General features: G+C 71.4%; 99 protein-coding genes (1 of these 99 cut by a window edge). 50 read left to right on the top strand and 49 right to left on the bottom strand.

Annotation, left to right across the window (positions count from 1 at the left end):
• A protein-coding gene (locus tag ACZ64A_RS23625; RefSeq protein WP_469812835.1) for a polysaccharide deacetylase family protein crosses the window boundary here: on the top strand, positions 1–595 show its 3' portion. 179 nt of this gene lie to the left of the window's left edge; 595 of the gene's 774 nt are visible here — the last part of the coding sequence; its start codon lies off the left edge, out of view; it ends in the stop codon at positions 593–595.
• Positions 596–677: 82 nt separating this feature from the next.
• On the opposite strand, the gene ACZ64A_RS23620 is transcribed toward ACZ64A_RS23625, so the two are convergent.
• From ACZ64A_RS23620 to ACZ64A_RS23605, 4 genes are all read right to left on the bottom strand, one after another.
• Positions 678–926: a hypothetical protein gene (locus ACZ64A_RS23620; protein WP_469812834.1), complete on the bottom strand. Its 249-nt coding sequence runs from the start codon at positions 924–926 to the stop codon at positions 678–680.
• Between the two features lie 251 nt (positions 927–1,177).
• A complete protein-coding gene (locus ACZ64A_RS23615; RefSeq protein WP_469812833.1) occupies positions 1,178–1,651 on the bottom strand; it encodes a flavodoxin family protein in 474 nt (157 codons plus the stop codon).
• The gene (locus ACZ64A_RS23610; RefSeq protein ID WP_469813218.1) at positions 1,648–2,838 is read right to left on the bottom strand and encodes an MFS transporter; all 1,191 of its coding nucleotides are present in this window, start codon (positions 2,836–2,838) and stop codon (positions 1,648–1,650) included. The genes ACZ64A_RS23615 and ACZ64A_RS23610 overlap by 4 nt, the downstream gene beginning before the upstream one ends.
• A 433-nt stretch (positions 2,839–3,271) precedes the next feature.
• Positions 3,272–3,895 carry a TetR/AcrR family transcriptional regulator gene (locus ACZ64A_RS23605; protein ID WP_469812832.1) on the bottom strand — a complete coding sequence of 208 codons (624 nt, stop codon included), beginning with the start codon at positions 3,893–3,895 and terminating at the stop codon, positions 3,272–3,274.
• 116 nt (positions 3,896–4,011) lie between these two features.
• Between ACZ64A_RS23605 and ACZ64A_RS23600 the strand changes: the two genes are divergently transcribed.
• A complete protein-coding gene (locus tag ACZ64A_RS23600; protein WP_469812830.1) occupies positions 4,012–5,583 on the top strand; it encodes an FAD-binding oxidoreductase in 1,572 nt (523 codons plus the stop codon).
• A gap of 93 nt (positions 5,584–5,676) precedes the next feature.
• Here the strand turns inward: ACZ64A_RS23600 and ACZ64A_RS23595 are convergent, their stop codons facing one another.
• Entirely contained in the window at positions 5,677–6,573 is an 897-nt protein-coding gene (locus ACZ64A_RS23595; protein WP_469812828.1) for an NAD(P)H-binding protein, read from the bottom strand.
• Between the two features lie 68 nt (positions 6,574–6,641).
• Here ACZ64A_RS23595 and ACZ64A_RS23590 point away from each other — a divergent pair, with 68 nt between their 5' ends.
• Together ACZ64A_RS23590 and ACZ64A_RS23585 are read left to right on the top strand one after the other, a co-directional pair.
• Positions 6,642–7,481, top strand: a complete 840-nt coding sequence (locus ACZ64A_RS23590; RefSeq protein WP_469812827.1) for a LysR family transcriptional regulator — start codon at positions 6,642–6,644, stop codon at positions 7,479–7,481.
• 269 nt (positions 7,482–7,750) lie between these two features.
• Positions 7,751–8,740, top strand: a complete 990-nt coding sequence (locus ACZ64A_RS23585) for an aldo/keto reductase (protein WP_469812826.1) — start codon at positions 7,751–7,753, stop codon at positions 8,738–8,740.
• 199 nt (positions 8,741–8,939) lie between these two features.
• Here the strand turns inward: ACZ64A_RS23585 and ACZ64A_RS23580 are convergent, their stop codons facing one another.
• The gene (locus tag ACZ64A_RS23580; protein ID WP_469812824.1) at positions 8,940–10,040 is read right to left on the bottom strand and encodes an ABC transporter substrate-binding protein; all 1,101 of its coding nucleotides are present in this window, start codon (positions 10,038–10,040) and stop codon (positions 8,940–8,942) included.
• A gap of 189 nt (positions 10,041–10,229) precedes the next feature.
• On the opposite strand from ACZ64A_RS23580, the gene ACZ64A_RS23575 reads away from it, so the two are divergent.
• Both ACZ64A_RS23575 and arr read left to right on the top strand, forming a co-directional pair.
• Positions 10,230–11,513 (top strand): ATP-binding protein, encoded by a 1,284-nt coding sequence (locus tag ACZ64A_RS23575; protein WP_469812823.1) that lies wholly within the window; start codon positions 10,230–10,232, stop codon positions 11,511–11,513.
• A 159-nt stretch (positions 11,514–11,672) separates the two neighbouring features.
• Complete coding sequence (gene arr, locus ACZ64A_RS23570; protein ID WP_469812821.1) at positions 11,673–12,101, top strand: NAD(+)--rifampin ADP-ribosyltransferase; 429 nt, start codon at positions 11,673–11,675, stop codon at positions 12,099–12,101.
• Between the two features lie 59 nt (positions 12,102–12,160).
• Here arr and ACZ64A_RS23565 read toward each other — a convergent pair whose 3' ends face one another.
• On the bottom strand, positions 12,161–13,204 hold the full coding sequence (locus ACZ64A_RS23565; protein WP_469812819.1) for a hypothetical protein: 1,044 nt from the start codon (positions 13,202–13,204) through the stop codon (positions 12,161–12,163).
• A 367-nt stretch (positions 13,205–13,571) separates the two neighbouring features.
• Between ACZ64A_RS23565 and ACZ64A_RS23560 the strand changes: the two genes are divergently transcribed.
• Entirely contained in the window at positions 13,572–14,108 is a 537-nt protein-coding gene (locus ACZ64A_RS23560) for a cysteine hydrolase family protein (protein WP_469812817.1), read from the top strand.
• A 90-nt stretch (positions 14,109–14,198) separates the two neighbouring features.
• On the opposite strand, the gene ACZ64A_RS23555 is transcribed toward ACZ64A_RS23560, so the two are convergent.
• Together ACZ64A_RS23555 and ACZ64A_RS23550 are read right to left on the bottom strand one after the other, a co-directional pair.
• Positions 14,199–14,681, bottom strand: a complete 483-nt coding sequence (locus ACZ64A_RS23555; RefSeq protein WP_469812816.1) for a hypothetical protein — start codon at positions 14,679–14,681, stop codon at positions 14,199–14,201.
• Positions 14,682–14,777: 96 nt separating this feature from the next.
• Positions 14,778–15,770, bottom strand: a complete 993-nt coding sequence (locus ACZ64A_RS23550; RefSeq protein WP_469812814.1) for an ArsR/SmtB family transcription factor — start codon at positions 15,768–15,770, stop codon at positions 14,778–14,780.
• 146 nt (positions 15,771–15,916) lie between these two features.
• Here ACZ64A_RS23550 and ACZ64A_RS23545 point away from each other — a divergent pair, with 146 nt between their 5' ends.
• The 3 genes from ACZ64A_RS23545 (at position 15,917) to ACZ64A_RS23535 (ending at position 18,192) form a co-directional block, all read left to right on the top strand.
• Entirely contained in the window at positions 15,917–16,879 is a 963-nt protein-coding gene (locus tag ACZ64A_RS23545; protein ID WP_469812813.1) for a sigma-70 family RNA polymerase sigma factor, read from the top strand.
• A 57-nt stretch (positions 16,880–16,936) separates the two neighbouring features.
• On the top strand, positions 16,937–17,503 hold the full coding sequence (locus ACZ64A_RS23540) for a dihydrofolate reductase family protein (protein ID WP_469812812.1): 567 nt from the start codon (positions 16,937–16,939) through the stop codon (positions 17,501–17,503).
• 242 nt (positions 17,504–17,745) lie between these two features.
• Entirely contained in the window at positions 17,746–18,192 is a 447-nt protein-coding gene (locus ACZ64A_RS23535; RefSeq protein WP_469812810.1) for an ATP-binding protein, read from the top strand.
• Between the two features lie 61 nt (positions 18,193–18,253).
• On the opposite strand, the gene ACZ64A_RS23530 is transcribed toward ACZ64A_RS23535, so the two are convergent.
• On the bottom strand, positions 18,254–18,625 hold the full coding sequence (locus ACZ64A_RS23530; protein ID WP_469812808.1) for an STAS domain-containing protein: 372 nt from the start codon (positions 18,623–18,625) through the stop codon (positions 18,254–18,256).
• A gap of 142 nt (positions 18,626–18,767) precedes the next feature.
• Between ACZ64A_RS23530 and ACZ64A_RS23525 the strand changes: the two genes are divergently transcribed.
• Positions 18,768–19,109, top strand: coding sequence for a helix-turn-helix transcriptional regulator (locus tag ACZ64A_RS23525; RefSeq protein ID WP_469812806.1), 342 nt, complete (start codon positions 18,768–18,770; stop codon positions 19,107–19,109).
• A gap of 106 nt (positions 19,110–19,215) precedes the next feature.
• Here ACZ64A_RS23525 and ACZ64A_RS23520 read toward each other — a convergent pair whose 3' ends face one another.
• Positions 19,216–19,422 carry a hypothetical protein gene (locus tag ACZ64A_RS23520; protein ID WP_361632943.1) on the bottom strand — a complete coding sequence of 69 codons (207 nt, stop codon included), beginning with the start codon at positions 19,420–19,422 and terminating at the stop codon, positions 19,216–19,218.
• Positions 19,423–19,577: 155 nt separating this feature from the next.
• Positions 19,578–20,069, bottom strand: a complete 492-nt coding sequence (locus ACZ64A_RS23515) for a hemerythrin domain-containing protein (RefSeq protein ID WP_469812805.1) — start codon at positions 20,067–20,069, stop codon at positions 19,578–19,580.
• A gap of 253 nt (positions 20,070–20,322) precedes the next feature.
• On the opposite strand from ACZ64A_RS23515, the gene ACZ64A_RS23510 reads away from it, so the two are divergent.
• Positions 20,323–21,363, top strand: a complete 1,041-nt coding sequence (locus tag ACZ64A_RS23510) for a cytochrome c oxidase assembly protein (RefSeq protein WP_469812804.1) — start codon at positions 20,323–20,325, stop codon at positions 21,361–21,363.
• A gap of 171 nt (positions 21,364–21,534) precedes the next feature.
• A complete protein-coding gene (locus ACZ64A_RS23505) occupies positions 21,535–21,963 on the top strand; it encodes a hypothetical protein (RefSeq protein WP_469812803.1) in 429 nt (142 codons plus the stop codon).
• 256 nt (positions 21,964–22,219) lie between these two features.
• Here ACZ64A_RS23505 and ACZ64A_RS23500 read toward each other — a convergent pair whose 3' ends face one another.
• Positions 22,220–22,855: a TetR/AcrR family transcriptional regulator C-terminal domain-containing protein gene (locus ACZ64A_RS23500; protein ID WP_469812802.1), complete on the bottom strand. Its 636-nt coding sequence runs from the start codon at positions 22,853–22,855 to the stop codon at positions 22,220–22,222.
• Positions 22,856–22,990: 135 nt separating this feature from the next.
• Here ACZ64A_RS23500 and ACZ64A_RS23495 point away from each other — a divergent pair, with 135 nt between their 5' ends.
• The 5 genes from ACZ64A_RS23495 (at position 22,991) to ACZ64A_RS23475 (ending at position 29,999) form a co-directional block, all read left to right on the top strand.
• Positions 22,991–24,532 carry an APC family permease gene (locus ACZ64A_RS23495; RefSeq protein ID WP_469812801.1) on the top strand — a complete coding sequence of 514 codons (1,542 nt, stop codon included), beginning with the start codon at positions 22,991–22,993 and terminating at the stop codon, positions 24,530–24,532.
• Positions 24,533–24,598: 66 nt separating this feature from the next.
• The gene (locus tag ACZ64A_RS23490; protein ID WP_469812800.1) at positions 24,599–25,729 is read left to right on the top strand and encodes an agmatine deiminase family protein; all 1,131 of its coding nucleotides are present in this window, start codon (positions 24,599–24,601) and stop codon (positions 25,727–25,729) included.
• A 402-nt stretch (positions 25,730–26,131) separates the two neighbouring features.
• On the top strand, positions 26,132–27,547 hold the full coding sequence (locus ACZ64A_RS23485) for a family 2B encapsulin nanocompartment shell protein (protein ID WP_469812799.1): 1,416 nt from the start codon (positions 26,132–26,134) through the stop codon (positions 27,545–27,547).
• Between the two features lie 81 nt (positions 27,548–27,628).
• A complete protein-coding gene (locus tag ACZ64A_RS23480; RefSeq protein WP_469812798.1) occupies positions 27,629–29,107 on the top strand; it encodes a family 2 encapsulin nanocompartment cargo protein terpene cyclase in 1,479 nt (492 codons plus the stop codon).
• A 16-nt stretch (positions 29,108–29,123) separates the two neighbouring features.
• Entirely contained in the window at positions 29,124–29,999 is an 876-nt protein-coding gene (locus ACZ64A_RS23475; RefSeq protein WP_469812796.1) for a geranyl diphosphate 2-C-methyltransferase, read from the top strand.
• 96 nt (positions 30,000–30,095) lie between these two features.
• On the opposite strand, the gene ACZ64A_RS23470 is transcribed toward ACZ64A_RS23475, so the two are convergent.
• From ACZ64A_RS23470 to ACZ64A_RS23455, 4 genes are all read right to left on the bottom strand, one after another.
• Positions 30,096–31,097, bottom strand: coding sequence for a GNAT family N-acetyltransferase (locus ACZ64A_RS23470; protein WP_469812794.1), 1,002 nt, complete (start codon positions 31,095–31,097; stop codon positions 30,096–30,098).
• Complete coding sequence (locus tag ACZ64A_RS23465) at positions 31,094–32,320, bottom strand: MFS transporter (protein WP_469812792.1); 1,227 nt, start codon at positions 32,318–32,320, stop codon at positions 31,094–31,096. The genes ACZ64A_RS23470 and ACZ64A_RS23465 overlap by 4 nt, the downstream gene beginning before the upstream one ends.
• Before the next feature lie 119 nt (positions 32,321–32,439).
• Positions 32,440–33,693 (bottom strand): ATP-grasp domain-containing protein, encoded by a 1,254-nt coding sequence (locus ACZ64A_RS23460; protein ID WP_469812791.1) that lies wholly within the window; start codon positions 33,691–33,693, stop codon positions 32,440–32,442.
• 1 nt (position 33,694) lies between these two features.
• On the bottom strand, positions 33,695–34,927 hold the full coding sequence (locus ACZ64A_RS23455; protein WP_469812790.1) for an ATP-grasp domain-containing protein: 1,233 nt from the start codon (positions 34,925–34,927) through the stop codon (positions 33,695–33,697).
• A 296-nt stretch (positions 34,928–35,223) separates the two neighbouring features.
• Between ACZ64A_RS23455 and ACZ64A_RS23450 the strand changes: the two genes are divergently transcribed.
• Positions 35,224–36,657, top strand: coding sequence for a coproporphyrinogen-III oxidase family protein (locus ACZ64A_RS23450; protein ID WP_469812789.1), 1,434 nt, complete (start codon positions 35,224–35,226; stop codon positions 36,655–36,657).
• Positions 36,654–37,748, top strand: coding sequence for a DUF1152 domain-containing protein (locus tag ACZ64A_RS23445; RefSeq protein WP_469812787.1), 1,095 nt, complete (start codon positions 36,654–36,656; stop codon positions 37,746–37,748). Before ACZ64A_RS23450 ends, ACZ64A_RS23445 begins: the two co-directional genes overlap by 4 nt.
• Before the next feature lie 88 nt (positions 37,749–37,836).
• Here ACZ64A_RS23445 and ACZ64A_RS23440 read toward each other — a convergent pair whose 3' ends face one another.
• Both ACZ64A_RS23440 and ACZ64A_RS23435 read right to left on the bottom strand, forming a co-directional pair.
• Entirely contained in the window at positions 37,837–38,439 is a 603-nt protein-coding gene (locus tag ACZ64A_RS23440; RefSeq protein ID WP_469812786.1) for a dihydrofolate reductase family protein, read from the bottom strand.
• 156 nt (positions 38,440–38,595) lie between these two features.
• Positions 38,596–38,832 (bottom strand): chaplin family protein, encoded by a 237-nt coding sequence (locus ACZ64A_RS23435; protein WP_469812785.1) that lies wholly within the window; start codon positions 38,830–38,832, stop codon positions 38,596–38,598.
• A gap of 328 nt (positions 38,833–39,160) precedes the next feature.
• Between ACZ64A_RS23435 and ACZ64A_RS23430 the strand changes: the two genes are divergently transcribed.
• Both ACZ64A_RS23430 and ACZ64A_RS23425 read left to right on the top strand, forming a co-directional pair.
• Entirely contained in the window at positions 39,161–40,402 is a 1,242-nt protein-coding gene (locus tag ACZ64A_RS23430) for a L,D-transpeptidase (protein WP_469812784.1), read from the top strand.
• Between the two features lie 70 nt (positions 40,403–40,472).
• Positions 40,473–41,000, top strand: coding sequence for a DUF6584 family protein (locus ACZ64A_RS23425; RefSeq protein WP_469812782.1), 528 nt, complete (start codon positions 40,473–40,475; stop codon positions 40,998–41,000).
• Between the two features lie 39 nt (positions 41,001–41,039).
• Here ACZ64A_RS23425 and ACZ64A_RS23420 read toward each other — a convergent pair whose 3' ends face one another.
• Complete coding sequence (locus ACZ64A_RS23420; protein WP_469812781.1) at positions 41,040–41,726, bottom strand: TetR/AcrR family transcriptional regulator; 687 nt, start codon at positions 41,724–41,726, stop codon at positions 41,040–41,042.
• 72 nt (positions 41,727–41,798) lie between these two features.
• Between ACZ64A_RS23420 and ACZ64A_RS23415 the strand changes: the two genes are divergently transcribed.
• Positions 41,799–42,917, top strand: a complete 1,119-nt coding sequence (locus tag ACZ64A_RS23415) for an FAD-dependent oxidoreductase (RefSeq protein ID WP_469812779.1) — start codon at positions 41,799–41,801, stop codon at positions 42,915–42,917.
• 58 nt (positions 42,918–42,975) lie between these two features.
• Here ACZ64A_RS23415 and ACZ64A_RS23410 read toward each other — a convergent pair whose 3' ends face one another.
• The 5 genes from ACZ64A_RS23410 to ACZ64A_RS23390 form a co-directional block, all read right to left on the bottom strand.
• On the bottom strand, positions 42,976–43,677 hold the full coding sequence (locus tag ACZ64A_RS23410; RefSeq protein ID WP_469812777.1) for a hypothetical protein: 702 nt from the start codon (positions 43,675–43,677) through the stop codon (positions 42,976–42,978).
• A 101-nt stretch (positions 43,678–43,778) separates the two neighbouring features.
• Complete coding sequence (locus ACZ64A_RS23405; RefSeq protein ID WP_469812776.1) at positions 43,779–48,236, bottom strand: RICIN domain-containing protein; 4,458 nt, start codon at positions 48,234–48,236, stop codon at positions 43,779–43,781.
• A gap of 198 nt (positions 48,237–48,434) precedes the next feature.
• On the bottom strand, positions 48,435–50,075 hold the full coding sequence (locus ACZ64A_RS23400) for a serine hydrolase domain-containing protein (RefSeq protein WP_469812775.1): 1,641 nt from the start codon (positions 50,073–50,075) through the stop codon (positions 48,435–48,437).
• Positions 50,068–51,933 (bottom strand): alpha/beta fold hydrolase, encoded by a 1,866-nt coding sequence (locus ACZ64A_RS23395; protein WP_469812774.1) that lies wholly within the window; start codon positions 51,931–51,933, stop codon positions 50,068–50,070. The genes ACZ64A_RS23400 and ACZ64A_RS23395 overlap by 8 nt, the downstream gene beginning before the upstream one ends.
• 238 nt (positions 51,934–52,171) lie before the next feature.
• Positions 52,172–52,594: a MerR family transcriptional regulator gene (locus tag ACZ64A_RS23390; protein WP_469812772.1), complete on the bottom strand. Its 423-nt coding sequence runs from the start codon at positions 52,592–52,594 to the stop codon at positions 52,172–52,174.
• Between the two features lie 57 nt (positions 52,595–52,651).
• Between ACZ64A_RS23390 and ACZ64A_RS23385 the strand changes: the two genes are divergently transcribed.
• A complete protein-coding gene (locus ACZ64A_RS23385) occupies positions 52,652–53,623 on the top strand; it encodes an SDR family NAD(P)-dependent oxidoreductase (protein ID WP_469812770.1) in 972 nt (323 codons plus the stop codon).
• Positions 53,624–53,842: 219 nt separating this feature from the next.
• Here the strand turns inward: ACZ64A_RS23385 and ACZ64A_RS23380 are convergent, their stop codons facing one another.
• The 4 genes from ACZ64A_RS23380 to ACZ64A_RS23365 form a co-directional block, all read right to left on the bottom strand.
• The gene (locus tag ACZ64A_RS23380) at positions 53,843–54,508 is read right to left on the bottom strand and encodes a pyridoxamine 5'-phosphate oxidase family protein (protein ID WP_469812769.1); all 666 of its coding nucleotides are present in this window, start codon (positions 54,506–54,508) and stop codon (positions 53,843–53,845) included.
• A 168-nt stretch (positions 54,509–54,676) separates the two neighbouring features.
• Complete coding sequence (locus ACZ64A_RS23375; RefSeq protein ID WP_469812768.1) at positions 54,677–54,994, bottom strand: hypothetical protein; 318 nt, start codon at positions 54,992–54,994, stop codon at positions 54,677–54,679.
• A gap of 39 nt (positions 54,995–55,033) precedes the next feature.
• Complete coding sequence (locus tag ACZ64A_RS23370) at positions 55,034–55,234, bottom strand: hypothetical protein (RefSeq protein ID WP_469812766.1); 201 nt, start codon at positions 55,232–55,234, stop codon at positions 55,034–55,036.
• A gap of 123 nt (positions 55,235–55,357) precedes the next feature.
• Positions 55,358–56,125 carry a glucose 1-dehydrogenase gene (locus ACZ64A_RS23365; RefSeq protein ID WP_469812764.1) on the bottom strand — a complete coding sequence of 256 codons (768 nt, stop codon included), beginning with the start codon at positions 56,123–56,125 and terminating at the stop codon, positions 55,358–55,360.
• Between the two features lie 335 nt (positions 56,126–56,460).
• Between ACZ64A_RS23365 and ACZ64A_RS23360 the strand changes: the two genes are divergently transcribed.
• Positions 56,461–57,243, top strand: a complete 783-nt coding sequence (locus ACZ64A_RS23360; RefSeq protein WP_469812762.1) for an MEDS domain-containing protein — start codon at positions 56,461–56,463, stop codon at positions 57,241–57,243.
• A complete protein-coding gene (locus tag ACZ64A_RS23355; RefSeq protein ID WP_469812760.1) occupies positions 57,240–58,199 on the top strand; it encodes an anti-sigma factor RsbA family regulatory protein in 960 nt (319 codons plus the stop codon). The genes ACZ64A_RS23360 and ACZ64A_RS23355 overlap by 4 nt, the downstream gene beginning before the upstream one ends.
• Before the next feature lie 147 nt (positions 58,200–58,346).
• Here the strand turns inward: ACZ64A_RS23355 and ACZ64A_RS23350 are convergent, their stop codons facing one another.
• Complete coding sequence (locus tag ACZ64A_RS23350) at positions 58,347–59,363, bottom strand: LacI family DNA-binding transcriptional regulator (protein WP_469812758.1); 1,017 nt, start codon at positions 59,361–59,363, stop codon at positions 58,347–58,349.
• A 614-nt stretch (positions 59,364–59,977) separates the two neighbouring features.
• Between ACZ64A_RS23350 and ACZ64A_RS23345 the strand changes: the two genes are divergently transcribed.
• From ACZ64A_RS23345 to ACZ64A_RS23320, 6 genes are all read left to right on the top strand, one after another.
• Positions 59,978–60,904 (top strand): carbohydrate ABC transporter permease, encoded by a 927-nt coding sequence (locus tag ACZ64A_RS23345; protein WP_469812757.1) that lies wholly within the window; start codon positions 59,978–59,980, stop codon positions 60,902–60,904.
• A 7-nt stretch (positions 60,905–60,911) separates the two neighbouring features.
• Positions 60,912–61,862, top strand: a complete 951-nt coding sequence (locus ACZ64A_RS23340) for a carbohydrate ABC transporter permease (protein WP_469812756.1) — start codon at positions 60,912–60,914, stop codon at positions 61,860–61,862.
• An 89-nt stretch (positions 61,863–61,951) separates the two neighbouring features.
• The gene (locus ACZ64A_RS23335) at positions 61,952–63,298 is read left to right on the top strand and encodes an ABC transporter substrate-binding protein (RefSeq protein ID WP_469812754.1); all 1,347 of its coding nucleotides are present in this window, start codon (positions 61,952–61,954) and stop codon (positions 63,296–63,298) included.
• A gap of 96 nt (positions 63,299–63,394) precedes the next feature.
• On the top strand, positions 63,395–65,437 hold the full coding sequence (locus ACZ64A_RS23330) for a beta-galactosidase (RefSeq protein WP_469812753.1): 2,043 nt from the start codon (positions 63,395–63,397) through the stop codon (positions 65,435–65,437).
• A gap of 125 nt (positions 65,438–65,562) precedes the next feature.
• Positions 65,563–67,599, top strand: a complete 2,037-nt coding sequence (locus tag ACZ64A_RS23325) for a glycoside hydrolase (protein WP_469812752.1) — start codon at positions 65,563–65,565, stop codon at positions 67,597–67,599.
• Positions 67,600–67,748: 149 nt separating this feature from the next.
• Positions 67,749–68,804, top strand: a complete 1,056-nt coding sequence (locus ACZ64A_RS23320) for a cellulase family glycosylhydrolase (protein WP_469812750.1) — start codon at positions 67,749–67,751, stop codon at positions 68,802–68,804.
• 129 nt (positions 68,805–68,933) lie between these two features.
• On the opposite strand, the gene ACZ64A_RS23315 is transcribed toward ACZ64A_RS23320, so the two are convergent.
• Both ACZ64A_RS23315 and ACZ64A_RS23310 read right to left on the bottom strand, forming a co-directional pair.
• Positions 68,934–69,779, bottom strand: coding sequence for a lysozyme (locus tag ACZ64A_RS23315; RefSeq protein WP_469812748.1), 846 nt, complete (start codon positions 69,777–69,779; stop codon positions 68,934–68,936).
• A gap of 145 nt (positions 69,780–69,924) precedes the next feature.
• A complete protein-coding gene (locus tag ACZ64A_RS23310) occupies positions 69,925–71,793 on the bottom strand; it encodes a M1 family metallopeptidase (protein WP_469812746.1) in 1,869 nt (622 codons plus the stop codon).
• 503 nt (positions 71,794–72,296) lie between these two features.
• Here ACZ64A_RS23310 and ACZ64A_RS23305 point away from each other — a divergent pair.
• The 12 genes from ACZ64A_RS23305 (at position 72,297) to ACZ64A_RS23250 (ending at position 85,997) form a co-directional block, all read left to right on the top strand.
• Positions 72,297–72,554 carry a hypothetical protein gene (locus ACZ64A_RS23305; protein ID WP_469812745.1) on the top strand — a complete coding sequence of 86 codons (258 nt, stop codon included), beginning with the start codon at positions 72,297–72,299 and terminating at the stop codon, positions 72,552–72,554.
• Positions 72,554–74,833: a heavy metal translocating P-type ATPase gene (locus ACZ64A_RS23300; protein WP_469812744.1), complete on the top strand. Its 2,280-nt coding sequence runs from the start codon at positions 72,554–72,556 to the stop codon at positions 74,831–74,833. Before ACZ64A_RS23305 ends, ACZ64A_RS23300 begins: the two co-directional genes overlap by 1 nt.
• Complete coding sequence (locus ACZ64A_RS23295; protein ID WP_469812742.1) at positions 74,830–75,351, top strand: copper chaperone PCu(A)C; 522 nt, start codon at positions 74,830–74,832, stop codon at positions 75,349–75,351. The genes ACZ64A_RS23300 and ACZ64A_RS23295 overlap by 4 nt, the downstream gene beginning before the upstream one ends.
• 170 nt (positions 75,352–75,521) lie before the next feature.
• On the top strand, positions 75,522–76,274 hold the full coding sequence (locus ACZ64A_RS23290; protein ID WP_469812741.1) for a hypothetical protein: 753 nt from the start codon (positions 75,522–75,524) through the stop codon (positions 76,272–76,274).
• Positions 76,275–76,449: 175 nt separating this feature from the next.
• Positions 76,450–77,088 carry a sigma-70 family RNA polymerase sigma factor gene (locus ACZ64A_RS23285; RefSeq protein WP_469812740.1) on the top strand — a complete coding sequence of 213 codons (639 nt, stop codon included), beginning with the start codon at positions 76,450–76,452 and terminating at the stop codon, positions 77,086–77,088.
• Between the two features lie 285 nt (positions 77,089–77,373).
• Positions 77,374–78,450: an ABC transporter substrate-binding protein gene (locus ACZ64A_RS23280; RefSeq protein ID WP_469812739.1), complete on the top strand. Its 1,077-nt coding sequence runs from the start codon at positions 77,374–77,376 to the stop codon at positions 78,448–78,450.
• A 2-nt stretch (positions 78,451–78,452) separates the two neighbouring features.
• Positions 78,453–79,523: a FecCD family ABC transporter permease gene (locus ACZ64A_RS23275; protein WP_469812738.1), complete on the top strand. Its 1,071-nt coding sequence runs from the start codon at positions 78,453–78,455 to the stop codon at positions 79,521–79,523.
• Positions 79,520–80,338, top strand: a complete 819-nt coding sequence (locus ACZ64A_RS23270) for an ABC transporter ATP-binding protein (RefSeq protein WP_469812736.1) — start codon at positions 79,520–79,522, stop codon at positions 80,336–80,338. The genes ACZ64A_RS23275 and ACZ64A_RS23270 overlap by 4 nt, the downstream gene beginning before the upstream one ends.
• 62 nt (positions 80,339–80,400) lie before the next feature.
• The gene (locus ACZ64A_RS23265) at positions 80,401–81,807 is read left to right on the top strand and encodes an MFS transporter (protein ID WP_469812734.1); all 1,407 of its coding nucleotides are present in this window, start codon (positions 80,401–80,403) and stop codon (positions 81,805–81,807) included.
• A gap of 15 nt (positions 81,808–81,822) precedes the next feature.
• A complete protein-coding gene (gene asnB / locus ACZ64A_RS23260; protein WP_469812732.1) occupies positions 81,823–83,649 on the top strand; it encodes an asparagine synthase (glutamine-hydrolyzing) in 1,827 nt (608 codons plus the stop codon).
• Between the two features lie 9 nt (positions 83,650–83,658).
• A complete protein-coding gene (locus ACZ64A_RS23255) occupies positions 83,659–84,921 on the top strand; it encodes a cytochrome P450 family protein (protein WP_469812730.1) in 1,263 nt (420 codons plus the stop codon).
• Between the two features lie 137 nt (positions 84,922–85,058).
• Positions 85,059–85,997 carry an L-tyrosine/L-tryptophan isonitrile synthase family protein gene (locus ACZ64A_RS23250; protein WP_469812728.1) on the top strand — a complete coding sequence of 313 codons (939 nt, stop codon included), beginning with the start codon at positions 85,059–85,061 and terminating at the stop codon, positions 85,995–85,997.
• Between the two features lie 177 nt (positions 85,998–86,174).
• Here ACZ64A_RS23250 and ACZ64A_RS23245 read toward each other — a convergent pair whose 3' ends face one another.
• Positions 86,175–86,627 (bottom strand): hypothetical protein, encoded by a 453-nt coding sequence (locus tag ACZ64A_RS23245; protein ID WP_469812726.1) that lies wholly within the window; start codon positions 86,625–86,627, stop codon positions 86,175–86,177.
• Between the two features lie 50 nt (positions 86,628–86,677).
• On the opposite strand from ACZ64A_RS23245, the gene ACZ64A_RS23240 reads away from it, so the two are divergent.
• Entirely contained in the window at positions 86,678–87,514 is an 837-nt protein-coding gene (locus tag ACZ64A_RS23240) for a DUF2182 domain-containing protein (RefSeq protein WP_469812724.1), read from the top strand.
• A 110-nt stretch (positions 87,515–87,624) separates the two neighbouring features.
• Here the strand turns inward: ACZ64A_RS23240 and ACZ64A_RS23235 are convergent, their stop codons facing one another.
• The 5 genes from ACZ64A_RS23235 to ACZ64A_RS23215 form a co-directional block, all read right to left on the bottom strand.
• The gene (locus tag ACZ64A_RS23235; RefSeq protein ID WP_469812723.1) at positions 87,625–88,281 is read right to left on the bottom strand and encodes a DUF1326 domain-containing protein; all 657 of its coding nucleotides are present in this window, start codon (positions 88,279–88,281) and stop codon (positions 87,625–87,627) included.
• A 486-nt stretch (positions 88,282–88,767) separates the two neighbouring features.
• Positions 88,768–89,574, bottom strand: a complete 807-nt coding sequence (locus tag ACZ64A_RS23230) for an FGGY-family carbohydrate kinase (RefSeq protein WP_469812721.1) — start codon at positions 89,572–89,574, stop codon at positions 88,768–88,770.
• Positions 89,575–89,595: 21 nt separating this feature from the next.
• The gene (locus ACZ64A_RS23225; protein ID WP_469812719.1) at positions 89,596–90,459 is read right to left on the bottom strand and encodes a SigB/SigF/SigG family RNA polymerase sigma factor; all 864 of its coding nucleotides are present in this window, start codon (positions 90,457–90,459) and stop codon (positions 89,596–89,598) included.
• A gap of 340 nt (positions 90,460–90,799) precedes the next feature.
• A complete protein-coding gene (locus ACZ64A_RS23220) occupies positions 90,800–92,668 on the bottom strand; it encodes a PP2C family protein-serine/threonine phosphatase (RefSeq protein WP_469812717.1) in 1,869 nt (622 codons plus the stop codon).
• 151 nt (positions 92,669–92,819) lie between these two features.
• Positions 92,820–94,025: a phospholipase D-like domain-containing protein gene (locus tag ACZ64A_RS23215; RefSeq protein WP_469812715.1), complete on the bottom strand. Its 1,206-nt coding sequence runs from the start codon at positions 94,023–94,025 to the stop codon at positions 92,820–92,822.
• Positions 94,026–94,346: 321 nt separating this feature from the next.
• On the opposite strand from ACZ64A_RS23215, the gene ACZ64A_RS23210 reads away from it, so the two are divergent.
• Positions 94,347–94,724, top strand: coding sequence for a hypothetical protein (locus ACZ64A_RS23210; RefSeq protein WP_469812714.1), 378 nt, complete (start codon positions 94,347–94,349; stop codon positions 94,722–94,724).
• Positions 94,725–94,856: 132 nt separating this feature from the next.
• Here the strand turns inward: ACZ64A_RS23210 and ACZ64A_RS23205 are convergent, their stop codons facing one another.
• The 4 genes from ACZ64A_RS23205 to ACZ64A_RS23190 form a co-directional block, all read right to left on the bottom strand.
• Positions 94,857–96,269 carry an FAD-binding oxidoreductase gene (locus ACZ64A_RS23205; RefSeq protein WP_469812712.1) on the bottom strand — a complete coding sequence of 471 codons (1,413 nt, stop codon included), beginning with the start codon at positions 96,267–96,269 and terminating at the stop codon, positions 94,857–94,859.
• A 63-nt stretch (positions 96,270–96,332) separates the two neighbouring features.
• Complete coding sequence (locus tag ACZ64A_RS23200) at positions 96,333–99,728, bottom strand: BTAD domain-containing putative transcriptional regulator (RefSeq protein WP_469812710.1); 3,396 nt, start codon at positions 99,726–99,728, stop codon at positions 96,333–96,335.
• A 236-nt stretch (positions 99,729–99,964) separates the two neighbouring features.
• Positions 99,965–102,034: an esterase/lipase family protein gene (locus tag ACZ64A_RS23195; protein ID WP_469812709.1), complete on the bottom strand. Its 2,070-nt coding sequence runs from the start codon at positions 102,032–102,034 to the stop codon at positions 99,965–99,967.
• Positions 102,031–102,501, bottom strand: coding sequence for a hypothetical protein (locus tag ACZ64A_RS23190; protein WP_469812707.1), 471 nt, complete (start codon positions 102,499–102,501; stop codon positions 102,031–102,033). Before ACZ64A_RS23190 ends, ACZ64A_RS23195 begins: the two co-directional genes overlap by 4 nt.
• 207 nt (positions 102,502–102,708) lie before the next feature.
• Here ACZ64A_RS23190 and ACZ64A_RS23185 point away from each other — a divergent pair, with 207 nt between their 5' ends.
• Positions 102,709–103,887 (top strand): serine hydrolase domain-containing protein, encoded by a 1,179-nt coding sequence (locus ACZ64A_RS23185; RefSeq protein WP_469812705.1) that lies wholly within the window; start codon positions 102,709–102,711, stop codon positions 103,885–103,887.
• A gap of 116 nt (positions 103,888–104,003) precedes the next feature.
• Here ACZ64A_RS23185 and ACZ64A_RS23180 read toward each other — a convergent pair whose 3' ends face one another.
• Positions 104,004–104,384 (bottom strand): MerR family transcriptional regulator, encoded by a 381-nt coding sequence (locus ACZ64A_RS23180; RefSeq protein WP_469812704.1) that lies wholly within the window; start codon positions 104,382–104,384, stop codon positions 104,004–104,006.
• A gap of 95 nt (positions 104,385–104,479) precedes the next feature.
• Between ACZ64A_RS23180 and ACZ64A_RS23175 the strand changes: the two genes are divergently transcribed.
• Positions 104,480–104,938 carry a hypothetical protein gene (locus ACZ64A_RS23175; RefSeq protein ID WP_469812702.1) on the top strand — a complete coding sequence of 153 codons (459 nt, stop codon included), beginning with the start codon at positions 104,480–104,482 and terminating at the stop codon, positions 104,936–104,938.
• Between the two features lie 42 nt (positions 104,939–104,980).
• Here the strand turns inward: ACZ64A_RS23175 and ACZ64A_RS23170 are convergent, their stop codons facing one another.
• The 6 genes from ACZ64A_RS23170 to ACZ64A_RS23145 form a co-directional block, all read right to left on the bottom strand.
• Positions 104,981–105,997, bottom strand: coding sequence for an XRE family transcriptional regulator (locus tag ACZ64A_RS23170; RefSeq protein ID WP_469812700.1), 1,017 nt, complete (start codon positions 105,995–105,997; stop codon positions 104,981–104,983).
• A 168-nt stretch (positions 105,998–106,165) separates the two neighbouring features.
• Entirely contained in the window at positions 106,166–107,377 is a 1,212-nt protein-coding gene (locus ACZ64A_RS23165; RefSeq protein ID WP_469812699.1) for a S1 family peptidase, read from the bottom strand.
• A gap of 232 nt (positions 107,378–107,609) precedes the next feature.
• Positions 107,610–108,755, bottom strand: coding sequence for a homoserine O-acetyltransferase MetX (gene metX / locus ACZ64A_RS23160; protein ID WP_469812698.1), 1,146 nt, complete (start codon positions 108,753–108,755; stop codon positions 107,610–107,612).
• Complete coding sequence (locus tag ACZ64A_RS23155; RefSeq protein WP_469812696.1) at positions 108,756–110,117, bottom strand: bifunctional o-acetylhomoserine/o-acetylserine sulfhydrylase; 1,362 nt, start codon at positions 110,115–110,117, stop codon at positions 108,756–108,758.
• A gap of 206 nt (positions 110,118–110,323) precedes the next feature.
• On the bottom strand, positions 110,324–111,010 hold the full coding sequence (locus tag ACZ64A_RS23150; protein ID WP_469812694.1) for an HAD family hydrolase: 687 nt from the start codon (positions 111,008–111,010) through the stop codon (positions 110,324–110,326).
• 7 nt (positions 111,011–111,017) lie between these two features.
• The gene (locus ACZ64A_RS23145) at positions 111,018–112,166 is read right to left on the bottom strand and encodes a hypothetical protein (protein ID WP_469812692.1); all 1,149 of its coding nucleotides are present in this window, start codon (positions 112,164–112,166) and stop codon (positions 111,018–111,020) included.
• A gap of 240 nt (positions 112,167–112,406) precedes the next feature.
• On the opposite strand from ACZ64A_RS23145, the gene ACZ64A_RS23140 reads away from it, so the two are divergent.
• Positions 112,407–112,841 carry a VOC family protein gene (locus ACZ64A_RS23140; RefSeq protein ID WP_469812691.1) on the top strand — a complete coding sequence of 145 codons (435 nt, stop codon included), beginning with the start codon at positions 112,407–112,409 and terminating at the stop codon, positions 112,839–112,841.
• An 858-nt stretch (positions 112,842–113,699) separates the two neighbouring features.
• The coding region (locus ACZ64A_RS23135) for a G1 family glutamic endopeptidase (RefSeq protein ID WP_469812690.1) at positions 113,700–114,989 on the top strand (1,290 nt) is incomplete at its 3' end.

The following is a 114,989-nucleotide window of genomic DNA, read 5'->3' as shown; positions in this document are numbered from 1 at the left end:
CACCATCGCGCACTCCTCCGACAAGGGTCCCCGTGGCGTGAACATCACCATCGACGACGGCCCCGACCCCGTGTGGACCCCCCAGGTGCTCGACGTGCTCGAGACGTACGGGGTGAAGGCCACGTTCTGCATGGTGGGGACGCAGGCGCAGGCCCACCCGGATCTCGTCAAGAAGGTCGTCGCGGCCGGCCACCGGCTGTGCGACCACTCGGTGTCGCACGACACCGCCATGGACAAGAAGTCCCAGGCCTACCAGTCGCAGGAGATCCTCGACGCCGAACGCATGATCACCGAGGCTTCCGGGGGCGTGAAGCCGATGTACTACCGGGCGCCCGGCGGCGCGTTCACCCCGTACAGCCGCACGCTCGCCGCCTCCCGGGGGATGCGCCCGCTGGGCTGGAACGTGGACTCCAAGGACTTCGAACGGCCCGGCGCGAACGCGATCGTCGCGACCGTCGAGCGGGAGGTGCCCAACGGGCCGACGATCCTCTTCCACGACGCGGGCGGCGACCGCTCCCAGACCGTCGAAGCCCTGCGCCGGATCCTGCCCTGGCTCAAGGGGCAGGGCTACTCCTTCGGCTTCCCCGTGCGCTGATCGCCCGTCCCCAGAAGGTGGCGCCGCGCGAGGAGCGGGCCGCGGCGCCCCACTTGGCCGAAGGCACCGTCACGGCCGGGCATCACGCCGTGAACGCCAGCAGTTCGGACACCACCGACAGCATCGGAACGTACAGTCGCTCGCCCGCGCCGATCGAGCTGTCGAACGCTGCCGGCAACCGCCAGACACTGGACGGCAGCACGACGAGGGGAACGGCGTACGCGAGCCGGCGCGTCCGTGCGGAAACCCCGGGCACCGGCTCGTGCGCGGCCTTCCACGAGGTTCGGATGCGCCCGGCACCCACCTGCGGGCCACGGGCACTACGGGACACGTCTCCTCCTCGGTCCGGCGGGCCCGGCGGCCCGCCCGGTATCGAAGATCGCAGCTCGGGACCGCGGGCGGATCGCCCGGCGGGCGCAATTCCCCTCCGCCGCACGGGGGAGCGCACGGCCCCCTCCACGGATGACGACGGGCGAGGCCGGACGCTTCCCCGGGGCGGGGCCGGGTGGGGCCGGGCGGGGCGGGGCGTCGGCTCGGACGCGAGCAGCCGGCGGGCCGGTACGACCTGGCCTGCCGATCCGGTTACGAGACCGGCCGGCGCCCTTCCCTCAGTCCCTCGGCGAACGCTCGGGCAGCGGCCAGATCCCCGGCGTTCGGCCGCTGCCTGTGGATGCCGCCGACGACTTTGAACGGCGCCCAGGTGTCGAGGGCCCGGCACGCGAACGTCCCCTCCACGGTGAACCCTTTGCGCTCGAGGAGCCGGCTCAACGGGCGCGTGTACGGTGCGATCGGGATCTCGGGAAAGCCGCTGGTGGCGAAGACGAACGCCCGGCCTCCTCGCCGTACCGGGAGCGCTTCGGCGAAGTGGGTGAGGCGGGGGTGGAGCCTGCCGTGGAAGACGCCCGAGCCGAACCCTACGAGCCCGGCGTCAGCCAGCCGCGCGGGCTCGGCCTCCTCGGGCGAGACGACTTCCGCGCCCAGTACCTCGGCCATGACTTCGGCGACACGACGCGTATTGCCGTGCGACACGGAGGCGCACACGATGACGGCGTTCATCCTGACGATCCCTTCCCTGGCTTCTGAAGCGAGGACCGCGCAGGGGGCGCCGGATGTGACAGCCCGCCACGGCGACGGCGGCCGCATCCGCAGAGTCGCCCGGCGAGCAGCACGGCGCAGCCGCCGGCGGTCGTCAGCCCGCCGGCGAGGAACGTGCCGCGTACATCGGCGAGCGGGAGGACCACTCCGCCCAGGGCGGCGCCCGCCGCGATTCCGGCGTTGTAGCAACCGGAGTTCGCCGCGAGTGCCACGTCCGTGCGGCCCGGTGCACAGTGCAGCATCTCGTTCTGCGTGGTCATGAAGACCGGTCCGAGCGCACCGCCCATCAGCACCAGGAACACCACCGCTGCTTCCGGATGGGTTCCGGCTCCGTACAGTCCGAGCATGCCCACCGCCTGCGTGGCCACGGCAGTGGCCGACGCGCCGCGCGGAAAGCGGTCCACGAGCGCCCCGGTGACGCTCACGCCGGTCAGACACGCGAGGCCGAAAGCCACGAGCAGCACCTCGACCGCATCCGAGGAGAAGCCGCTCACATCGCCGAGGAACCTGACGATGTACGTGTAGCCCGCGAAAGCCCCCGTGGCGGACAGGGTCCCGGCCACCAGCACCGTACGGAACCGGTGGGCGTCCGGACTGATCCCGTGAGCGGCTGGGTCTTCCTCCGGCCGTGAGGTCGGCAGCAACACGGCGATCGTCACGAGGGAGAGGAGCGCCGGAGCCGCCAGAAGGGCGACGGGGAGCCGCCAGCCGCTGTGGTTGCCCAGCCACGTCCCGGCGGGGACACCGAGAACGAGGGCGAGGGAACCGGCCACGGACAGCGCCCCGACGACGCGGCCGCGCACCTCGGGCCGGAACAGGCCCACCGCGACCGGCCCCATCACGGCCCAGAACAGCGCCTGAGCGAGCGCGGTCAGCAGCCGTGCCACGAGGAGCAGTCTGTAGGAGGGGGCCGACGCCGCGGCCGGACTGGACACGACGAGGGCGGCCAGTACGGCTGTCAGCACATGACGCCGGGGCACAGCCCGAAGCATGTGGGCGAGCGGCACGGACGCCACGGCCACCGTCACGCCGTAACCGGTGACCAGCAGGCCGACCGCCGACAAGGACACCCGAAGACTCGCGGAGAGGAGCTCCAGCAGACCGACGGGCAGGTTTTCCGCGGTGTTGAAGGTCAACGCGGCCAGCATCAAGGCCGCGAGCAGCGCCGGCCCGTGCCACGGCGCCGGCTGCCCCACGGTCGTTCGGCCAGGTGCGGTCCTCGCGGCCCGCACCTGACTAGCGGCCTCGTCCATGGATTCACTCCACCGGGCTCACCGCCCCGGACGCAACCGAAAATACGGCTGCCCGGGCCTTGCGACTCCGGAGTCGTCTCCCTTCGCCACCGGGGGACGCGGTAGGCCGCGCTTTCCGGGGTGGGTTGCCGGACGCCCGTTCCTCGAGTGGCGGAACGAAGCGACCGCGTCCGCGTCGATAGGCGTGCAAGCTGGGCGACTTGGGGTAGACGGCCTTCTTGCTGCGGCCCGCGACTCGCTGCTCGACGGCGACTTCCCCGGCAGAGAGTTCATGGCGGGCATCGCCGAGCACAACCTGCAGAACGCCCTGGAACTCGTCCGCTCGGCGTCACCGGGTCCGGGGATCCAGCGCCGCCAGGATCCGCTGGAATCGTGCGGTCATGTCGTCCGCGCTCTGCTCGGGGTGGTGCCGCCACCAGGCGACCGCGGCGCTCACGGTTCCGTACCACAGATGCGTGGCGAGGTCGGCGTCGAGCGGTTCGTCGGCCTGGGACGAGCGCAGGAACGCGGCCACACCGACCGCGCCCATCCGGTTCAGCCTCCGCCGGTACCCCGCAGCCGCGGACTGGAGGGCGCCGTCCGGCGGCAGAGTCGGGTCGTGGACGAGCTGCCAGTCGTGCATGCGGGACTCGAGCACCCGGAAAATGGCCCGCAGCGTTCGCACCGCCCGCGTGAGGTCCGCCGGCCCCTCCTGGGCGGATTCGACGGCCGCGACGAGGCGGGCTCCGGCGGCGTCGAGGCAGGCCAGGTACAGACCGTCCTTGGAGCCGAAGTACTCGTAGATCATCGGCTTGGTGATGCCCGCACGGGCGGCCACCACGGCCGTCGAGCCGCGCGCGTATCCCCGGCCGCCGAACTCCTCGGCCGCCGCGTCCAGGATCAGCCGTTCCCGCTCCTTGCGTGGCATCCCCTTGGTGCCCACCGTGCGTGAGGCGTTCTGCTGCTTGCTCATGCTGCCATCCCATGCAAATGTGACTGCAAGGTAACTTACCCTGTGTTCAGATAGGCGGTGTGCCGGTGCACAGCAAGACGCGCTCATGGTGGGGTTGGGGAAACGTCGAGGACGCCGTGACGGCCGCTGAGCGCGCGGAGCTCACCCGGCGTACCGCGGAACTGCTGCCCGGCGCGGACCTCGCCGTGCACGAGGCCCCTCCGGTCGAGTCCTTCGGTGTGGGCGCGAGCAGGGTCCGGGCGCCGCGGACGCTCGCTTCGATCGTCTCGCAGGACGTCCGTGACCGGCTCGCGCACAGCCACGGTCAGGCATTCCGCGATGTCGTGCGGGCACTGCTGGGCAGGCTGCCCCACATACCCGACCTCGTCGTGCGCCCGGCATCGGAAGAGCAGGTCGTCGACGTACTCGACTGGTGCAACGACGCCGGCATCGCCGTCATCCCCTTCGGCGGCGGATCCTCCGTGGTCGGAGGCGTCGAACCACGCGTGGGTGACGAGTACGCCGGCGTGATCAGCATGGACCTCACCTCGATGGACCGGGTCCTCGAAGTGGACACCACCAGCCGGGCCGCGCTCGTCCAGGCCGGGGTCTTCGGCCCGCATCTGGAGGAGCAGTTGAGGCCCACGGGACACACCCTGCGCTTCTTCCCGCAGTCCTTCGAGTTCTCCACGCTCGGCGGCTGGCTGGCCACCCGTGCGGGCGGCCACTTCGCCACGCACCTCACCCACATCGACGACCTGACCGAATGCCTGCGGATCGTCACCCCGTCCGGCGTCGTCGCCACCCGCCGGCTCCCGGGCTCGGGCGCCGGGCCCTCCCCCGACCGGATGTTCCTCGGCTCCGAGGGATCGCTCGGGGTGATCACCGAGGCCTGGGTCCGCCTCCAGGCGCGGCCGCGGTGGAGGGCCGGCGCCTCGGTGGGCTTCGCGGACCACGACGCGGGCGTACGGGCCGTGCGCGCCCTGTCCCAGTCCGGACTGAACCCGGCGAACTGCCGCCTGCTGGACCCGATGGAGGCGCTCATCAACGCGGGCTCGTCGACCGGTGTCCTGGTGCTCGGCTTCGAATCGGCGGACCACCCCGTCCACGCATGGATGGAACGCGCGCTGGAACTGTGCCGGGACCACGGCGGCACCCTGACCGAGCCGCCGCGCCACACCGACACCGCCGACCGGGCCGCGCGCACCGCGGCCGCCGACGCCTGGCGCTCCTCCTTCATGCGCATGCCCTATCACCGCGACGCGCTCGCCGCCCAGGGCATGATCGTGGAGACGTTCGAGACGGCCTGCACCTGGGACCGTTTCGACGCGCTGCGCGCCACCGTCGACGAGGCGGCGCAGGACGCCATGCGTCAGGTCGGTGCCGTGGGGGTGGTGACCTGCCGGTTCACCCACGTCTATCCCGACGGCCCGGCACCGTACTTCGGCATCTACGCGGCCGGAGAATGGGGCAAGACCGTGGAGCAGTGGGACGAGATCAAGCAGGCGGTGTCCGAAGCGCTGATCTCCAGCGGTGCCACCATCACCCACCATCACGCGGTGGGCCGCGACCACCGGCCGTGGTACGACCGGCAGCGCCCCGACCTCTTCGGCTCCGCACTCCAAGCCGCCAAGACGGTGCTCGATCCGGCGGGGATCCTGAACCCCGGGGTGGTGATCGACCCCCTGAACCCCCTGCGCGACCGCTGACCCGGTTGCTGCCGCGCGGCAGCAAGATCCCGGCGTGGCGCCGCCGCCGGGAGCTCGACCGCGACCACTACGGGCAGACGGCGGTGGCTGCGCTCACCCTTCGACCGCCGGCCGGAGCACCTCCTCGCACCATTGCCGGAACGTCGTGCGCCCCGCGTTCGCCGGGGTGCGTCGCACGCCGTCGTCCAGACCCTCACCCTTGGCGCGCACCATGTCGGCGAACGCCTCCGCGAGCTCGGGGGCCGCCCCGCGCGCGGTCAGGCCGACGCGTACGTCCTCGAGCGACTGCCGTTCGTAGCGGACCGGACGGCCGAGCACCTCGGACAGGACACGCGCCATGTCGTCGGCCGACAGGTCCTCCGGGCCGAGCACGGGAACCTCGCCCGTGCCGGTCCACGAGCGGTCGAGGAGAAGGCCGGCGGCGGCCTCGGCGATGTCCCGGGTGGCGGCGAGGGGTGCCTTGCGGTCGGCGGCGAGGGGGCCGGTGAACACGCCGGCGTCGCGGATCGACGCCGCCTGCCACAGCAGGTTGTCCATGAAGGTGGGGTTGGCCAGCGCACGGTAGGCCACACCCGAACCCGCGATGAGGTCGTCCATGGCGAGCGAGGCCGTCACCTGTCCGGCACGGTCGGCGACCGGGGTGCCGCGACCGAGCGCCGAGACGCCGACGACGTGGCCGACCCCGTGGGCCGCGAACGCCTTCGCGGCGGGCCGGGTGAAATCGACGTACACCTCGTCAAGGCTCGAAGCCCGCAGGTTCGGCGGGGCGAGCCAGAAGACGGCGTGCGCGCCGGTGAAGGCCCGGTCGACGACGTCCGCGTCGCCGTGCGAGCCGGTGACGACGTCCACGCGAGACCTGACGTGGTCCGGGAGCCGTGCGGGATCGCGCACGACGACGCGCAGTTCTTCCCCGCGAGCGGGGGCCCGGTCGAGCAGGATGTCCAGGAGCCGGGCGCCGATCTGCCCGGTGGGAGCGGTGATGACGATCATGCGTCGAGTCTCCGCGCGGAGCCCCGTGGCGGTCCAATACCTTCCCCGCCGATTGATACCGTCAAGGTATGGATCTGGATCTGCGCAAGCTCCGCTACTTCGCCGCGGTGGCCGAGCACCGGCACTTCGGCCGGGCGGCGGAACAGCTGTACATCGCCCAGCCGGTGCTCAGCCGGCAGATCAAGGCGTTCGAACAGGAGCTGGGGTGCGCGCTGCTGGTGCGGACCACCCGCAGCGTGGAGCTGACCGCGGCCGGGCAGCAGCTCCACGAGGAGGCGCAAGCGATCCTCGGGGCGGTCACCGCGGCAGTGCGGCGCGTGCACGACGCGGACCGGGGTGTGCAACGGCTGGTGATCGCCTTCTCTCCGGGGCTGCACGTCTCGGACGCGATCCGGGCGTTCGGCGCCCGCCACCCCGAGGTGGAGACCGACGTCGTACCGGTGCGCTGGTGGGAGCAGGACGCGCCGCTGCGCGACGGCCGGGCCCAGGTGGGGTACCTGCGGCGGCCGTTCGACGACACCGGGCTGCGTACGATCCCCGTCGGCTGCGAGCCGAGAGTCGCCTGCGTTCCGGCGGCGCACCCGCTCGCATCCCGCTCGGAGGTCACGCTCGGCGATCTCGACGGCGAGCGGGTGCTGGACGCGCCGACGCTGCGGACGTCGTCGCTGGAGGAGAAGTTCGAGCTCATCGCCCTGGGGCGGGGCATCGCGCTCGTCCCGCTCAGCGTCGCGCGGTCCTACTCCCGTGAGGGCCTCGTCCATCTCCCGGTCACGGACGCCCCGGGCATGCAGACGTGCCTGGTCGTCTGCGCGGACCGCCGGGAGGAGCTGCTGCGTGACTTCCTGGACATCGCCACCGCGACCCTGCGCCGCGATGCGGACGGCGGACGTCCGAGCGGGCCGCACTAGCTTTGAGCCCCGGCAGACCGGCACACGCACATGCCCGCCTGCATGGCAGCGGCCCGCCACGCGGGCGGCCGACTTGCGCTGGAGTGTGCTCCAAGTCGTAGCGTCGCGGGCACCGGGGCGCGAGGCCCGTGCCGCCCGGTGTCCCTCCTGGGATGCCGGGCCACGGAATCTGTTGCTGGATGGATGAAGGCTTCATCCGTTGCTGGATGGACGAAGGCTTCGCGTCGTCCGAACGACGAACGAGTGTGCAGGAAAGGCTGGGACACGGCATGCAAAAGCGCAGTCTGCGGGAGCTTCAGGTATCGGCCATCGGCCTGGGGTGTATGGGCATGTCCGCCTTCTACGGATCGACCGACCAGGAGGAGGGGATCGCGACCATCCGGCGCGCCCTCGACCTCGGGGTGAACTTTCTCGACACCGCACAGATGTACGGACCGCTCACCAACGAATCGCTCGTCGGCGAGGCGATCAAGGGGCGCCGTGATCAGTACGTGATCGCGACGAAGTTCAACTACCGGATGGACGACGCCGTACCTGGCGACATCAGCACGGTCGGCCCGCAGGACGGTTCGGCCGAGCACGTCCGCAGCTCGGTCCACGGCTCGCTGCAGCGCCTGGGAACCGATCACATCGACCTGTACTACCAGCACCGGGTCGACCCGAACGTGCCCATCGAGGAGACCGTCGGCGCGCTCGGGGAACTGGTCGCCGAGGGCAAGGTGCGCTATATCGGGCTGAGCGAGGCGAGCGCGCAGACCATCCGGCGCGCCCACGCCGTGCACCCGGTGACCGCGGTGCAGAGCGAGTACTCGCTGTGGTCACGGGATGTGGAGGCCGAGGTACTGCCCACCTGCCGTGAGCTGGGGATCGGCTTCGTGCCGTACTCGCCGCTCGGCCGTGGTTTCCTCGCCGGGCGGTTCACCTCGCCGGACGATCTGGACGTGAACGACTGGCGCCGCCAGAACCCGCGCTTCCAGGACGACAACCTGGAGGCGAACCTTCGGCTCGCGGCCAAGGTGAAGGAGATCGCGGCGGAGAAGGACGTGACTCCGGCCCAGCTGGCCATCGCCTGGGTGCTGGCCCGGGGCGAGGACCTGGTCCCGATCCCGGGCACCAAGCGCCGCACCTACCTGGAGCAGAACGCCGCCGCGGTCGACATCGTGCTCACCGACGACGACCTGGCCCGCATCGACGCCGAGCTGCCCGAGGCGGCGGGGGAGCGGTACGACGAGGCGGGGATGCGATCCGTGAATCGCTAGGCGATGGGCGATGGGCGATGGGCGATGGGCGCGGGGCGCGGGGCGCGTCGCCGGGCAGCGGCGTATCGGGCACCGTCCGCCGTGTCGTCGGGGGCCGGCCGCCCATGCCGGCCGGCTCGCCCGGGGCAGCCTCGGACGGCATCGTGAACGTGGTTGCCGCCCGAGGCGCTGTGCCGGGAGCCGGACGGCCGGGGTGCACTCAGCCGGTGTGCAGGACCCGGAAGCGGTCGGGGTTCGCGGGGTCCCGGTCGACGACCTGGACGGGTGGCCACGCCCATTGCCACACGCCGATGCCCGGCGTGCGGGAGAACGTGATCCGCCCGCGGGTGCCGTCGACGGCGACGTGCGGCCACGCTTCGGCGAGGCGGGCCCGGTCCGTGCCGTGGGCGCGCAGGACGGCGGCGAGGACGGCGATCGTGTCGTAGCCCTCGAAGGCGACGAACGAGGGTGCCTGCCCGAGCCGTTCGCGCAGCATCTTCGCGGCGCGTGCGCCGAGCGGGGTGAGGTGTTCGGGCAGGTAGCGCAGGAACGGGATCGCGGTGCCGTCGTCGCCGAGCAGTGCCGCCCATTCGGCGAACTCCGGCTGCCCGGCCGGTGCACCGATCATGATCTCGGCGAGCCGCTGGTCACGGCGGACGGACGCGACGATCGGCACGGCCGGTTCGGGGTGGCCGACCAGAAGGAGGAGGGCCGTCGCGTGGTGCGCGGCCAGTCGGTCGCAGACCGCTGAGCGGGACGGCTCGCTCATGTCGAGTTCGGTGACGGTACCGCCGTGCGGGGCGAGGTACTCCCGCAGCAAGCGGGTGCCGGTCGCCCAGTAGACACTGGGCTGAGTGACCACGGCGATGTGCCGGTGGCCCGCGCCGAGGAGGAAGTCCGCGTAGATCCGCCAGCCGTGCGACTGCGCCGGGCACAGGCGGGCCACCCGGTCCGTCGGCTCCTCGGTCAGCGCGTCGAGAACGGCGGACGAGCACAGGTACGGCACGCCGAGGGCGTCGGCCGTGGTGGCCGCGGCGCGCGCCACCACGCTGTGATACTCCCCGGCCAGCGCGGCCACGCCCAGCCGGGCCAACTCCTCCACGGCCGCCGCGGCCCGCTGCGGATCGGCCGCCGTGTCCCGTACCACCAGTTCCAGCGGCCTGCCGCCGACACCCCCTGCGTCATTGACGTCGCGCGCCGCCGACTCCATTCCGGCGAGCAGGTGCCGGCCTGCCTCGGCCCAGCCGGGCCGGCTCAACGGCGCGAGCGCGCCGATCCGGACCGGTGAGCCGCCCGTACGCGTTTCTGCCGCTGTGATCATGAGGGGGCAGCGTAGTCACGCCACTTGGAGAATCCAAGCGGGTCTGCCGTCACCCTCGAGTCGGGGTAAGCAGTCAAGGACTTCTTGGTCGGTTCACCGGCCTCGTCTTGTCCAGGATGGAGCAAGCTCGTGCTGTCGCACGCTCCCTAGTGTCGGTGCTTCACGGCCAACGGCGAAGGGCGGCACCCCATGGACTGGCTTGTCCGCGACTACCGCGAGGACGACCTGGCGGCGGTTGTGCACTTGATCGACACCACAGCTGAACTCGGCCAGGAGTCCGTCTTCTCCTTCGCCGAGTGCATCGCCGCGTTGACCGCCAGAGAGCCGGCCGTCGTCGCCGTCCACGGCGGCGCGGTGGTCGGTTCGGCGCTCGCCTGTCTGGCGGGGGAGCGTGCCTGGGTGATGCGGATCGCGATCGAACCCGTCTGGCGTGGACGGGGGCTGGCCAGCGCGTTGCTGAGAGAACTGGAACGGCGTCTGGTGGCGGCCCGGGTGCAGCGCATCGCCTACGTCCTGCCCACGGAGGAACTGCTGGGCGAGGGACTGGCCAACGCGGGCTACACCAGAAGGCCCGCCGTCGCCTACTACGAGCGCGTCGAGCCGCCGACCGGCCCGATGGCCCACTCCCTGGAAGAGCTCGGTGGCCAGTGGCTGCCCGGCCACCTCTGGGGCGGGGTGGCCGGGATGAAGACGGAGAAGGAGCTGATCGAACGCCGCGTGGTGATGCCGCTCGCGCAGCCGGAGCGCGCCGCCCGGCACGGGGTGCGGCCGCCACGGGCGATCACCCTCTTCGGGCCGCCGGGCACGGGCAAGACCACCTTCGCCCGGGCCGTGGCCTCGCGCCTGGGCTGGCCGTTCGTCGAGCTGCTCCCCTCCCGCCTGGCGGACGGTGGCAACCTCGCCGCCGCGCTGCGTGCCGCCTTCACCCGGATCGCGCAACTGGAGCGGGTGCTCGTCTTCATCGACGAAGTGGAGGAGATAGCCCCGGTGCGCGGCGGGGGGACACCCGCGGGCATGCACGCGGTCACCAACGAACTGCTCAAGCTCATCCCCGGTTTCCGGGAGCGCGACGAGCGGCTGCTGGTCTGCGCCACCAACTCCGTCCGCTCGCTCGACCCGGCCTTCCTGCGCCCGGGCCGCTTCGACTACGTGATCCCGATCGGCACCCCGGACCCGGAGGCCCGCCGAGCGATCTGGTCCCGCTACACCGAGGACCGCACCGACGTCGACCTCGACACGTTGGTGAAGGCGAGTGATCTGTTCACCCCGGCGGACATCGAGCAGGCGGCACGGGCCGCGGCCCAGGCCGCGTTCGAACGGGACCTGTCCGCGGGCGGCACGGCGACCGCCGACGACCGGGCCGGAGCGACCACGGCGGACTATCTGACGGCCATCGACCAGTGCCGCCCCACGGTCACCCGCAGCATGATCGAGGAGTTCACCGCCGACATCACCGCACACGCCCGGCTCTGACGGACCAGGGACGTGTCACCAGGGCGTGTCGGCGGGCGTATGACATCGCGTCATGTACGGCCGTGTCTGCGACCGTTGCGGGATCCGCCGGGCGTCCGTGAGCGGCTGTGTGGTTCCCTGGTGACCGAGCCCAGTGCCCAGGCGCCGAAGGAGCAGCCCATGACCAGCGCCCCTGTCCCTTTCCAGGTGTACGAGGCGGGAACCTACCTGCACGGTACGAAGGCGCATCTCGTTCCGGGGGATCTGCTGGTCCCCGGTTACGCCTCCAACTACGAGGAAGGGCGCACGTCCCGCCACGTCTATGTCTCCGAGACCCTGGACGCCGCCGCCTGGGGTGCCGAGCTGGCAACCGGCGACGGCCCGGGGCGCATCTACGTGGTGGAGCCGACCGGCGCCCTGGAGGACGATCCCAACGTCACCGACAAGAAGTTCCCGGGCAACCCCACCCGCTCCTACCGCACGAGTGAGCCGGTCCGCGTCGTGTCGGAGCTCAAGGACTGGGTCGGGCATTCCCCCGAACAGATCAAGGCCATGGTGGAGGGGCTGGCCGACCTCCGCCGCCGCGGTATCGCCGAGATCCTCGACTGACGACAGGCGCCGCCGACTGCCCGCCCATCGTCACCGGGGAGCCGACGTCGCGCCCCCGGCTACGCGGGCGGCTTCCCCGCCGTGACGTCCGCACCGGCGGTCGCGCAGACGGGGCGGGTGCGCGCGGCGTAGGAGCGAGCGGCCACGACGAGGCCGATGCCCAGACCCCCGAACGCCAGACCGCCGAACTCGACCATCCAGGTGACCCCCGAGCTGGTGGTGAACGGCGGGGTCGGCTCGATCGCGGGCAGCACGCCGAGGGCGATGAGCGGGGCCACCACGATGAGGACGGCCCCGTACATCGTCAGCGGGATGCCGGTCAACCAGGCCGGTATCAAGGGCAGCAGGCGCGGGACCCGCCGTCCGGACAGGATCAGCGTCCAGCGCGGGAACACCTGCCCCCAGGTGTACAGCAGGCCCAGTAGCAGGAAGACCCCTGCCGAAGCGGCCAGTACGGTCACGTCGATCCCGGCCTGCGCGGTTGCCTCCGACGGTCCCGACGCGACGGCACTCGTCGTCCTGTTCCAGTCGTCGCCCGCGACGCCGAGCGCGTTGCCGCCCAGCGTCCAGATGCTCTTGGCTCCCGCCCACGGCAGCAGCCCGCACATGAGCAGGTACACCGTGGTACGGGTGCGCTTCGATGCCTTGGACGCGGCCGGGTGGGCGAGTGGACCGTCACCGGCGCCGGCGTGCCGGTGTCCGCAGCGCGGGCAGTCACCGCGCAGCCGCCGGCGGTACGACAGGGCGACGAGGACCAGGAGCACGGCGCCGACCGTGTTCAACAGCACCTGGCCCAGGCCGGTGGCACTCCAGCCTCCCGAGAGCGTCACCAGCGTCACGAAGTAGATCGGCAGGCCGTTCGTCCCGATCACGAACACCGGGATCGCGACGGCCAGGACGGCCGCCACCGCGGCCCGGCCGGACCAGGCAAGGGTTCGGGTGCAGGCCAGGCAGGCCCCGCCGGCCAGGAAGGCGAGGGCCGCCAGGAGAAGCTGGACCGCCGGCGCGTACGCCGAGTGTTCCTTCCACGGCACGGTGGCGCCCGCCGCCGCCCACGCGACCTGGACAGCGGCGTACACCACTGCCCACGACGCGGCGGCCATGGGCACCCACACGGGCCACCGCCGCCACCAGAACGTCCTCGCCCGGGCTGCGACCGGGGACGTGGGGCCGCCACCTGTCTCCGATTGCGCGGGAACGACCACCGTGACCTCCGTACCTGGCGTTGCCGACGCTCCACGATTCCCCGTGACCCCTGCTGGTCACATCCGTCGCGCGGGCCATCCGGCCTCCGCCACGCGGGGGAAGGCCCCCGCGCGACAGTCATACCGGCAGGTCGCGCGAGCGCAGAGCGGGCCGGGGCGAGCGCAGAGGGGGCGCTGGGCCGGGAGGCCGGCCGGTCAGCCGGCGGTCGATGAGCAGCGGCCGGGTTGCGGGTCTCGAATGCCGAGCGGTGGGAACCTTGGCGCCATGGGCAAGACCGCACTGATCGTCATCGACATGATCAACACGTATGACCACGCCGACGCGGAGCAGCTGCTTCCTTCGGCCGAGTCGGTGGTGCCTGTGCTGACCGACTTGCTGGAGCGGGCGCGGCGCAGCGGTGTCACCGTGATCTATGTGAACGACAACTTCGGAGAGTGGCGATCCCACCACGGGGAACTGCTCGAAGAGGCCCTCTCCGGGCCGCACGCCGGCCTGGTGCGGCCGCTGCGGCCCGATGACTCCTCGCTCTTCGTGCTGAAGGCCCGCCACTCGGCCTTCTACGAGACTCCGCTGGACTACCTGCTTCGTGAGCAGCAGTTCGACCAGCTGGTGCTGTGCGGCCAGGTGACGGAGCAGTGCGTGCTCTACTCCGCACTCGACGCCCACATCCGCGGTTTCCAGGTCGTGATTCCCCGTGACGCGGTGGCCCACATCCATGCCGACCTCGCCGACGCCGCGCTGCGCATGATGGAGCGGAACATGGGCGCGCGGGTGTGCGACAGCAGCGAGCTGTGGGCGTAGCGGCCCGCGCCCCGGTGCGGGCGGCACCGGGCCGTGCGCCGTGCTGCCCCGGCGCCGCGGACCAGGATCCGCCTGGCGGCGGTGGCAGCGTCAGCAGTTCTTGATGGACCAGACGGGGTCCCAGCTGTAATTGCCGCCGTAGACGCCCGGACGAACGGAATTCACGACGTTGCCGCTCCGGCCGTAGAAGTACGCCGTGGCACCTCCCGTCTGGGCGTTGTAGTACGAGCCGGCGCCGAGGAAGTTGGAGAGCGCGTAGGTGTCGCAGTAGTAGAGGGAGAAGACCGCGTAGTCCCCCCTCGTGGTGTCCCAGGCCGCGACGCACAGGTTGCCGCTCTGGCAATTGAGGGAGCCGCCGATCGGGACGTGCTCGATCCTGCCGGCCTTCGGCCAGGTCGTCGGAGGCTCCGCGGTGGCGGACCTGAACGACGGTGCGGCGGCCGGCACGGTCAGGACCCGGCTCGGACCCGGGTTCCTCTCGCTTGCGTGCGCCGGACCGGTCGTACACAGGGCCGCCATGGCCAGCGCCAAGGCGCCGAGAGCCCCGAGCAGCGAACGTCGTCTGTCGCGCATGGTGTGGAGACCCCTCTGCCGGAACGGGACGTTCGTTCGCCCCGGCCCCCAGGCTGTCGCCGCCCCTGCGGCCCCGCCACACGCTGAAGCCCTGACTTAAACGGAGCCCGACCCTCCGAGCAGGGCCCGTCCCGCGGGTGTGATCGTGTGCAGCACGTGCTTGCCGCGGCGCACGCTCAGCAGCAGACCCGCCCGGCGCAGTACCGATGTGTGCTGGCTCGCGGCAGCGCCGGAGACACCGACACGCCGGGCGAGTTCGCCGGTCGTGCGGCCGGTCACGGCCTCCTCCAGGATCGCGGCGCGGGTGCGGCCGAGCAGAGCGCCGATGTCCCTGCCGGATGCCGGACGGTGGGACGGGCGGGCCCAGCCGAGCGCCTGCTGGACGGGGTAGACGAGGACGGGCGGCAGGTCGGGGGCGGCGAGCGTGACCGGTCTGCGCAGACAGAACAAGGACGGCTGGAGCAGCAACCCCCGCCCGTCGAGCCGGAGTTCACGCTCGACGGGGTAGTCGGCCTCCAGCACGGGCGGCCGCCAGCGCAGGGCCGGCCGGAAGCTCGCCAGCAGCCCCTCGGTGCCGCCCTCGAGCGCCTCCCGGGCACGGATCGCCAGGTCGGCGTCCACCTGGGCCCGGACCTGCGGCCAGAACGGGGCGAGCGCGGAGCGGTGGTAACCGTGCAGGGCTGCTCCCAGCCGGCGGAGTGCCGAGGGCTCGCCGTCGGCAAGGGCGCCTGCCTCGGAGGGCAGCGGCCGGGTGCGGCGCGGGGAGGCGGCGAGCGCGGCCAGGTCCCTGCGCAGCGCGGTGCGGGGTGTCCGCAGCACGGTGTCGACGGCTGTCTCCAGGTCGTGGGAGCCGCCGAGGTCGGGGGTGAGGAAGTCCGGTGAGTAGCCGCGGGGCGGCAGCAGCGCGGAGAGCAGCGCGGGCGCCGGGCGCAGCCGCGGGCGGACCAGCCGCCGCCAGTCGCCGAACAGGAGCGGAGCGTCGTCCTCGGCCAGCACCTGGAAGCTGTTGGTGATCTCCCAGAGGGGATCGGGGGCGGCGGCCACGCGCACGCGCGCGATGTCCTCCGGCGTGAAGTGCACCCGCAGCATGGGGGTTCTCCGATGGTGGTCGGTCATCGGGGGCGCGGCGCCCTCTCAAGAGGCGGTGACGGAGCCGCATGTGCACCCGACAGTGACGGAGCCGGATGCGCCGGGGCAAGAGGGCATTCGGTCAGCCCGTGGGGCATGATGAGCCCGTGGACTTCGAGCCGTACCGGGGCGAGTTGGTGGCGTTCTGCTACCGGATGACGGGTTCGTACCACGAGGCCGAGGATCTGGTGCAGGAGACCTTGCTGCGCGCCTGGAAGGCCCGTGACCGGTACGACGCGGCACGCGCGTCGGTGCGGACCTGGCTGTACCGGATCGCGACCAATGTGTGCCTGACCGCGCTGGAGGGATGCGCACGGCGCCCGCTGCCGTCCGGGCTGGGGGCGCCGAGCGACGATCCTGGCGCGCCGCTGGCGCCGGCGCTCGACGTGCCCTGGCTGGAGCCGTTCCCCGACCGGCGTTACGACCTCGACGCCCGGGCCGATCTGCGGCTCGCCTGGGTGGCGGCGGTGCAGGTCCTGCCGGCGCGGCAGCGGGCGGTGCTGGTGCTGCGCGAGGTGCTGGCGTTCAGCGCCGCCGAGGTCGCCGAGCAGTTGGGCACCACGGTCGCGGCGGTCAACAGCGCGCTGCAGCGCGCCCGTGCCGCCGTGGCCGACGTGGGGGAGGCCGGGACGGTCGCCGAGCCGGACGATCCCGAGGCGCGGGCTGTCGTCCAGCGGTACCTGCAGGCGTTCGAGGCGGCGGACGTCCCCGCGCTGGTGAGGCTGCTCGCCGACGACGCGGTGCTGGAGATGCCGCCGGTGCCGCTCTGGTACCGGGGCAGCCGGGACTACGGGCGCTTCATGGAACGGGTGTTCGCGATGCGCGGCACGGGCTGGCGCCTGCGGGAGCTGACCGCGAACGGGCAGCCCGCGCTCGCCGCGTACGCGCCGGAGCCAGGCGTCGGACACCGCTTGCACACGCTGCAGGTGTTCGCCGTCACCGGCGGCCGCGTCGCACACAACGTCGTGTTCGCCGATCCGCGTGTCTTCGGCGCCTTCGAGCTGCCGCTGGAGACGTCCTTCGAGCTCCCGCTGGAGATGTCCGCGGAAGAGTTCCGCCGGGAGCGATGAGTCCGGGCGGTGCGGCCGGTACGTACCGGTGAGCACCGAACCGAAGGGAATCTCGTCGTGAGTGTCATCGTCATCGAGTTCATCACCCTGGACGGCGTCGTGTCCGACCCGGACGGGTCCGCCGGTACGCCGCTGGGCGGCTGGGCCTTCCGGTACGGCCCGCAGGCCGTCGCCGGCGACAAGTTCCGTCTCGGCCGCACGCTGGACGACGGCGTCCTGCTGCTCGGGCGCGCCACCTGGCAGCTGTTCGCGCGGCTGTGGCCGGGCCGCGACGATCCTTTCGCCGCGCGCATGAACGCCGTCCCGAAGCTGGTCGCCTCCCGCACCCTGACCGGCACCGACGCCTCCGCGTGGGCGAAGTCCCAGCTCCTCGACGGCGACCTGGTGGATGCCGTCAAGCGCGAGCGGCGGGACGTGATCGTCACCGGCAGCCTGAGCGTCGTGGACCGGCTGAGGGCCGCCGACCTGGTCGACGAGTACCGGCTGCTGACCTTCCCCACCGTCCTCGGCACCGGCCGCCGACTCTTCCCCGCCGAGGGCCCCCATACCGAGCTGGAGTGTCTGGCCACCGAGCAGGTCGGCGCCGCCGTCCTCAGCCGCTACCGCAGGACCGCCGCCCGGTAGCCGTCCGCTGCACCACCCCGTAGGCGACGCCCGCCGGCTCTGCGGCACGCTCGGCTAAGCGACATGCTCTGGCTCTGCCGGCATGCCGCACCGGATCCTGCCGGATGCCGGCAGAGCCGAGCGTGGCGCAGTCAACAAAAGTTCGCAGGCGTCATCCGCATGGAAACGGGTATGCGCGGGCCGTGAACGGGTCAGTGAACGCGGTATGGACGGATACAGCACCTGTGGGTGAGGACAGCACGATGCCCTACCAGCGGGGCATGCAGACCACGGCAGCCCTGGACGGCGACGGCACGGACATCGCCCACGCCCGTCGCCTGGCCGTGGACTTCCTCACCCGGGTGCAGAGCGACCACGGCCTGCCCGTCTCCCAGCGGGCCATGGACCTCACGCAGCTGGTGGTGAGTGAGCTGGTCACCAACGCTCGCAAGTACGCCCCCGGCCCGGTGCTGCTGGATCTGCGTATCCGCGGCGACCTGGTCGAGGTCGCGGTGTGGGACTCCGATCCCGTGCTGCCGGTGGCGCGGGCCGCGGACGTCGGCCGGGTCGGTCAGCACGGCCTGGAGATCGTGATGGCCGTCGCCCAGGGTTTCGAGGCCCAGCGGGAACCGGTCGGCAAACGCGTCACCGCCCGCCTCGCCCTGGCCGACGACCCGGGCGGTGCCGTCTCCGGACGCTCGCCCCTGTAACGACACGCCGCCCCGGGTGGCACGAGCGGACCGGGGCCGCCCGCGGCCCGGGCGCGGGCCGTCAGGAGGCGGTTGCCTCGTCGAGCGTGTCCCGGATCTCCAGGAGGCGGTCGACTCCGGTGATTTCGCAGAGCCGGCGTACCTGGGCGGACGGCGCGACGAGGCGCAGCGAGCATGCACGATGCGTGAGGATCAGCAGGTTCAAGAAGGTCGAGTCCGCGAAGGTGACGCCGGACGCGTCCAGGACCACCGTGGAATGCTCCTTGGCCGCGGCCTCCAGCGCATCCGCCAACGGCGTGATCGACTCCATGTCGTAGGCGCCGCGAGCAGAGATGACCCAGGCTCCACGCCGTGCGTACTGCAGCACGTCGCCGCCGTGCGAGGCGTGCCCGGTGATCTGCTCCGGCAGCGGCGTCGCGCCGGTGTCGCTCATGAGCGTCGGCCTCACGGCCCCGTCCCGCAGCACCTTCGGGCTCCTCCCTGTGGCTCCCCGACGGGAGCGTACGTCAGCTATTGCATGAAAACTATGTCATGTAAGTGGGTTCCTGCAACAACCGTCCTCTAAAATGCCGGGCATGGTTGGAGTACCTGAGTCGCACACCGGATGGACGTTCATCACCAGCCACGCGCGTGTCCTGGCGGCGATCGCCGACAATCCGAACGTCCGCATCCGTGACCTCGCCGTCCACTGCCGGCTCACCGAGCGAGCCGTGGCGCGGATCATCTCCGATCTCGAGCGGGACGGTTACCTCTCCCGCACCCGCGAGGGACGCACCAACACCTACCGCGTCGAGCCCGACAAGGTGCTGCGCCACCCGGCCGAAGCAGGTCTCCCCGTGGCCTCCCTGCTGTCCCTGCTCGTGCAGGACGAGACCGAACGCATCACGACACCAGCGGCGGCCACCGACACGCGGTGACACGTCGCTCCTGTCGCCTGACGGGAGTGCTCCGAGACGCGGGTACGGCGGCCGCCCCGGGTACGTGTCTGCCCCGGCCGCCTGCTCGCGCCGGCGGCTCGTACGCTCAGTGCGCCCACACCTCCGGCCCGCCGCCGCGCCACTCGATGTCGTCGGACCGGATGACGTCGAGGTCGTCGATCCCTTCCATACCGGCCTCCTGCAGGAACGCGACGACGTCCCGGAGCCGGTAGGCGCGGCCGAGGATCGTGCCGTCCGCGCGCACGCGCCGGCCGCCCTGGTTGTCCGGCGGGTAGATGATCACCGTGAACATGGAGCCAGCCTCCCGCGGTGCCTCCACGGGCGCACGATGTGGTGCGCCAGTCGCGTGCTCGGCCGGGCCGGGGCCGTGGCCGGATGTCGTGAGCCGGGCCGGGCCGAGGGTGCGGCGCCCCCGAGCCCGGCCCGGCCGTCCACATGGGGTCGCGGTCAGGACTTGACGATGCGGCGCACGTTCTCGACCGAGCCGCAGCCGGCCTTCAGCTGACGCTCGCGCTCCTCCCGGAACGCCGCTCCCAGCTCCTCGCGCCGCTCCATGGCCACGTTCTCGCGCGCGCCGTTGAGGATGGTGCGCTCCTCCTCGTCGGCATGGTGGGTGACGGCCTCGACCAGTTCCTCCAGCTTGGAGTCCCACTCGTCGGAGCCGACCTCCTCCACCTCCAGGAGGGCCAGCAGGGCCTCGTTGCCCTCGTCGTGCTCGTGCTCGCCGTGCTCGACCTCTTCGTCGTCGATGTTCTTGTACCTCTTCAGGGCGGGGTAGACCTTGGCCTCCTCGGCCATCGCATGGGCGATCAGCAGGTCGGCGAACTCCTCGAGCGCGGCGGCGCGGTCCGCTTCGACGCTGCGCATGAGCCGGAACAAGTCCTCCATGCGCCGGTGGTCCTGGAGGATCAGCTCGACGACGTCCTGTGTCTGGGACATGGGTAAGGCACCTGCTTTCCGTGCGGGCGGTCGGGGTCACTACCGCTTACCCTCCCGGCCTGCATTGATGGCTCTCGCGCGCCACTCCCCGCGAGGCCGCCCGGTTGCTCCGTCCGGTCGCGCCGCAACTCGCCCACGCGCACGGCCGAGCCCGATGCGTGGCCCGCTGTCCGGCGCCGCTTCGCGGGGGGCTAACGTCCCCCTGTGAAGATGCGGCGACTCGCCTCATGGCTCCCGAAGGAGGGCAAACGGCATGGCCGGTGACGAGGTGTCCCTGGCGGCAGCGCAGCTGCCGGAGCTGACTGCCGGGCGGCTGCTGTCCTCGTGGCAGCTGGACGTCCCCGCGCTGCTGCTGGTGGCCGTCCTGGGCGCGCTCTACGGCTGGGGTACGACCCGGCTGCGCCGGCGAGGTGAGCCCTGGCCGCCCGCGCGTACCGCCGCCTTCGCGCTGATCGGGCTCGGCGGCCTGGTCGTGGCCACGATGTCCGGGCTCGCCGTGTACGACCACGAGCTGTTCTGGCCCGCCGCCGTGCAGAACATCCTCCTGGACCTGGTCGTCCCGCTGGGGCTGGCCCTCGGCGATCCGCTGCGGCTGGCCGTCGAGGCGCTGCCCGATAGGTCCGGGGCACGGGTGCGGCGGCTGATGACGGGCCGGGTGGTGCGGGCCCTGACGTTCCCCCTGGTGAGCACGGCCCTGGTGCTGGGCACCGAACTGACGATCTACTTCACGCCGTACTTCGGCACCGCCCTGCGCGTGGGGTGGCTGCACGAGCTGATGTACGTGCACCTGCTGGTGGCCGGCTGTCTGGTCGTCGTACCGGTGCTGACGCGCGAGGAGACGCTGCCGGCGTGGTGCACGCATCCGGTGCGGGCCGCGCTGGTCTTCCTGGACGGCATCGTGGACGCGGTGCCCGGCGTGATGGTCATGACGCACGGCACGCTGATCGCGGGGGCCTGGTATCTGCACCACGCGCCGTCCTGGTCGCCCGACGTCCACCACGACCAGCAGATCGGCGGCGGTGCCATGCTCAGCATCGCCGAGCTGGTCGCGCTGCCCTTCGTCCTGGCGATCCTGTACCAGTGGGCGCGCGCGGAACGTGTCCAGGCCGTCGCCCTGGACCGCCGCCTGGACGCGGAACTCACCGTCGTCCCCGCCCCTGCCGACGCCCGCGACCAGGGCCCCCGCACCGGCGGCCCGGCCGCGGGCCCGGTGCAGGAGCGCGTACGCCCCTGGTGGGAGACGGAGCAGAACGACGTCGCCGCACGCATCCGCCGCCAGGGCGGGAACGAGTAGCCCGCCCCGCGGGGCACGTCGCACCAGGGGTGCCGCGGGTGGTCGCAGATGGCGTGCCTCCGCCGCGTACCGCCAGGGTGCTTCAGCAAGATCGCGTAATGTTCGTCCCGACCAAAACGAACAACTGTTGCAGTCGCCGTGAGGCGACCGCTCAGGGGGAAGGAACAACGCATGAAGGCATCCCGAGTCCGGCGCACCGGAGCCGTCGCGGCCGCCGTCGCCGCGCTGGCCGTCGCCGGAACCGTGGCCACGGCTCCGACGGCCGCTGCCAAGGCCAATCTGCTGGACATCACCCAGGTCTCGCTCGACAAGCAGGGCCTGCGGCTGGACATCACGTACTCCTGCGACACCGGCGTCGACCTTCAGATAGCCGGTTACGCCTCCAAGGTCGCCAAGACGGCCGCCGGCAAGCGGAACGCGACGGGCGCCATCGACGCCTCCAAGGTCACGTGCGACTTCGTCAGCCGCACCGTGCAGATGCCGCTCCGCCCGGCCGGCGCGGGCTTCGTCAAGGGCGACAAGGTGAAGGTCACCGTCTTCTACTGGGACGAGAACGGGGCCTTCGGCACGCAGGAGGAGACCGCCACCGCAGTCCTCTGAGGCATCGCGCCCGTCCCGTAGGCCCCGGCTCGGCCGGCCGATCCAATCCGGCTCGGTGACAGCCGAGTTGGGGTCCTGCGAGGCGTCTCCGGGCCGACGGCACGCTCGTCCGCCCGGTCGCAGCACGGTCGGGGTCGTGGTCCTCGGACCACGACCCCCATCGGGCGGCATCCCGAAGCGCGCTCGCATACCGCGGGACCCGGTGACAGCCGCCTGGAGCGCAGCGGCACCGGGGCGGTGGGGGCCGCCCAGTCGTTCAGCGCGACGACAGCTCCTGCGCCACGCCCGCGAGGAGCAGAGCCAGGCCCCGCTCGAAGCCGCGGTCGTCCAGCGCCGCCGGATCCGGGTCCACCCGGGTCGCGGCCTCGAGGGAGTCGGCGAGCGCCGGATACGTGGGCCGGTACTCGTCAGGCGGGCGGGTGAAGCCGGCCGTGTAGGTCTCCAGGGCCGAACCGAGCACCAGGAAGTCGATGGCCGCACCGACTTCGAGGGCCTGCGCGGGTTCACAGCCGGCCCGGACCAGGGTGTCCAGCAAGGTGTCGTACTCGCGCAGCGCGTCGGTGCCCCGCACCCCGCGGCGCGCGACGAGCGAGATGGCGTTGGGGTGGCGCAGGAAGACACGGCGGTAGCCCCGGGCGTAGGCGGCGATGCCCTCCTGCCAGGGTCGGTCCCGCAGCGGGCTGACGTCGATCTCGGCGTCGAGCAGTTCCCCGACCGCGTCCAGGATGTCGTCCTTGGAGCGGACGTGGTGGTAGAGCGAGGCGCCGCGCACGCCCAGCCGGTCGGCGAGCGCGCGCATGGTGAGCGCCTCGTACCCCTGGTCGTCGATGAACTCCAGCGCGGCGCGCGCGATGGCGGTCCGGCTCAGTACCGCCTGATGTGGCCGGCCCACGACCCGCCCCCCTCACGATCTCGGCAACTCCGCAAGGTTACTCACCCGGAAGGTCTTCCCAAACGCCGGTCACGCCTCTACGTTCGCCGCCTAACAAAGTTAGTTTTAGCTCGTGCGACAAGACGAGGTACGCCCATGCCCCAACCCCTGCCCCCCGACGACAACGACGCCGTCCGCCTGGAAGCACTCGGCTACCGGCAAGAACTCCGCCGCAGCCTGAACATCCTGGGCAACATCTCGATGGGGTTCGCGGTGGTGTCCCCGGTCGTCGCCCTCTACGCCGTCTCGATGATCGCGACGATGATCGCCGGACCCGCCTGGGTCTGGGCGCTCCCGGTCGTCCTCGCCGGACAGTGCCTGGTCGTCAACGTCTACTCCGAACTCACCTCCCAGTGGCCGCTGGCCGGCGGGCCCTACCAGTGGGGCCGGCGGCTCATCGGCCCGCGGTTCGGCTGGCTGGGCGGCTGGGTGTGGCAGTTCGCCGTGATGTTCGGCAACACCACCGTCGCCTACCTGGCGTCGCCCTGGGTCTTCGCGCTCTTCGGCGCCGTACCGTCTCCCGGGGCCCTGGTCGCCGTCGCGGTGGCCATCGTGCTGGCCTGTTCCCTGGTCAACGCCTACGGCATCGGCATGCTGCGCTGGTTCGTGTCGGCCGGCATCGCGGGGGAGGCGATCGCCTCCGTCCTGGTCGGCCTGTGTCTGCTGCTGTTCTTCCGCAAGCACTCGTTCTCGATGTTCACCAGCACCTTCGGCGCCGAGCAGTTGTCGGGCGGCTCGCTGCCCATGGCGTTCATGGCGGTCGTCGCCGTGGCCGGCTGGGCGTTCATCGGCTTCGACGCCTGCGTGTCGACCGCCGAGGAGACCAAGGACGCGGCCCGGCAGGTGCCCCGGGCGATGTGGTGGGCGCTGCTCTCGGTCGGCGCGGTGGTCATGCTCAACGCCGTGGCCGTCGCGATCTCCTACCCGGACCCGGCGGCGGCCGTGGCGGGCAAGGACATCGACCCGGTGACCACCGCCGTGGTCACCTCCTTCGGCTCCTGGTCCGACAAGCCGTTCGTGGCGATCGTGCTGGTCAGCTTCCTGGCCTGTGCGATGGCCTCACAGGGCGGCGCCGCCCGCGGCCTGTACTCGCTGGCCCGCGACGGCGTGTTCCCCTTCTCCGCGCAGGTCCGCAAGGTCAACAGGCGGGCCGCGCCCATCGGGGGCCTGGTCGCCTCCACGCTGGTCTCCGCCTCCGCGCTGCTGCTCGGCCTGAACGCCACCGCCATCGGATCGCTGATCTCCTTCGGTACGGCAGCCACCTTCGTGCCGTTCTTCCTGGTCTCCGCCGCCGCGCTCGTCGCCCGGCTGCGCGGGACGTGGGTCCCGGCCGGCGCGATCCGGCTGGGCCGCTGGGGGACGGCGCTCAACGTCCTCGCCGCGCTCTGGGCCGGCTTCGAAGTGATCAACGTCTGCTGGCCGCGCGCCCTGCTCGCACCGCCCGGGGCGCCCTGGTACCAGATCTGGGCCGCGCCGCTCGGCGTCGCCGTCGTGCTCGGCACCGGCGTGCTCTACCTGGTCGTCCGCCGGCCGCACGACCGGATCGCAGCCACCGACGGCACATCCGCCGCGCCGGCCGTGACAGAGCCGTCTCCGTCCGCGCCGCCGTCTCCGTCTCCGTCCGCGCCGCCGTCGTAACCCCACGCGCGTACGCGCGCCCACCACAGTCGTCACCCCCCACGACCACACCGGAAAGGTCTCGACATGAACCTCTCTCCCATGTCCCGGCGGCGCTTCCTGGGCAGATCCGCCGCCGTGGCCGCCGCTGCGGGGGCCGGCCTCGCCGTCGGCGCCGGCCGCGCCGGAGCGGCCACCTGCAACGGCACGACCTACACCGTCCCCGGCGAGTGGGCACCGCACGCCGGGTGTCTGATGGCCTTCCCCTGGGACGCCGCCGACAACTGGGGGGACAAGCTCCCGGCGGTCCAGGACGAGGTCGCGGCCGTGGCCCGTGCCGTGGCCCGGTTCGAGCCGGTGACCATGGTGGCCAACACGGGGACGGGTGACTTCGTACGTTCCAAGGTCGGCCCCGGCATCACCGTCATCGAATACCCGATCAACGACTGCTGGCCCCGGGACAACGGCCCGATCTTCGGCGTCGACCCCGGCGGCGCCCACCTGCTCGGCCTCGACTTCGCCTTCAACGGCTGGGGCAACAAGTTCCCGCACGACAAGGACGACCTGCTCCCGGTCGGCGTCTGCGACTACCTCGGCGTGCCCCGGCTCCCGGTCGATCTGGTCTTCGAGGGCGGCTCCCTCCTCCAGGACGGCGAGGGCACGATCATTGGCACCGAGGAGTGTCTGCTCAACCCCAACCGCAACCCGAACCTGACGAAGGCTCAGATCGAGGCCGCCCTGCTGGACGCCTACGGCGCACGCAAGATGATCTGGCTGCCGTACGGCATGTACGGCGATACCATCACCGACGGCCATGTCGACCTGGTCGCGGCCTACGCCGGCCCGGCCTCCCTGCTGATCAACCTGCCGTCGGACACCAACGACCCCAACTACCCGCGGCTGCTGCGCAACAAGCGGATCCTCCAGTCGGCCACCGATGCCCGCGGGCGCCGGTTCCAGCTGACCGAGATGCCGTTCCTGCCGAAGTTCACCGTGGGCACCGACCGGGTCATCACCTTCAGCTACACGAACTACTACCCGACGGCCACCGGCGTGGTCGTGCCCACCGCGAACATCCCGTCCTCCGACACCCCGGCGCTGGCGGTGATCCAGTCGCTGTTCCCGGCCAAGACGGTGGTGGGCGTCCCCGCGACCACGCTGGCCTGGGGCGGTGGCGGCATCCACTGCATCACCCAGCAGATCCCCGCCACCCACTGACCGGCGCAGCCGCGCCGGGACCGCGGACCTGCACGAGGTGAGGACCGGCCCGGTGCCGTCGGACGACCGACGGCACCGGGCCCTTTCCCATGCCCGGGAGCCGGCGGCGGCACCGCGCCCCGACGGAAGAGGGCGTCACACGGTCGCCGTTGGCCGGCCGCTGGCTGATTGAGCCCGTCCAGAATGGCGCGATCACATCCAACGGGCTGTTAAACCCCTGCAACCGATTGTCACTGTTTCGAGGTAAGCATCTCGTCTCGCTGGTGGATGCGGCCAGTTCAGCAGCTACCTTTCTGAACGGGTTCCCATGATCCCTCCCGCTCGTTGCCCAGCCCTCCCTGTCTCCCGGTCGACGCACCCGTGTGCGCCGGACGCCCCGTCGTGCAAGGAGAACGCCCCCCGATGTCCGTCGACAGCATCCCGGAAGCCCGGACCACCCCCGAAGCGCCGCAGCAGTCCCTGAGTACGGCCGCCGCGCGCAACCTCGCCACCACGACCAAGTCGGCCCCGCAGATGCAGGAGATCACCTCCCGCTGGCTGCTGCGGATGCTGCCGTGGGTCGAGGCCAAGGGCGGCGCCTACCGGGTCAACCGGCGGCTGCGGCACACCCTCGGCGACGGGCGCATCGAGTTCGTCCAGGAGGGCGCCACGGTCCGGGTGATCCCCCGGGAACTCGGTGAACTCGCCCTCCTGCGCGGCTTCGAGGACACGGACGTCCTCACCGCGCTCGCCGACCGCTGCACGCAGCGCGACTTCGCGGCGGGCGAAGTCCTCGTCGAGCGCGGCAGCCCCGCGGACCGGCTCCACATGATCGCCCACGGCCGGGTCAGCCAGACCTCCGAGGGCCCGTACGGCGACGAGGTCGCCCTCGCGGTGCTCGCGGACGGCGACCACTTCGGCGAGAGCGCGCTGACGGACCCCGACGCCCACCACGACTGCACGGTCACCGCCGAGACCTCCGGCACCCTCCTCACCCTCTCCCGCTCCGACTTCGCCGCCGTCCGGGCCTCAGCGCCCCACCTTCAGGCCCATGTCGACGCGTTCGGCTCCCGCACGCGGCAGCGGCAGAACAAACACGGCGAGGCCGAGATCGCCGTGTCGGCCGGTCATGTCGGCGAGGCCGAACTGCCGGGCACCTTCGTCGACTACGAACTGCGGCCGCGCGAGTACGAGCTCTCCGTAGCCCAGACGGTTCTGCGGATCCACACCCGGGTCGCCGACCTCTACAACGGCCCGATGAACCAAACAGAGGAACAACTCAGGCTCACCGTCGAGGCGTTGCGCGAGCGCCAGGAACACGAGCTGGTCAACAACCGTGAGTTCGGGCTTCTGCACAACGCCGACTACAAGCAGCGCATCCAGCCCCGCTCCGGCCTGCCGACCCCGGACGACATGGACGATCTGCTCTGCCGGCGGCGCGGCACCAAACTGTTCCTCGCCCACCCGAAGACCATCGCCGCCATCGGACGGGGCTTCAACGCCTACGGTCTCTACCCCGACCACGTCGACCTCGGTGGGCAGTCCGTGCCCGCCTGGCGCGGGGTCCCCATCCTGCCCTGCAACAAGATCCCCATCAGCAAGGAACAGACCAGTTCCATCATCGCGATGCGCACCGGCGAGAAGAACCAGGGCGTCATCGGCCTGCATCAGACAGGACTGGTGGACGAGTACGAACCAGGGCTCTCCGTACGGTTCATGGGCATCAACGAACAGGCGATCATCTCCTACCTCGTCAGCACCTACTTCTCCGCCGCGGTGCTTCTGCCCGACGCCCTCGGCGTGATGGAGAACGTGCAGATCGCTCCCAGGCCGCGCTGAAGCCTTGGACAGCCGGCGGGGCCACGCCTGACCAGCCCGCGCACGGCGCAGCACCCACCCCACCGCAGCAAGGAGCCGTAGATGCCCGACTCCGGGCCCCTCGGATCACCACCCCCTGCCCCTGAGCAGCGGCCGACGCCGCCCGCAGCCGTACCGGACGTTCCCGGGCCGGTGATCCCGAACCCTCCGGTCACGCCGCCCGCGTCCGACTTCCTGGCGGCACTGCATCCGCCGGTGACGATCGCAGCCCCGCCTTCACCACCGTCGGTCGCGATCGCCGCCCCGCCCTCGCCACCGTCGGTCGCGATCGCCGCCCCGTCCTCGCCACCGTCGGTCGCGATCGCCGCCCCGCCTTCGCCGCCGGCGGTCACCATCACCGCCCCGCCACCGCCGCAGCCACCGGCTCCGGCCCAGCCCGCCTCCGCCGTACCAGGAACCCCCGACACGACGGCGGCCGGCTCGGCCCTGCAGGGGCTTCTGCGCGGACCGACCGGACTGGGTACGACGTCGCTCGCCCTGGCCGACCGGTACAAGCCCGCGGTCCCCGATCAGGTGTCCCCGGTACCCGCCCCGGCCGCCGAGGGGCGAGCCGTTCCCGGCCTCTACTACCACCCCGTCCCGGAACCCGACCCCGTACGCGTGGAGGAGGTGAGCCGCCGGATCAAGTGCTGGGCCGAGGACGAGGTCCAGCTCTATCCGGAGGAGTGGGAGGGGCAGTTCGACGGCTTCTCCGTCGGCCGGTACATGGTCGCCTGCCACCCCGACGCCCCGACGGTCGACCACCTGATGCTCGCCACGCGCCTGATGGTCGCCGAGAACGCGGTGGACGACTGCTACTGCGAGGACCACGGCGGATCACCCGTCGGACTCGGCGGACGCCTTCTTCTCGCGCACACCGCGCTCGACCACTTCCACACCACCGGGGAGTACGCGCCGGCGTGGCAGGAATCCCTTGCCTCGGACGCCCCGCGCCGGGCGTACCGCAGTGCGATGGACTACTTCGTCCGCGCGGCCACCCCCTCGCAGGCCGACCGCTACCGGCACGACATGGCCCGGCTGCACATGGGCTACCTCGCCGAGGCCGCCTGGGCGCAGACCGGTTACGTGCCGGAGGTGTGGGAGTACCTGGCGATGCGCCAGTTCAACAACTTCCGCCCCTGTCCCACGATCACCGACACCGTCGGCGGCTACGAACTGCCGGCGGACCTCCACGCCCGGCCGGACATGCAACGGGTCATCGCCCTCGCCGGCAACGCGACCACCATCGTCAACGACCTGTACTCGTACACCAAGGAACTCGACAGCCCCGGCCTCCACCTGAACCTGCCGGTGGTGATCGCGCAGCGCGAACAGCTCTCCGAGCGGGACGCCTATCTGAAGGCCGTCGAGGTCCACAACGAACTCCAGCACGCCTTCGAGGCCGCCGCGGCCGACCTCGCCCAGGCCTGCCCCTTCCCGCCGGTGCTGCGTTTCCTCAGGGGCGTGGCCGCCTGGGTCGACGGCAACCACGACTGGCACCGCACCAACACCTACCGCTACACCCTGCCCGACTTCTGGTAAGGAACGGAACATCTCTGTGACCACTGAAACGACCCCCACCGCCACCGCGAAGATCCCGGCCCCGGCGACGCCGTACCAGGGGGACATCGCCCGCTACTGGAACAACGAGGCGCGGCCGGTCAACCTCCGCCTCGGTGACGTGGACGGGCTCTACCACCACCACTACGGCATCGGTGCCGTCGACCACGCCGCGCTCGGCGACCCGGCCGACAGCGAGTACGAGAAGAAGCTCATCGCGGAGCTGCACCGGCTGGAGTCGGCACAGGCGGAGTTCCTGATGGACCACCTCGGCTCCATCGGCCCCGACGACACCCTCGTCGACGCCGGCTGCGGGCGCGGCGGGTCCATGGTCATGGCCCACCGCCGCTTCGGCTGCAAGGTCGAGGGCGTCACGCTGTCCGCCACCCAGGCCGACTTCGGCAACAGGCGCGCACGGGAACTGGGGATCGACGACCACGTCCGCTCCCGCGTGTGCAACATGCTCGACACGCCCTTCGACAAGGGCAGCATCGCGGCCTCCTGGAACAACGAGTCCACGATGTACGTCGATCTGCACGACCTGTTCGCCGAGCACTCCCGCTTCCTGCGGGTGGGCGGCCGCTATGTGACGATCACCGGGTGCTGGAACCCCCGTTACGGTCAGCCGTCGAAGTGGGTCTCGCAGATCAACGCCCACTTCGAGTGCAACATCCACTCCCGCCGTGAGTATCTGCGGGCCATGGCCGACAACCGGCTCGTGCCGCAGACCATCGTGGACCTCACTCCGGACACCCTGCCCTACTGGGAGCTGCGGGCCACGTCCTCGCTGGTCACGGGAATCGAGGAGGCGTTCATCGAGTCCTACCGGGACGGCTCCTTCCAGTACGTCCTGATCGCCGCCGACCGGGTGTGACCCCGCCCTCGCGGGGCCGGTGTCCTCACCAGCGGCCCCGCGAGGCAATCAGGCACATCACGACAGAGCCTACGGCCCTGCCCCACCGCCCTCCGTTCACGCGCCCTCGATCGCCCACAGCGGCGAAGTGACGGCTCCCCGGAGGGTTTTGGCGCGCAGCGACTCCATACCGAGATGGAGGGCGGTGGCGCCGTGGGCGTAGGCGTCCTCGACGGGGAGGTAGTAGACGAGGTTGAAGTACTCGTGTGCGCCTCTCAGCCGTGCGTAGTCGTAGCCGGTGGCGCGCAGCCAGTTGGTGCCGGCATGGCGGTAGAAGAGGCTGAAGGCGACCATGCGGCCGTCCGCGTACGCGGCGCAGACCGTTCCGCTGTCGGCCATGCCGTCGGCTTGCGCGCGCAGCAGCCGGGCCATGTCCTCGGGTGCGGTCGGGTGGCCGTGGCGCTCCTGCAACTGGGCGAGCAGTGCGCCGGCGGCGTCGGCGCATTCGGACAGCCTCAGGGTACGCAGCTCGTAACCGGCTTCGGAGAAGGCCCGGCGCTCGCGGCGGATGGCGACGCGCCGCTTCGAGGGCAGTCCGGCGAGGTAGTCGTCGAAGGTGCTGCCGGGCAGGGAGATGAGCGCGTCCTGGCCGAGCTGGGTGGGCCTGGTGCCGCAGGCGTCGGCCAGTTCGCAGGCGGCCGCGTCGGTGACGTACAGCCACCACGGCTGTGCGCCGTGGGCCGAGGCGAGATCTCCCGCGGCCGCCACGAGCCGCTTCAGTGCCTCGCGCCGTCGGTCGGGGGAGAGGCGGGGGTGGAGGAGCGGGGCGTTGAGGTAGCCGCGGCGCGCTCCCGCGAGCACGGTCCTCGTCGGCCCCCGGTCGGGGACGATCTCGTGCACGCGGTAGAGGGCGTTGGGTTCGGCGTCGACCAGGTACAGCGGTGCGGCGGCGATCAGACCGTCGTCGTCGTGGACCAGGGCGTAGCGGACCTCGGCCGTGGGATCGTGCTGCTGGGCCGCGAGCCACCGGTGCGAGAGGTAGAAGCCCGCCTGCGCGGCCAGGGCGTCCCACCGGTCGGCGGGAACGCCGGTGATGTCGTGTGTGTGCGTGAGGATCACGGCAGTGGTTCTTCCCGGTCGGGTGGGGCGAGGGCGTGGGCTGCGGGGACGGCGAGCACGCTGAGGGCGGCGAGAAGCAGCCAGGGCAGGGCGGGTTGCCGGCTCAGGAGCGTGGTGAGGACGACGGGTGCCGCGGCGCCGCCGATGGACCAGGACAGCTGGAAGGCGGCCTGGTGACGCCCGTTGGCCTCGGCGGGGGCCAGGGCCACGGAGAGTTCGTTGAGCGCGGGGGAGCTGAGGATCTCCGACAGGGTGAACAGCAGCATCGCGGCCATCAGAACAGCGGCCACGGCCCAGGCGGGCGCGCCCTTCAGGGCGAGGGGCGCGGCGAAGAGGCCGAAGGCGGCGGAGCCGATGAGGAACCCGGCCGCGATCGCACGCTGCGGCCGGTGACGCGCCGAGCGGCTGGTGACGGCGGGGGTGAGGACGGCGACGGCGACCGTGTTCACGACCAGGAGGGTGCCGGGAATCCACGTTCCGGCGTGCAGGGTGTCGGTGACGTACACGGCGAGCAGGACCGGTGGCACCATCTGCGCCAGCACGAAGGCCAGATTGGCCGTGACGAGCAGGAGGTAGCGGCCGTCCCGCAGGAGGGCGCCCCAGCTTCCCCGTGCAGCAGTCCCGCCACGCTCCCTCGGCCGGCCGGGTGCGTCCGGCGCGTCCCGGCCCCGGACGGGCTTCCAGGTGAGGAACAGCAGCGCCGCGCACAGGAACGTCACGACGTTCGCGCCGACGAGCACGTACAGGCTGTCCGGACCGGCCACGGCCAGGACGACCGCGGACACCGCGGCGCCGGCACCGATGCCGAGGTTGCGCAGCGACGAGATGAACCCGAACCACAGGCGCTCCTCGCCGGGCACGCCGGCCAGAGGCACCAGGTTGCGGGCGGCCGTCCAGTACAGGTTGATACCGGCCTGGACGACGAGATAGGCGAGGCTGATCTGCCACGCGGAGCCGACCACGAGGAACACCGTGAACCCGGCGGCGGAGACGAGGTTGGCGACCGCGACGACCGTTTTCGCGCCGAAGCGGTCAAGGAGTAACCCGCCGAGTGCCGGGGTGGGCAGCGCGAGGAGGTTGCCCACGGTGAGGGCCGCTCCGACCTCCGCGAGGGAGAGGTGCGTGGCGTGGGTGAGGTAGACGACGGCGAAGGCGAACATGAGCCCGGTGCCGAGGCTGTCGACGGCGTGCGCGGCCACGAACCGGCCCGCTCCGGTCAGCACGGGCAGTCCTGCCCGGGCCCGCAGCCCGCGGCGAGCGCCGCCTGGCGGGGCGCCGCGCAGTCCGGCGCGCTGTCGGCCGTCGCGGCGGCGTCGTGCCGCTCGCCTGCCGGTGAGGAGGCTCACTGGGCCGCGGGGGTCAGGAGGCGGCGGATCTTGTCGAGCATCGGCGCCGCGATGAAACCGGTCCGTGCGCACAGCTCGCTGAGACTCTTCACCGCCCGCTGCTCGTCGCCGGGCTCCACGGTGAAGGTGAGGATGCCGCCGTGGTCGTGCCCGTCGATCACGAGGTCGTGGCAGGTGACGAGGTCGACGCAGGCGCGGAGTTCGGCGAGCAGTGCCGGGGTCGGGTTCGCCGTGAGGCACTCGATGGCGAAGCGTCCGGCCACGGCCTCGGTGCGGGTCGGCCAGGTGCCGCGCAGGATGTCGAGGAGGGCGACGAAGGTGTTGAGTCCGCTGCCGGCGATGGACAGCGTGGTGGCGCCGCCGATCCTGGGATTGATCTCCAGGACGTGGTAGACGCCGTCGGCGTGGATCATGTCGACATTGACGGACCCCTCGACACCGAGCTCCGTGCACAGCTCCACCAGACGCCGCGCGGTGGGCCCGAAGTCGTCGTCGGGGGTGGGCTCGACGTACCGCAGGTCGTCGAAGGTGAACGTGGGAGGACCTCCCGCGGTGCCGGTCCGGATGAGCGGCATGACGGTGTAATGCCCGGGCGCGCCGACGATGTCGACCGAACAGAGCCGTCCGGCGACGCACTTCTCCAGGACGGCGTGCGCCCTGGGCCGGGCGGCCAGGTAGCCGTCGAGGGCGGCGGGATCGGCGAGGAACTCGATGCCCATGCTGGTGGAGTCCCACAGCGGCTTCGCCATGAGGGGGTAGCCGAGGCTGTCGGCGGCGAGGCGGACGGCGTCCGGATAGGCCGGGACGGGCAGGGTCCGGTGGTTGAGGAGGTCACTGTCCACCAGGACGGCGGGCGGGGTGGTGAGGCCGTGCGCGTGCAGGACCCGCTTGGTCTCCCACTTGTCGCACAGGACGCGCGTGGCGGCGAGGGGGGTCATGACGGTGCGGATGCCGAGGGCTTCGAGCCTGGTCTTGACGACGGCGTCACGCAGGGCGTTCTCGTCAGGCAGGGAGATGGCCACCGCGGCGTCGGCACCCCAGGCGCGCACCCGCTCGACGAAGTCGTCCGGGCTCGCGGCGGGGTCGAGTCGTTCGCTCGTACCGGGGAACTGATCGGGGCCGCAGTCATGGCGGTTGGTGTGGAAGAGGCGTGCCTCGGCGCCGAGCTGTGCCAGGACGGGCGCGACGCCGTGGATGTACGGGTCGGCCCGCCGGATGTCGGCGGACCGGAGGAAGGCGATGCGCTGCATGTCAGCTCACTTCTACGCGGGTGTGGGCGAGGACGCGAGCGGCGTCGGCGTTGACCTGGCCCGCAGTGGGGGCGGTGAACACCAGGTGACCGATGCGGGCCGAGTTGTCGTGAGCACTGCCGACGGCGGCGCCGGGCGGCGTGGTGAGGTGCTGGTCGACCAGGCCGTCGTGCCGGCCGAGGATGGTCACGCCGCGGAAGGTGCCCGCGCGTGGGGGAGTGAGGAACCGGATCGCGCACGCCCCCTCACGGGGCGCGGGTACGTCCGGTTTCTCGTCGAGGACGGCCTGCAGATAGGCCCGGGCCTCGTCGATGCCGGAGGCCCGGCGCACCACGTCCACCAGGTGGTCACCGGGAAGGCGGGCGCCCACCTCGATGACGACGGGGCCCGCCTCGGGTGAGAGCTTGACTTCGGTGTGGGCGACGCCGTTGCGGATGCCCAGCGCCTTCAGGGCCCGTTCGGCGGCAGCCCGCACCGCCATGAGGCCGGCCTCGTCCACGGCTGCGGGACACGTGTGCCCGGTCTCGGCCCGGTAGGAACCGCCCGTGGTGTGCTTCTCGACCAGCGGCAGATGGAAGTACTCGTCGCGCCAGACCACCGTGTCGAGGCTGAACTCGGGCCCGCCGACGTACTCCTGGACGACGACCCGCTGATCCATGGGCAGGCCGTGCGGCGCGGCGACCGGCCACGACCGGGCGTGCCGTACGGCGGTGTCGAGCTGCCCGGGTCCGTCGACCACGCTGACACCCCAGGAACCGCCCTGCTCGGCGGGTTTGACGACGACCGGGAATCCGATACCGGCCCGCGCGAGGGCGGCTTCCGCCTGTCCGGCCGTGTCCACGACGACCGTTCGGGGCGACGGCACCTGACCCGCGGTGAACGCCCGGGCCATGTCCGCCTTGTTCCGGCACGCATGGGCGAGCCCGGGGTCGTTGCCGGGCAGGTCCAGAAGCCGGGCCAGGTGGGCGACGAGCGGGGTGAAGAACTCCCAGCAGCCGGCCACCGCGTCGATCCCTGTCGTCTCGGCGAACGCGGCCAGGTCCGTCAGTGCCCGGTCGGGGTCGGTGAGGTCGGTGAACACCGTGCCGTGAATCTTGTCGCGCACAGCGGCGGGATAACTCTTGTAGACGTCCTCGTGGGTGGCGACGAAGACGTGCGCGCCGAGTGAACGGGCGGCGTCCAGCACATAGGGGCCGGAGTTGGCGAGCGCTTCGATCAGCAGGATCCTCTTCACGCCGCGCAGTAGACACGCTGCCGCACGACCAGTGCCATGAACGTAACAACCAGAGCAGAACGGCGATTTCACGACAACGGTTGTAGGAAGCTCCAGCAGCTCGACCGCGGCCCTGATCCTAAGGTTCAGGCTTCGTGGACGGGACTCTTCCGCTGAAGTTGGGACCATCGCACAGCGAAGAGCGCTTTCAGCGGGCCGGGGTTTCGTGGGTACCGGACCTGGGTCCCCGCGGCGAATCGCGGATTGACTCTCGGACGACCCACCCGTCATACCCGCACGAGAGGGGCAACCTCCGCGTGACCGGCTACGCCGCACAGATCACCGAATACATCCGTCAGGGCGTCATCCCGCCGTACAACTACTCCTACCCGTCCCGTTCCACCTACCGCCCCCTCGACGGTTCCTGGACCGTCGAGGACGCCTGGAAGCAGGACCTGAGCCTGTATCAGGTACCCGAGCTCAACCTGTATCTGCACGTGCCGTTCTGTCGTTACAAGTGCGGCTTCTGCAACCTGTACACCATCATCAGCGAGGACGCGGACGTCTACACGGCGTACATGAACGCGCTGTGCACCCAGCTGCGCGACCACGCCGACATCATCCGCGCCCGCCGGCTGCGTACCGTCTACATCGGCGGCGGAACGCCGAGCCTGCTGTCCCTGCGCCACTTCGAGCAGTTGTTCAGCACGCTGGACGAGGTGTACCCCAACTGGCGTTCCACCGTGGAGGAAGTGGCGATCGAGGCCACACCGGACTCCATCGTGAACGAGCCCGCCACGCTCGAAGGGCTGCTGCAACTCGGGCTGACCCGGGCCAACATCGGCATCCAGTCGCTGGTGCCGAAGGAGATCCGCGAGGCCGGACGCGGTCAGGCCGGTGAGCAGGTCATACGCAAGGCCATCGAGATCGTGCACGACAAGGGCCTGCCGGACCTGTCGACCGACCTCATCATGGGCTTCGCCGGCCAGACCGACGAGACCTGGCGGACCTCCGTCGACGAACTCGCCAAGCTCAACCCCTCCACCATCAGCACGTACTTCCTCACCGTGCGCCCGGACGCCTGGTTCTCCAAGACCGGCTCCTACCAGTACGCGCAGTCGCCCAACCTCTACGAGCGCTACGACTACGCCCGTCAGGTCTTCACCGACCACGGCTACGTCCAGGAAGGCTCCGTCCGCTACAAGAAGCTCGGCCGCGGCGGCTACAAGCAGAAGGTGCTCACCTTCCACGGTGTACCGCTGCTCGGCCTCGGCGTCGGCGCCCGCTCCTACACGGGCGTCCTCGACTACATGGTGGGCTCCGTCAAACCGTCCATGTCCGAGGTCGCCGACTACATCACCAAGGCGAACGACCACGCGTTGCAGCCCGTGACCGGCTTCGCCCTCGACGACGAGGAGATCATCCGCAAGCGCCTCGTCCTGGACACCTTCGACCTGGACCTCGGCGAACTGGACCGCTTCGGCTACCAGGACAAGGCCCACCTGTTCGAGCCGATCCTCGACGCCGCCGAGGAAACCGGACTGCTGCGCCGCCTCGGCCGCCGCGTCCAGCTCACCCCGGAGGGCTTCAAGTACCGCGACATCCTGTCCTGGATGTTCTTCTCCGACACCGTCGTCCAGCTGGACCGCGAGTACTACGAGCGCCTGCACGAACGGAACGAGCGAGCCCGGAAGCACATGGGAACGCCGATCGGCATCTCCGGGATCCGCACCGCGCAGGCCGCTTCGTGACCGACCTGCTCATCGCGGCCGGTGGTGGCGGTGACCCGGTCGGTGCCGCGCTCACCCACAGCGGCCTGGGCGGTGAGTCCGACGCCGTCGTCCTCACCTACGGCTGGGAGCGCCTCGGCGTGGACCCGGTCCCCGGTCCCGCAGCCCCGCACGACTTCACCGGCCTCGACCGCGACACCCTGCCGGTGCCGCTCTTCACCGCCGGCACCGCACCCCTCGCACCCCGCGGCTCCACCCTGCCGCGACTGGCCGGTCAGCTGCCGACCGGGCTCGCGCTCCTCGACCCCTACGCCGGTGTCGAGGGCCTCGCCGATCAGATCGGGCGAACCGCCCGCGCCCTCGGCGTCGACCACATCAGCGTCGTGGACGTGGGCGGCGACATCCTCGCCCACGGCGACGAACCCACCCTCGCCAGCCCGCTGCTCGACGCGCTCGCGCTCGCGGCCTGCCACCTGGCGGGGATCCGCACGACCGTCCACGTCGCCGGCCCCGGCCTCGACGGGGAGATACCCGAAGCGACCTTTCTCGCCCGCGTCACCGGCGACGGCACCGCTCTGAACTCCGGCATCCCCGCGTGGGCGGCGGACGTCTTCCGCTGGCATCCGTCCGAGGCCAGCGCCCTGATCACCGCGGCCGCAGCCGGGCTGCGCGGCCCCTGCCTCACGAGGCAGGACGCCGGCCCGATCCCGCTCACCGACCGCAGCCGCCGCGTCTGGGACCTGCCACTCGAACAGGCCCTCGACCACAACCCCCTCGCCCAGGGCCTGCTGGACACCCGCCCCGGCACCCTGGCCGACGCGGAATCCGTCTGCCTGAAGCTGTACGGCTTCAGCGAGTACGAACGCGAGCGCGGCCGGGCCGTCCGCCTCACCGGCGCACGCGAGGACAACGACGACGCATCCTTCCTGGGCGAACTCGACGCCTGGCTCCACCTCCAGCGTGCCGGCCACCCCGGCGCCCGGTACGTGAGCGTCCGCTGCGCCGTCGAATCCCTGGGCTACGACTGGCGCCTGACCGAACACGCCCGCGACCTGCTGAGCGAGCACCGCCCCGGCCTCGACGCCTTCCCCTTGCTGTCCCTGACGAGCTGACCGACCAGAGCGGGAGCGGGGGCGGCGCCTTGCAACGGGCGTCGCCCCCGGACTGGTTGCCGTGAACGGGAGGTCCGGCGGGTCTGCTTCAGCGGATACGGTCGTAGACCAGGGCAAGGGTTCCGTCCTCGCCGGCGGTCTGGCTGACGAGCGTCCACTTGCCGGTGGGCAGACCGTCGTCGAAGAGACGCGGGCCGCCGCCGAGGAAGACGGGGAAGAGGGTGAGGGCCAGCCGGTCGACCTTGTCGGCGGCGAGCAGCGCCTTGATGACGCTCGCGCTGGAGAGAACGAGCACGTCGCCGCCTTCGGTGTCCTTGAGGTCTTCGGCGACCTGGGCGGCCGGCTTGCCGACGACGGCCGTCCGTTCCCACGGTGCCTCGTTCAGGGTGGAGGACAGGACCACCTTGTCGGCGTCGACGAGCCATTTCGCGAACCCCTCGTCACGCGGATCGGCGCCCTCCATGCCGATGACGGTGGGCCAGAAACCGAGAAAACCCTCCGCGTTGACGCGCCCGAGCAGAGCCGTGGTCGCCGTCTCGCAGAGGCCGGTGAGATGGTCGCGGGCCACGTCGGACACCGCGTACGGCATCACCCAGCTCATGTCGAGGGGGTTGTCCGGAGCGGCGTAGCGGCCGTCGAGGGAGAGGGCGATGTTGGTGACGATACGGCGACCGCCGGCCGGCTGGTTCATGTCGTGCTCCTCATCGTGGAAGGTCTCACCACGGGGACGGAGCCGACTACGGGATCTCGACATCGACGCCCGAGAATTCTCGGGCGCCTCATGCCTGGGCCGGTGAGCACTCCTGTGGGGCCGCGCGGGCTCGGGGTCGGTTACCCCTCGCCACGATCACCGCTGGAGGAACTTGTACACGTACACAGAGCCGCTTGACGAAGTCCCGGTGACATTCTGGCCGTTGATGCACGTCTGCCCGGACGCCGGGCGGCCGGACGTGCCGACATTGACCGTGTTGCCGCACACGTTGACGGTCGCGGCGGCAGGCGAACTCAAACCCACGACGGCCCCCGCTACGACGGCCCCGCATGCGCCGACCGCGGCCAGCGCGCTGAAAATGCGACGATTCATGGCACACCTCTTTGATCATCACGGCTCCAGCCCCCACCACCGTGACGCCACCTGATCAATGCTTTTGGGTCAGGCGTTCGGTCTTGTCAGAAATACCGGCGCCGGACCAGTGGTGGAGGTGTCCGCTGCGGATCAGTCGTTGCCACCCCCACGTAAAAACCGTAGACCCGGTTTCCGTCGCCTGCATCCCCGCCATTCGCTGGTGGTGGGCTTCGCCACAATGTGCCCCTTTGGCGTGGATCGGTGCGTATAAGGGATTACAAAGGATGTTTGGACTTCTGAAGCAACCAGTTCTCAGGGCTGGTGAGACCAGAGCAGGGATAAGCGTTTGATCACGGCACGTATACGACGGACCACGCTGGCGGCTACGGTCGGCGTCATCGGCGGTGTGCTCACGGTTACCGCCCTCAGCGGCACCAGCAGTGCGGCCACGGGCGGCAACGGCGCAGGAAGCTCCCCGAAACCGCACGCCACCGAAGTTCGGCCCGTCGCCCAGGACGCTTCCGACGCCCGCATCAAGATCACCCCAGGACAAGGCGCCCACGACGTCGCGATCAGTGACCCCGTGAAGGTCACGGTCAGCAAGGGCAAGCTCACCGAGGTGACCATGACCGACGTCGCGACCGGCGCCGTGATCCCGGGCACCCTGTCCGCGGACGGGACGTCCTGGACGCCGGACGGCCGGCTGGAGCAGGCCACCAAGTACCAGATCGCCGCAGAGGCCGTGGACGCCCAGGGGCGCTCGGCCACCGAGAACGCGACGATCACGACGGTCTCCCCGGCCAACGACTTCATCGGGCACATTTCCCCCGAGAACGGCTCCACCGTCGGCGTGGGCATGCCGGTGACGGTGAACTTCGACACGGCGATCAAGAACAAGGCCGCCATGGAGTCGAAGATCCAGGTCGTCTCCAGCAGCGGCCAGCGGGTCGTCGGCCACTGGTTCAACGGCAGCCGCCTGGACTTCCGCCCGGAGAACTACTGGAAGCCCGGCTCCACGGTCACCGTCAGGCTCAGCCTTCACGGCGTCCAGAGGACGGTCACGTTCAACATCGGCCGGAGCCAGGTCAGCACGGTCGACGCCAGGACGAAGCAGATGACCGTCGTACGGAACGGCAAGACGATCAAGACCATCCCGATCTCGTCCGGCAGCGCCGAGCACCCGACGTACAACGGTCGGATGGTCATCTCCGAGAAGTTCCGGCACATCCGGATGAACGGCGCGAGCGTCGGTCTCACGGAGAAGGACGGCAAGCCCGCGTACAACATCGCGGCCGTACCCCACGCCATGCGCCTGACCGATTCGGGCACGTTCATCCACGGCAATTTCTGGGGTGCCGACTCGGTCTTCGGCAAGGTCAACACCAGCCACGGTTGCGTGGGCCTGAAGGACGCCAGGGGCGGCGGCGACGGCAAGCTGCCCGCCGCGTGGTTCTTCGACCACTCGATGATCGGTGACGTCGTGATCGTCAAGAACTCCCAGGACAAGGCGACGCCGGCCCCGGACAACGGACTCAGCGACTGGAACATGCCGTGGAGCGAGTGGGTGGCGGGCAGCGCGACCAGCTGACGCCGGGTCGTACGCCACAGACCTGGAAACCAGGTCGACGTGGGCCCCCGCGGTAGACGATCATGCGTTCATGCCCCTGAGAGAGACCCTTGCCCGAGTCGATGCGGACCTGGCCGTCGGCCGGGTCCCCGTCGCGCGTCAGCGTTTGCGCGGTCTCGTCTCGTCGTACCCGCATGACCTGACGCTCCGGCGGCGTCTGGCGGAGGTGTACCGGTTGTACGGCGACGCCGCCGAGGCCGGACGCTGGATGTACCTCGAAGAGGACCGCAGTCCCGAGGAGACCGCCGCCTTCGAGGCACGGTACGGGTCTCCCCTGTGGCGGATGAAGGCCCTCGCCTGGCGCGGCCCCGAGTCTCTGGCCGCCACCCCCTTCGCGGAGGGCCGGCTGGTCGCGGTGCGGACTGCCTGCGCCGACGCGCTGGGGCACCCCGTCGACTGGGACGACCCGGCCTCCTACGGGGACGGTCTCGACGCAGGCTGCGCGGCGCCCTCGCGGCCGTGGACGGTCAGTGGTGCGCTGGCGGCCGTCGGCTGCCTGGTGCTGGTGCTCGCGTTCCTTGCGATAGGGGTGAACGGAGCCGTCGCTCTCTTTGCCTGACCCGGGCCGCCGAGGGTTTCTTCCGGGCCTGGCGCACGGTCAACGTCCGGTGAGTCTGGCGGCCACCGCATCCAGGACCCACTCCAGGCCCGTCGCGAAGGATGTCCCGGCGTCCACGTCCGTGCCGTCGTGCACGGCCTTGGCCAACGCCGGGAAGCGGCCGGTGGCGAGCATCTTCCTCACATGCGGGCCGGAGGCGCGCTGCCAGTCGCGCTTGGACAGGCCCGTGGCGCGCTCGGCCCGCAGGTTCGCGATCTCACGCCGGATCGCGCCGGTGACGTAGGCGCTGACGGTCTCCACCGCGCGCATGGCGGTGTCGACGTCGGTGAGACCGTCGAGGGCGGACAGCCTGGCCTCGGTCACCGCGAGGCCGTTCGGGCCCAGGGCCGGGCGGCCGCCGAGCAGGTCGGCCAGCCATTCGTGGCGCAGGGCGGCCTGCCTGGTGAGGTGGGCGAGGACGCGCAGCGCCTCCCGCCAGTCACCGGGCTGCTCCCCGGGCAGCATCTCGGCCTGGACCTCGTCCACCATGAGGTCGAACAGTTCCTCCTTGGTGGAGATGAATCCGTACAGCCGCATCGGGCCGGCGTTGAGCCGCGCGGCGACCTTGCGCAACGACACCGCCTCCAGGCCACCCTCGTCGGCAAGCTCGACGGCGGCGGCGACGATCCGCTCCCGATCGAGCGGCACCGGGCGCGCCGGCCGTTCCGGCCGGTCCCACACACTCATCGCCCACACCGTCCGTCCCGGTCACGCTGCTCTCTTGCGCTGCATCGTACGCGGAAAATACAGTGTATCGATATGAGACATCGTATCGCCGTGGTCGGTGCCGGCCCCGCCGGCCTCACCTTCGCCCGTGTCCTGCACCGTCATGGCCACCCCGTCGCCGTCCTGGAGCGCGACCCCGCTCCCGACGCCCGCCCGGCGGGCGGCACGCTGGACCTGCAGGAAGGACTGGGCCAGCTGGCGCTGGACAAGGCGGGGCTGCTGGCGGAGTTCCACGCGCTGTCCCGGCCCGAGGGGCAGGCCATGCGCATCCTGGACACCGACGGGACCGTCCTGCGCGACTGGCGGCCGCGTCCCGATGAGCGGGCCAATCCCGAGATCGACCGCGGGCAACTCCGTGACCTGCTGCTCGGCCCCCTCGACGTCCAGTGGGGCCGGGGAGTGGCGAAGGTGGTACCGGGGAACGAGGACGGCGTACTCGTCCAGTTCGCGGACGGGCGGCAGGAGACGTTCGATCTCGTGGTCGGCGCGGACGGAGCCTGGTCCCGGACCCGCCCGGCACTCTCCTCGGCGACGCCGCGCTACACCGGCGTCACCGCGATGGAGACGTCCCTCGACGACATCGACAGCCGCCACCCTGACCTCGCGCGTTTGATCGGCGACGGTTCCATGGCCGCGTACGGTGTGAACCGGGCGCTCGTCGCCCAGCGCGGCAGCGGCGGCCACACCAAGGTGTACGCCCAGTTCCGCGCGCCGCTCGACTGGCACGCGAACCTGGATCCGGCCGACGTCGAGGCCGTACGTGCCCGCCTGCTGGCCCTGTTCGACGGCTGGGCCGCGCCCCTCCTGGAGCTCCTCCGCCACGGCACCACGTTCGTCCACCGCCCCATCCACGTCCTGCCCGAGTCGCATACGTGGGCCCACGTGCCCGGGGTGACGCTCATGGGTGACGCCGCCCACCTGATGCCCCCGCTCGGGGCGGGCGCGAACCTCGCGATGCTGGAAGGCGCCGAACTCGCCGAGTCCCTCGCCACCGGCCCGGGAGACCTGGACGACGCCGTCCGCGCTTTCGAGGAGCGGATGTGGGCCCGGGCCGGCAGATGGGCGAAGATCACCGCGGCCGGTCTGGAACGGCTCGTGAGCCCCGACCCCGCCCAGGCCCTCGCCCTCTTCGAGGAAGTCCAGCCGTCCTGACGGCTCGGCGCGAGAGCACCGGCACCAGCACCAGGAACGCAGTGGAGCGCGCCTGGGGTCAGCCGATTCCCCCGTAGCCGGCCGTTCGCCCCGGACCGAGTTCGCCGGCGACGCGTCGGGCCAGCTGTTCGCCCTCGGTCTCCAGACGGGCGTAGGCGGCCTCGCGTGCGGTGTCGTCCCGGTCTCTCAGCCAGGTCTCCATCACCGAGTCGATGTCCTTCGCCCACCGGTACAGCTCTCGCACCAGGTCCTCGGACAGACCGAGCGCGGCGGCGGGATCGTCGGGGGCGAAGTCGCCGAAGCCTTCGGCGCGCAGCGGGAACCACTTGTACTCGCCCTCGACCACCACGTGCCGTGGGTGCGGCGGCGTGCCGTGGGCGTCGGCACTCCAGTGCAGCCGCCGGCAGCCCCAGCACACGAACTTCGCGTGGCCGTGCTGTTCGTCCCAGTAGCGCACCACCCAGTCGGGGCCGAGGTGCCGCGCCAGGTCCTGGGCAGCCTCCAGTCCCTGTCCGACGTGGCGGCGCAGGGCAGGCCGGTCGGTGAACCCGCCGTCGGGGCGCGCCCGGTCCCATCGGCGGAGCCGTTCGGTGAGGTCGTCCGGCAGGTGCAGACGCGGATCGTCCAAGGAGACCTCGTGGACGAAGTCGTCCGGGTCGGTGGGGGCACCGGCGTCGGCACCGGTGTCCGCCGTGGACAGAGGTGACGCGCCGCCGTGGGCACGCACCATGAGGTGGCGCGGAGCGGTTTCTCGGGTCATGAGCTGTGGTTCTTCTCCTGGTCCTGCCGCGCCGCCGGCCGCGGGGCGACCCTTTGTCCCGGTCAGGGCACCAGGGCTCCCCGCGGCCGGCGGCGGCTGCCTCACGCCGGGTTCGCCCCGACGATGAATCCGTTGTCGCCCACGGTGATGGCGACCCTGTGGGTCGTTCCGTTGTACACGGTCTCGTAGATCGGCCTGCCCTTGTCGGCTCCCTGATAGCCGACGATCTTCCCTTCGTCGAGGGCCTTGCCGAGCAGCCGCGGGATGTCCTCGGCGGCGACACCGCGCTCGATGAACTCGCCCGCGTGCCGGAAGAGGATGTGCACCAGCCCGGCCCGGGTGTCACCGACCTCCAGCCACGCGACGGGCACGCCGGGACGGGAGTAGCGCACGGCCATGACGACGTTCGCCCGGTTGAGGTTCGCGCCGCTCGCCTCCAGCTTCTTCACCAGGTCGAGGTCGAGGCTGTTCGCGGCCTTGGCGCGGTCCGCCATGCGCTCGGAGAGCCGGCGGGCCATCCCGGCGAGGGTGTCGGGGTCGGCGATGTCCTTCGCGGAGGCCTTCTCACCGATGAGCGCCTTGAGTTCGCCCAGCAGCTTCTCCGCGCCCCGCCCGGTCCTGATCGCGTCCTCGACGAGGCCGATGTACTTGAGCCCCGCAAGGACCTTCTCACCGGGAATGAACGAGGCCGCTGCCCACGCGCACCCGGAGACCGTGCCACCGTCGTTCGACGGCGTCGCCTGGTGGTAGCACTCGACGAAGTCCTTCTTGAGGGCGTCCCAGATCGCACTCCAGATGATCTTCGTGAAGTCCCACGTGGTGTACGTCTGCGTGATCTCCCGCTTGAGATCCTTGTACGGCTGCGAACCGAGGAAGACGGTGTCCTGCTTCGGGCACCCGGCCTCGGTGGCCGGCACATCCGGGTTGGCGCAGTAGTAGAAACTGACCACGGCGTCGAAGTGCAGCTCGAAGGTCACCCGGCAACTGCTGTTGCCCATGCCGAGGACACAGTCGTTGAGCGGCTTGGGATCACCGATCGGCTGGATGCTGTCGACCACGTAGAAGGTGCGGTCGTGACCGGTGCCGGCACCGGTCGACACCTGCTCGTTGGCCTTCTTGTTCGTCGCCTCGTCGGCCGCCTGCTGGGCGGACTCCGCGTACTTCTGCGCGTCCTTCGCCGCCTGTTCGGCCGCGGTGGCGTCGGCGTCGGCGCGGTCGGCCGCCGCACGGGCGTCCTTCGCGGCCTGTTCCGCCTCGGCGGCCGCCGTGTGGGCCGCCGAGGCGTCCAGCGCGGCCTGGTCGGCGGAGGAGCGGGCCTGGGCGGCGGAGCTCTCCGCTCGGCCCGCCGCCTGGTCGGCTGCCGTCGCGTCGTCGGTCGCCTGCTGGTCGTAGGCGGTGGCGCGGGCCAGGGACGCCTGCGCGTCCGCCGCGTACCCGGCGGCCTCGGCCGAGTAGCCGAGTGCGTCCTTCGCCGATGCACGTGCGGTCGCTGCGAACCCGGCGGCCTCCGCCGCCAGCGTGTACGCCGCCTTCGCGTCGCCGGTCGCCGCGTTCGCCAGACTCTGGGCCTGCTCGGCGTTCTTCTGGGCGTTCGCGGCGTGCGCCTGGGCGACCGCCTGCTGCTGCTCGGCGATCGTCTTCGACGACTGGCCCGCCAGCACGGCGAGACCCGCGGCCGAGTCGGTCGTGATGTACGGCGAGCCCAGCTGGACGGCGTCGTTGGCCGGGGCCGCCACCTGCTGGGCCGCGCTGCTCGCGTCCTCCGCCGCCTGCGCCGTCACATACGCGTGCCCGGCAGCGTCGGCCGAACCCGCGACCGCCTTCGCCGCCTCGGCCTTGGAGGCGTCGGCCTGCGCCTTCGCGTCGGCGGCGTGCTTCTCCGCGTCGTCGGCGAGCTTGACCGAGGTGCGCGCGGCCGCCGCGGCGGTCTGGGACGCCGCGATGGCGTCCGCCGCCGAACTCGTCGCCGTCCGCACAGCGGCGTCCGCCCGCAGCTTGGCGGCCTGCGCCGCGTCCGCGTCCGAGCGGGCCCGCTTGGCGGCCGCCTCCGCGCGGGTGGCGGCGGCGTCCGCGTCGGCCGCGGCCTTCGAGGCGGCGTTCGCCTCGCTGCGCGCGGACCTCGCGGCGGCCTCCGCGTCGTCGGCGTGCCGGTCCGCCTCGTCCGCCGCCGTCCGGGAGTCCTTCGCGTCGGCGTCGGAGTCATGGGCGTCGGCGTAGGCGTCCTTGGCGTCGGCCTGAGCGCGGGCGGCGTGCGCCTTGTTCTCCGCGTCCCAGGCGTCGTCCATCTTGCCCTTGGCCCGGTCCCGGGCGGCCTCGGCGTCCTGCCGCTTGGCGAGGGCGGTCGACTCGGCCGCCTCGGCCTTGGTCTTGGCCTCCGTGGCCTGAGTGGCATAACCCTGGGCGTTCTCCTTGTGCTGGGCGGCCTCGGCCTGCTTCGCGGCGGCGGTGTCCTTCTCCGCCTTCGCCGTGGCCTCCTCGGCCTCCGCCGCGAGCCGCTTGGCGTGCGCGTCGGCAGCCGCCGCCTTCGCGTCGGCCTCGGCCTTCTGCGTCTCGGCCAGCTTCGCCTTCGCGACATCGCGGGCGGCCTTGGCGTTCTGCGCCTGCACGGCGGCCGCGTCCGCGGCGGCCTTCGCCTGGGCGCGGGCCTCGTTCGCTGCGGCCGTACGGAAGGCGGCCTTGGACTGGGCGGCCTGGGTCAGGGCGCGGGCGGCGACGGTCGCACTGTCACCGGCGGCGGCGCGGGTCGCGGCGTAGGCCGTGTCACCGGCCTTGGACAGCGCGTCCATCGCGGCGGCCGAGGCCTTGGTGACCTGGGCCTTCTGCTGCCCGACGAGCAGACCGCGGCCGCGCGGCGCGCCCGCCTTGTCGGCGACGGCGTACGCGGCCTGCATGGCGGTGTCCGTCGTGGTGGCGGCCGTCTTGGCGATCGCGGCCTGCGCCTTGATGACGTCGAGCTGCTTCTTCGCCTCGGTCTGGGCCTTGGCGATGTCCGCCGTCACCCGGTCGAACTGGGCCTTCTTCGGGTAGTCCAGATTGTCGGTGCCGTTGTGGCCCGACGGGACGATGTCGAACTTCTGCGGGTCCTTGCCGGTGCAGTCCCACATCCGGCTGTCCTGGCTGTTGTTGTACGTCGCCAGGTCCAGGCAGTTGTCGGTGCCGGGGTTGTACAGCCGGGTGGTGCCGTGGGTGCCGTACTGCCACTTCTGCGCCGCGGAGCTGTTGCAGGTCCAGATCTGCACCACGGTGCCGTTCGCGGTGCCGCTGCTCTTGATGTCCAGGCACTTGCCCGAAGCCGGGTTCACCAGGGAGTCGCCCGAGATCTGCCACTTCTGCGCCGCGCCGCCGTTGCAGGTGTAGATCTGCACGGGCGTGCCGTTGTCCTTCTTGCCTCCGGCCACGTCCAGGCACTTGTCGGCCGCGCCGTGGGGGTGCACCACGAAGGGGCTGTCGCCGATCCAGCCGGGTCCTCCGGCCGACCAGTAGTCCTGCCAGCGGACCAGGTGGTCGGCGCGCCAGGACTGGCCCAGCATCTCGCCGAGCGCCTTGGAACCGGCGGCGAGAGCCGTGGTGGCGCTGCGGTTCGCGGTCAGGATCTGGTTGCGCTGACCGGCCTGCGCCGCGATCTCCTGCTGCCACTCGGCGGACGCGCCGGCGACCTCCCTGCCGAGGACCTTGTTCGGGTCGACCGGGCCGCGCCAGGCGCAGGAGGCGAAGCGGGACTTCAGGTCCTCGACGGCGATGCGGTACTCGACGGTGCCCGGTTCGGGCGCGGTCCGGGGGAAGCCGCCGTAGGAGAGGAAGAGGCGGGCGTTGTCCGCGCTGAGCGGCTCCATGCTCCAGTTGACCAGGCCGTCCCACGCCCGGCGCTCCTCGTAGCCCTGGTTCCACTCCGGTGTGCCGGGGGCCGGGTCGGTGCCGTAGAGCGGGGTGCCGAGGTCCTTGACCGCCTTGACGGTGGCGTCGTCGGCCTTCGGGGTCGGATCACGGTAGAAGTCGCTCTCGCTCTTCCAGAACTGCTCCCAGATCCACTTGGACAGACCGGTCTGCCCGAAGAACGTCGGCCGGTCGTCACCGCCGAGTCCCGGCGGCCACTCGAAGTCGGTGACCGACTTGAAGCCGCCCGGCGTGGGCAGGCCCGAGATCTCGAAGTCGCGGATGTGCTCGTAGTCGGCCGTGCCTTCCTTGTCGGCGGCGGCGCGGTCCTGCTCGAAGGCCACATTGAGCGGGGTGTGGTCCCAGTACTGCCGGTTCGCCGCCGTGTGCAGCTTGTCCGGCGGCTGATTGAGCCCGTCCTGGGCGACGGCGGACATGGCCGGGCCGCCCATCCGCAGTGCCTCGCCCAGCAGACACTGGTCCTGCCGCAGTTGCTCGGCGGCCTGCGCGTCGAACCCGTCGTAGCTGTCGGCGACGGGCACGAGGTGGTCGTGGTCGTAGCGGCTCAGCAGGTCCGGCTGAACGGCGATGCCCCCGAGCAGGGCCACGGCGACGCCGGTGGTGAGCAGAGCGGTCAACGGCCCTGACCGCAATCGGGCATGCGTGAGAAGCCGATGTCTCGGCACGGGTTCCTCCCCCTGGCGACGGTGTTCCCCCGGTCGCCGGTCGACGCGCGCGATGACGAAGTGGTCGGCTCCGTCCGGCGCGGCGATCACCTTAGGCATGGGTGACCGGTGCGGCAAAGTGTTTGTGAGTTACATGTGAGGAAAATCTGAAGACTTGGGGCCCTGGCCGCTACGACTCACCCCAGGGCCCCGTGTCCGTCACCGGCTCTGGTGGCGGTGGAGCCGTCCGTGGTTGCGCCACCAGGTCACCTTGCCGTCGGGTCCGCGCACGAAGTCCGAGCGGGTGCCGACCGGTGTGCCTTCGGGGTCGAGGTCCAGTGCGAAGTCGGTCCGGTAGAAGGCGACTCCGACCTCGCTGGTCTGGTCCTCGACCGCGTCCTCCTGGTCGGAGGCGACTCCGGGATCGCTCGCCGGGCTCTGGACGGTCTGGGTACCGCGCAGCCGTCCGTCGTGCCGGGCCAGTTCGATGACGGCGTCTTCCACGGCGCCCTTTTCGTTGATCCGCTGGGCGATGTAACGGCCCTCGTAGGGGGCCAGTTCCCGGCTGCTCAGGGTGCCGGCCCTGGCGGGCAGGTTGGTCACGCCCGCGTACCGGTTCAGGGCCCAGTCGTCGGTGAACAGCTCGTCCCTGAGCCGTGTACCGCCTTCCGAGTTGGTCAGCAGGGTCAGTGCGAAGCCGCGGCTGGGAACCATCAGGAAGCCCGAGATCTGGCCCGGCCAGGTCCCGCCGTGCTGCACGATCCGTGGTCCCTGTGCGGTCGGGCGCAGCATCCAGGTGACGCCCATGCCGTCGAGTTCCACGACCAGTGTGCCGCCGGGGCCGGGCCGGGAGCGCATCTCTTGCAACGATGCCCTGCTCAGCAGTCGTGTGCCGTCGGGGGCCGTACCGTCGCCGAGGTGGAAGCGGGCCCAGCTCAGCTGGTCGCGGACGCTGGAGATCAGGCCGCCGGTCGGCGCGAGGCTGCGCGGCTGGGGCCAGAAGGACGGATCCAGTACGGCCTTGCCGTCGACGATGTTGTGTGACGCGGCGACGTCGAACCCCACGATCTCGTCGCTGGAGAAGCGGGTGTGGTCGAGGCCGAGCGGATCGATGACCAGTTTGCGCACCGCCGTCTCGTAGGTCGTGCCCGACACCACCTCGATGATCCGGCCGGCCACGCACAGCGCGGCGTTGTTGTAAGCGAACACCTCGCCCGGGGGCGTGAGTTGAGGCAGCCGGGCCATCGACGCCACGAAGCGGGCCAGCGCGTCGTCGCCGGGGCCGAAGTCCTGGTAGTCGTCGCCCAGCCACCCGGCGCTGTGGTTCAGCAACTGCCGCACCGTGACCTGCGCCGACGCGTACGGGTCGGCCACCGCGAAGTCGGGCAGGTAGCGGCGCACCGGGGCGTCCAGTTCGACCTCACCCCGCTCGACCAGCCGCATCATGGTCGTGCCGGTGAAGGTCTTGGTGGTCGAGCCGATCCGGAAGACGGTGTCACCGTCGACCGGGACCGGATGGTCGACATTGGTGATCCCGTACCCCTTGACGTACTCCTGGCCGTCCAGGAGCACGCCCACCGCCGCCCCGGGAATCGCATACGCCCTCATGGCCTGCTCGATCTTGGCATCGAGGGCGCTGAACAGCGAGTTCCCGGTGTCGCCAGTGCCGGTGCCGCCGCCGTTGACGGTGGACCGCGGGGACGCGGCCGCCGTCGCCGCCGGTCCCAGCGAGACGGTCGCGCAGCCGACCGCTGCCGCGGAGCCCAGGAATCCGCGACGGGACCACCCCGTGGGACCGGGAAGACCGGGCGACGCACGGCGCACCGTGTCGCAGCCTGACGGCAGCAGATCCTCATCCACGGGTTCCGCCTCCCTCACCGTCGATGGCGAAAGGCGCCGGTTTCACGGAGCTCACGCACCGGGTGTCGGGGTGGTCGGGGTCGTCGAAGAAGGAGGTGATCACCGTCGCCCCGCACGGCTGGTCGAACGCCCCGTGGGCGACACCGGCCAGGGTCACCACCGTGGAGCGGGAGAGCGTCCGGGCGACGTAGCTTCCCCACTGCGCCCCGGTCTGGGCGTCGAAGCTTCCGGAGATGGCCAGGGTGGGGATGCTGCTGCGAGTGACGGCGCGAACGGAGTCGGGCGCCTTCGGGACGTTCCAGGCCTGGCATGCCTGCCTCAGGAACGGCAGCTGAGGCGCCTGGGCCAGGACCGAGCGGGGGAGCTCCGGGAAGGCTTGCTGCCCCTTGGCGAGCTGCTCGCCGGGCGTCTCGAACGGCACCCATTCGCTGCACCACACGCTCAGGCCGAACCCGTGAGCGAACATCCCCTGCGAGCCGGGAAGCCAGGCGGACGCCCACTGCTCGGCGATGCGCTCGGGGTGACCGTGGGCCAGCTCGTCCACCGCCACCGGGAAGGTGTCGGGGGCGTGACTGGCACTCACCAGCCAGTTCAGCAGCGCCCCGCCGTCGAGGACCACCTTCACCCTGCCGACCTGCGGCACCGTCGCATACGTGGTGACCGGACGGGCCTCCAGCTGACGCACCATGCGCAGGTAGGTGCCGCCGACGTCCGGGTAGCGCCGCCGGCAGGAGGGCTGTGCCGCGCAGGCAGCCACGATGTTGTCGAACGCCTCCCGCATACTGCTCCACGTCCACCCGGGCGTCGCCACGGACGGCGGTACGACGCCGTCGACCGTCACCGAGCGGATTCCTTCGGGGAACATGCGCATGTAGGTCAGCGCCAGTTGCGTCCCGTAGGAATGCGAGAGGACGTTCCACTGCCGGATGCCGAGGGCCGTGCGCAGATCCGCGACGTCGGCGGCGTTCTCGCTGGTGTTGTAGGCGGCCGGATCGACTCCCTGGGCTGTGAGGCGCTCGCGGCACCGGGCCGCCGCCTGCGCGTACCGGTCTCCGGTGGAGGGTGCGTCGTAGAGGAGGTGGACGCGCTCCCCGTAGAACCGGTCGATCTCGGGACACGTCAGCGGCCGCTGGGACGAGAACGTGCCGCGCTGGGACAGGACGACGATGTCCCGGTCGCGGTTCAGCCCGGCCTCGGTGAGCTCCGCTATGTTCCCGAGGGCGTCCGCGCCGGGCCCGCCGGTGAGGAAGACGATCGGATCGGGGCGCGGCCTCGGTGATGCCGAGCGGACGATCCCCACGGCCAGGCGAAGGGTACGCGTGGAAGGCCGAGCCCGGTTTTCCGGTACGACGAGGAAGCCGCAGCGGGTGTTCTTCAGCACTCCGTACGTGGTCGGGCAGGGAGCGGGCTCGAACCGCGCCGACGGCCGCGTCCGCGCGGACGGCGACTGAGGCAGGGTGAGCACGGTCCCGGGGAAGATCCAGTGGCCCTGGTCGCTGGACGCGTATCCGTGCCGACGGGCCTCGCCTTCGATGGTCTGCCGGTTCAGGGTGTAGACGCTGTCCCACTGCAGCGCGCTGCCCAGGGTCTGCCGGGCGATGTCCCACAGGGTGTTTCCGGAGGCGACGGTGTGCGTGCCGGCCTGCGCGCCTGCGGGCAGTGCCTCACCGGCCGTCGGTCCCGGCGCCAGGCCGGGTTGTGGGCGGCTGAAGAGCGGTGGGTCGCCCTCTCTCGCCGCGGGCTTGTGGCGGATGGTGGCCACGCCGGACGTGCCGTGGGCCGGGGCCGCGCTCAGCACCGTCAAGCCGGCCAGGAACATGGCGGCGGCGGCAGCTGCGCCGCGGTTACGTATGGGCATGTCGTCCTTCCGAACCGGCACCGGAGGCAACGCACCGGCACCGATCGAACTCGTCACCGAATGGTGGGGGTCGTCAGACGCCATGCTCCGAAGCCCGCTGGTGCCCCGCACTCCAGCAGGCCCAATGGGGTCATGCCCGCACCCGCGGGGGCGGCGGTGCGGCGGCGCTGTCCTCGCTGAGCGGCGACCGGGCGCGGCAGGAGGTTCCAGCGGGGTCGGTCGACGCGGTGCCGTCGGATCAGGCCGTCGGGTCCCAAAGGCCGCCGGCTTCGCCGCGGGCGAGGTGCTCGGCGTAGACGCCGACCTTCCAGGCGATGACCGACCGGCACTCCTCCAGCGCCTGGATCTGTGCGTCGACGCGCTGCCGATGGGCGTCCAGCAGCCGCAGACGTTCCGCCTCGTTGCCCGGCCCCTGGCGTACCAGTTCGGCGAAGTGTTTCAGGTCGGCGAGCGGCATGCCGGACTCGCGGAGCTTGACGCAGATCAGCAGCCAGTCGACGTCGAGGGAGGTATAGCGCCGCCAGCCGCCCGATGTGCGCCGGACCGGCCCGACGAGCAGTCCCTCGCGCTCGTAGAAGCGCAGGGCGTGCACGCTCAATCCGGTCCGTTCGGCCACCTCGCCGATGCTCAGCGGCCCCTCAGCGGCTTCGGTTGTCGTCATGCCGCGCACTCCCCGGGGGTTGATCTAGACCTCGCTCCAGATCGTAGCGTCAGCGCCATGACCATCAGTGATCAGCAGCCGCTCGGCTCGCCCTTCTCCGCCGTCACCACTGCCGAGGACGTCATGGCCGGTCGTGACCTGTCAGGCATGAGCGCTGTGGTGACCGGGGGGTACTCAGGGCTGGGCCTGGAGACGACCCGGGCCCTGACGGCGGCCGGGACCCGGGTCATCGTGCCGGCCCGCCGCCCCGATGTCGCCTGTGCGGCTCTGAAGGAGGTGAGGGGCTGCGAGGTCGTTCCCATGGACCTGACCGATCTCGGCAGCGTCCGCTCAGCCGCCGCGCACATCAGCGCTAGTCTCGACCGGCTCGACCTCCTGATGGCCGTCGCCGGAGTGATGGCCACCCCGGAGCGGTACGTCGGGCCGGGATGGGAAACCCAGCTCACCGCCAACCACTTCGGGCACTTCGCCCTCACCTGCGAGCTCTACCCGCTCCTGGCCGCCGCCGGCGGCGCGCGCGTCGTGGTGAACAGCTCGGCCGGACACACTCTGACGGGCATCCGCTGGCACGATCCGCACTTCCGTACCGGCTACGACAAGTGGCTGGCCTACGGACAGGCCAAGACCGCCAACGCCCTGTTCGCCGTGCACCTCGACGCTCTCGGAAAGGTCGACGGCGTAAGGGCGTTCGCACTTCACCCCGGCAAGATCATCACCGGTCTCCAGCGGGAGATGTCGCTCCAGGCGCAGATCGACCGCGGGTGGGTGGACGAGGACGGCAATGTCATCGGCGCCGACTTCAAGACCCCCTCGCAAGGCGCCGCCACCGGGCTGTGGGCCGCCACGTCTCCGCTCCTGGACGGCCGCGGCGGGCTCTACCTGGAGGACTGCGACGTCGCCCGCGTCTCGGCCCCCGGCACCCCCATGGACGACGGCGGCGTCCGACCGTACGCCATCGCCCCCGACGAGGCCGCCCGACTCTGGGACCTCTCCCTCGCAGCGACGGGCGCCAGGCCGCTCCCGGGCTGACGCCGGCCGCCTCACGCTGTGACGGGTGCGGCACCTGGTGCAGGACGGGACACGGCGTGCGTGGAAGCCTGGCGGCATGGAGCCTGAAGGTCCTCGTCAAGCCCTGACCCAGAACCGCCAGGAGCGGGGGTGCGGCCGGCCCGCCGGGGTGGTACCTGGCCGCCAAGTCTCCCCAGGCCGTGGAGAGCCGCCTTGTCCACGAACGGGCTCGGTCCGGACTCACTCGTACCGCAGGCGCAGTGACTCCCGTTCGGCCTCCTCGATCTGGTTGACCGTCAGGTCCGGCAGGTTCAGCTGGGCCAGCGTCACCTCGGCGCTGGTCGGCTGGGCGTCAGCCGGCACCCACCGCTCCGGTTGCCAGGCGTTGGCGCGCATCAGCGACTTCGGGCAGTGCGGATAGGCCTGCTCGACATGCACCACGATCGCCGTGACCGGCGGCTTGCCGACGGGAGTGAGTTGGGCGAGCAGCTCCGGGCGCGCCGAGACGCAGGCGCGGCCATTGACGCGCAGGGTGGTCGGGCGGCCGGGTATCAGGAAGAGCAGTCCGACGCGTCCGGTCTCCAGCACGTTCTGCAGGGTGTCGAGCCGCTTGTTGCCGGTCGCGTCGGGGATCACCAGGGTCCGCTCGTCCAGCACCGAGACGAACCCGGCCGGGCCTCCCCGCGGCGTCACGTCCGCCCGGCCCTCGGCGTCCGCACTGCCGATGAACACCAGCGAGGAACAGCCGATCAGCGCCCGGGTCTCCTCGGTCAGGTGGTCGATCTCCTTGCGGAGCGCGTGCGGGTTCGGCTGCGGGTACAGCTCACGCAGCTGATCCGGACTGGTGAGGGCGTCCGCCCGTAGGGATTCGAAGAGCAAGCCGGCGGCCCCGGTGTCGATCATCATACGGACGACACTAGAAGAGGACCGAGGCTGTGCGGGGGCCGGCGCGTGAACTCGCCCAGTGGTGAGCCGGCGGGTCTGACCGGCGTCCGGCCCGATCCCGACCTGGTCGGTGGGACTACGGCGGCTGTGACGGATTGACCGCGGACCAGCGAGCGCCGAGAGGTTTTCTCATCTGCTGTCCGAGGTCTCCGAAACGAGGACGGCGAGCTGGTGCAAGCGCTGGTGGTACCGACGGCCGGACGGGTCGCTGATCTGCGGGATCACTCGGTTCAGGTCTTCGATGCACATCCGCAGGGTGCGTCTGCGCTCCGGATCGAGGGAGCCGGCGCTGTCGATCCATGTGCAGGCACAACCCGCGGTATCGGCATCGAGCATCACCATGTCCATGCCTTCGACCTCGGCGCCTCGCAAAGGGGCGGGGAATTCGGCATCGACGTGCTCCCGCCATAGGCGGGTCGCGTGCTGCATCTGCTCGGATCCGATCACCCGGCCATTCTGCGGCCACGGCGCTGTCCGGCGACAGCGTCACCCGTGGCGAAGATCTGTCGTGAACAGCGCTGACGCGGCCGGTGTGCGCTCTCCGTGCCAGTGGGGGTGGAAGAGCACCTCGCCCGACAGATGGATGAGTCGCTGCCGCAGCGCGGTGCGCGGCTGCGCGGCGAGCCGGCGGTAGGTGGCGTGCCACTCCTCAACCGCCCGGGCAAGGTCATCGGGAACCGGTCGCATGGCTGAATTCAATCACGTGTTCGATTTTCTTCGCCACCTCGACACCTGTCACCGGTGTGTCCCCCCGCCCGCCCCCTCGCGATGGATCTCAAGGTCAGGGGCGGCGGAGGGCGGACTCGCCTGTCAGTGGGCGGTGAAGCCGCCATCGACCGGGAGAGCTGTTCCGGTGACGAAGCCGGCACCGGGGCTGCACAGCCACAGGACGGCCGCCGCGACCTCGTCCGCCCTCCCCAGCCGGCCGATGGGCTGCTCCTTGAGGATGCCGGCCATTGCCTCGGCCTGGTTCTGGACCATGTCGGCGACCATCGGGGTGTCGATGACGCCGGGGCATACGGCGTTGACGCGGATACCCCGGGGTGCGTACTCGAGCGCGGCGCTGCGGGTCAGGCCGATGACGCCGTGCTTGGAGGCGTGGTAGGCCGCACGCTCGGGCAGTCCGACGAGCCCGCCCAGGGACGAGCAGTTGACGATGGCGCCGCTGCCCTGCTCTCGCATCTGCCGCAGTTCGTGCTTCATCGCCGCCCAAACGCCGCGCAGATTCACGGCGTTGACCCGGTCGAAGGAATCGGCGGTCTCGTCGGCCGCGTCGGTCGGCGGCACTTGGATGCCGGCGTTGTTGAACGCCATGTCCAGACGGCCGTACTCCGTCACCGCGCGCCGCACAGCCGCTTCCACTTGCTGCTCGTCGGTGACGTCGCAGACGACACCGATCGCCCGCCGGCCACGGCCGGTGATCTCCTTTGCCGCATGGTGGACGGCATCGGGGTCGAGGTCCGCCAGAACCACGGCGGCGCCGGAAGCGGCGAAGGCACGGGCGGCGGCCAGGCCCATACCCGAGGCGGCGCCGGTGACCAGGGCCACCTGGCCGGAGAAGTCGTAGGTGGGACTCACTTCTGGGTGCTCCTTCGTCATGACGGATGACATGGGTGGGTGGTGGTATCGGTGGGTGGGTGGTCGGAGGCGAGGAGTGAGACGCCACCTAGTCGCCCTGGCGCGACACCCCCTGGGGTGGCTGTCCATGTGCCGCCATCTACGAGGAAACACCAGCTCATCCGCGGGTGCCAGGCACCGCCGTGACAGGTACTGGCAGTACACCTCAGGCGCTTCGACATGAGCTGAGCGTGGATGTGCCCGGCTGATACCACGGCTCGCTGTCGCGGTCGCGCTGGGGCAGGAAGTGTGCAGGTCGATAAGGTGGGAAGGCGAGGCGGCGAGGGGAGGAAACGGTGAGAGCTCCACGCATGGTGGCGACACTCGACGAGGTCGGCGTCGGTGACCATGTCTGTCAGCTGCTGGATCCAGCGGACGACGTCATGGACCGCAGCCGGGCCTTCGTCGCGGACGGGGCGCTCTTCGGCGACAAGGTCGTCATCGTCTCGCCGTCCCCGCAGCCCGCGAGCGACTTCGCCGCCATGGTGCTCGACCCCGTCCGGCTGCAGGGCTCCCTGCTGGCCACGGTGCGACGGGAGGCTGCCAGCGCCGAGCGTGAGGGCTACCGCTCCCTGCGGGTCCTTCACCATGTGCTGTGCGAGCGCTCCGCCGGCGGGCAGGAGCAGTTGCTGCGCAGCGAGCTCGAGCTGGAGGAGTTCGCGGCCGACAGCGGCGCTCTGGTGCTCTGCGCCTACCAGTGCGGGGACGTCGACGCTTCCATGCTGGAGCAGGTCCGCTGCGTACATCCCCACTACCTGGGCAGCCGTCCCGCGTCCCCCTCTTTCCACGTGTACCGGACAGGAAAGGACGGCTGGACCGTGGACGGGGTCATCGATGCCGAAGGTGCCCCGGCCTTCGGCGCGATCCTGCGCACGCTGCTGCGGCACACGGCAAAGGTGCGGCTGCTGTGCCACGCACTGGACTTTTTCGACGCCGCCGGAATGAACGCGCTGGCCGACGCGGCCGGACACCTGCCGGACCGCAAGGTCGTGCTGGAGGGGACCAATGAGACTGTACGCCTGGCCTGGGAGCTGTCCGGCTTCGCAGGCCCTTCCGTCCCGGTGGTGATGGCGCCATGACTTCCTCCGACCCGCGCATCGCGCGGACACCGCCCGGAGACGGATACCGGCACGAGCTGTATCCCTACCGCGGCAGCAAGGAGTTCGTCGAGGGCACAGCGGACTTCATCCGCGAGGCCCTGGAGGGCGGTGAAGCCGTCGTGGTGGCCGTCCCCGAGGACAAGGCCGCCCTGCTGCGCGCCGAGATCCCCGACGACACGGCGGTGCGCTACGTCGACACGACCGTGGTGGCGCGCCACCCGGGCCGGCTCATCGGAGCCTGGCAGGAGTGGATCAACGAGCATGCGGCCCAGGGGCGTCCCGTGCGCGGGATCGGTGAGTCGCCGTGGGAGGAGGCCCGCTGCCGGGCGGAGCTGGAGGAGCTGCGCTATCACGAGTGGCTGCTCAACAAGGCCTTTGCCGCCGGTCCGGCCTGGTGGCTGCTGTGCCCGTACGACACCGGCAGCGAAGGGGCCGAACTGGAGCGGATGTCCAGCTGCCATCCCGCGATCCGCTCCCTCGGCCGCAGCGAGACGAACAAGGCCTACGACCCGCAGGCCCCGTTCGACTTCAGCCCGCTGAGCCAACCCTGCGACCCCTACGAGGAGTTCACCTACAGCAGCGGTGACCTGCCCGCGCTGCGGGAGAAGATCGCCACCTGCGCGGAACAGCTCGGCCTGGCCGACCGGCGACTGCGCGAGCTGCATCTGGCCGCCACCGAGGTGGCCGCCAACAGCATCCGGCACGGGGGAGGACAGGGCGTACTGCGCACCTGGAGCGAGGATCATCGCCTCGTGTGCGAGTTCCGCGATGCCGGCTATATCGCGGATCCTCTCGTCGGCCGCTCCCGGCCCACCCGTACGCAGGTCGGCGGGCGCGGCCTGTGGCTCGTGCACCAGCTGTGCGACCTCGTCGAGATCCGCTCCACCCCGGACGAGGGAACCATGATCCGCCTGCACACCGAACTGACCGGCTGAGGCACGCGGCGGGACCACGGCGCCATCGAGCAGGCGTTGCGCGACCGTAGAAGGCCGTAAACGGCCGTAGACGGCGGTATGGCGGTACTCGTCGCCTGAGGGCCCGCCCAGCTTGCTCGCGGCGCAGCTACTTCTCGGTCCCGGCGGCTACTTCTCGGCCCCGGGCGTGCCCTCGGTCTCCCGCAGCGGCGGTGCCGTGCTGTCGCGCACCACCAGCCGGGTCGGCACCAGCGTGGTGCCGCGGTCCGTGCCCTCGCCGCGCACCTTGCGCAGAGCGGCCTCGACGCAGAGCCGTCCGACCTCCGCGAAGTCCTGATGGACGGTGGTCAGCGGGGGCAGGAAGTGCGCGGCCTCGGGGATGTCGTCGAAGCCGACGACGCTGACGTCCTCCGGGACGCGCCGGCCGTGCTCGTGCAGCGCGCGCTGCAGGCCGAGGGCCATCTGGTCGTTGGCCACGAAGACCGCCGTACAGTCCTCCCGCCGGGCGAGTTCGCGCCCCGCACGGTAGCCGGACTCCGTGGACCAGTCGCCCTGGATCAGCGGCGGCGGGATGCGTCCGGCCTCGGTGAGGACCGCGCGCCAGGCGTCGGTGCGGCGCTGGGCGGCGAAGGAGCCCTCGGGGCCCGCGAGGTGCCAGACGGTCTCGTGCCCGAGGCCGAGGAGGTGCTGCACCGCCGCGCGGGTGCCGCCGGCCTGGTCGGTGTCGACCACGGTGTAACGGTCACCGGCGTCGGAGTCGACGACCACCACCTGCACATGCGGGGGCAGGGTGATCGTCGCCGCGTCCAGGAGGTGGACCTCCATGATGACGATCACTGCGTCGACGGCGAGCTCCTCCAGCCGGGAGAACGCCCCGCGCACCTCGTCCTGGGTGGGCACGGCGACCGGCAGCAGCGTGACCGCGTACCCTTCCTGCGCCGCGGAGGTGGCGATCGCCTCGAGGGTGCGCACATTGCCGGTGGTGGAGAGCGTGAACGTGATGACGCCGATGGTGCGGAACTCGCCCCGCTTGAGCGCGCGGGCCGCACTGTTGGGGCGATACCCGAGTTCCTTCATCGCGGCGAGCACCGCGCGGCGGGTCTCCTCGTTGACACCGGCGAAGCCGTTGGACACCCGGGAGACCGTCTGGGAAGAAACGCCGGCGACACGGGCGACATCCGCCATGGACGCGGTGCGAGGACCGCGTCGCGCGCGCCTGCGACCGCCAGAGGCGGCCGCCCCCGTGCCCTCCCCGCCGCCGAAGGCCGCCGCGCCCTCGCGCCCGGAGCCAGCCGCGCCCCCGCTGCCGGGGCCCGCGGCCCCCTCGGAGCCGTCCCCGTTCGCCGAACGTGTCGTAGCCATGTCCACTGGCCGTCAGCCGCCTTCCCGTCGTGGTTCGAGTGACGGTTCACCGTGGCAGACCACTCGACCGCCACTGACGCCGCAGTCTCGCAGGCATCAGGGGATGTTTACGTAAACATAACATTCGAGCCGCCTCCCGGGGCAAGCCCGGCGCGCGGCTCCCCATTCCTACGACCTTGTGCGGCCTGCGAGTTGGCGGCGGCGGTCGCCGGGTTCCGCGACGGGGGAGTGGAATCCCGGCCTGCCGCTCGCGACCGGACTATTGACCGGCCTCACCCGGCACGGTAGACATGCCGCCATCGGATGTTTACGTAAACATAACAGCGCGGAGTCAGGCCGCGACGTGATGTTCGCGTACGCCACGCAGGGTTCCGCTGCCCCGGACCCTCGCCGCTTCACCGCCGTTTGTTCCACATTCCGAAAGCGCGAGGAACGACATGACAACGCTGCAACCGCCGGCCGCTGCCGCGCCGCAGCCGGCACCACCGCCGACCGGACGGGACCGTCGCTCCTGGGCGGGCTGGGGCTTCATCGCCCCGTTCGTGGTCGTCTTCGCCCTCGTGTTCCTCGCGCCGATCGCCTACTCGCTCTACCTCAGCCTCTTCCGTGACCAGCTCATCGGCGGTACGACGTTCGTCGGCCTCGACAACTACACCGCGGCGCTGCGGGACGAGAACTTCTGGGCCGCGCTCGGCCGGGTCTCCCTCTTCCTGTGCGTCCAGGTGCCGGTGATGCTCGGCATCGCCCTGCTCGTGGCACTCGCCCTCGACAGCGGACGTCTCTACGGCAAGAACTTCTTCCGTGTCTCGATCTTCCTGCCCTACGCGGTGCCGGCCGTGGTCGCCACGCTCATGTGGGGCTTCATGTACGGCACCCGCTTCGGCCTCGTCGGCGACATCAATGACGCCTTCGGCGTGACGCTGCCCGATCCGCTCTCCCCGGACCTGGTCCTCGCCTCCATCGGCAACATCGTGACCTGGGAGTTCGTCGGCTACAACATGCTGATCTTCTACTCGGCACTGCGCGTCGTCCCGCACTCCCTGTACGAGGCGGCCGAGATCGACGGAGCCGGGCAGATCCGTGTCATCACGGCCATCAAACTGCCCGCGATCCGCGGAGCCCTCGTCATCGCGACGATCTTCTCCATCATCGGCAGCTTCCAGCTCTTCAACGAGCCGAGTGTGCTGCAGAAGCTCGCCCCCAACGCGATCACCACCGACTACACCCCCAACTTCTACACGTACTCGCTGTCGTTCTCGGGCCAGCAGCAGAACTACTCCGCGACGGTCGCCATCGTCATGGGCCTGATCACCATGGTCATCGCCTACGTCGTCCAGCTGCGCGGCATGCGCAAGGGAGCGTGAGGCAGCGATGACTGTCACCACCACCGCCGCCTCGTCCCGCTCCACGACCGACCGGCCGCACCCGGCCGCAGCCGTGCCCCGCCTTCGCGCGGCCCGGCGCCGCCCCGCGGCCGGCCGGCCCCGGCGCAGCGTCCTGCTGACCGTGCTCACCGCGCTCGTGCTGCTGTACACCCTGGTCCCGCTGCTCTGGCTGGTCATCAGTGCGACCAAGACCCAGGAGGGGCTGTCCCGTTCGTCCGGCCTGTGGTTCGACGGCGACTTCGCCCTGTGGGACAACATCACGCAGACGTTCACGTACCACGACGGTGTCTTCACCCGCTGGCTGCTCAACACCGTGCTCTACGTCGTGGTGGGCGCGGGCGGCGCCACCTTCCTCGCGGTGCTCGGCGGGTACGCGCTGGCCAAGTTCGCCTTCCCCGGGCGCCGCGCCGTCTTCGCCGTCGTCATCGGCGCCGTGGCCGTGCCGGGGACCGCGCTCGCGGTACCGACCTTCCTGATGTTCAGCAACATGGGACTCACCAACACCCCGTGGGCGGTGATCATCCCCTCGCTGATCTCTCCGTTCGGCCTGTATCTGATGTGGGTGTTCGCCGGTGAGGCCATCCCGACGGAGCTGCTTGAGGCGGCCCGCATGGACGGCGCGAGCGAGCTGCGCATCTTCTTCCAGGTGGCCCTGCCGCTGCTGGCGCCGGGCATCGTCACCGTCTCGCTGTTCACCATGGTCGCCACCTGGAACAACTACTTCCTGCCCCTGATCATGATCAAGGATCCGGACTGGTACCCGCTGACCCTCGGCCTCAACAGCTGGAACGCGCAGGCCGCGACAGCCGGCGGCCAGCCCGTGTTCAACCTGGTCATCACCGGCTCGCTCATCACCATCGTCCCGCTGATCGCCGCCTTCCTGATGCTGCAGAAGTACTGGCAGTCGGGACTCGCCGCGGGCAGCGTCAAGGAATGAGCCGCGCCCGCCCCCTGCGCTCGTCGTCCCACCTCCCCGTCTTTCGACCCTCACCCGCCGGTGTTCCGGCAAGAAGTGGAAGTACGTCCATGCACAAGCACTCCCGCCGCCTCCTGCGCGGCATCGGCCTCCTCTGCGCCCTCGCTCTCGGCGCCACCGCCTGCGGCGGCTCCGGTGACGGCGGTTCGGACGCGAAGAAGTCCCTCTCGGAGGCCGACGTCCAGGCCGCCCTGAGGAAGGGCGGCACCCTCACCGTCTGGGCGTGGGAGCCCACCCTCAAGCAGGTGGCCGCCGACTTCGAGAAGGAGCACCCCGGGGTCAAGGTGAACCTGGTCAACGCGGGTACCGGCAACGACCAGTACAAAGCCTTGCAGAACGCCATGTCCGCGAAGAAGGGCGTCCCCGACGTCGCCCAGGTCGAGTACTACGCCATGGGCCAGTACGCGCTCACCAAGCAGCTGACCGACCTCAAGGGATTCGGCGCCGACAAGCTCGCCGCCTCCTTCTCCCCGGGCCCCTGGAACGGGGTGAAGGCCGGTGGCGAGGGCATCTACGGCCTGCCGATGGACTCCGGTCCGATGGCGCTGTTCTACAACAAGAAGGTCTTCGACAAGTACCGGATCAAGGTGCCCACGACCTGGGACGAGTACGTGGCGGCGGCGCGCGCCCTGCACAAGGCGGACCCGAAGGCGTACATCACGAACGACACCGGGGACGCGGGCTTCACCACCAGCATGCTGTGGCAGGCCGGTTCGCGTCCCTACCGGGTCGACGGCACAAAGGTGAAGATCGACTTCGCGGACGCGGGTGCCCGGATGTACACCGGCACCTGGCAGAAGCTCCTCGACGACAAGCTCCTCGCGCCCGTCACCAGCTGGTCCGACGAGTGGTACAAGGGCCTCGGCGACGGCACCATAGCGACCCTGGCCATCGGCGCCTGGATGCCCGCCAACCTCGCCTCCGGCGTCAAGAACGCCGCCGGTGACTGGCGCGTCGCCCCGCTGCCGCAGTGGACGGCCGGCGCCCACACCAGTGCCGAGAACGGCGGCAGCGCCCTCACCCTGCCCGAGCTCGGCAAGAACGAGGCGCTGGCCTACGCGTTCGTGAAGTACGCCAACGCCGGAAACGGCGTCGACGCCCGGGTCAAGGGCGGAGCCTTCCCGGCGACCGTCAAGCAGCTCAACTCCCCGGCCTTCCAGAACACCGCCTTCCCGTACTTCGGCGGACAGCAGGCCAACAAGATCTTCGCCGAGTCCGCCGCGAACGTCGCCGACGACTGGTCGTACCTGCCGTACCAGGTGTACGCCAACTCGATTTTCAACGACACCGTCGGCAAGGCCTATGTGTCGCACACCAAGCTGGCCGACGGTCTGAAGGCCTGGCAGGACGCCTCCGTCAAGTACGGCAGCGAGCAGGGTTTCACCGTCGAGAAGTGACAACCGGCGAAGCAGGGCTTCACCGCGAGAAGTGACCGCCGGCGCGGCGCGCCCGGTCTCCCGGGCCGCCCACGGCCCCCTCCCGGAAGGACCGCCATGATCTCCACCCTCCTGTCCCGGACGCGCGGGACGGACGGTGACCGCACCCCACGCCTCCTCTACGGCGCCGACTACAACCCCGAGCAGTGGCCCCGCTCCGTCTGGCGGGACGACGTACGCCTCATGCGCGAGGCCGGCGTCAACCTCGTCTCCGTCGGGATCTTCTCCTGGGCCCGTCTCCAACCCGCCGCCGACAGCTGGGACTTCGCCTGGCTCGACGAGGTCATGGACCTCCTGCACGAGGGCGGCGTCGGGGTCGACCTGGCCACGGCCACCGCCTCCCCGCCGCCCTGGCTCACCACCGCACACCCCGAAGTCCTTCCGGTGACGGCCACCGGCGAGACCCTGTGGCCGGGAGCACGCCAGCACTGGCGCCCCACCTCACCCGTCTTCCGCCGGCACGCCCTGCACCTGGTGCGCCGGCTGGCGACCCGGTACGCCGGCCATCCCGCGCTGGCCGCCTGGCACGTCAGCAACGAGCTGGGCTGCCACAACGTCTACGACTACTCCGACGACGCCGCCCGGGCCTTCCGGGAGTGGCTGCGTGCCCGCTACGGCACCCTGGACGCGCTCAACCACGCCTGGGGCACCGCGTTCTGGTCGCAGCGCTACACCGACTGGGAGCAGATCCTCCCGCCGCGCCTGGCCGCCTCCCACCCCAACCCCACCCAGCAGCTGGACTTCAAGCGCTTCTCCTCCGACGCGCTCAAGGACCATCTGCGCGCCGAGCGGGAGATCCTCCGGGAGATCACCCCCGACATCCCTGTCACCACCAACTTCATGGTGATGGGCGGCACGAAGGGCATGAACTACCCGGACTGGGCCGCGGAGATCGACTTCGTCTCCAACGACCACTACGTCCACCCAGGGCCCCAGGACCGCGACGAGCTGTCCTTCTCCGCCAACCTCACCAGCGGCATCAGCGGCGGCCGGCCCTGGTTCCTGATGGAGCACTCCACCAGCGCCGTCAACTGGCAGCCCGTCAACCTGGCCAAGCGGCCCGGGGACCTGGCCCGCGACTCGCTGCTGCACGTCGCGCACGGGGCCGACGCGGTGTGCTTCTTCCAGTGGCGCCAGTCAGCGGCCGGCGCGGAGAAGTACCACTCCGCGATGGTGCCGCACGCCGGCGAGGACAGCGAGCTGTTCCGTGCGGTCCGCGAACTCGGCGCCACCCTGGAGGCGCTCGCGCCGATCGCCGGCAGCGAGCGTGAGCCCGCCCCCGTCGGCATCCTCTACGACTGGGAGTCGTGGTGGGCGAGCGAGCAGGACTCCCACCCCACCTCCCTGCTCGACTACCGGCAGGAGGCACTCGACTGGTACTCCGCCCTGCTCGCCCTCGGCATCCGCGCCGACCTCGTCACCCCGCGCGGCGACCTGCACCGGCACCAGGTGCTGATCGCCCCGGTGCTGCACGTGGTCCCGGCCGATCTCGCCAAGGCCCTCACCCGCTACGCCGAACAGGGCGGCCACCTCGTCACCACCTACTTCTCGGGCATCGTCGACGAGAACGACCACGTCTGGCTCGGCGGCTACCCAGGCGCGCTGCGCGACCTGCTCGGCATCCGCATCGAGGAGTTCGGCCCCCTCCTCGCCGGGGACGACGTCGCCCTCGACGGTCCGGCGACCGGCACGCTGTGGACCGACAAGATCACCGTCACCGCCCCCGACACCGAGGTCCTGGCCCACTACCGCTCCGGCGCGTACGAGGGACGCCCCGCCGTCACACGGCGCCCGGCGGGCAGTGGCTCGGCCGCCTATGTCTCCACCCGGCTCGGTACCGACGGGCTCACCTCGCTCCTTCCGCGCCTGCTGGACCCGGCGGGCGTGCACAGCGACCTGCCTCCCGCGGCCCGCGGACGTGTCGAGACGACCGTGCGCCGCGGCACCGACGCCCGCTTCCGTTTCCTCGTCAACCGCACCGACGACTCGGTCACCGTGCCCGGTCTCGACGGTGACGCCCTGCTCGGCACCCTGGCCGCCGACGGCACCCTCACGCTCGCGCCGCGGGCCGTCGCCGTACTGCGTCAGCCGCTCGGCTGAACCCCGCCCCGCTCAGCCCCTCGAGGCCGGCGGCACACGCCGTCCTCCAGGGCCGTTCTCTCCTGCCCGGATACGGGCGGGAGGGGCCATGTCAGCGCGACCCTCCTTCCGTTGGGAGCACACCGATGGCACGCCGCACCCGCAGCAGACGGCTGCTCACCGCCGCCGGCCTCACCGCCCTGGCCACCGGGGCCGCCCTGGTCCCGGGCCCCGCACAGGCCGCGGACATCCCCTCCGTCACCGTCCGGCTCGACCCCTCCTACCAGCAGCAGCCCTTCGAAGGCTGGGGCACCAGCCTCGCCTGGTTCGCCAACGTCACCGGCGGCTACCCGCCGGAGATACGGAACAAGCTCGCCGCCCTCCTCTTCGACGACGACGGCCTCGGCCTGAACATCGCCCGCTACAACATCGGCGGCGGCAACGCCCCCGACGTCAAGGACTACCTGCGGGCCGGAGGCGCCGTCCAGGGCTGGTGGAAGGCCCCCGACGGCACCACCCGCGCGGACACCGACTGGTGGAGCGCCGACGACCCGGCCGACTGGAACGAGGACGCCGACGCCACGCAGCGCTGGTGGGTCGACCGCATCAAGAACGACATCACCCACTGGGAGACGTTCAGCAACTCCCCGCCCTGGTTCATGACGGTCTCCGGCTACGTCTCCGGCGGCTTCGACGCCACCACCGACCAGCTCAAGGCCGACTCGGTCGACGACTACGCCGCCTACCTGGCCGGCGCCACCGAGCGGCTGGAGAAGGCCCACGGCATCAAGGTCAAGACCGTCGACCCGTTCAACGAACCCAACACGCCCTACTGGAGCACCCGCCTGGGCACCGATGGCCGACCGGCCGGCGGCCGCCAGGAGGGCGCGCACATGAGCCCCGAGATGCAGCGCAAGGTGCTGCAGGCGCTCGCACCGGCCCTGCGCACGGCGAAGACCAAAGCGCGGATCTCCGCGATGGACGAGACCAACCCCTCCACCTTCGCGCAGAACTGGAGCGCCTACTCCGCCCAGGACCGCGCCCTCGTCGGCCAGATGAACGTCCACACCTACGGCACCGGCCGGCGCACCACCGTCCGCGACCTCGCCAAGGCGGCGGACAAGAAGCTCTGGATGAGCGAGGTCGAGGGCGACTGGGGCGACGGGCAGAGCTTCACGGACATGCGACCCGGACTCGGCCTCGCCCAGCACATCGTCGACGATCTGCGCGAACTGGAGCCGAGCGCCTGGGTGTTCTGGCAGCCCGTCGAGGACTACGACAACATGAAGCCGGGCGGCGAGTCCGCGAAGGGCGGCAACTGGGGCGAGATCCAGATCCCGTTCAGCTGCACCTCCGCGGACACCCTCACCACCTGTCCGATCCGCACCAACACCAAGTTCGACACGGCACGCAACTTCACCCACTTCATCAAGCCCGGTGACCGGCTGATCAAGGTCGACGACACCTCCAGCGCGGCCGCCGTGACCAAGGACGGCAGGGGCGCCTCGCTGGTGCACGTCAACACCACCACCAGCGCGCGCAGCGTCACCCTCGACCTGACGAAGTTCCGCAGCATCAGCCGCGGTGCCACCGTCACACCGGTCGTCACCAGCGCCGACGGCAAGCTCGCCGTACGGGACGCGGTCAGGGTCGAGCACGGCCGGGCCACCGTCACCGTGCCCGCCCAGTCCGTGACCTCCTTCGTCGTCAAGGGTGTCTCCGGTGTCGCGCAGGACGCGCCGCTGCTGCGCACGGGCCACACCTACACCCTCACCGGCGTGCAGAGCGGCAAGGCGGTCACCGTGGCGGGCAACGGCACCAGCCTCGTCATCGGCACGCCCGGCGGCTCCGCCGGCCAGCAGTGGCGGCTGAGCCGGGTACGGCCCGGCAGCGCGAGCGATGCGCGGTACGTCCTCACCAGCGCCGTGGACGGCAAGCGGCTCGCGGTCCGCGACGACGTCCCGGTCGCCGAACCGGACACCGGCCGCCGTGACGCGGCGACCGAATGGATCGCCTCGACCACCGGCGACGGCTCCTGGACGCTGGTCAACGCCGCCGGCGGACGGCTGCTGGAAGTCGGGGGACAGGCGACCGGCGAGGGCGCCGCGGTCACCACCTGGCCGCCCAACTCCGGCTCCAACCAGCGGTGGAGCCTCACGGACGTGACCGCCTCCGCCAGCTAAGCCTGTCGTCTGGAACGGCCCGGCCTGGCGGCGGCCCTGGCCCGCTGCCACGACAGGCCCGGCCGCCGTGCCATCGCACGGCGGCCGGGCCACCCCCTCCCGGCGACAGGCGGGGAGGGGCGCCTCGACACCGACCGAAGGGAACTGACATGCGCCTGCCCGCGATCCGTGGCCGTGCCGCCGGCCGATGGGTGCCCCTGGTGACGGCCGCCGCCCTGGCCGCCACCGCCGGAGCCACCGCGACCGGCACCCCGGCCGCCGCGGCCCCGCAGCAGAACACCGCCGAGTTCCGCGGTGTCAACTGGGCCGATCCCCGTGACAACTTCGCCGACGACCCCGTCGTCCTCTCCGGCCTGTCGACCTCGGACGACTACGCCCGCACCTACGCCAAGGCCACCCGCGTGATCACGGCGTTCCGCGCCAACCTGGGCGCCAACACGGTACGGCTGCCGATCAACCCCTACACCGTCAACGGCCCCTACTGGAAGGCGTACCGAGGCGTCATCGACGCCGCGACCCGGCAGGGCTTCAAGGTCATCGTCTCCTACTGGGAGGGAACCGGCCCGCGCAAGGACGGGCTGATCGACGACACCCGGGCCTACCGGACCATGTGGGACACCGTCGTCCACGATTACGGCGGCGACGCGCGGGTCTACTTCGAGCCGATGAACGAGCCGCACGGCTACACCGACACGGAGTGGGCCGACATCGCCGCGAACTGGCTGGCGACCTACCCCGCGGTCCCCCGCGGGCGGGTCTTCGTCAGCGGAGCGGGCTACAACGACCACGTCACCACCGTGTGCGCCGACCCGCGTCTGCGCGGAACCCACCTGTCACTGCACCACTACGGGTTCTGGAAGAGTTACGCCACCTACGACCAGTGGGTCGCCGACCTCAAGGAACGCATCGGGGACTGTGCCGGCCGGACCGTCGCCGACGAGTTCGGCGCCCCCATGACGACCGGCCTGGACTACGACAAGGCCGCCCCTTCGGACAACTTCGTCAACTACGTGCAGGCCGTCACCGACACCTTCCGCGAGCTCGGCATGGGCGCCGTCTACTGGCCCGGCCTGCGCACCGACGACACCTACACGCTGCAAAAGCTCGTCGGGGACCCCGAGCGGCCCTGGCTCGCCACGACCAACCGGTCCGGAGCCGACCGGCTCGCCTGGGCCTGGGGCCGCGGCAATCCCGTCACGCGCTGAGCCGGCGGCGCCACCGACGCGGGCCGGTAGGCCGCTGCGGCGACGGGCGGGCCGGCTTCCGGGTAGGGGAAGCCGGCCCGCCCGTCGTGGTCGGTCCGGGACTGACGGTGTCGTGGAGCCGGCCGCTCGTCAGCCGGTCGCGAAGTCGGACAGCTGGGTCTGCGTGCCGTTGAAGCGGTCGTGGTCGCCCACCGTCTTGCCGGTGGCGGTGTACTGCCACATCGTGTACGACGTCCAGCCCGCGGGGAGCGGTCCGGCGGTCGCGGCATAGCGGGCGATCCACAGGGGGTTGCTCGCGCCGAAGCCCGAGTAGTCCCCGGTGCACTGGGTCCACCAGCTGGTGGCCGTGTAGATGACCGCGTTCCGGCCGGTGCGTGCCTTGTAGCGGTTCAGGAAGTCGCGGATCCAGCCGACCATGGCGCTCGGGGACTTGCCGTAGCAGGCGTCGCCGTAAGGATTCCACTCGATGTCCAGGGCGCCGGGCAGGGTTTTGCCGTCCTTGGACCAGCCGCCGCCGTGGTCGACGAAGTAGTCGGCCTGGGTGGTGCCGCCGGTGGAGTCGGGGGTCGCGAAGTGGTAGGCGCCGCGGACCATGCCGGCGTCGTAGGAGCCGCCGTACTGCTGGGAGAAGTAGGGGTTGGTGTAGTAGGTGCCTTCGGTGGCTTTGGCGTACGCCCATCGGGCGCCGCCGTCGCGCAGGGCTGCCCAGTCGACGTCGCGTTGGTGGCTGGAGACGTCCACGCCCTCGGTCTGGGCGGCGCGGGTGGCGAGGGCGTCATCGGCGACGGCTTCACCGCCGTCGTGCGTGAGGACGCCCATGCCCATGAAGGCGCTGCCCCGCTCGGGGGTCATCGGGTCCGGCAGGGGCAGTGCCGCCGGAGTGGACAGGGCCAGCAGCAGGCCGGTCAGCGCGGTGGTGACGGCCAGGCGCGGGCCTCGGGGGCCGGGGGATATGGAAGGTCGCACGGAATCCATCTGACCCGCGGTCGGGCGGTACCGCACTCCGGATACCGCCCAACGAGGCCGCGAGTGCCCAGGGTTGGTCCATACGGGTGGCCCGGCCACGGGGTGCGGCGGCCGTGACCGGGCCGGTGCGGGCTCAGCGCGCGAGAGTGCCGGGTCAGCCCTCGATGCGGTGCTGGGACCAGAAGGAGGTCAGATCCGTGGTCGTGGCGGCCTGGGCGGCGGCCTTGAACTCGGCCGTGGTGGACACGCCGTACCAGTGCGCCGCCGCGTAGTCCTTGAGCAGCTTGGCCATGGCGCTGTCACCGAGGACGCGGCGCAGGTCGTGCAGGGCGCACTTGCCGTAGCCGTAGACCACGGTGGAGTAGCGGGAGGAGTGCGCGTCCCAGTAGGCCATGGAGTTGGTGATCTTCTCGGCGCTGGAGGCCCAGGAGACGCTGCTCCAGCAGTTGCTGCCCGTCTTGCCGAGGGCGAGGTCGGTGGCGTAGTCGGTGAAGGACTCGTCCAGCCAGGGGCTGTTGTACTCGTCGTCGCCGACGATGCCGTACCACCACTGGTGGCCGATCTCGTGAGTGAGGGCGGTGGTGCTGACCAAGTCGAGGACGAAGCCCGGGTACTCCATTCCGCCGAACCAGTAGTTGTTGTCGATCACCGCGTCCAGCTCGCCGTAGGGGTAGGCGCCGAACCGGGAGGCGTGGGCGTCGACGGCCGACTTGGCGGTGCTGAGCATGGACTGGGCACTGGTGGAGCTGATGCCCGAGACGGAGTAGACGTTGATGGGGACGCCCGCCGCGGAGGTGCCGGAGATCTTCGTGAAGGGCCCGGCGCCCCAGGCGAAGTCACGGACCTTGGCCGCGGTCGCCGTGGTGACCGTACGGCCGCTGGAGCCGGGGGTGTCGGTGGAGGTGCCGGTGGCCGGGACGAGCAGGCCGCTGGGGTGGTCCAGGGTCACCTTGAAGTCGGCGGCCAGCGAGTAGAAGGACTCGCCGTTGTTCGTGTACGGGTCCAGGTGCCAGCCGGAGCCGTCGCGGACCGCGAGGACCGGCAGGGCGTTGCCGATGAAGCTGTAGGCGCCGTCATGGCCGAAGCGGTCGGCGCCGCTGGGTACGGTGATGCCGAGGTCGAAGCCGAGAGTGGCGCTCTGGCCCTGGCCCAGCGGGCTCGGCAGGTCGATCTTCAGGGCGGTGCAGTCCGCCGAGAGGGTGCCCGCGGTGCCGCCGGTGACGTTGCTGACCCGGATGGGCATCGCGTCACAGGTGCCGTGGTAGTTGTCCCACAGCCGCAGATACACCTCGCCGAGCGCGGTGGCGGAGGCGTTGGTGAAGCTGACGCTCTCGTGCCCGCTCCAGACGGTGCCGCTCGTGTCGCTGCTGAGGTTCACCGTGTAGGAGGGGGCCGCCGGGGTGCGGGTGGCGTCGGTCGTGGGCGGCGTGGTGTCGCCGGAGGTGGCGAGGGCGATGTCGTCCAGGACGAAGCTGGTCTGGAGGCTGGAGTCCTCGGTACCGGTGAAGGAGAGGTTCACGCTCTGCCCGGCGTACGCGGAGACGTCGAGCGACTTCTGGACGTAGCCGGTGGCGGCCTGGAGGTTGGAGTACGTGGCCAGGGTGGTGGAGCCGATCTTGGCGGTGAGCTTGTCGTAGGCGACGGAGGAGGTCGTCTCGTCGGTGTCGATGTGCAGCCAGAAGGTGAGGGTGGCGGTGGCGCAGCCGGCGGGGATGGTGACGCTCTGGCTGAGCGTGTCGGTGTGGGTGCCGCCGACTCCGTCCAGCCAGGCGTAGCTGCTGCCGCTGTGGGCGCTCTGGCCGGAACGGCTGGTGATCACCGTGGACGAGGACTGGCTCCAGGGTGAAGTCCCGCTCTCGAAACCGCCGTTGGCGACCACCTGGGTCGGGGTGCAGGTGGTTGCCACGCTGTGCCGCGCGGTCGCCGGGTCTGCGGAGGCGGGCGCGGCGGGGAGGGAGAGGGCGGCCAGCGCGGCGACGGTGAGGGCACCGGCACCGAGGGCTCTGTGGGGGGTCGGTCTCACACGCTACTCCTTTGTGGCGGCCGGGGTCCGGCCTGCTCGAAGACCGCCTGGCCGGCTGGGGTGCGCCGGGGCGGTCACGGATCGTGCTCGCGTGATCGGTACGGTCGGCCGACGGCACCCTCTTGGGGTCAGGGGCGCCGGCTGCCAGCAGCGTGACAGATCTGACCGGTGCATGCCAGAACTCCGCCGGTAACAGCGCAACCGTGCCCATGCGACGGGCGAACGCGGCCGGTCGTCGGGCGGCCTCGTGGAACGGCCCGTCCACCGGAAGGGAGGACGGGCCGTGGAGGCGGCACCAGGGCGCTGAACAGGTGCGCGAGGCGGGGCCGCCGCGCCGAACCGGGCCCGTGCGTACGGGATCGCGGCACTCCCGCACGTGCCGTCCCTGCATGTGATGCGCACCATAACCGCGTTCCGGAACTCGGCTGCCGGCCGGTCCGACTCCTGAAACGGTACGGCTCGATCCGCCGACGCCGTACGGACGTGATCTGGAGACGCGGTTGATGGACGAGTCCCGGCAATCCCCTTCCCACGCGGGTGCCGTGCTGTTGCGCAAGCTGACACCCCCGCCCGCCCTCTGCGGGTTCCTGCTGCTCCTCGCGGTGCTGTTCACCGTGTCGTACGCCGTCGGCGCCGGTACGGGACCGGTCGCCCCCGGCATGCACGGCGCCGGTACGAGCCGGGACGGCGGTGGCGGTGGCGGCTCGGGCACCGGGGGCGACACGGACGGCATGGGGGACATGCATGGGAGCGGTCACTGATGGGCGGGGTGGAATCGGCCCTCGCCCTGGTGACGACGGACCTGACCGTCGGGGGCATGACCTGCGCGGCCTGCGTGACCCGGGTCGAGAAGAAGCTCGGCAAGCTGGACGGGGTCACGGCCACCGTCAATCTGGCCACCGGACGCGCCCGCGTGAGGCACCCGGCGCAGATCAGCCCCGAGGAACTCGTCGCCACCGTCGAGAAGGCCGGATACACGGCAGCCCCGCCCGAACCGCCCGGACAGCAGCGGGACGAGGGCGGGAGAAAAGGGGACGAGAGAGAAGAGGACGAGGGTCCGTCGAACGAGCGGAGCCGGCTCCTGATCACCGCACTGCTCGCCATCCCGGTGCTCGTCCTGTCGATGGCGCCCGGTCTGCAGTTCCGCAACTGGCAGTGGTTGTGCTTCGTGCTGGCGGCCCCGGTCGCCGTCTGGGGTGCCCGGCCCTTCCATGTGCGGGCGCTGCGGGGTCTGCGGCACGCGGCGGCCACCATGGACACGCTGGTCTCGCTGGGCGTCGTGGCGTCCTTCTCCTGGTCCGCGTACGCGCTGTTCCTCTCGGGTGCCGGGGAGCCGGGGATGCGGATGCCGTTCACGCTCATGCCTACGGCATCGGGCGGCACCGCGCACATCTACCTCGAAGCGGCTGTCGGCGTCCCCCTGTTCGTCCTGACAGGGCGCTTCCTGGAGGGGCGGGCCCGGCGGGGCACCGGCGCGGCACTGCGCTCACTCGCCCGACTGACCGCCAAGGAGGTGTCGGTACGGGACGGCGGCGCTGAACGGCTCATCGCCATCGACCGGTTGGTCGTTGGGCAGGTCTTCGTCGTACGGCCCGGCGAGCGGGTGGCCACGGATGGCGAGGTGGTCGAGGGCAGCTCCGCGGTGGACCTCTCTCTGGTCACCGGGGAGAGCGAGCCGGTCGAGGTGCAGCCCGGTTCGGCTGTGGTCGGTGGAGCGGTCAACGCCGGTGGACTGCTGCTCGTGCGCGCGACGGCCGTCGGGGCCGACACACAGCTCGCCCGCATCACCCGGCTGGTGACCGAGGCGCAGGCCGGCAAGGCCCGGGCGCAGCGGCTGGCCGACTCGGTGGCAGGGGTCTTCGTCCCCGTCGTGCTGGCGTTGGCGGTCACGACGCTCGGCTTCTGGCTCGGCGCCGGTGCCGATCCGCAGGCCGCCGTCACCGCGTGCGTGGCGGTCCTGGTCGTGGCCTGCCCCTGCGCGCTGGGCCTGGCGACACCGACCGCGCTGATGGCCGCGACGGGTCGGGGCGCCCAGCTGGGCGTGCTCGTCAGCGGGCCGCAGGCGCTGGAGGGACTGCAGCACATCGACACGGTCGTACTGGACAAGACAGGCACACTCACCACCGGTCACATGAGTGTCGCCCGGGTCACGGTCCTCCCCGGTGGGCCGGGGAAGGAGACGGTACTGCGGCTGGCCGGTGCGGTGGAGCGCGGCTCGGAGCATCCCCTGAGCCGCGCCATCACGGCGTACGCCGAACGAGCCCTGCCGGGCAGGCCGTTGCCGGAGGTGAGCCGGTTCCACGCCCTGCCCGGGAGAGGCGTACGGGGACGGGTCGAGGGGCGACTGGTCGAACTCCTCGCGCCGGACGAGGCATTGCCCGCGCCCCTCGCGGAGGGCCTGTCCGCGGCTGAGGCCGCCGCCCGCACACCCGTCCTCGTCCGGATCGACGGCGTGGCCGAGGCCCTGATCGAGGTCGGGGACGTCGTACGGTCCGGCAGCTACCGTGCCGTGGACGGGCTGCGGCGCCTCGGCGTCCGGCCGGTGCTCGCCACGGGGGACCGGGAAGCGCCGGCCCGGGCAGTGGCATCGGCCATGGGCATCGATGAGGTGCACGCCCGCTGTACCCCTGAGAGCAAGGCCGACCTTGTGCGCCGCCTTCAGGAGAAGGGCTGCCGGGTCGCGGTGATCGGCGACGGCGTGAACGACGCCGCCGCGCTCGCCGCCGCTGATCTCGGCATCGCCATGGGCAACGGCACCGACGTCGCCGTCGGAGCGGCCGACGTGACCCTGGTGCGCGGCGACATCGAGGCCCTCGCCGATGCCGTCCGGCTCGCCCGGCGCACGCTGGGCACCATCCGCGCCAACCTCGTCTGGGCGTTCGGCTACAACGTCGTCACCGTACCGCTCGCCATGGTCGGTCTGCTCACCCCGATGCTCGCCGCGGCTGCCATGTCGGCCAGCTCGCTGCTGGTGGTGGGCAACAGTCTGCGGCTGCGCGCCTGGCAGCCCTCACCCGTACGGAGGAGGCGTACGCGATGACCGAGCAGCATCCGTGGCGGCCGTCGCGGCGCCGCCTGACCGACACCCTGCTCGCCGCGTGCGCCCCCGTCGCATCCGGCATCCTCGCCCTCGGCGGCCTGAGCACGTGGGCCGCATTCGGCAACGCGGGAAGCCCGGCGCGGATCGCGGTCCCGTCCGGGCGGGTCTTCCTGCCCCATGGCGGAACGACGGAGACAGCGGCGTTCTTCGAGATCTCCAACACCGGCGGCGCGGACGACCGGCTGCTCAAGGTGACGTCCACCGCGATACCCGGTGAGATCACCCTCAGCCGTCACCGCATGTCCGGCGGCACAGTGGCCTTCAGAAGCGACGTCGACTCGGCCGCCGTCCCCGCGGGCGGTGCGCTGTCGATGTCCCCGCTCGCAGTGGACGTGACCCTGCGGGCCGGCGCGGGATGGCAGGCGGGCGACCTCGTGCCGTTCACGCTGCACTTCGAGCACAGTGCGCCCGTCACGGCGTTCGCCGTGGTGGTCCGCCCGGGCGACGGTTCCAGGTGAGCACGGGAGCCGTCCGCGGACCCGCTCTCCTTTAGAAGTCGGAAGCGGTGACGGGCCGGTTCCCGGCTTTCGCCATGGCCCACATCACCTCTCGCTGATTGAGCAGGGAGCCTGGTGGATTTCCGTACCCCCGCATGACGACCCCGGCCCGGATGCGAGGATGAAGCGCCATGACAGCAGGGTGGGGCGCTCGCACGATGCGGGCCGCGATGTTCGCGGCCGTGTGCGTGCTGCTCGCCGCCGTGGGTCACGTCCTGATGTCCGGAAACGACGTGCCGGCATGGGCATGGACAGCCGGACTGGCGCTGACCGGCGCCGCGGGCTGGTGCCTGGCGGGCCATGAGCGCACGCTGCCGCTGATCGTGACGGTCGTCGTGGCCGCGCAGACCGTGCTGCACGAGGCGTTCGCCTACGCCCAGTCGGCAGCCGGCCCTTCAACCTCCGCGGGCCTGGGCGGCATGGCTTCCATGGCCTCCATGGACATGCGCTCGATGCGCTCGATGCATCCGGGCTCGATGCCCATGGGCTCCATGAGCATGGGCTCCATGAGCATGGGGCACGCGAGCATGACCCACATGGGGATGACCCACATGGGCATGACCCCCATGGGCACGGACCCCATGAATCACCTCGGCCACTCCATGGGCGGCATGTCGTCGTTCGGCATGCTCGTCGCCCACCTGCTCGCCGCGGTGCTGTCCGGCCTGTGGCTCGCCCACGGCGAGAAGGCAGCCTTCCGCATTCTGCGGGCGACGGCCGGCTGGCTGGCGGCGCCGTTGCGGCTGCTGCTCGCCCTGCCCCTCGCTCCGGACCGCCCTCGCATCCGCCCGCGGCGGCGCCGTTCGGACCGGTCGCCGCGTCTCCTGCACCTCGTCCACGCGATCACCTCCCGGGGTCCGCCGGTGGGAACCGCTGTCGTCTGACGACAGCCGGTTTCCCGAGGCCGCCCTTCCGCGCCTCGGGCCCACGGCCGTACGACCGCACAGGCGCGCCGGCGTTGCAGCGCCCGCGGCGTAGGGCCGTCCACCCACTTCACCGGGACCGGACGCACTCTCGTGTGCCCCGGCCCGGATCAGGTTGACCCGAGAAGGACACCAGGTGATCACCTCTGCCCTGCCCACCTCGCCTGCCACCAACGACCGACCGAGTGGCACGGCACGCGACAGAACGGCCGCACTCGACGAATCGATCACCGCGTGGGCGCTGGCCGCCCGAGCCGGTGACGCGGACGCGGTCGAGCAGTTCGTGCGTGCCCTGCACCGCGACGTCCAGCGGTACGTCGCTCATCTGTGCCGCGATCCCCAGGCCGCGGACGATCTCGCGCAGGACACGTTCCTGCGGGCGCTCGGCAGCCTCCACCGGTTCGAGGGACGCTCCTCGGCCCGGGCGTGGCTGATGTCCATCGCCCGGCGCGCGGTGATCGACAGCTACCGGTACGCCTCCGCAAGGCCGCGTCTGTCCGACGTACCGGACTGGACGCTCGCCGTCGAACTGGCCCAGCCGTGCGGTCTGCCCGGTTTCGACGACGGCGTCGCGCTGCTGGACCTGCTGGCGTCCTTGCCCGACGACCGCCGGGAGGCGTTCGTCCTCACACAGATGCTCGGCCTGCCCTATGCGGAGGCGGCCGAGGTGAGCGGCTGCCCGATCGGCACGGTCCGCTCCCGCGTGGCCCGGGCCCGCGCGACCCTCATGGGGCTGCTCGAGCAGGCCGAGAGCCCCGCAGCCCTGGCGGCCTGAACCAGGGGGCCCGCAGCCCTGGCGGCGGTCTGAACGAGGGTGGGCGCCGGTACCGACCGGAGAAAGCCGGGTACCGGCGCCCTCCCGCAGACCGGACGGCTCCGCAGGCCGGACGTCGCAGGGGAGAGGCGGTACGTGGTCCACCGACGGCGCCTCCTTCGAGCGATGTCGCCCACCCGGTCGCCAACTGCCGTGCCGCTCACGGGAACTCCCGCGGGGTCCGCTCCGACTTCTGGACCGGGGTGGGAAGTTCGCCCCGTACCGAATGGATCCGGGAGTTGTTCGATGCGTTCTCGTAGGTGGTGCTGTGCGGCGGTCGTCGTGATCGGCGGCCTGCTGGCGGCGGGCTGCGGCGGTGGCGAGAAGGACACCGGGGGAGTGAGCACGGGGCGGGCCGGAAGCTCCGTTCCGGGCGCACAGCCGGTGTCGGTCACCGATTGCACGGGCGCGAGGACCACCTTCACGGCCGTCCCGCGGCGGATCGTCACCAGCAACGCCTCCAGCCTGGAGCTGCTCCTGCGCCTGGGTGCGGGTGACAAGGTGATCGGCACCGGCTTCCCGCCCGGCAAGGGCACGCTGCCCGGTCCGCTCGACGCGCAGGCACAGCAGGTCAAGGTGCTGGGCCGGACCGTCATCCCCAAGGAGAAGCTGCTCGGCTCCGGGGCCGACCTGTACATCGACACCTTCGCCTCCATGGGGAGCATGGGCGGCGGCATGGGTGACGCGCCGACCGAGGAGGAGTTCAAGGCGGCCGGGATCGACCACATCTATCTGAAGTCCACCGCCTGTGCGGCACAGAGGAAGTCTCCGGTGACCGACCTGTCCGCGGTGGAGGCCGACATCACCTCGCTGGGTGCGGTCACCGGCACCGGCGCGCGGGCCAGGGAACTCGTCGCCGGGATGAGAGCCAAGGTGGACGCCGTACAGAAGGCGGTCGGCGCCACGCCGGAGGGCGAGCGGCCCACGTACTTCTTCTTCGACTACGACGCCGGCACCAAGCAGCCCGTCGCCATCTGCAACCGCCAGGTCGCCCACGCCGTGATCACCCTGGCCGGCGCCCGCAACGTCTTCGCCGGCTGCGACGGCGACCACCAGCAGGTCGGCTGGGAGGACGTCATCGCCAGGAACCCGGACTGGATCCAGCTCGGGGTCCGCAACCGGGGCAGCGAGGAGGCGAACAAGAAGGCCTTCGACGAGGCCGAACGGTGGCTGAGGTCCAACCCCGCCACCAAGGGGCTGAAGGCGGTGCGGGAAGGCCACCTCCTGCGCATCGGCTCCGAACAGACGACCATCGCGGGCGTGGAGAACGCCGACACGGTGCAGGCCGTGGGCAAAGCCCTGTACCCGGGCAAGGTCGGCTGATCGTGGCCCTCACCTCGACGCGTCGGGCCGCGCCCCCCGAGGCGCGTGGCACCCTGCCGGCCGGACCGGTGTCGGCTGTCCTGGCCGTGGCGCTCCTGGCCGCGCTGACGGCAGCCGTCGCATGGGGCTCGACGCCCCTTGCGGCCGGCGAGGTGTGGGCCGTGGTGTGGCGAAGACTGTCCGGTGAAGCGCCGCGGCCCGGCACCGACGACCTGATCGTCTGGCAGCTGCGCTTGCCCCGCGCCCTGCTCGCCGCTCTCGTGGGTGCCGGGCTCGGGGTCGTGGGTACGGCCGTGCAGGCGCTGGTGCGCAACCCGCTCGCCGATCCGTATCTGCTGGGCGTCTCCAACGGTGCCTCGCTCGGCGCCGTCGCCGCCATCGTGCTCGGCGCCGGAGCGGGCGGGGCCCTGGGACTGGGGCTGTCCGCTGCGGCGTTCGCCGGGTCGCTGGCCACGTTCGCACTGGTGTGGGCGGTGGCCCGGCGCGGCGGCGGGTTCGCGCCGCTGCGGCTGGTACTGGCCGGGGTGGCGATCGGCCAGTTCCTGTCCGGCTTCACCAGCTTCCTCGTGCTGCGGGCCGGGGACGAGCAGCAGACGCACAGCGTCCTGTTCTGGCTCATGGGCAGCCTCGGCGGCGCGACGTGGGACTTGCTCGCCGTCCCCGCCGTCGCCGTACCCCTTGCCCTGCTGTGGCTGCAGGCGCGGGCCCGGGGCCTGAACGCGTTGCTGATGGGCGACGAGACGGCTGCCGGTCTCGGCGTCGACGTGACGCGTCTGCGCCGTGAGCTGTTCACGGTGACCAGCGTGCTGACCGGTGTCCTGGTGGCGGTCTCCGGTGCGATCGCCTTCGTCGCTCTGATGGTGCCGCACGCCTGCCGCCTGATGGTCGGGGGCGACCACCGTCGGCTCCTGCCGGTCTCGGCGCTGTTCGGCGCCGTGCTCCTGGTCGTCGTGGACATCGTCTGCCGTACGGCCATGGACACCCAGGAGCTGCCGGTGGGTGTGGTCACCTCGCTGATCGGTGCCCCCGCCCTGCTCTATCTGCTGGACCGACGCCTGGGGAGCGGCAGTTGAGGGTCGACATCGAGGATCTGCACGTCGCCTACGCCGGTCGTACGGTCGTCGCGGGCGCGCATCTGATCGCCGAGTCCGGCGAGATCACCGGACTCGTCGGGCCGAACGGCAGTGGCAAGTCCACCCTCCTGCGCACGGTGTACCGGCATCTGAAGCCCGCCGCGGGGCGCGTGCTGCTGGCCGGAGCCGACCTGCGGGAGCTGAGCGCGGCGCAGTCGGCGCGGCACGTGGCGGCCCTCCCGCAGGAGCGAGGCGGCGACTTCGAGCTGACCGTGCGCGAGGTCGTCGCCATGGGCCGGACCCCCTACAAGCGGGCTTTCGCCGGCGAGGACGCCACCGACCGGGACATCGTGGCCCGCGCCCTGGCCGACGTCGGCATGGAGGCGCACGAGGGGCGCCGGTTCACGGCCCTGTCGGGCGGTGAGCGCCAACGCGTCCTGCTGGCCCGCGCCTTCGCGCAGAAACCCGACGTTCTGGTCCTCGACGAGCCGACCAACCACCTCGACATCCGCCACCAGGTGGAACTCCTCGCGCTGTTGCGCGCCCAGCGCCGCACCACTCTGGTCTCGCTGCACGACCTGAACGCCGCCGCCTCCGTCTGCGACCGCCTCCATGTCCTGCACGACGGCACGGTCGTCGCCTCCGGGCCACCACGCGCAGTCCTCACACCCGCCCTGATGGCCGAGGTCTTCGGCGTGCGAGCGGCGGTCGTCGACCACCCGCTCACCGGTGACCCACTGATCGCCGTCGACCACCGGGCGGGGGCGGACCAGCCCGGGACGGCCATCGCGGCGCAGACCGGCACGGGCACCTGAACACGGACGGGGAGGGCGGAAGAGTGAGACGTCGCAGGCCGGGTTCGGATCAGCCCGGGCACATGTCCGAGGACCGGGACCGCTGGCTGCTGGTGGCCCTGGCAGGCTTGTTGTCGTTCGTGGCGATGCTCGACATGACCATCGTCAACGTGGCGCTCGCGGCCGTCGCCGACGGACTGCATGTCTCCGTCGTGACCGCCCAATGGGCCGTACTCGGTTACCAGTTGTCCGTCGTCGCCCTGCTGCTGCCCGTCGGGCGCCGGCTGGACGGCGTCGAGATGCGCTCCGCCGTCCTCGCCGCGACCGCCGGCTTCGCCCTGTGCAGCGCGCTGGCGGCCGCAGCCCCCTCGGTCGGCTGGCTGATCGCCGCCCGCGTGGCCCAAGGGGCCTGCGGTGCGGTGCTGTTCGTGTCGATGCCGGTGCTCGCGATGTCCGCCGTACGGCCCGAGAAGCGCGCTCGGGCGATGAGCGTGCCGGCGACCCTGGGCCCGCTCGGAGCGGTGACGGGGCCGGCCGTGGGCGGGCTGGTGCTGGACCATCTGGGCTGGCACGCCGTCTTCCTCGTCAAGATCCCCTTCTGCGTGCTCGCCCTGCTCATGGCCATGGCGGTGCCCACGGCCCGGGCGAAGCCGAGAGCTGGGGGAAGGGCAACCGCGCCGGGCGGCGGACCGCGTCGGCCCGACCGGCGAGCAGCGGGGGACGCTCTCCTGGTGGCCTCCGGTGTGGCGACCCTGCTACTGGCGCTGACCCTGGCGGCCGGCCGCCCGGTGTGGCTGGTGCTCGCGCTTGCGGCCGTACCGCCGCTGTGGTGGTGGCTGCGCGGCCCGGGCGGGCGCCCGGTGACCGGCGTGCTGCGGGTCCCCGGACTGCTCCCGGCGCACGGCGCGGTGCTGACTCTGGCATCCGGCTTCGCCGCCATGCACTACGTCGTCGCCCTGCACCTTCAGCAGGACGACGGCGTCAGTGCCACGACCACCGGGCTCACCGTGCTCGCCTTCCCGCTCGGCATGGGGCTGGCGGGGCTGCCCGGCGGACGCCTCGCAGATCGCTTCGGTGCCCCGCCGGTCGCGGTGGCCGGAGCCGCTCTCACCGCTCTCGGCCTGCTCCTGCTCCTCCCGCTGGACGACTGGTCGCCGGGGCAGCTGGCGTGGCGGCTGGCCCTGGCCGGTGCCGGCATGGGGCTCAACGGCGGTCCGACCCAGGCGCTCGTGCTGGGCGCCGCGCCACCGGAGCGGGTGGCGACCGCCGGGGCCACCGTCCAGCTCGCCCGCAGCCTCGGCTTCACTCTGGGCCCGGCCGTGGCCACCGCCGCCTGGGGACTTGCCCGGCCCGGCAGCGGTGCGTACGCCGGGCTGGCCGTGGCCGCCGCCGGCGCCTGCCTCGCCGTACCGCTGCTCGCTCTGGCCGCCCGCCGCCCGGCCGCCGTGGCGGAGAAGACCACCGACGCGGCACCCGCCGCCCGTCTCTGAACCAAGGAGTCACCTATGTGCGGAATCACCGGCTGGACGAGCTTCGACCTCGATGCCCGCACCCAGGCGCCGGTCATCGAGGCCATGACCGCCACCCTCACGCGTCGCGGCCCGGACGCGGGCGGAGTGTGGCTCGGTGAACGCGCCGCGCTCGGCCACCGCCGCCTGGCCGTCATCGACCTCGAAGGGGGTGTACAGCCGATGACCGACCGGCCCGGCCGGCCCGGCATCGTGCTCACCTACAGCGGAGAGGTCTACAACCACCACCGGCTCCGGGCCGAGCTGCGCGGCCGCGGGCACGCGTTCCGCACGCGCAGCGACACCGAGGTCGTCCTGCGGGCGTACCAGGAATGGGGCGAGGACGTCGCCGTACACCTGGAGGGCATGTTCGCTTTCGCGGTGTGGGACGAACGCGCCCAGCGGCTGCTGCTGGTCCGGGACCGGCTCGGCGTCAAACCCCTGTTCTGGGCCGCTGTGGACGGCGGCCTCGCCTTCGCCTCCGAGCCCAAGGCCCTGTTCGCCCACCCCGAGATCAGGCCCCGGGTGGACGCCGACGGGCTGCGGGAGGCGTACAGCCTGCTGTTCAACACCGGCCCGACGGTGTGGTCGGGGGTGCGGGAGGTCGAGCCGGGCGGTCAGCTCGTACTCGACCGTGACGGCATCCGCGAACGCCGTTACTGGCAGCTCCAGGCCCGGGAGCACACCGACGACCGGGAGACGACGGTGGAGCGGACGGGGGAGCTGCTCGGCGCCGCGGTCCGCGGTCAGCTCGAGGCCGACGTCCCGCTGTGCAGCCTGCTCTCCGGCGGCCTCGACTCCACGGTGCTGACCGCGCTGCTCGCCGACGAACTGCGGCTGCGGGAGGGTGCGGAGGCGAAGATCCGCTCGTACGCCGTCGACTACAGCGACCAGGCGGAACGGTTCACCGGAGACGTCCTGCGCACGGGCCACGACACCCCGTACGCCACCGAGGCCGGTGCTTTCATCGGCACCGACCACAGCACCGTCGTACTGGACCCGCGCTCGCTGCTCGACCTGGAGCACCGCAGGGCGGTCGTCGTGGCCCGCGACTCGCCGATCGGCGTCGGCGACATGGACACCTCGCTGTATCTCCTCTTCGGCGAGATACGGCAGCACTCCACGGTCGCGCTGTCCGGTGAAGCCGCGGACGAGGTGTTCGGCGGCTACCCCTGGTTCCACCACCCGAAGGCGCTGGCCGCGGAGACCTTCCCCTGGCTGCTGGTGACGGGCGACGAGGCCGCCATGCCCCTGAATCCCGAACTCGGCCTGCGCATCACGGAATTCCGGCAGGACACCTACCGCAGCGCCCTGGCCGCCGTGCCGCACCGGGAGTCCGAGACCCCCGCCGAACACCGGCAGCGCGAGATGCAGCACCTGTCGCTGACCCGATGGCTGCGCCAGCTCCTGCACCGCAAGGACCGTCTGAGCATGGCCCAGGGACTGGAGGTGCGCGTCCCCTACTGCGACCACCGGCTGATCGAGTACGCCTTCACCGTGCCCTGGGCGCTGAAGAGCTTCGACGGCCGCGAGAAGAGCCTGCTGCGGGCCGTCGGCAGGGGCCTCGCCCCGGACGCGGTTCTGCACCGCCCCAAGAACCACTACCCGGCCACCCACCACCCCGACTACAACCGTGGCCTTCAGCAGCTGGCCCGGGACGCGCTCGCCACCGAACAGGTCAGGTCCCTGGCCGACGAAACCCGCATCAAGCCCTGCCTGGACACCCCGCCCGAACAGCTGGAATGGGGCCACCGCCTGCGCCTCGAACGCGTCGTCGACCTCGCTCTGTGGCTCGATCACCACCAGCCCGAACTCGCCCTCTGAGGAGCCCTGATGACCCTCCAGGAACCGACGTCCGCCACCGACCCGGACGTCCTGCCCGACCCGGTCCCGCTGATGGGCTGCCCCTACAAGGCCGATCCCTACCCCTTGTACGAGCGGATGCGCGAGGCCGGCCCGGTCCACCGCGTCCTCTTCCCCAGCGGCGTACAAGCCTGGCTCGTCACCGGCCACGACGCCGCGCACTGCGCACTGAACGACGAGCGCCTCGGCAAGAACCACGACCGGGGCAACGACCGCTGGCGTGCCCGCGCCTCGATCATGCCCGAGCCTCAGCACTCCCGGCTCCAGGTCCACCTGCTGCACCAGGACCCGCCCCGGCACACCCGGATGCGCCGCTTCGTCACCGACGCCTTCACCCCGCGCCGGATCGAGCAGATGCGGCCCCGCTTCCAGGAACTGGCCGACGCGCTGATCGACGCGCTGCCCGAGCACGGTCCCGCGGACCTCGTCTCCGGCTTCGCCGCTCGTTTCCCCTTCCAGGTCCTCGCCGAGGTCATCGGCCTCCCGCACCACCTCGCGGCCCGCTTCGACCGCGACTGGGGCAAGGTCGTCCAGCCGGTCGGCCCGGGCGATCCGGGACGTCCCCGCTACGAGGCGCGCCTGCACGGTCTGCAGAGCTACATAGCCGAGGTCGTCGCGCACAAGCGTGAGCTGGGCGACGACGATCTGCTCAGCCGTCTCGTCGCTGCCCGCGACCGCGGTGAGCTGTCCCAGGAGGAACTGGACTCGATGATCTTCCAGCTCCTCGTCGCGGGGCAGGAGCCGGTCACCAACCAGATCACCACGGCCCTGATCGCCCTCTTCCGCAACCCGGACCAGCTCGCCCGCCTCCGTGACGACCGCGGCCTGCTGCCCCGCGCGGTGGAGGAACTCCTCCGCTACGACAGCGCCTTCGAGCTGACCACCTGGCGCTTCTTCGACCGGGACAGCGACCTGCACGGCACGAGGATCCCGGCCGGCGACTCCGTGATCGTCTCTTTGTGCGCCGCCAACCGTGACCCGCGCCGCTTCCCCGACCCGGACACCCTCGACCTCGACCGCACGCCCAACCCCCACCTCGCCTTCGGCCACGGCATCCACTTCTGCCCCGGAGCCGCCCTGGCCCGCACCGAACTCCAGATCGCCCTGGGCGCACTGATCACCCGTCTGCCCGGCCTGCGCCTCGCCATCGCCGACGAGGACATCGAGTGGATCCCGGCCGTGCTGGGCCGCGGCACCGACCATCTCCCCGTCGACTACGGCCCACGCCGGTGACACCGAGCACCGGCTGACCGAGACAGACCGCACACACCGACCCGGCCCCGGCCGAACCACGCACTCCCCACCGGCGCCTGGCCTGTGCTCCCGCCACGGCGCCATGTCGACGTGCCCTCATGACACAGGAGGACGACATGCCACCGACGACCGCGCCGGACACCCTCACCACGACCATCGCCACCGAGATCCTCGACCTGCTCCTGCCTCACCACCGCACCACCGACCGCGCTCCGACCCCGGCCCTCGCGGACGCGTTCCCCCACCAGCTGCGCCGCCTCGCCGACTTCGTACGCTCCGGCGCACCGGTCGTCTTCACCCTGCCCGGCTTCCCCTGCAAGTCACCCAACCCCGCCAAGGTCCTCGGCCACCTCCCCGACCAGGGCGAGCGCCTGTGTCTGACCTTCCTGGACACCCTGTGCACCGAGATCGAGCGGATCCACCCGCCGGGCGCCAGAGTGATCATCTGCTCCGACGGCCACGTCTTCGGCGACCTCATCGGCGTCCCCGACGACCACATCGACGCCTACGCCGACGCACTGCGCACGCTGATCGCCCAGCACGGCCTGACCAGGCTGTCCCTCTTCGACCTGCGTGACGTCCTCGGTGATCTCCCGTACGACACCAAACGCGCCCACGTCCACGAGCGTCACGCCCCCACTCCGGAGACCCTGCGCACCGAACTCCGCACCGACGACCAGGCCCTTGCCCTCTACCGGGGCATCACCCGCTTCCTCGTCGAGGACACCGCCGACTGGACCGGCACCCGTTCCGCCCTGCAACGCGCCTGCCGGCAACGCGCCTACGGTGTCATCCAGCGCAGCCGGGCCTGGGGCGCCCTGATCGCCGAACACCACCCGGACGCCGTACGCCTGTCCATCCACCCCCAGCCCGTCGGCGCCGCCAAGTTCGGCATCCGCCTCCTCGACACCCCGGACGTATGGACCACACCCTGGCATGCGGCAGCCCTCCACCGCCGCGACGGCACCTGGACCCTGCTCCCCAGAGCCGAGGCAGCCCGCCAGGGGCGCCTGGTGCAGCATCACGGCAGGCCCAGTCATTTCACCCAGCTGTGAAGCAGGGGCTTCGGTCAGGGACACACGCTGCCGGCGTTCCGCCGGGCGGACACATCGGGCCGGGTCGCGCGGCACCGCGGCCCCAGGAGGCGCCCCGACTACTTCGTCCGCGTCGCGGTCGCCGACCACGCGGCCTACGAGGCCTTCCCCCGCAGGTGAACTCTCCGGCCCGCAGGCCTAGCCGCTCGCTCGGGCCGCGCGGGGGCGGCCGCGCAGGTCGGGGAGCCGGGCACAGTCCTCCGCTGCGGCCAGGCTCTCGCCCACGGCCAGGAGCGACAGGAGCCGTACGGGCCGGCCGGCCGTGGCTGCGGCCTCCAGCTTGTGGTGGCCGTCGAGGAGGAAGTGGGTCGGGCCCCAGTGCCGGTATCGGTCGATCGGCATCCCGGCGGCGGGCTCGCACACGTCCAGCGTGGAGATCGCCACCGCCGTGGGGACCCTTCCCCGCCCCATGAGCGCGACGTACTCCTCGACGCGCTCCCTCTCGTTCCACGTCGGCGGAACCATGGGCACGACGAACTCATAGAGGTGGGCGTCCGAGTCGACGGCCGTTTCGAAGGTCCGGTAGTACGGAGTGTGCGGGTACTCCGGCGGGCCCGGGTCGGGCGCAGTAAGCTCCTGGCGCGCTCGCACGGCACGGGGATGCGTGCTGTCCTGGAAGAAACCTCAGGAACCCTACGCCGATGCGTCGCAACCGTACTGCCGTCCTCGCATCCGCCCGGTCGCCCGCACCGACCGGAGCGGGCGGAGGCCTGCTGCCGGCCAGGGAACTCGCGGTGGCCTGGTTCCTGGTCGTGCTGATCGCGGTGCCCGCCTGGGTGCTGACCGTCGGGCAGGCCCGGCAGATGGGCATCGAACCCGGAACGATGGGGATGGCGCTGCCGCTGTTCCTGCTGCTGTGGGTGACGATGATGGCGGGCATGATGCTGCCGTCCATGGCCCCCGTGGCCATCACCTGGGCGCGTGGCATCGGCCGGCAGTCCTCGGGCTGGGCGCGGACCGGGCGCACCGCCGAGTTCGTCGGGGGATACCTGCTGGTGTGGATGGCGTGCGGGCTGCTCGCCTACGCGGCGCTCGCCCTCACCGGCGGCCTGGTGGACGACCACCCGACCGCCGGACGCTGGATCGGAGCCGCGTCCTTCCTGCTCGCGGGCCTGTACCAGCTCGGCCCCCTCAAATACGTCTGCCTGCGGCACTGCCGCGACCCCATGGGCCACCTGGTGCGCTACGCCGGGTTCCCGCGGCCGGCCCGCGACCTCCGGGTGGGTGTCCACCACGGCGCCTACTGTGCCGGCTGCTGTGCGGGACTCATGGTCGTCCTCGTCCCGCTCGGCCTGATGAACGTGGCGGCGATGGCCGGACTGGCCGCGGTGATCTTCGTGGAGAAGCTGTGGTCCCGCGGTCCGCTGCTCGCCCGGGCCGTGGGGGTCGCCTTTCTCGTCCTGGCCGTGCTGGCCCCCTTCCAGGACTGGCTGCTGCCGGGCCTGCGGGGGGCGATGCCGTCGATGGGCGGCATGTGACGCACAGGGGCGGTGCTCTTCTCTACGCGATGGGCCGGCTCAGATCGGGCCGGGCCGAGTCCACTCCAGGGACTCAGCCGGGCCCGCCCCAGGGGCAGCCCCCGGGGGGCTCAGTCGGGTCCGCTCCAGTCGAACCGGAAGTGCTTGCTCGACTTCCCCGAGCGCTCCCAGGAGAACCCGAACGCCTCGGCGCGATCGGTGGTGGCCCGCCCCCAGGTGGCGACCTGACCGGGGCCGACCTCGGCGCCAGGGGCGTTGTGGAGCTGGACGCGTGCGCCGTCCGGTGTCGTCGGACCGGCCAGGGCCTCGACGGTGGCCGTGACGCGGCCCGGAATCTCGGCCCGCCAGGTGGCGAGGTCCTCGTCGATCTCCACAAGGATGGGAGCGAAGTCCATGCCGCGCATCTCGGGCTGGAGCATCCCCCCGAACTGCGCCGGCCATCCGCCGGCCTCACCGCCGAAGATGGTCCCGAGCGCACCGCGCTGCTGGTCGTCGGCGCGCTCGTCGAGGAAGACCGCGGCGTACGCGTCGGTGTGCTCGCCGGCCCAGATGTTGCCGACGAAGGAGCCGAGCATCAGGACGTTGAGACCGTCGAGCCGCACGTCACCGAAGTTGCCCTCGCGGATGTGCCACGCCAGCACGCCGTCGCAGTTGCCGTAGGTCGGGGGCTGCGCGAACGTGCAGGGGCACGGTATGGCGCAGTTGCACACATCGAACCAGTCACCGGCAAGGTGCCAGCGCGTACCGGTGGTGACCTGCTCTGTCATCTCGCTTACCTCCCGCCGGGCCCGCAGGAGCCCACTCGGAGTGGCGAGACCGCATGTCCCGAGCCCGCTCCCAGGATCGCGAGACGGCCTCCCTTCCAGCTTGCACCTGCCGCGCGACAAGGCAAAGCCCTGGCAACAGGGAGCCCGACCCGGAGATCGTCTGCAGGCCGTGCTGTGGAACGGCACGGTCGGCCTGGCCCCGCTCGGATGTGTCGGCCGGCGGTTCCCGGCCCGATGCTCGGTTCTGTCACGGCGGGTCGCCGGGGTGATCGGGAGGTGGGCCTCGTGGGGGAGTCTGATCGTGCCTGGCGGCGACGCTTGGTCGGTGAGGGTGCGGCGAGGGTGGGGGCATGCCGATCGCGCGTCTGTTCCTTCCGCTGGGCGACACCGAGCGCCCCGTTCCCCTGTGAGCCCTCAGGCTCGTCGAGGCCCTCCCGTTCATCGTGCTGCCGCACCGCCTGTGGCGGCTGCCGTTCGCCGTCGGCTTCACGATGGGCACGCCGTGGTGGGGTGACGAGACCAGCGCTGTCCGTCCTTGGCCCGCAGCCACTGCCGGTACAGCTCTTCGTAGCGGGCCGCGATCAGGGGCTGTGGGGTGAACCGGAGCAGGTCGGGTTCCGTGTGTGCCTGCGCCGCCTCGAGGCTGGGTTCCAGTCCCGCCGCGACCAGCGCCAGGAGCGCGGCACCTTGCAGGCTCGCGTCGGGTTCGGAGCAGGCGTGCACGGGCCGGCCGAGGACGTTCGCCCGCAGCTGGGCCAGTTCGGGTGAGCGCGAAGGCCCGCCGGCGAGGATGACCGGTGTGTCGGGGTCGTCGTCGCCCAAGAGGGTGTCCACGGCCTGGCGTACGACGTATGCGGCACCTTCCTGCGCGGCCCGGAGGACGTGGGCGGGGCCGTGGTGTTCGCCGAAACCCCACAGCCCGCCCCGCTCGCTCTGGTTCCAGCCGGGGAAACGGCTGCCCGTGAGCAGCGGTGACATGGACAGTCCCTCGCTGCCCGCGGGGATCGTGCGGAGTGCGGGCGCCAGCCGCTCCAGAGCGGTGGCCGGGTCGCCGAGTCCCAGCAGGCGGGCCCAGTGGGCCAGCGCTCCGCCGGTCATTCCGGTCGCGCCGCCGCACGTCCACAGCCCGGGGGTGAGATACGGGTTGAGGACGGCCGCCGGAGGGCGGTCGTAGGGGGTTGCGATCACCCGGGTCAGTACATCGGTCGTACCGGCCACGATCACCACGGCGTGGGCGGCCGAGCCGGCCACGGCGGCGGCGCCGACCGTGCCGTCCGGGCCTCCGGCCGCCACCGGCAGACGGCCGACCAGCGCTCAGCGCGCCCGGCGCGATCCGGACGGGCCTCGCTTCCGGCCCAGCGCCTGCTCGCGGACGCGGGCGCAGCTGCGGGTGATCAAACGCGACACATGCATCTGGGAGATGCCCAGCCGGTCGGCGATGCTGTTCTGCGTCATGTCCTCGAAGAACCGCATGTACAAAATGGCCCGCTCGCGTTCGGGCAGCAGGCGCAGCCCCTCCTTGACGGCCTCCCGGTCCAGGACCAGGTCGTAGGACGGCTCCGTCGTACCGAGCCTCTCGGCGAGGCTGTGTCCTTCGTCTTCGGTGGTCGGTTCGGCGTCCAGGGACAGTGTCTTGAAGCTGTCCAGGGCCTCCAGACCTGCCGACACCTCCTCCTCCGTGAGCCCGGTATGGGCTGCGAGGTCGCCGACGGTGGGTTCGTGGCCACCGGGGAGCTGGCTGAGTTCGCGGCGGGCCAAGCGCACCCGGTTGCGCAGCTCCTGCACCCGGCGCGGCACCCGCAAGGCCCACATCCGGTCGCGGAAGTGCCGCTTGATCTCACCCGTGATGGTCGGCACGGCATAGCTCTCGAACGCCCCTCGGGACGGGTCGTAGCGGTCTACGGCCTTCACCAGGCCGAGCGCGGCCACCTGCCGCAAGTCCTCCGCGGACTCACCGCGGTCGCGGAAACGGGAGGCGATCCGATGGGCCATGGGGAGCCACGTCTCCACGAGTTCGTCGCGCAGGGCATTCCGGGCGGGGCCGGCCTCCAGCTCCGCCAGCCGGGCGAAGAGCGCCGCGGTGTCGGGAGCGTCGTCGTGAGTACGGCGGTGGCGCCCTGAAGGCGCGGCGTGGGCGGCCGGCGTGCCAAGACGGCTGGTGGACATGTCGATCGGCATGCGTTCGCTCCCCGAACGATCTGAGGGCCGGCCCGGACGTCGTGCGCCGAACGGCCCGAAGGGACTGTCACGTCAGGTTCTGCCGCGGTGCGGCGCCAAGCCGTGGGAGGACGGCGGACGGGCGACGTCACCGGGCACGCCTCCGGTCCGAAGCGTGAATTCCGGTTGCCCCTGAGTCGCGCCTGCAAACAGTGCGGCAGATGCCGACGCGCTGCCTCTCGGTACGCCGACGGCATGGCGACCGGCCGGACCCAGGTTCCTCGACACTCAACTGGCAGTGTGGCCCGCAGGGCTGGCGTGCCGCCGGCTACAGCGACAGCAGCACCGGTCCCGGTCCCTCTCAGCTGCCGGGGCTGTTGTAGGGCCGGATCGCCCTGCGGGCGGCTCGCGTGGGGTCCTGGACCGGGGCGTGCTCCTGCAGGGAGCCGGGGGCGGCTCGGTTCGGGGCTGCCGGGCTGTGGGGGCTCTGCGGAGGCGGCGGGGCGCTGTGGTCCGAGGGGGAGCCCGCCCCCGCGGCCGGCAGACGCAGCGCCAGCAGGGCGGTGTCGTCGCCGCGCGGGGACAGGCGCTGCAACAACTGGTCGCAGAAGACATCGACGCTCTCGGCGGGCAGCCTCCGGGCCAGAACCGAGGCGTGGTGGCGGAGCTTGGCCATGCCGGCGTCGATGGGACGCTCCCGGCTCTCGACGAGGCCGTCGGTGTAGAACACGAGCGTGGAGTCCGCGGGCAGGTCCTCGTGTGCGTCCGGCCAGCTCAGCCCCAGGTGCAGGGTGGCGCTCATGCCGATCAGCGGACCGTGTCCGCCGGTGAGGAAGCGCGTGTCTCCGTCCCGCTTGATCAGCAGGGGCGGGGGGTGACCGGCGTTGACCCAGTGCAGCCGCCACGGCCCCCCTTCGGGGCCTTCGACACGGGCGAAGACCAGCGTGGCCATGGGCGCGTCGCTGGTGTGGGTCACCGCTTCGTCCAGGCGGCGCATGATCATGCTGGGGGGCTCCACATGGGTCCAGGCCAGCGCGCGCAGCATGTTGCGTACCTCGGCCATGTGAGCCGCGGCCTTCAGGTCGTGGCCCACCACGTCCCCGATGACCAGGGCCATGACGCCGTCGGCGAGCAGGAAGGCGTCGTACCAGTCCCCGCCGACCTCCATGGCCCTCTCCGCCGGCAGATAGCGGGCGGTCATCCGCAGATGGTCGACCTGGGGCAACGGGGCCAGCAACTGGCGTTGCATGGTCGCCGCGACATTGCGCTGCTCGTCGTACAGCCGGATGTTGTCGAGCACCAGGGCCAGGCGGCGGCCGATGTCCGCGAGCAGCCTCACCTCGGCCTTTGCCGGCGCGCCGGAGCCGTCGGCACCGGCCACGGTCAGCATGCCGTAGCGCTCCCGGCTGGAACGGATCGGGACGACAGTCGCCGAGCGCCCGCCGAGCCGCTCGAACAGAGTCCGGTGGGTGGCGGCGAACAGGGCGTGGTCGTCCTGCACGTCGACGGCTTCCACCAGGAACGCCTGCTGATCACCCGCAGCATCCGGAAGGCTCTTCGCCGCAGCCGCCTGCAACGGTCCGACCAGCTGTTTCGCCCGGCGGGGACGCGCCGGGCTGCGCACGGCGACCCGTTCCAGGGCCCCGGACCGCGCGTCGAGCAGGTCCACGGCGGCCCACTGCCCGAGCCCCGGGACCAGCAGGGGCAGCAGCCTGCGTGCCGCGGCGGTGGCGTCCCTGCTGGACATCAGCACGGAGGACACCTCCGACAGCAGGTTGAGCCGACCGGTCAGCGCCTCCAGGGCGGCCATGTGCGCCGCCGCGCGGTCCTCGGCGTCGCGGTGCAGGCTGAAGTCGCTGAAGACGACCACCAGTCCTCCCCGCACGCCTTCCACCTCGAGGGGCGTCGTCGACCAGATGATCGGCAGGGTGGCGCCGTCCCCTCGCAGGAAGTACTCCTCGCTGCCCTCGACCGCGTCGCGGCTGCCCGTCAGCGGGGTGCGCATGAGGCACTCGTCGCGCGGCACGGGGCTGCCGTCGGGACGGCGGTGCAGCAGATCGTGCGCGTCACGGCCCAGCATCCGTGCCGCGGACCGGCCCAGCAGGCGCTCCGCCCAGGGATTGACGTACGTGATCGCACCGGCGGTGTCCATGGTGAACACGCCGGCGCCGAGGTCACGCAGGACGGCGGCCGCGTAGCCGGCGTCCACCACCTCGTCCGAACCGGTCATCGGCCTCCACTCCTCGTGGCACAGGTTCCCAGGAGAAGACCACAACGCATCGCCTCACCGGTGGCGACTCGCTGTTCGGCGGGTCCCCCGGGAAGGCGCACATCTGCAGTGTCCGCCGAATCCGACCGCGGTCAACCAGCCGCGCGCCCGGTCAGAGGAAGCGCCGGATGGGCGTCACGGCGCCTTCCTTGACCCGCTGCAACGCGGCCCGCCGTCTCCAGCGGGCGAGATCGATGTCGACGCTGTGCTCCACGTCCGCGTCGTAGTCGCGATCGAGGTGGGCGGTGAACTCCTCGTCCAGGACGGCGAGCATGACCTCCTCGTCGTGGTCCATCGAACGGCGGTTGAAATTGGTCGAGCCGATGAGCGCGGCGACCGAGTCAACGGTGATGATCTTGGCGTGCATCATCGTCGGCTGGTACTGGCGGATGCGCACCCCCGCCTCCAGCAGCCGGGTGTAGTGCTGCTGGCCGGCGAGCTGGCAGGCACGCTGGTCGGTGTGCGGGCCGGGCAGCAGGATCTCCACGCGCACGCCGCGCCGGGCGGTCCGGCACAGCAGGTCCACGAAGTAGTCGTCGGGGGCGAAGTACGCGGTCGCCAGTCGGAAGCGCTCTTCGGCCGACTCGAGCATGACCCGGATGAGGGTCTGCATGTCCTGCCAGCCGATGCTCGCGGAGCCGCGCACCACCTGCACGATCGACGAGCCCGCCTGCGGGTGCTCGGTGAAGCGGTCCCGCTCGTCGAAGAGCTCCTCGTGGCACTCGGCCCAGTTCTGCGCGAAGGCGGCCGCGATGCCGTCCACGGCCGGGCCGCGCACCTGCACATGCGTGTCCCGCCACTCGCCGGGACCGCGGGCGTCGCCGCACCACTCCTCGGCGATGCCGACGCCGCCGGTGAACGCGGTGTGCTCGTCGACGACCAGGGCCTTGCGGTGACAGCGGTGGTTCTGCTTGAACGGCGACAGCCAGACGGGCTTGCGGAACCAGGCCACGTGCACACCGGCCTCGTCCATGAGGTCCAGCAGCCGCCGTTCGATCTCCTTGGCGCCGAAGCCGTCCAGCAGCAGCCGCACCCGTACCCCGGCGCGGGCGCGCTCGGCGAGGGCGGCGGCGAAGTCGCGGGCGATCTGACCGCGCCAGTACACGAACGTCATCATGTCGATCGTGTGCCGGGCGGAGCGGATCGCGGCGAGCATCGCGGGGAAGATCTCGTCGCCGTTGCGCAGGGGCAGCAGTTCGTTCCCTTCGGTGGCCGCGACGCCGATCAGCCGCTCCAGGCGGCGGCGCAGACGCTGCTTGCGGGCCTCCGCGTCGGGGGCACCGAGCGCGGAGGGTACGGGTATGCCGTCGAGGATCACGCCGAGTCTCCCGTTGGACCAAGAGGACAGAGAAGTACGCGGGCTGCCGGGCGAGCCCGAGAGAGCGGATGCCCGGCCGCCACCGGCTCACTCCCGGCGGGCGGAAGAGGGAAGGGACGGCCCGGCCCGGCCCCGGTGTCCGAGCCACCGCGACGGGTGCACGACATCAGTCTTCGAACAAAAGCATCTATTCGGAATAAAGATTCGATATACGTAATGCAGCGTGAAAGTCGGACAAGTAGCCAGCTGTTGTGGGAGGGTTCGTTTTCGCCAGGCGAAGCCCGTGAACGCGGGCAGGGACCTGGCGCAAGGGGAGGGAACATGCGTAGGTCACTGCTGCGTACGGTCCGAACGGGGCTGGTCGGCTCGCTGATGGCGTTAGGGGCGGTCGGTTTGGCTGCCGCCCCGGCCGGCGCGTGGACCGGGGGAAACGTGTGGGTCAATTTCGGCCAGTGGAACTGTCCCGCGGGAGGATCCGTCGTCGGCGTGTACTGGGCCGTTGACGACTATTCGAGCGGCCCGGCCGGGGGAGACTGGGGTGACAACGTCATCTATCCCCGGGTGCGGGTGGGCACCGGCGCCTCCAACACCCTGAGTTACCAGACCATGTGCAAGAAATGGGGCTGGTACACCTACCGCGGCGTCGTCGGTCAGCGCACGTTGACCCCGTACAAGTCGGGCCTCAGCTACACCTACTGACGTGTGCCCGCCTGACGCCTGACGTTCCGTCCGATACGCGGTGGCCGCGGCCGGCTTCCACAGCCGCCTGCGGCCACCGCCATGTGTCAGCCCGAGCACCGGCGTCCCGGCGCCGGCACGCGCCGCGGCCGCTCAGACCGTGGACGACGGGCGGATGTTCTGGTTGAGGCGGAAGAGGTTCGTCGGGTCGTAGGCGTCCTTGACCCGCACGAGCCGTTCGTGCACCGCTCCCGGATACGACGCCCGCACCCGGTCCTCCGAGGCGTCCCCGGTGAAGTTCACGTACATGGCGCCCTGGCCGTGGCCGGCGATCTCGTCGCGGGTCCGGCGGGCCCAGGCGACGTGGGCGTCGAAGTCCGCGGCGACGGGGGAGCGCGCGATCACGTTGACCAGCACGCTCGGGTCACGCTGGCTGAACGCCGAGGCTTCCGCGGGCACACGGGCGAACGCACCGCCCAACTGGTGCATGTGCAGTTCGCTGAAGGGCGTGGGAGTCGTCCCATGGCGTTCCAGCACGGCGTCGAGCGCGGCATCGGTCGGCTCGATGAAGGCCGACGTGAAGTAGTTGTGGGCGCCGGGCGTCCACAGCGGATCGAGCAGTGACTGCATGGCGGTGTACGGCATCGGCCCCATGAGATCCGCGAGGGGCGTGCCCAGCGTCCGCAACCGCGCGACGGACGCCTCGCCGCTCGCGGGGTCGCCCGCGTACATGCCGGCCAGGACCACGACACGGGTGCCGTGGACCTCCGGCGGCAGGAACGGCAGCGGGGGCGCCGTGGTCAGATTGATCAGCGTCGTCAGTTCGTCAGGCGCCTCCGCGAGAGTCTCCCGCCAACCCGTGATCACCTGCCGGGCCTGCGCCACGGGGTAGACGATCAGACCGGCCAGGACCTGCGGCCCGACCGGGTGCAGCCGGTATTCGAGCGAGGTCACGACGCCGAAGTTCCCGCCGCCGCCCCGCAGGGCCCAGAACAGCTCGGAGTGCTCTTCGGAGTCCGCGCGCACCAGGCGGCCGTCCGCGGTGACGACCTCCGCCGCCACGAGGTTGTCGGAGGCCAGGCCGTGACGGCGCAGCAGCCAGCCGACCCCGCCGCCGAGGGTGAACCCGGAGATCCCGGTCGAGGACACCAGACCACCGGTGGTGGCGAGGCCGAAAGCCTGTGTCTCGTGATCGAGGTCCCCCCACGTCATGCCGGCCTGGGCGACCACCCGCCGCTGCCGGGGACGGACGACGGCTCCCTTCATGGCGGACAGGTCGATGACGATGCCGTCGTCGCAGGTCGAAAACCCGGCGATGCTGTGCGCGCCGCCGCGCACGGCGACGAGCAGATCCTGGCTGCGTGCGAACTCGACCGCGCGCAGGACATCCGCGGTCCCGGCGCATCGCACGACGAGCGCCGGGTGTTTGTCGTGCGCGCCGTTCCAGACGGCGCGGGCCTGGTCGTAGTCCCGGTCGCCGGGGCGGACGACCGTGCCGCGCAGACCTGCCTGCAGTTCGGCGACGGTGGCGTCCCCCAGGATTCCCCTTGCCGTGTCGATCGACATGATCGGCTCCCTTGGTGTGAGTGTGCACCGACGCTCAGGACGGTAGGCAGCGGCTCTTAGCACTCACTCAGCAGCCGCTTTGCGTTGCCCGGTCACCGGCACCGCACGCCGCAATGCGCTCGGCCCGCGGGTGTCGCCGAGCCGGGTGAACAGGGCATCGGCCTGAGCTGCCGCCTTCCTCGCGGCATCCGGCTGACCGGCCCGCGACAGCGAGTGCGCCAGCATGAGCGCCACCCACCCGGCGGCGGGCGGCGACCCGGGGACGTGCTCCAGCCGCTGGGCCCGTACCAGCAGGTCGCGTGCTCGTGCCGGCCGTCCGTCGGCCCGCGCGACGAGAGCGAGGTGCAGCAGACTGTTGACCATGCCCGGGAGGTCGTCGGTCTCCTCGAAACCGGCGAGGACGCGGGCGATCGTGGCCTGCGCGCCGCCGAGGTCGCCGTCGGCCAGCTGGAGCAGGCCCAGACAGCCGCTGGTGATGCCCTCCTCCCGGTGGTCGCCGAGCCGCCGCCGGATCGACAGCGCCGCGTCCAGGTACTTGCGTGCCCGGGCGCGATCGCCGCGGCTCCGGTGGACATTGCCCAGGAGATTGAGCGCGAGGGACTCACCGTAGGGGTCGTCCAGCGTGCGGAAACAGTCGACGCTCTGCTCGGCGGCGTCGACAGAGGCGTCGAGAGCGGCGGCGGCAGAGGCGTCGACAGAGGCGGAGGCAGCAGCTTCGGCACCGGCGGCGGCGTCGACAGCGGCCGTGGCGGCGGCGTGCGGGTCGCCGTCGAGGCGCAGCGCCCATGCGAGGTTGGCCAGCGCGTAGCCGCGGGCCCGGGACCTGCCGACGGTACGGCCCGCCAGCACCGTCTCCTCGAAGTACAGCGACACCGTGCCCGTGCTGTCCTCCTCCACCGCGTAGCCCGGCGTCATGACCGGGAAGAACGGGTCGCTGTGCGCATCCACGTCGTCCAGCAGCCGCAGACACCGCCGGCAGGCGTCTCGGGCCGCGGAGCCCTCGCCCCGGCAGACGGCCCAGACGCCCTTGAGGTGCGCCGCGACGGCCAGCACCCTCGGTTCGCCGGCCTCGCGGGCCAGGGCACCGGCCAGGTCGAGAGCCGTGCGAGCGCGGTCCCCGACACCCCGCATCCACAGCAGGACCGCTTGCTGGCAGTGGGCGAACGCCGCCGCTGCCGGATCAGGGTGCCGTCGCTCCTGGATCTGGATGATCTGCTCCGCGATGTCCTCCAGCGGGGAACCGTCCCCGAGGCGGATCGCCAGCACCGCCCGCCCCATCAACGCCCGGGCGCGTTCCGGGGTGGGGTCCGGCGCCGCGGCCAGGGCGGCGTCCAGCCACCGTCGGCCCTCGGCGAGACGGCCCCGCTCGGGCCAGAACGACCGCAGGGCCACCGTCAGCCGCAGCGCCTTGTCCGGTTCGTGCCGCAGCAGGGAACGCAAGGCGGCACGGAGGTTGCCGTAGTCGGCCTCCAGCACCGAGGAAGCCGCCCCTGAGACGCCGGTGGGCGGCTCCTGGTCCTGCGCCTCGGCGAGCGCGAGGTAGAAGCGCCGGTGCCAGGCCTCGGTCACCGCCACCTCGCCCGCGGCACGCAACCGGTCCATGGCGTACTGGCGGATCGTCTCGAGCAGCCGGTAGCGGACCTCGTCCTGGTGGGGTTCCACGCACACCAGGGACTTGTCGGCCAGCCGGCCGAGGAGGTCCAGCACCGGGGGGCGCGGACCGTCCGAGAGGTGCGGACCGTCCGAGAGGTGCGGACCGCCCGAGGGGCGCGGACCGTCCCCGCACACCTCCTCGGCCGCCGCGAGGGAGAAGCTGCCCAGGAACACCGCCAGCCGGCGCAGCAGGCGCCGCTCGTCGTCGTCGAGGAGCCGGTGGCTCCACTCGAGGGTCGCGAGCAGCGTCTCCTGGCGCGTTGCCCCACGCCGGCTGCCCTGGCCGAGGAGGGCCAGCGTGTCGTCGAGACGTTCGGCGATCTGCTGCGGGGCCAGCACGCGTACTCGCGCCGCGGCCAGCTCCAGCGCCAGCGGCATCCCGTCGAGCCGGAAGCAGATCTGCGCCACGGCGGCCGCGTTCCCCGCAGAGAGCCGGAAACCGGGCGCCGCGTCCACGGCTCGTTCCATGAACAGTCGCACGGAGGCGAAGCGGCCCAGCTCCGCCACGGACGGCAGCCGGTGGGGATCCGGCAGGCTCAGCGACGGCACCCGGAAGGTCCGCTCCCCGTACGAGCGCAACGCTTCCCGGCTGGTCGCGAGGACGAGGACGCCCGGGCACCGGGCGATGATCTCGGAGACCAGGGCGGCGCACGCGTCGATCAGGTGCTCGCAGTTGTCCAGGACGAGCAGCAGCTCCCGCTCGGCGAGCTGGGAGATCAGAGCGTCCCGGCCGCCGCCGTACGGCGGGAGCTGCAGTTCCAGCGCGGTCGCGACCGCCTCCGGGACAAGGTCCGGCTCGGCCAGACCGGCGAGGTCCACGAACCATGCCCCGTCCTGGAAGTCGTCGCCCCGGCGCGCCGCCACGGCCAGAGCCAGCCGCGTCTTGCCGCAGCCACCGGCCCCGGTGAGCGTGAACAGACCGCTGCGCCCGAGCATCTGCTCCACCTCGGCCGTCTCACGCTCCCTGCCGATCAGAGGCGTGGCCGGCGTCGGCAGACGGCGCCGCGACGAGCCCGCCTGCCGGCGCCCCGGCGACCTGGCCTGCGGCTGCGGCGCCTCGACGGAATCGGCCAGCAGCACCCGGTACAGGCGCCGCGTCTGCGGATCGGGGTCGGAGCCGGTCTCCCGACGGAACTCGTTGCGCAGCCCTTCGTAGACAGCCAGTGCCTCCCCTCGTCGTCCGGCGTCGGCCAGTACACGCATCAGCGCCCGGTACGCGGGCTCGTGCAGTGGGTCATCGCCGATCAGGGCCCGCAGCACCTCGGCGGCCTCACTGGTGCGCCCGTCGCGCTCCAGCGCCTCGCCCAGTCCCAGCCGAAGTGTCGTACGCCGTGCCAGCAGCGCCTCGGCCGCCTCGTTCACCCATGGCTCGTAACGGTCCTCCGGCAGCAGATCTCTTTCGCCCAGTGCCAGCGCGGTGCGGTAGTCCGCCGGTTGCCCGCTGTCGTACGCCCGCCTGGCCGCCGCCTCGAAGTCGTCGAGGTCGATCCGGACATCCCCAGCGGGGCCGAGCAGCACCAGGTCGTCACGGAGCAGGACGGCGTCACCGGGTGCACCGGCCGTGCCCAGCGCGCGCCGCAGGGCGTGCAGCGCCTGGTGGAGGTTGTTGGCCGCCGCCGTGCGGTCGAGGTCCGGCCACAGCAGTTCGTAGAGCTGGTCGCGGTGCATCCGGTGGTCCGGGGACAGACAGAGCAGCTTCAGCAGCGTACGGGCCTTGCGCAACCGCCACACCCCGGCCGGCACCGGGCGGTCGGCCACCGCCACGGTGAAACCACCGAGGAGCCGGATGCGCACCTGGTCCGTCATGACTGCCTCACGAGCAGGCTACCGCCGCCCTCCGGACGCGCCCAGGCGGAGCCCTCCGGACGCGCCCAGGCGGAGGAAGGCCCGCTCGGCGCCCACGCTCCCCGCGCTTCGCCTCACCTCGCGTCGGGCTTGCGCGGCGGCCCTGCCCTCCGGCCGCTTCACAAGGCGCCCTCGCGCAGCGCGTCTGCCGGCCCCGGTACGGCGGCTCATCGTCCCGACGTGCGATCGCCCCGCAGTCACACCACGCTCACGGACGACACTCGCCATTGCTCGAAGCCGGTCTTGTCCATGCCGAGTACGACATACGAGGCTCCCCCGGCTGTGGTGGGCAGCAGGCAGTAGCGGTCGGCGTCCACGTACCCGGGCCCTCCGACGCCGGGAAGCGCCTCCGCGCTCGGCGGGAACGTGCTGTTGGGGCCGAGGCATTCGGGCGTGGCGGCGAGCGCGTCCGCGTACAGGCGGAACTGCTCGGAGGCCGTCTGCGCCACACCCTCCCCGGCGAGCGAGGACGCCGTGGCCGTGTCGTGGTGGCGGAGGGCGAGCAGGAAGCGTTCCGCGGTGGCGCGTTCCGTGGCGGCGCTGAGGCCGGAGACGGTGATGCCGTGGCCGCTCCAGCGCAGGGTCGCGGTGTAGTCGAGGGTGGCGCTCGCGCCCGGGTCGCCGTCCTGCTGTGTCGACCACTGCGCGGTGACGCCGCCGGCGGTGTACCGCAGCCGGTGCACGGACGCGTTCTCGCCCTGGGCGCGGCCCGGGAGGTTGATGTCGCTCAGAGCGATGTGTCCGAGCAGAGTGGGACCGGTCCGGTAGAAGGCGATGATCTCCGGCCAGGAGACTCCGCCGGCGGTGCAGTAGAGGGTGGCCGCCGCGTCCCCGGTACCGTCGCCGTCGAGATCCCCGAGCGCCAGCAGATCCGCCCGCGGCTGTCCGGTCTCCAGCCAGGCCAGCCCCATCACCCCCGCCTGTGCCGGGATCCCCGGCAGCTTCCCGCCGTCCAGTGTTCCCGCCGGGTGACCGCAGGCGGCGGGCACCGGGGCGGAGAGCAGGCTCGACGCGGTCACGGGTTGCCGGAAGCGGATGTCGTCCGACACCGCGCCGACCGCCTCGTTGGTGAGTTCGATGCTCCGCATGAGGTCGGGATGGAAGCACGCACCGTTGAACGCCTTCAACGGCACGTCGGCCGTGTCCGCCTTGCTGACCAGGCCCAGGCTCAGCCCGATGGCGTCGCTCGCCCCGCGGACGAGGTCGAGCTGATACGAACAGGAGACCGTCCGCACCGAGTCGGCGCCCTGGAGCGCGGACCCGGAGGTGACCACCATGTCCCCGGTGTCGACGGTCTTCGACCGCCCCCACGACAGCCCGAACCATCCCGACCGGGGGACCTGGAAGCGCGCCTGCCCGGCCAGCGCGTCCACTTGGACGGACCTCGGCCACGCTCCGAGCGCCCGCAATGGCGCGGAACCGGCGCGCAGCGCGCGTCCCGCCTGTGAATCGAACGCCCTGACCGGCGCCGGGAGGCCGTCGCACAGCGTCCCGGTCTCGATCTCTCGGCCGGCCAGCTGTCCGCAGCCGGCCAGGACGAGCCTGACGACGGCCAACAGGTCGTTGGTCGCGGCGCCCAGGTCGAGGCCTGCCTCGCTCAGCAGAGCGGCGACCGATCCCGTCTCTGGGGTGCCGAAGGTGACGACGGTGCTGACCTCTCGCGAGCGGTCGGAGCCGGCGACGCCCGGGTGCGTGGTCGCGTACCGGGCGACGAGCCCGCCCATCGAGTGGCCGACAATGATGACCTTCTGCCCGCTGGCTTGGTAGAGGCAGTCGATGACCTTGCCCAGCGCCGGCCCGAGATGGGAGTCGTCGACCCAGCGTGCCGAGTACGGGTGGTAGTCGAAGGTGAACACCGCCGCGCCGGGCAGCGTCTGCAACTGGCCGATCAGCGAGCGGGTCGTGCGCACCGTGCCCAGACGATTGGCCGTCAGGTCGATCCGGTGGGAAAACGCGCCTCGTCCGGCATCGTCGTGGGTGTCGCCACCGGTCCAGCCGTGCACCATGATGACGGGCGTGTACCTGCCCCGGGAGTCGGGCGAGTACGAGACCGGCGAGCCGTCGGGCTTGGTGTCCCGGGCGAGTGGCGGGGCCAGTTCGACCGTGTCCTTCTCCAGGCCGAGGCCGGCCGAACCGCACCGCTTGCCCCAATCGGCCGGTGCCGCCGCTGCCGCGTACGCCGGAAGGCGAGCGGTCACCGAGGGGACGGCCGCCAGCAGGAACGCGGCCGCGGCGAGCACCGCCCTGCGGAGGCGGAATCCGTTCATGACGTCACCGGCCCCGGGCTGGTCGCGCCGGAGGGCAGTGCCATCGTCGCCAGGACCTTCCAGGAGCCGTTCTCGTCGGCCATGACCGCCGCGTAGTCGACGGCCACCCCGCCCGGAGGGGCCACGGTCACCGTCATCACGCCGCCGCCGACGCCGTCCGGCTCCCAGGAAGCGACGTGCGGTGTGACAGTCGAACCCTTCGGCACGGCTTGCCCGGCACGCCCCGCGACCTCGCCCACCGCGCTGGAGGCCACCAACGACGACGGATCGACGGCCAACTTCCGCAGGGCAGCGGCGACCTGCGCCGCCTGACTCACGCCCGACGTCGCCGTGGACGTGGGCACACCACCGTTTTTCGCCTCACGCGCCTCCCCCTTGCCGCCCGTCCGCATCGCCACGACAAAGACCAGCACGACCAGGCAGACGACCCCCACGACGACCCCGACAGCGGCTCGCGACGAGCGCATCACCACAACCCCCGATCCCCTGAAGGAGGGGAGCGTATCGACAGGAACGACGCAATGCTCAGGTGATGCTGTTTCGTGACCTGAAGAGCGATTTCGGGCACATGGACACGAACACGGCGAACACGAGTGGGACTGGGGACAACCCGACGGCAAGACCTGGAGCCGGCCGGATGGTCCGCCGGGTGTGCCCCTTCCTAGCGTGGCACCATGTCGATCACACAGAGTCGGATCAGGCGCCGGACAACGGCCGCCGTCACCGCGGCCCTCCTGGCGGTACTCCTGCCAGCGCAAGCCGAAGCGACGGCCTCCACCCCCTTGTCCCCACTGCAGCGGGACACCGACGCGTTGCGCGACGACGGAGTCACGGGTGTGTCGGTCAGGCTGGAGACCCCTCGGGGCGTCCGGACCGCGCGCAGCGGAGTCGGCGACCTCAGCACCGCGGAGCCGGTGCCCGAGAGCGGGTATGTGAGGATCGGCAGTGCGACGAAGACGTTCGTCGCGACGGTCCTGCTGCAACTGGTGGGCGAAAAACGACTGTCGCTGGACGACACGGTCGACCGGTGGCTGCCGGGCGTGGTGCGGGGCCACGGGAACGACGGGCACCGCGTCACCCTGCGCCAACTGCTCCAGCACACCAGCGGACTGCCCGACTACACCCGTGACGTCGTGCCGGATCTCAGCGCGGCCGGGTACCGCAGGAATCGCTGGACCACCTACACCTCCGAACAGCGCGTCGCCTTCGCGATGCAGCACCCGCCGTCCTTCGTGCCCGGCAGCGACTGGGAGTACTCGAACACCAACTACGTCGTCCTCGGGATGGTGATCAAGGCGGCCACGGGCTACAACTGGGAGCACGAGGTCCGAGCAAGAATCCTGCGCCCGTTACGGCTGACCCACACGTTCGCCCCCGGCGACTGGCCGTTCCTGCCGACTCCGCATGCCCGTGACTACCAGCAGTTCGAGCCGAACGGCGCCCTGACCGACACCACGATCGCCTACCTGCCCTTCGACGGGGACGCCGACGGAGCGATGATCAGTACGACGGCGGACACCAACAGGTTCTTCAGGGCGCTGGTACGAGGCGAGTTCCTGGCCCCCGCGCAGCTGGCCGAGATGCAGCGCACGGTCGAGGTGCTCGCCGGCCACGGTGATCCACCCGGCACGCGGGACGGACTCGGACTGGACTGGACGCCCTTGTCCTGCGGCGGCGGGTACTGGGGGCACAGCGGCGACGGATTCGGCTACTTGGTATGGCCCGCCACGACCGCGGACGGTCGCAGCAACATCACTGTCTCCTTGCACAGCCGACCCGGTGACGAGGCAACTGCCGTGCGACAGATCAAGGACGTCACAGCGCTCGTGGACCGTGCACTGTGCGGCGGATGAAGAGCACGGCCGATCACGACACGCCAGGAGCGGGCCGACGGCTGGGCATCCAGGTTCGTCGGCGCCGGCGGCGACACCCCCTCCACCTGCACCGCCGGCGGCCTCGGCCCGGCCCGTCACTTCCCCACGCCGTCGTGATCCGGTTCGACTGCGCGCAATGGGCATCCGGTGCCGACGCGTTCGGCAAGTTCGGCGCGCAGGGCGGCGAGCTCGGACATGCGTGCGTCGACCAGCTTGATCTTCTCCTCGAACAGCGCGGACAGCGCCTCCGACGCGTCCGGTACCCCGCGCAACTCCTCGCCGGTCCGCGCGATCTCCGCCAGCGAGAATCCGAGTGTCTGGGCGGCGCGGACGTACTGCAGCCAGGCCACCGCCTCGGGCGGGAAGTCACGATAGCCGTTGGCCAGACGCCTGCCTGCGACGAGACCGACTTTCTCGTAGAACCGAATCGTGTCCCTGGTCAACCCCGTCCGCGCGGCCAGCTCTCCGATGCGCATCCCGACGTCCCCTTCGGATGGTGGACTTGACCTTGGACCGTACTCCACTGTTTAGCGTGAGGCGTCGCTGACCGCCCAACAGCCGGAGCCTCAACATGACCCGTCCCGATGCCCCCGCACGATCGGCCTGTCTTCGCACCGTACGCGCCAGTGCCTGGTACGACCTCCTGGTCACGGCGGGGTTCGCGACACCGTGGACGTACGCGCTGGTGCACGACGCGCTGTCCTCTGTGGGCAAGGCGCTCGGCTGGGGCGCTCTGCCCGAACTCGATTCCTGGCAGATCCTGTACGCGAACCTGATGGGCTCGGTGGTGGTCGTCTGGGCAGCACTGCGCATCGTCCGGCCCCTGCCGGTCCACGGATTCTTCGACGGCATCGCGCGCACGCTGTTCTCGGCGTGGATGGCGTACGCCCTGGTCAGCGGTGTCTCGCGGATACTCTGGCTGTTCCTGATCGTCGAGGTCGCGTGGGCCATCGTCCAACTGGTGCCCTGGCTGCGGAAAGGCCAGGCCCGGGCCGCCTTCGAGCACGGGGCCGGCCGGCTCGACCGCTGAGCGGTCAACTGAAAGAGCCACGCCCGCCGCCGATCCCCGGCGTCAGCGGGGCCACTCCCAGGACATGCCGTAGACGCCCGGCGGGCATCGGTGCAGCAACATGTGGGAGGTGTGGGAGACATCGAGGGCGGTGCGTCGCTCGTACTCTTTGGGCCCGTCGATCCGCTTCCTCGAGTAGCGGTGGCAGCTCGTCGGCAGCGCGTCGGGGTGGAAGCAGACGTGCAGCAGGAACTCGTGCGGGCTCGTGCGCAGCCGCCGCTCGTGGTGCGGTGGGGACGGCACCAGATCGGGGCCGTAGCGCAGGCTGTAGGCGATCAGCGCGGTCTCGTCCCGGGCGAGGGCGCGGCCGAACTCCACCTCGGCGACGATGATCCGCAGCTCGGGCAGCCGGCGCACGGTGCCGAGCCGCCCGCAGTGGGCGATGAGGGTCGCTGATTCCGCGGCTATCTCGTCGTGCACGACGGTGATGCGGCTCGCCCCGTCGCGCGTCGCCCGCACCACCTGCTTCACGGTGAGGGTGCGGAACCGGCGATGTCGGTCCAGTCGCGCCGTCTCGTGGATGGTCAGGGCGACGAGGTCGTCGTTGAACCGGGGGAACGCCGGGCCCAGGGCGCGCTCGATGTGGGACTGCCACCCGAACACCTGGCGTGAGACGTCCGGTCCGGGTGCCTGCCCGGTGGTGCGGCCGCGGGGCCGGCTCGGCCCGATGAGGGATCGCAGGGTGCCCGAGGGGAGGTCCAGGATGGCTTCCAAGGCGTCCACGGCCCTCAGCGAGCGGGCCTGTTCGGGCTGGCTGCGTCCGCGCTGCCAGTAGCTGAGGGTCGCCAGGCTGATGCTGATGCCCTGCGCGGCCAGTCGCTCGCGCACCCGGTCCAGGGAGAGTCCGCGCCGCTGGACGGCGTCCCGGAAGGCGGCGGCGAAGGGCGCGGCAGAGCTGGTGACGGCGGGGTGCCCGGCCGCACAGGCGGCGCCCTCGTCAGCACCCCCGTCAGCGACTTCGTCAGAGGGTGCGTTTGCGTTCTCGTCGGCGGTCCTGTCGGCTTCGTGCGGCCTTCTCATGACACCTCCGCCACGCCGATGCGCGTCCTGTGGGGCGGGATCATACGCCGTGGGCGGTCAGGCGGGCGGACGTGCGTGTTCGAGCCGGTCGGGCAGGCACGCCCGCTGTCCACGGCGGAGCGGGCCCGCAGGGAGCGGGCCCGCCGTTTGGTGCGTCCGACGCGGTGGTCAGTTCGTGTTGAGCGTCAGACCGTAGTAGGACAGCGCGTCGTCCAGGGGCTGGAAGTACGACGAGCCGGTGGAGTTGGTGCCCGAGCACTGCTGGCCGGTGGGGCCGCCCGAGGTCATGCCCTGGGCCTGGTTGCCGGAGATGTAGGCGCCGCCGCTGTCACCGCCCTGCGTGCACACCGAGGAGCTCGCCAGACCGGTGACCACGGTGTCGGGGCCGCCGTGCTCGTCGGTGTAGGTGACGGAGACGTTGTACGACTTCACCGCGCCGCACGTCCACCCCGTGGTCTGGCCGGACTTGCACAGGGAGGCGCCGGGGGCCGCACGCCTGCTGCCCTGGACCGCGACGTTCGCTCCGGTACCCCAGGTCCCCACCTGGGTGGCGATGGAGTCGTCCGAGTCGACCTGGGCGATGCCCATGTCGACGCTGCGCCGGCCCAGTGCGTAACGGCTGTGGACGCCCTTCGCGAAGTGCGCCGTGCCGTAGTACAGGTCCGTGAGGTCCGCCACGCAGTGACCGGCGCTCACGAGGTACTGACGCCCCGAGGAGTCGTGGGCGCCGTAGCCGACGGAGCAGACCCAGCTGCCGCTGCTGTTGGTCCACGTCATCCTGCTGCCCGGGTAGACGGTCGCCTGGGGGGCCAGGCGCTGTCCGTCGCGCAGGATCCGCACCGCGCTGCCGTGGGAGGCGGCGTCCGCGAGGAAGGCTTCGGCCGCCGCGGACGTGCGGCCGGGGGTGACGTGCACGATGACGGTGTCGCTGGGCAGATCCACCGACCACGAGGTGACGCCGTCGGGGGCGTCACGCAGGGCCCGGGCGTCCAGGGACGCCTTGATCCGGTCCAGGGCACGCTCGCCGCGCTGGGGCACGCGCGCCGCCAGCCCGTGGTGTCTGACCTGCGTGGCCGCGGCGGCGGAGGAGACGTTCACCGTCAGCGTGCCGTCGGGGGCGAACCAGGCGCCGTCCGTCGCGACACCCGCGCGGCCGAGTGCGGTCAACTCGGTCTCCTGGGCAGCCTGGTGGTCGAGCCGGGCCACGGCGGCGTCCTCGCTGACGCCGAGGGACCGGGCCAGGGCGGCGACCATCGCCGGCTGGTAGCGGGGTGCGGTGGGAGCGGGAACGGGGGCGGCCTCGGCGGCGCCCGTGGCGACCGCGGCCGCGAGCAGGGCGCCGATCGCGGTGGCCGTCAGGGATATGCGGGAAACGCGCACAACAGTCCTCTCTGCATGGGCATGACACGTCCACCGGTGGGGAGGGCACGGGCCTTCAGGAGACGCCACATGTGCCGTCGGCGGTACGTGTCATGCCGTTCCGGCGGCGTATGGGGGTGCGCCGCCGTCCCGAACTCTCGCCCGAACGCGGTGTGTTGTTCAAGATGCGTTCGGCGTTCCGTTTTCCACAGAGGTGCGCATAACTGTTGAGCGCGGTGGTGACCGCGGCGGTTCAGTCCAGCAGCTCGCGGACCAGCCGCGCCACCTGCTCCGTCTCGATCAGGAACCCGTCGTGCCCGTACGGCGACTCCACCGTCCTGAGCCGGTCCGCACCCGGGATCAGGGCGGCCAGCTCCGCCTGCTGGGACGGCGGATAGAGGCGGTCGGAATCCACCGCGGCGACCAGCGTCGGCACGGTCACCCGCCGCAGGGCCCGCCGCACCCCGCCCCGGCCCCGCCCCACGTCGTGCGCGTTCATCGCCTCGGTCAGGACCACGTAACTCGCCGCGTCGAAGCGCCGCACCAGTTTGGCCGCGTGATGGTCGAGATAGGACGCCACCTGGTAGCGGCCGCCGCGCCGGGGATCCTCCGCCTGCTGCGGAAGACGGCCGAAGCGGACCTGGAGTTCCGGTTCGCTGCGGTAGGTGACATGGGCCAGCCGGCGGGCAAGCCCCAGACCGGCGTGCGGTCCGCGACCGGTGTCGTGGTAATCCCCGCCCTGCCAGTGCGGATCCGCGCGCACGGCCTGCACCTGGATGTGCGCCCACGCGATCTGTTCCGCGCTCGCCGCCGCCGTCGTGGCGAGCAGCAGCAGCGCGCCCGTCCGCTCCGGGAACGACACCGCCCACTCCACGGCCCGCATACCGCCCATGGAGCCCCCGACGACCAGCGCCCACCGGTCGACGCCCAAGGCGTCCGCGAGACCGCTCTCGGCGACGACCTGGTCGCGCGGGGTCAGGAACGGGAACGCCCCGCCCCACGACCGGGTCTGCCCCGGACGCCGGGAAGCCGGCCCCGTGCTGCCCTGGCAGCCCCCGAGCACGTTCGGCGCGACGACGAACCAGCGGTCGGTGTCCAGCGCCCGGCCGGGGCCGACCAGGGCGTCCCACCAGCCGGGGGTGGGATGCCCTGGCTCGGCCGGGCCGCGGACATGACTGTCCCCGGTGAGCGCGTGCAACACCAGGACCGCGTTCGAGCGGTCCGGCGCCAGAGTCCCCCAGGTCTCGAACGCCAGCCGTACTCCGGGCAGTTCACCCCCTGACTCCAACAGCAGCGGCGTCCGCCGGTCGTACCACCGACGCCGGCCGGGAGGGTCCCCCTCCCGCCAGGCCCCGGTGGCCGGCGGCGGGGGCGCCTCGGAAGCGGCGACGGCATGCACCTACGCGCCCTTGGCCGCGCGGAAGCCGGCCTCCAGGTCCGCCTTCAGGTCGGCGAGACTCTCGATGCCGACCGACAGGCGCACCAGCCCCGGCGCGGTGCCGGTCGCGGCCAACTGCGCCTCGTCCAGCTGGCTGTGCGTGGTGGACGCCGGATGGATGATCAGGCTGCGCACGTCACCGATGTTGGCGAGGTGGCTGAACAGCTCCACGCCGTCCACGAACCGCTTGCCCGCCTCGACCCCGCCGCGCAGTTCGAAGGAGACGATGGCTCCGGCGCCGCGCGGCAGATACGTCCGCCCGGCCTCGTACCACGGGCTGGACGGCAGGCCGGCGTAGTGGACGGCGGCCACCTCGTCGCGCTGCTCCAGCCACTCCGCGAGAGCCTGGGCGTTGGCGGTGTGCCGTTCGATGCGCAGACTCAGCGTCTCCACACCCTGGAGCAGCAGGAACGCGGAGTGCGGGGACAGCGCCGGGCCGAGGTCGCGCAGCAACTGCACGCGCAGCTTGACGGCGTAGGCGCCGGGGCCGAGTGCGGGCCAGTAGCGCAGGCCGTGGTAGCTCGGGTCGGGCTCCGTGAAGTCCGGGAACCGGTCGGCGTGCGCGCCGAAGTCGAACGTGCCGCCGTCCACGACGACGCCCGCGATCGCGGTTCCGTGCCCGCCGAGGAATTTCGTCGCGGAGTGCACGACGATGTCGGCGCCGTGCTCGAGCGGCCGCAGCAGGAACGGGGTGGGAACCGTGTTGTCCACGATGAGCGGCACGCCCGCCGCATGCGCCACGTCGGCGACCGCGCGCACGTCGAGCACGTTGCCGCGCGGGTTGCCGAGCGACTCGGCGAACAGCGCCTTGGTGTTCGGCCGGATCGCCGCCCGCCATGCCTCGGCGTCGTCCGGGTCGTCCACGAAGGACACCTCGATGCCAAACCGCGGCAGTGTGTGGCGCAACAGGTTGTAGGTGCCGCCGTACAGGGCGGTGCTGGAGACGATGTGGTCGCCGGCGCCCGCCAGGGTCAGCAGTGCGAGGGTCTCCGCCGCCTGCCCGGAGGACAGGGCGACGGCGGCCACCCCGCCCTCCAGGGCGGCGATCCGCTGCTCGAACACGTCCTGGGTGGGGTTGTGGATCCGGGTGTAGATGTTTCCGGGTTCGGCGAGCGAGAACAGGTCGGCGGCGTGGCCGGTGTCCCGGAACACGAACGACGTGGTCTGGTAGATCGGCGTGGCGCGCGCCCCGGTAGCGGGGTCGGGCGCGGCACCGGCGTGGATCTGCTTCGTCTCGAAGGACCAGGCCGAGGTATCGGGACCGGCGGGCGACTCCGAGGGGACGTGGCCGGCGGTGACGGAGTCGACGGGCTGGCTGCTCATGGTGCTCCTTGTACGGGGAGAGCGGCGCTGATGCGACATGAGCGAAGCACGCCCGGAGGCGCGCGGACAGCGCGATACGCCACGTGCAACGCGGACTTCACGAACGACATGCGGGTGCAATGCCCCCGCCCGACGCCCGACGCCCGACGCCCGACGCCCGACGCCCGACGCCCGACGCCCGACCGGACGCCTGACACCCCCTGAGATCACTTCACTGTGGCTGCGCCCTCCAGGCGGTGGGGGAGGGACCCCGAGGCGAAGGCGAGGATGTCGCCGACTGCTTCGCGCAAAGTACTGAAGTGGCGATGCACGCCGTCCACCGCTGCCGAGGTGTTGACACCCCACACCGTCATCCCGGCACGCAGCCCGGCCTGCACCCCAGAGGGGGCGTCCTCGATGACCAGGCAGTCCTCCGGTTGGGCGTGAAGTCGCGCGGCTGCCTGCAGATACGGCACCGGCGACGGCTTGCCTTCCTCCACAGCGGCCGCGTCCACCACGACTTCCGGGACCGGCAAGCCCGTCCGGGCGAAACGGCCCCGCACCCGGTGCTCATAGTTCGACGTCACCAGCGCCCAGGTCCCGGGCCGCAAGGCATTGAGCAGTTCCGAGGCGCCGTCGAAAGCGGTATAGGCCCCGGTGCGGACGTCGTCGTCCTCCAACTCGTGCAACAGCGCGAGGCACTTGTGGGGCTCCTGCTCCGGTGCGATCTGCGCAAAGGTCTCCATCGGCCGGGTTCGTAGCGCCACGCGATAGACCTCGCCGGGGTCCAGCCCGTATCGCTCTGCCCATGTGCGCCAGACCAGGCGCTGATTTTCCAGGGCATCGATCAACGTGCCATCGACATCGAACAGGACATACCTCATGGCACTGGACGGGCGCGGCTCACTGATCACGCGCCGATCATGTCATCAGCGGATCGTTGCCCTGCCCAGCCCTGCCCGGCGCGGCCGCTGTACGGCTCTCAGGAGCCTTCCGCTCGACTGTGCGCGGCCACAGGGTGAGGGCGAACAGCGCCAGTGGCGGGCCGGTGCCGGGGTCGGTGGCGTGGCCGGTGAGGAGGCCGCCGAGGTCTTGGCCGGCGAGACCGGTGGCCAGGGCCAGCGCTATGCCCGCGGCGAGGGCGGGGCGGCGGGTGCGTGGGGCCAGGACGCCGATGCCGACGGCGACTTGGAGCAACGTGAAGACGACGACGAACGGCAGGTCCCAGCCGGTGAACAGCGCGCCGATCGCATGGTTGACGGCGGCGACGGCACCCGGTTCGCCCTCGCCGGTGGTGGTGAGCTGGGCGGCGGGTGTGTGGTTGGCGGGTTCGAGTTCGAGGGCGGCGGTCGAGAGCCAGAGCAGCAGCCACATCCAGCGCGCGAGCGTCCCGCCGAGGACACCCTCGTCCGCGACGCTCAGCTCGGCGGGAGCACCGCCGGACGCACCGCTGGACGCGCGGCCGGACGCCCGGGCGAACGGGCCGGGCACCCCGCGGCCACCGCTCACGGAAGCGCCCAGGCCGCCGCCGGAGGCGCGGCGCGGCCAGATGGCCGCGGCGGTGAGGGCGTAGAGCAGGGCCGCGCCGGGGGCACCGGTCAGCAGGTTGATGCCGCCCATGAAGAGTCCGCCGAAGCCCTCGCCGACGATCCACACGGACAGCGCCCACAGGACGGACAGGCCGAGTGCCGCGCGGGCGGTGCGCCGCCACAGCAGTCCCGCGCCGAGCGCGACCTGGAGCGCGGCGAAGAGGGCGTTCCACAGTGCGGGGTGGGCGGCGAGCATGCTGGTCAGGTCGTACTCCACCGTGGACACCGGGCCGGGCAGGCCCATGTTCGCCATGCCGAGCATGTCCACGAAGAAGCCGCGGGTGAACATGGACGGCTGGAACTGCAGTGCCCCGTCCACCAGCCACAGCACGCCCAGGGTGATCTCCACCCCGCGCCGCGTCACCCGTCGGCCGCCCCAGCGGGACGCCCCCGCCTCGCGGGCGCCGCCGGTGCGCCTTGGCCGACCGGCGCCGCGGAGGCGGGGAGCGGGAGCCTGGTTGCGCCAGTCGCCGATGACCATGAGCCGGCACCTCCGATCGCGGGTCCCCATGGGTGGTACGGGGCGCGGCGGCGGATGTCTCACCGCGGTTCGCCACGAACCATCGCGAACCAGCTGTGCGAGGGAAACCGTAGGCCCAGCCCTGCGTGATCCAGGCCGGACGAATACCGCCCCTGTGGTGACAGATACCGGCTGACGTGCGCATTTGCCGGGAATGTAAATCAGCGGCACGGTCCCCCTGGCAAGCGGTACGGTGCGCCGATGTCAACGATCAAGAAATTCCAAGTCACTTTCGACTGCGCAGAACCTGAGCGCCTCGCTCGCTTCTGGTGCGAGGTGTTGGGTTACGTCATGCCGCCGCCACCGGAGGGGTTCGCCACCTGGGACGATTTCAACGGCACTCTGCCTCCTGAGGAACGGGGATCATGGTCCGCCTGCAATGATCCCTCGGGCGTGGGCCCGCGCCTGTACTTCCAGCGTGTCCCCGAGGGCAAGATCGTCAAGAATCGGGTGCATCTCGACGTCAGGGTGGGCACCGGCCTCGCGGGGGACGAGCGCCTCGCCGCGCTCGAAGCCGAGCGCGCACGACTGGTGGCGCTCGGCGCGACCCACGTGCGGACACTGTATGCCGACGACGAAAACGAGTCGTGCATCCCGATGCTGGACATCGAGGGCAACGAGTTCTGCGTCGACTGAGCGGTCCGCGAGCCGGGGAGCGGGGGAGCCGCCGCCCTTGGGCCTCTCTGATTTAGGGGGGCGACAGTACACCCCGAAACCATTGGCGACCAGCTGAAGCTTCGTCAGCCAGTCGCGGGCGGAGACAACCGTGCCCTCCCGACTCTCGCCGATGGTGCCCCCCGGTGTGAGCCTGCTGCACGTCGAAAGCGCGGCCGTCACCCGGGCCATCACCTCGACCGCCTGAAACGTGGCGCCAAGGCCGTCGCAGTCGTGCCATAGCCCGAGGATGAGCACTGGGGACCGGGGATTCATCCTGATACCGGCCGAGGCATGGCTGAAGATTGCCTGCTCAACCGGTGTCTCCAGTGGCGTAGAAGTCGCGCAAGGACCATGGCGGCGGGACAATTGCAGTGGCGGGAACAACGTACCGGACACCGCTCAGGCGAGGGAGGACGGTACAAAGTGAAACCTCTTCCCGCGACCAGACTGCGTACCGCTATGACGGTCGGCAGCAGCCAGGGGCTTCTCGTGACAGGCGTCTCCTCTGCCCCAGGTCCCGGTGCCGAAGAGGCGTCCGCAGCGGCTCGAAGCGACGGCAATGCCTGTATACGACCTGCCACGTGGACAGGCTGGGCGGCGGCTGGCGGTTTCCCCGCTGCTGTCAGGTGAAGAGGGGCCTCAGCCGTCAGCAAGAAATGCACACGTGCAGTACAAGGGGCTGGATCGTCAAGGGACGACGGTTACCTCACACGCCGGCAACACCATCCGAAAGTTGACGGTACGGGTATTCAGCGGGAATCTGCGCACTTCAGGGTCGCCGCTCGCCAACCTGTCGTACTACCCCTGATGGGCCCGGCTCCACTATCGGAGGAAACCATGTCTCAAGCCGTCCGTAGTTCTTTCAGGCTCGCAGAGACGAACCTTCCAGGAGTAGCGGCAATCCAATATGCCCCGGAGCACGCCGACACGCCGCTGAGTCGCGGGGAAGCCATCGCCAACGAATTGCTCGGACAGCTGGACAGTGCCGACGAGCATGTCGCTGCAACGCGTCGGCGCCTGCTCGACCGGGACTGGCCGGATGACGCACGCATCGTCCCCCGGCTCGCGCCACAGGAGGGCGTCACGCATGAGCTGACGCCGCGCGAGCGGGTCGCGGACACCGCCTACACCACGAGCAATTGGGCTGGAAGCACGATCGCAGGGACGTGGGACACCGCCGTGGCCATCTGGCGGGTACCGACGGTCACCATTCCCTCGACTCCGGCCGGGACCGACGGGGGCTGGGACTCTTCCTCATGGGTGGGCATCGACGGCGCATACGGCTCCAACGACGTCCTGCAGGCGGGCGTGCAGCAGTCTCTCGACGGTAACGGATCACCGACCTACGTCGCTTGGTACGAGTGGTACGCACCCCAAGTCAACGGATCGCCCGGCTACATCTACCAGACGAACATCGAGAACATGCCTGTGGAACCCGGCGACGAGGTGTTCGCAAGAGTTGCCTACCAGAACGGTCAAGGCTACGTGATGTTCGGCAACGTCGATCGGGGGCGCTACTTCAACATCCAGCTCGCCGCTCCGCCCGGCGCGTCCTTCAGCGGCAACAGCCTGGAGTGGATCGTCGAGGCGCCGAACACGGGCGAGCCGGGTACATCCCTGCCCAGATTCAGCCCGGTCGACTTCTCGACGGCCTTCGGCTCCGACCCGAGCGGGACCGTCGCCGCTGATCCCAACGCCGGCGACACGACCAACATCACCGCGTTCGGAAGGTCCTTGACGAACGTCACTCTGGCGACCAACTCGCTCTCAGTGAACTACGTGGACGCGGGCTTCTTCCCGCTGCCGGGTGGGGCCGTGTTCGACTACACCAAGCAGCAGATCGCGGCGGTCTCCCGCGCCCCCGGAAACCTCGATCTGTTCGTGATCGGGTTCGACAACCGCGTGTGGACCACGTACTGGAACGACCAGGTCGGCTGGAGCGGAGACTGGTTCCCGTTGCCGGGTGGGGCGGTGTTCGACCACACGACGCAGCAGATCGCCGCCGTCTCCCGCGCACCAGGAAACCTGGATCTGTTTGTGGTCGGGTTTGACAATCGTGTGTGGACGACGTATTGGAACGACCATGATGGGTGGGGTGATCCGCAGGCTGGTCACTTCTTCCCGTTG

It is taken from the genome of Streptomyces sp. NPDC104814 (assembly GCF_055583185.1).
This window is presented reverse-complemented; position numbering and strand designations above follow the sequence as displayed.

Excerpts from the sequence above, each read along its gene's own strand:
- ACZ64A_RS23615 (WP_469812833.1), bottom strand. The coding sequence starts at position 1,651 with ATGAACGCCGTCATCGTGTGCGCCTCCGTGTCGCACGGCAATACGCGT.
- ACZ64A_RS23610 (WP_469813218.1), bottom strand. The coding sequence starts at position 2,838 with ATGCTGGCCGCGTTGACCTTCAACACCGCGGAAAACCTGCCCGTCGGT.
- ACZ64A_RS23605 (WP_469812832.1), bottom strand. The coding sequence starts at position 3,895 with ATGAGCAAGCAGCAGAACGCCTCACGCACGGTGGGCACCAAGGGGATG.
- ACZ64A_RS23595 (WP_469812828.1), bottom strand. The coding sequence starts at position 6,573 with ATGATCGTCATCACCGCTCCCACCGGGCAGATCGGCGCCCGGCTCCTG.
- ACZ64A_RS23590 (WP_469812827.1), top strand. The coding sequence starts at position 6,642 with ATGGATCTGGATCTGCGCAAGCTCCGCTACTTCGCCGCGGTGGCCGAG.
- ACZ64A_RS23585 (WP_469812826.1), top strand. The coding sequence starts at position 7,751 with ATGCAAAAGCGCAGTCTGCGGGAGCTTCAGGTATCGGCCATCGGCCTG.
- ACZ64A_RS23580 (WP_469812824.1), bottom strand. The coding sequence starts at position 10,040 with ATGATCACAGCGGCAGAAACGCGTACGGGCGGCTCACCGGTCCGGATC.
- ACZ64A_RS23575 (WP_469812823.1), top strand. The coding sequence starts at position 10,230 with ATGGACTGGCTTGTCCGCGACTACCGCGAGGACGACCTGGCGGCGGTT.
- arr (WP_469812821.1), top strand. The coding sequence starts at position 11,673 with ATGACCAGCGCCCCTGTCCCTTTCCAGGTGTACGAGGCGGGAACCTAC.
- ACZ64A_RS23565 (WP_469812819.1), bottom strand. The coding sequence starts at position 13,204 with ATGGCCGCCGCGTCGTGGGCAGTGGTGTACGCCGCTGTCCAGGTCGCG.
- ACZ64A_RS23560 (WP_469812817.1), top strand. The coding sequence starts at position 13,572 with ATGGGCAAGACCGCACTGATCGTCATCGACATGATCAACACGTATGAC.
- ACZ64A_RS23555 (WP_469812816.1), bottom strand. The coding sequence starts at position 14,681 with ATGCGCGACAGACGACGTTCGCTGCTCGGGGCTCTCGGCGCCTTGGCG.
- ACZ64A_RS23550 (WP_469812814.1), bottom strand. The coding sequence starts at position 15,770 with ATGCTGCGGGTGCACTTCACGCCGGAGGACATCGCGCGCGTGCGCGTG.
- ACZ64A_RS23535 (WP_469812810.1), top strand. The coding sequence starts at position 17,746 with ATGCCCTACCAGCGGGGCATGCAGACCACGGCAGCCCTGGACGGCGAC.
- ACZ64A_RS23530 (WP_469812808.1), bottom strand. The coding sequence starts at position 18,625 with ATGAGCGACACCGGCGCGACGCCGCTGCCGGAGCAGATCACCGGGCAC.
- ACZ64A_RS23525 (WP_469812806.1), top strand. The coding sequence starts at position 18,768 with ATGGTTGGAGTACCTGAGTCGCACACCGGATGGACGTTCATCACCAGC.
- ACZ64A_RS23520 (WP_361632943.1), bottom strand. The coding sequence starts at position 19,422 with ATGTTCACGGTGATCATCTACCCGCCGGACAACCAGGGCGGCCGGCGC.
- ACZ64A_RS23515 (WP_469812805.1), bottom strand. The coding sequence starts at position 20,069 with ATGTCCCAGACACAGGACGTCGTCGAGCTGATCCTCCAGGACCACCGG.
- ACZ64A_RS23510 (WP_469812804.1), top strand. The coding sequence starts at position 20,323 with ATGGCCGGTGACGAGGTGTCCCTGGCGGCAGCGCAGCTGCCGGAGCTG.
- ACZ64A_RS23505 (WP_469812803.1), top strand. The coding sequence starts at position 21,535 with ATGAAGGCATCCCGAGTCCGGCGCACCGGAGCCGTCGCGGCCGCCGTC.
- ACZ64A_RS23495 (WP_469812801.1), top strand. The coding sequence starts at position 22,991 with ATGCCCCAACCCCTGCCCCCCGACGACAACGACGCCGTCCGCCTGGAA.
- ACZ64A_RS23490 (WP_469812800.1), top strand. The coding sequence starts at position 24,599 with ATGAACCTCTCTCCCATGTCCCGGCGGCGCTTCCTGGGCAGATCCGCC.
- ACZ64A_RS23485 (WP_469812799.1), top strand. The coding sequence starts at position 26,132 with ATGTCCGTCGACAGCATCCCGGAAGCCCGGACCACCCCCGAAGCGCCG.
- ACZ64A_RS23480 (WP_469812798.1), top strand. The coding sequence starts at position 27,629 with ATGCCCGACTCCGGGCCCCTCGGATCACCACCCCCTGCCCCTGAGCAG.
- ACZ64A_RS23460 (WP_469812791.1), bottom strand. The coding sequence starts at position 33,693 with ATGCAGCGCATCGCCTTCCTCCGGTCCGCCGACATCCGGCGGGCCGAC.
- ACZ64A_RS23440 (WP_469812786.1), bottom strand. The coding sequence starts at position 38,439 with ATGAACCAGCCGGCCGGCGGTCGCCGTATCGTCACCAACATCGCCCTC.
- ACZ64A_RS23435 (WP_469812785.1), bottom strand. The coding sequence starts at position 38,832 with ATGAATCGTCGCATTTTCAGCGCGCTGGCCGCGGTCGGCGCATGCGGG.
- ACZ64A_RS23425 (WP_469812782.1), top strand. The coding sequence starts at position 40,473 with ATGCCCCTGAGAGAGACCCTTGCCCGAGTCGATGCGGACCTGGCCGTC.
- ACZ64A_RS23420 (WP_469812781.1), bottom strand. The coding sequence starts at position 41,726 with ATGAGTGTGTGGGACCGGCCGGAACGGCCGGCGCGCCCGGTGCCGCTC.
- ACZ64A_RS23415 (WP_469812779.1), top strand. The coding sequence starts at position 41,799 with ATGAGACATCGTATCGCCGTGGTCGGTGCCGGCCCCGCCGGCCTCACC.
- ACZ64A_RS23410 (WP_469812777.1), bottom strand. The coding sequence starts at position 43,677 with ATGACCCGAGAAACCGCTCCGCGCCACCTCATGGTGCGTGCCCACGGC.
- ACZ64A_RS23395 (WP_469812774.1), bottom strand. The coding sequence starts at position 51,933 with ATGCCCATACGTAACCGCGGCGCAGCTGCCGCCGCCGCCATGTTCCTG.
- ACZ64A_RS23390 (WP_469812772.1), bottom strand. The coding sequence starts at position 52,594 with ATGACGACAACCGAAGCCGCTGAGGGGCCGCTGAGCATCGGCGAGGTG.
- ACZ64A_RS23385 (WP_469812770.1), top strand. The coding sequence starts at position 52,652 with ATGACCATCAGTGATCAGCAGCCGCTCGGCTCGCCCTTCTCCGCCGTC.
- ACZ64A_RS23380 (WP_469812769.1), bottom strand. The coding sequence starts at position 54,508 with ATGATGATCGACACCGGGGCCGCCGGCTTGCTCTTCGAATCCCTACGG.
- ACZ64A_RS23370 (WP_469812766.1), bottom strand. The coding sequence starts at position 55,234 with ATGCGACCGGTTCCCGATGACCTTGCCCGGGCGGTTGAGGAGTGGCAC.
- ACZ64A_RS23355 (WP_469812760.1), top strand. The coding sequence starts at position 57,240 with ATGACTTCCTCCGACCCGCGCATCGCGCGGACACCGCCCGGAGACGGA.
- ACZ64A_RS23350 (WP_469812758.1), bottom strand. The coding sequence starts at position 59,363 with ATGGCGGATGTCGCCCGTGTCGCCGGCGTTTCTTCCCAGACGGTCTCC.
- ACZ64A_RS23345 (WP_469812757.1), top strand. The coding sequence starts at position 59,978 with ATGACAACGCTGCAACCGCCGGCCGCTGCCGCGCCGCAGCCGGCACCA.
- ACZ64A_RS23340 (WP_469812756.1), top strand. The coding sequence starts at position 60,912 with ATGACTGTCACCACCACCGCCGCCTCGTCCCGCTCCACGACCGACCGG.
- ACZ64A_RS23335 (WP_469812754.1), top strand. The coding sequence starts at position 61,952 with ATGCACAAGCACTCCCGCCGCCTCCTGCGCGGCATCGGCCTCCTCTGC.
- ACZ64A_RS23330 (WP_469812753.1), top strand. The coding sequence starts at position 63,395 with ATGATCTCCACCCTCCTGTCCCGGACGCGCGGGACGGACGGTGACCGC.
- ACZ64A_RS23325 (WP_469812752.1), top strand. The coding sequence starts at position 65,563 with ATGGCACGCCGCACCCGCAGCAGACGGCTGCTCACCGCCGCCGGCCTC.
- ACZ64A_RS23320 (WP_469812750.1), top strand. The coding sequence starts at position 67,749 with ATGCGCCTGCCCGCGATCCGTGGCCGTGCCGCCGGCCGATGGGTGCCC.
- ACZ64A_RS23315 (WP_469812748.1), bottom strand. The coding sequence starts at position 69,779 with ATGGATTCCGTGCGACCTTCCATATCCCCCGGCCCCCGAGGCCCGCGC.
- ACZ64A_RS23305 (WP_469812745.1), top strand. The coding sequence starts at position 72,297 with ATGGACGAGTCCCGGCAATCCCCTTCCCACGCGGGTGCCGTGCTGTTG.
- ACZ64A_RS23300 (WP_469812744.1), top strand. The coding sequence starts at position 72,554 with ATGGGCGGGGTGGAATCGGCCCTCGCCCTGGTGACGACGGACCTGACC.
- ACZ64A_RS23295 (WP_469812742.1), top strand. The coding sequence starts at position 74,830 with ATGACCGAGCAGCATCCGTGGCGGCCGTCGCGGCGCCGCCTGACCGAC.
- ACZ64A_RS23290 (WP_469812741.1), top strand. The coding sequence starts at position 75,522 with ATGACAGCAGGGTGGGGCGCTCGCACGATGCGGGCCGCGATGTTCGCG.
- ACZ64A_RS23280 (WP_469812739.1), top strand. The coding sequence starts at position 77,374 with ATGCGTTCTCGTAGGTGGTGCTGTGCGGCGGTCGTCGTGATCGGCGGC.
- ACZ64A_RS23265 (WP_469812734.1), top strand. The coding sequence starts at position 80,401 with ATGTCCGAGGACCGGGACCGCTGGCTGCTGGTGGCCCTGGCAGGCTTG.
- asnB (WP_469812732.1), top strand. The coding sequence starts at position 81,823 with ATGTGCGGAATCACCGGCTGGACGAGCTTCGACCTCGATGCCCGCACC.
- ACZ64A_RS23255 (WP_469812730.1), top strand. The coding sequence starts at position 83,659 with ATGACCCTCCAGGAACCGACGTCCGCCACCGACCCGGACGTCCTGCCC.
- ACZ64A_RS23250 (WP_469812728.1), top strand. The coding sequence starts at position 85,059 with ATGCCACCGACGACCGCGCCGGACACCCTCACCACGACCATCGCCACC.
- ACZ64A_RS23240 (WP_469812724.1), top strand. The coding sequence starts at position 86,678 with ATGCGTCGCAACCGTACTGCCGTCCTCGCATCCGCCCGGTCGCCCGCA.
- ACZ64A_RS23235 (WP_469812723.1), bottom strand. The coding sequence starts at position 88,281 with ATGACAGAGCAGGTCACCACCGGTACGCGCTGGCACCTTGCCGGTGAC.
- ACZ64A_RS23225 (WP_469812719.1), bottom strand. The coding sequence starts at position 90,459 with ATGCCGATCGACATGTCCACCAGCCGTCTTGGCACGCCGGCCGCCCAC.
- ACZ64A_RS23220 (WP_469812717.1), bottom strand. The coding sequence starts at position 92,668 with ATGACCGGTTCGGACGAGGTGGTGGACGCCGGCTACGCGGCCGCCGTC.
- ACZ64A_RS23210 (WP_469812714.1), top strand. The coding sequence starts at position 94,347 with ATGCGTAGGTCACTGCTGCGTACGGTCCGAACGGGGCTGGTCGGCTCG.
- ACZ64A_RS23205 (WP_469812712.1), bottom strand. The coding sequence starts at position 96,269 with ATGTCGATCGACACGGCAAGGGGAATCCTGGGGGACGCCACCGTCGCC.
- ACZ64A_RS23200 (WP_469812710.1), bottom strand. The coding sequence starts at position 99,728 with ATGACGGACCAGGTGCGCATCCGGCTCCTCGGTGGTTTCACCGTGGCG.
- ACZ64A_RS23195 (WP_469812709.1), bottom strand. The coding sequence starts at position 102,034 with ATGAACGGATTCCGCCTCCGCAGGGCGGTGCTCGCCGCGGCCGCGTTC.
- ACZ64A_RS23190 (WP_469812707.1), bottom strand. The coding sequence starts at position 102,501 with ATGCGCTCGTCGCGAGCCGCTGTCGGGGTCGTCGTGGGGGTCGTCTGC.
- ACZ64A_RS23185 (WP_469812705.1), top strand. The coding sequence starts at position 102,709 with ATGTCGATCACACAGAGTCGGATCAGGCGCCGGACAACGGCCGCCGTC.
- ACZ64A_RS23180 (WP_469812704.1), bottom strand. The coding sequence starts at position 104,384 with ATGCGCATCGGAGAGCTGGCCGCGCGGACGGGGTTGACCAGGGACACG.
- ACZ64A_RS23175 (WP_469812702.1), top strand. The coding sequence starts at position 104,480 with ATGACCCGTCCCGATGCCCCCGCACGATCGGCCTGTCTTCGCACCGTA.
- ACZ64A_RS23170 (WP_469812700.1), bottom strand. The coding sequence starts at position 105,997 with ATGAGAAGGCCGCACGAAGCCGACAGGACCGCCGACGAGAACGCAAAC.
- ACZ64A_RS23155 (WP_469812696.1), bottom strand. The coding sequence starts at position 110,117 with ATGAGCAGCCAGCCCGTCGACTCCGTCACCGCCGGCCACGTCCCCTCG.
- ACZ64A_RS23145 (WP_469812692.1), bottom strand. The coding sequence starts at position 112,166 with ATGGTCATCGGCGACTGGCGCAACCAGGCTCCCGCTCCCCGCCTCCGC.
- ACZ64A_RS23140 (WP_469812691.1), top strand. The coding sequence starts at position 112,407 with ATGTCAACGATCAAGAAATTCCAAGTCACTTTCGACTGCGCAGAACCT.